The following is a 115,343-nucleotide window of genomic DNA, read 5'->3' as shown; positions in this document are numbered from 1 at the left end:
GCTCCATCCCGATCCGCGTCGCAGGCTTGGCAATATCGTCGCGAAGCAGGAAGTACCGGGACAGCACCCGCATCACATTGCCGTCCACGGCCGGCTCCGGCTTGTTGTAGGCGATGCTCAGCACCGCTCCCGCCGTATAAGGCCCGACGCCCTTTAAGGAGGAGATCTCCTCCTGCGTGTCCGGCACGCGCCCGCCGTAGACCTCCTTCACTTCCCGCACCGCCGCCTGCAGATTGCGCGCCCGCGAGTAGTAGCCGAGCCCTTCCCAGGCTTTCAGCACTTCCTCCTCCGGAGCGTCCGCGAGCGCCTCGACCGACGGAAACTTCTCCACGAACCGGTGGAAGTACGGAATAACGGTCTCCACCCGGGTTTGCTGCAGCATCACTTCCGATATCCATATATAGTACGGGTTGCGGCTTCTCCGCCAGGGCAAATCCCGCTTATGCACGTTGTACCAGTCCAGTAAATGCTTGGAAAAATATTGTTTTGCCTCCGTCGTATCCACTCGAATCTCCTCTTTCGTCGCTGTCGTATCCCGTTTCTGGTATGATTGATCTTGTTGTTGATCCGCAAGAAGCTTGCGGGTGAAAGGAGCGTAGGTTTTCGTATGCTGACACCGGGGGAAATAGCCGCCAGGCTGAACCGGCTTGTCTACTCCATCGTGCTGATCGGTCATCAAAAATGCGAACCCACCTGGGCGCATCCGATGCGCTCGATCAAGCACCATTCCTTTTGGCTGATCGTAAAAGGCAAAGGGACGTTTACCGTCAACGGTACCCATTACCCGGCCGAGCCCGGCAAGCTGTTCTTTTTCTCGCCCGGCATGCTGGTGGAGCGCCGCACCGATCCCGAACAGCCGATCGAATATTACTTTTTACGTTTTCATTATACGGAAACGTACGAAGAGAAGGAACAGTGGATTTCCCGCTGCTCTGCGGAAAGTCCGTTTCCGCTGCAGGGGATGTACTCGCTGCAAAATACGCCGCAGTTCATCTATTTGATGGAGCAGCTGTTCGTTCTGTGGCAGCGGCGGGGTCATATAACGGCGATGCGCCGCAAAATTTTGCTTCACGAATTTTGGCTGGCGCTGCTGCAAGATTTTCGCGCACAGAAAAATGCCGGCGACACGACCGCGGCCATCGAGCATACGCAAGATTACATGGTGCAGCACTACCAGGAGCCGCTAACGCTCGAATCGCTGGCCCAGCTCGCCGGACTGAGCGTCAGCCACTACTCGCGCCTGTTCAAGAAAGTAATCGGCTACAGCCCGATCGACTACCTGACGCATCTGCGGATGGACCGCGCCAAGGAGCTGCTCGTCTTGTCCGACTACCGGCTCAAATCGATCGCCCATAGCGTAGGCTACGGAGACGAATTTTATTTCAGCCGCATCTTCAAAAAAGTGGTCGGCCTCTCCCCCCGCGAGTACGCCAAGCGGCATCGGGTCGATACGGTTCGGTGAGCTGGCAAGCTTTGCTTGGCGTTGCAGGACGGGGGCAGCCGCCTATGTCGACATCGGTTGTAACAGCAAAAAGACGGGATCGTTTCCTCTCCCGTCTTTCTAAATAATCAGTTATGATTTTGCGGTCTGCACTCAACCCTGTCAGCGCTCTGACAACCGGACAATCCGCCGGTAACGGGAATGCCCCTTCAAGTCCTCCCATTCCGCTTCCGTATTGTAGGGATCGCGGTAATAGACGGCGGCCGCAGGCAGATAGCCGGCAACGGGGCCCATTCCCCCGCAGATCATACTGCCGCCGTCTCCGCCTTTCGGCATAAGGCCGCTGCCGCCCTCCGTCAGCTCGTACTGATAAGGATCTCCGGCGAAGATCAGCCCGAACGCATTGGGAAGCCCCAGATCGTAGGGACGCCCGTCTCCGCTCCGTATCGCGCTCCCGTCGGCCTCGGCCTCGTCCGCCTCCAGCTCGCTCAGCTCTTCGAAATACTTCAGCTTCATGCTGTAATCGAAACTGTCTCCCCAAGGAAACAACGTACGGCAGCCTCCCCCGTACATATACTCCCACTCGTCCTCCGTAGGCAGGCTGAAGCCTCCCCGAAAAGCATCCTCCCTCCACTGCTCGCAGGTGACATCTTCCTCATACAGATAGACCCGTATGTCCCCGTTCACCCGTTTCAAGCGATAACTCTCATATACCTCGTACGAGCCAAGGTCAGACTTTTTAAACCGCTCCATCTGTTCCGTCATCTCGGAATCGTCCAGCGCCGGAACGTCCTCCGCCGAAATTTCGCGCCATCCGGCGGAGTGTGTCTCGCATTCGGCCAGCATAGGTCCGATCACAACTTCCCGTACCGGCGTCATCTGCTCCTGGAGAAACGCGTCTACATCCTCCACGCCGTTTTCACCGAACGCATCCAGCAGGTCTTCTCGCGTCGCCTCGTCCATCCCCTGCTGCCAACCGTTCCATCCCAGCCTCACGACATCCCCCGGCACAAATACGAACCGGCGTCCCTCGTACTCGAACACACCCGTTTCCACACTTGTCCCATACCGTTCGAAAGTTTCCAAGCCTATGTAGGCGAAGCCCGGGGCGAGTTCACCGGACAGCCCCCGCATGATGCCGTCCTTCGCTTCTCCGGACAAGCCGTTCCATCTGTCCCGTTTTAGTTGATTCATCCCTGCACTTTATCCTTTCGGTCCCAAGGTAAAAGAGCTTTCTCGTCAAGCTTTCTCTGCATCTGCAAATGAATGCTTCTCTTGATGGCTACGGCTTATATCGCTCCAGGTACTCGGAACGGACCATGCCGTACAAAGCCAAATCCTCGTAGTGTCCCCACTTCAAAACATGCTGCCGGTATACCCCCTCCGGTTTCATCCCGATCTTGACCATCACTTTGGAGGAGGCCGGGTTGTTGGTCATCGCGGCCGCATGCGGGATTGCAAGCGTTGTGCGCGCCACTTCTTGACTGCCAGCTAGCTGTTGAACCGCCGCCGCATCGGATAATTCGAACATCCGGAGATCCAATCGCGCGGTCTCCAATTTTAACGTCATGGGTAGACCTCCATTCCATATATCTCCATTATAGTAGTTTCGGCGGCACGAATATATCCTTTTTAGTCGATCGCGCTTCGTACCGTCCTCCGAAATTGACTTCACCGTCTGCAAATAGTAAGCTAACGTTGTTAATTCGAGGTGATATTCGTGAAAGCAACCGTTACTTTTAACCGGATCGGCCTATATTCGTATACTCCTTATTTGTATATTTGGGGCGCCCAGTGGATGGGCAGCTCATTTTTGCAATACTTGTGGCCGCTCGACCCTCACGGAACGATCCGTAATGTGCTGCTGGGAGCGGCAGTCGTTCTAAGTGCGTTGTTCCTGTGGCGGGGTGCAGGAAAAGACTCGCCTGCGGTTTCCGCAGAAGCTTCAGTCGAAATTTCCGCCGAAACTACAGCTCCGGCTTCAGCCCCTGCCTCCGCGATCGGCTGGCTGTTACCCGCTGCGATAGCTGCCGTGCTGCTCGCAGCCGCGTTGCTGTTCATACGGCTGGAGCTCGTCTCCCCGCTCGTCGCCGAGCTGCTGCGTGCGGTCGTGTTAGTAGTGCTGTATATCGGAATCGGCGCTTCGCTGGGCCGGGAGCTCGTCTATTTGGGAGTGTGGCTGCTTGTGCTCACCGCTGTTTTAGGCGTGTGGTACTTGGGTTATGTACCGATCGTGCTTGGTTTCTCCGCAGGGGCGAGCCTGCTGGCCTGTGCGCTCATTTTCCGGTTCTGGAGCAAGGCACGCCAGGGGCAGCAAGCTTCGGATTAGCCAGGCAGAGCCACAGGTAATGCGCGGAAATGCAGAAATGGCCTATGCGCGATTTTATGACAAGGCCGATCAGCTGATTCGCCCATAAAGCGCGTTACTCCACACGGCTCCCCCTTGCTTCATCCCGCTCACCTGCAGTCGTATTGCCGATTGGGCCTTATGGCGCATCAGCCGACTTCCCCTACACCCGGGAAGCTTCTTACGGAAGCTTTACTTCCGTTATCTGGGGGCTGCAGCAGGAAATCAGCGCTTAGCGGAAGCATTTGTGCCGCTATTTCCCGTATTACCGCCTACATCCCCCTATAAAGCCAAAATAACGGAAACCATACTTCCTCTATCGATTAAAATCTACATACTTGGCGGGAATAGAGGAAGTTACTCTTCCGCTGATAGGTACGAAACGTAACTTCCGCACGAATCCGGTACGGGTAAGGTGACCTATTTTCGAACTTCGGCAGTTCACACGAACTCGGCATTTGCGGGGCGTTCGGAAACCCGGGAGGCGTGCATGCTAAGTTTCCCGGAGGTGCAGCGGTGCCGCGCTTTGGCGAGACCCTTCTCGTTCTCGGCACCACCGATCGCCCTCTTTGCGCAGACGCGCTCCCGAGTAACCGAAGCTACCGGTGAAAGAGCCAAATAATAAGAGCTTCTGGCACCCTCTATTTTCGCCATATGGGGACGACACAGACAAATAGAAGCGGTTTGCCCCTCTTATTTCAACCCGCTGGTGGGGTCTGCACCCTTTTGGCCGATTTTAAAAGTCCCAAACCGCTCTTATCTCCCCAGCCAAGCGGGTTTCGGACAAAATAAAGGGTACGAACCGCTCTTATCCAGTTTTCTCTCACCCTCTCGCCCATTAACGGGCACACCGCGCCAAGCGGCCACGATGAACGCCCCAGCGTAAACGTAAACATAAGCGTAAGAGGCGGCTTATCGTGGGTTTGGAGTGTCTCGGTTCGGCTTTAGCGTTTTTATTGAAATTAGAAAAAGCCGCCGGCATCGTCCGCAGACAATCACCCGGCAGCTCTGCTACCTTCCCTTTACAACTGGAAACCGACCGCTTGCAGCCATCCCGCATACTTCCGGTTCCGCAGCTCCTCTTCCATCCCCGGCTCGAACTGCCGGTCCTTCTCCCAGAGCGAATTCAGCTCGTCGCAGCCGCTCCAGAACCCGACCGCCAGCCCGGCCAGAAAGGCGGCGCCCAGCGCCGTCGTCTCCTGCACCTTGGGCCGCGTCACGCGGACGCCGAGCATATCGGCCTGAAACTGCATCAGGAAGCCGTTTTTCGCAGCTCCCCCATCAACCCGCAGCTCGTGCAGCCGAATGCCGGATTCCCGCTCCATCACCCGCAGCACGTCCATCGTCTGGTACGCGATCGACTCCAGAGCCGCCCGCACGAGATGCGCTTTGCCGCTGCCTCTCGTCAAGCCGGTAATCATCCCTCTCGCCTCGGCGTTCCAATAGGGGGTGCCGAGACCGGTAAACGCCGGCACGACATACACGCCTTGCGTATCTTCCACCGACGCCGCCAGAGGCTCCGTCTCGTTCGCATGCGCGATCAGCTGCAAGCCGTCGCGCAGCCACTGGATGACCGCTCCCGCTGTAAACACGCTTCCTTCCAGCGCATAGTTCACTTGACCGTCCAATTGCCACGCGATCGTCGTCAGCAGCCCTTCCTTCGAAGCGATCGGCTTGGCGCCGGTATTTTTCAGCAGGAAGCACCCGGTTCCGTATGTGTTTTTCGCCATCCCCGGCTCATGGCACGCTTGGCCGAACAACGCCGCCTGCTGGTCTCCGGCCGCGCCCGCCACCGGGATCGCCGCAGCGCCGCCCAGCAAATCGGTCTCCCCGTACAGGAAGCTGGACGGCTTCACCTCCGGCAGCATGCCGGCCGGTATGCCCAGCCGCTCTATAATCTCCTCATCCCACTTCAGCGAATGGATGTTAAACAGCATCGTCCTCGACGCATTGGACACGTCCGTCACATGGGCTTTGCCGCCGGTCAAATTCCAGATCAGCCAAGAGTCGATCGTCCCGAACAGCGCTTCGCCGGCCTCCGCCTTCGCCCGCACGCCCGGCACGTGGTCCAATATCCATTTGAGCTTCGTTCCGGAGAAATACGGGTCCGTGACGAGACCGGTTTTGTCGCGAATGCGTTCCTCCCAGCCTTCCCGCTTCAGCTCCTCGCACGTCTCCGTCGTTCGGCGGCACTGCCAGACGATCGCCCGGCACAGCGGTTCCCCGGTCGTCCGGTCCCAGACGACTGTCGTCTCCCGCTGATTCGTAATGCCGATCGCAGCGATCTCGGACGGCTCGATGCCGTCTGCGGCTTCGCGCATCACTTGCAGCTGGACGCTCCATATTTCTGCCGCATCGTGCTCCACCCAGCCCGCTTGCGGAAACCATTGCCGAAATTCCTTCTGCGCTATCCGCACGACCTGCCCGCTCCGGTCGAACACTATCGCCCGGCAGCTTGTCGTTCCCTGATCGAGCGCCATTACATACTGCGTCATGTCCGGTCCCTCCCCTTAAGCTGTATGCTACCTACGATACCATCCTCATCCCCCGAAAGAAATACCGCCCAGCAATTTCCCCCGTTTGGCGAAACTTTCCCGCCTCCATTTACGTAAACAGAGTAAGCGTATTCATACCAAACATTCCCTAGACGCGAAGTGCAGCCCATCGTTCGCTGCGGTTTACGAATTCAAACGAGGTGCCTTTATCTATGATCGTAGTCAAATGGATTCCTTATGTGTTCATCGCAATCGGTCTGATCAATATCATCTTCCCGGCAACCGGCCGGTTCTGGAATATCGGCTGGCAGACCAAAGCCGCCAAAGCGGCCAAACCCGGCGAAACCGCCGTCCTCATGAGCCGGATCGGCGGCTTGCTGGCGCTCGGCCTTGGCTTGTTCCTGCTTCTCTATCTGTAGAATCGCCCGCTTCGCCATCGGCGGGCGGCTACTCTTTCCCTTCCGGGAAGCTCGTAACCTGAGCGATGTAATCGAGCACCTCCCGCAGTTGGCGGTCGGCTTCCTCCCCGCTCCAGCCGAGCAGCCGGGCCATCGTCTCGACCACAGGAGTGCTCAGCGTCTCCGCCCGCGGACGGTCAAACGTGACGAGACCGGAGCGGCGGATCAGGAAGTCCGATGCGGTAACCGTCATCTCATGCGTAATCGCATAGTGAAGCTCCGCTTCCAGCAGCTCCCGGTTGATTCCGTTCCCGTCGCGCTTCGTGCGTCCTCCCGCTTCGGTGCGGGCTTTATATTCCTCGAATATAGGAGCGATGTTGGACCCGTAACGGGCGAGCAAATAGTCGGTATCGCGTTTTGCGATTCCCAGGTTCGTCCCTTTCTCGATCCATTTGTTACGGTACTCCTCATACAGCTCGGAGCCGTCCCGGTCGCCGCCGCTAATCGAGTCCTGATCGGTCGTGCAGCCGGCGCTGCGTCTTCCTTCCTGCTCGGCCAACTCCTTCTCGACGAGGTCGACTACTTTCTCGGCCATTTTGCGGAAGCCGGTCAGCTTGCCTCCGGCAATCGTAATCAGCCCCGACTCCGAACGGAAAATTTCATCCTTGCGGGATATTTCCGACGGTCCCTTGCCTTCCTCGCGGATCAGCGGTCGCAGTCCCGACCAGGACGATTCGATATCCTTGGCAGTCAGCTTCACGCCCGGGAAGGCGTTATTAACGGCATCAATCAAATAATCGCGGTCTTTGCGCGTCGTTCTCGGCTCCTCGATCTTGCCCTCGTAGAACGTGTCCGTCGTTCCGATGTACGTCTTGCCCTCCCGCGGGATGACAAAGATCATCCGGCCGTCAGGGACGTCCAGGTAAGCCGATTGGCGGACCGGCAGCTTCGCGTGATCGACGACGAGGTGAACCCCTTTGGTCAGCAGCAGCCGTTTCCCCTGAACTTCCTGATCCTTGGAACGTACACGGTCTACCCACGGTCCCGCCGCATTCACGATCTTCTTCGCGCGGACGGCGTACACGTTCCCGGTTAAGACGTCCTCCACATGAACCCCTACCGCTTTGCCGTTCTCGTATATAAAATCAACCGCCTTGGCGTAGTTGACCAGCTTCGCCCCGTGCCGGTATGCCGTCTTGGCGATCTCGACGGTAAGCCGGGAATCGTCGGTACGGTATTCGTAATAAAAGCCGGACCCTTTCAATCCTTCCGTCTTGAACAGCGGCTCCATCTCGATCGTTTTGCTGCGTCCGTACATGATGCGCCGTTCGCTGCGCTTGACCCCCGCCAGCCAGTCGTAGACGTACAGGCCGATTGCCGACATCCAATACCCGTACGTGCCGCCTTTGTAGATCGGCAGCATCATCGGCGCGGGAATGACGATGTGCGGAGCTTTTTTGTACAGCAGCGCGCGTTCGCGGCCGACCTCCATGACCAGTTTGACTTCACCCTGCTTCAAGTATCTCAGCCCGCCGTGAACCAGCTTCGTCGAGCGGCTGCTCGTACCCCACGAGAAATCGTGCATTTCGACCAGACCCGTGCTTAAGCCCCGCTTGCTGGCGTCCCAGGCGATGCCGGCTCCGGTAATGCCTCCCCCGATAATCAGCACGTCCAGTTGCCGCTCCGACATGTGCTGGAGCAGTTCGGCCCGATTGCTTGCTGAAAAGCTTGCTTTTGCGCTCATACAAGTTGCCTCCCCATGACGACAAAGGACGGGATCGGAATGTTCCGCTTCAGCCGCCTCCGGCAAAGAGAACGACAAAAAACCCTCCCGCATGATGAAGCAGCCCGTACCCTATAAAGAATACAAAGCGCTTACCAGCAAAAGGGTTCTCCTCGTCTCCGCCCGTTTGATGATTGCCGTCCATTCAATTGTTCTTCTTGCTAACAAGCGTAACACACCTGCGCAGGGCCTGTAAAGCCGTAAGCCGGCGAAATGCCGCCCATTTGTAGAGGTTGTTCAAAAAGACCACTTTTGATCACGAAGCAAATCAGGAAGCTTACTCGACATCGAATATGGAATTCAGCCGGAACTTCCGGTGCTCACGTAGGTCCCACTACGCTCCGCTCCTCATTTCCTTGCTTCATCCCATCTTCTCGGTGCTGAAAACCGGATTTTTTGAACTCGCACTTGTAGAGGTTGTTCAAAAAGTCCACTTCTGATCACGAAGCAGATCAGGAAGCCTGCTCGACATCGAAGGGCTCAGCGCCCCTCTGTCCTGCTGTGAAGCAAAGCTTCTCCGCCTTGGCGCTCCATCGCCTGCAAAGCTTCGGCGACCGTTTTGCGGCCTTCCAGCACCTGGGCCGCCTCTCCGTCCATCATCCCGGCGAATACGCTGCGGAAAGCGGCGGGCACTCCGTCCTTCGGCGCGGACACGCTCGCACCCGGCTTCAGCTCGTAGAAACAATCGATATCGGCTTTCACGCCGCTGCTCCTCAGACGTTCGAGAAGCTGCTGCTTTCTGGATAGAAGCGGAACTTCCCGGTTGTCACGGATCTGCTGATCGGCGATTTCCGGGCTATTGATATGCTTCACCAGCTCCCACGCGACCTTGGCAGACGGCGAACCGGCATAGACGGCATAAATCATCGGAATTTGAAAAGTAGCCGACTGGTCGGGGCTGCCGGGGTTGACCGGCTCGGTCACAACGTCCCAATCAAAAGACACTCCGCCCGATTCCCGCAGCTTCGACAAGAAGGTAAAAGGTTGTACGCTCATCGCCACCTTCCCCTCCAGAAACAGGTTGCGGGCCGGCAACGTTTCCCATGCCAGATACCCGTTCTTGTAACCGCCGATCACTGTCGTCCAGACGTCCCGCCAGCCCGCAGCCTGCAGCGTAAGCCCCCGGGATACCGGGTCGATCATTCTTAAATCGAGTGTCGCCGCAACCAGACTGATCAAGCTGCCGGGTGTAGAACGGGGATATACGCTCAGACCAAATATCCGCTCTCCATCCCCGCCCTCCGCCTGAAAGCGGGCGGCCGTCTGCAGAACGTCATACCAGCTCATCCGGCTGACGGGAAAAGCGAAGCCCTCCGACCGAAACAGGTCGCGGTTATAAAATAACCCCATCCGTTCTATCTCCGGGGCCAAACCGTATAAGAGGCCTCCTCCCAGCTGCCTTAGCCGGTCCGTCACCTTCGAATCGAACGCCTGCAGGTCGAACCGGTCCCGGACGATCCAGCTGTCCAGCGCCGCCAGCTGATTTTTGGCAGCCAGATACCCGAGCGATTCCTGGTTTAACAACAGGACGTCAGGGCGCTGCTGATTCAGCATCTTTTTGATGGAGCCCGACTCCGCCAGAGGGATGCCGGGGTCTCCGGGAACCGCGGTCAGCACTTCAAACGATACGTTTGGGTAACGGAGCATGAAAGACTTTCCGTATTTCTCCATAAATATCTGTTCATCCGGATATACAACCTTCAAACGGACAGGCTGCTCCAGATCGACACGGTCATCCGGGTCCCGGCTCGTTTCTCCAGTCAGCCGTGATATCCGTTCAGATACGGGCCGAACCACAATGAAAGCGATTACAAAAAGAGCGCATACGAGGGCTGCCACTCCCGCTTTAACCTTGCGGCCGTTCCCACGGCGGCGGTTAAGCTGCATGGGCTTTCAACTCCTTGCCGATTATCTCCTTTATGTATAACGCACCGGACAGGCAAAAAGTTACTATTCATCCATATTTTTTTGGCATTCATTACATGGGAGATGGATTCGTAAAAGAATCAACCGGAGAAGTAATGAAGGGACGATGGGGCACGGATAACTCCGCCTGCGCAGGGCTTCGTCCGCATAAATGAAAGCAGATCGAAAGCTCTGCGGCTGACAGGTTGGAGATTCGCTCGGTCAATTCCAGAGTTCACCTCTCTTCCAGCTCGGAATCGGAGCTATCCGAACTCCGTCTCTTGAAACGAGTTGGTGATCGTCAAGCTACGCATTATTAGCCCAGTTCGCGTACATCCAGTAGGCTGCCGGTGGGATAACGATCGTCGAACAACACCCGAAGCAGCTTGCCCGCCGTCTCGTCCGGGGAAGCCAGAGCGCCGGTTTCCTTCAGCTGTACGAACCGGCTGTGCTGTTGGAATAACGCCGGGTCGGTCCGCCTGATTTCCTCCTGCATCCCGGTATCGACCACTCCGGGGGCGACTGACAAGATTCGGACTCCTGCTGTGCCGGCGGCTTGCTGCTCCTCGCCGACGCAGCGGGTGAACATATCGAGCCCCGCCTTGGACGCGCAATAGGCGCTCCATCCGGCATACGGCTTCTTACCGGCGCCGGATGACAGGTTCAATATCCGCTTATCCGCTCCCCAGCCCGCCGTCAGGCGCAGAAAGGCCGAGGCGAGCACGACCGGAGCGATCAGGTTAACGGTCAGATTGCGTGCCAGTTCGGCGCCGGCAGCGACGTCCGCCGGGGCGATCGGCTCTACCATCCCTGCATTGTTAATCAGCACGGCGGTCTCCAGCCCGTCCCCCGCAATTCCGGCGCACGCTTCCTCCATTAAGGTATCAAGTGATGAGATATCGTTCATGTCACCGCGAATCCATCTCAGTACGGCGCCTTTGCTCTCCGCTTCGGCCCGCAGCGGTTCGCCATCGCTGCGGGCCATGCCGACCAGCGTGTGGCCGGGCTGCATCAATCGGCGCAGCAGCGCCTCTCCGAGTCCTTTAGAAGCGCCGGTTACAATAAAAAACTTCATGGAACATAACCTCCCTGCCTGTTCGGCCTCCACCGGGCCTTGATCGATCAGTCCGATCCTAACAAAACCGGGGACGCAGAGCAAGCCGCCACTCCCGGTAAAAGGCCGCCAGCGTCGGATGACGGCTCTCCCGGTCGGCCGATACGGCCCGGAGCGCGACCTCGAACAGCTCATCCGGCGCTTTCCACGCTTCCCGTGCCCGTACCCCGTCCGCCAGAAAAACAAAAGCCGCCGCTCCCATCGTATATACGTTCGTCCGATGATCGATCAGGCTTCCTTTGACAAACTCCTCGGGAGCCATAAACCGGCTGGACCCGAAGTTGCGATCCGTCCCGAGCCGGAACGCTCCCTTGGAGTAACAGTCCAAATCGCAAAAAAACGTGGTATGACGGTAAAAATCGTACAGGATGCTGCCGTCGTACAGATCGACCGCAACGTACCCTTTCGCTTCCACTTCCACATGCAGCTCATATAAGTCGGTCAACATCGCGACGATCCGTTCCGCGGGCAGCTGCCGGAACCGGTAATGCGGCGATTGCGGATGGTTCCGCCCCTCGGCGCCCGGGTAATCCGGGGTTCCCAGCACTTCCCCCTCGACCCAATCGTAGACCAGCGCGAAGCCGTCCCGGGTGTCGAAGGTGTTCCGCAGCGCCGGCAGGCAGCGATGCCGGATATCCGTATGTACGCGGACCGCATTATTCATCCAATGAATCGCATCGGGCCGGCTTGCATGCTTGACGAACCATTTCTCATCATCAACCGCAAGACCGTATGAAATACAGCCGGAGTCCTGCTTATCGAACCGCTTGAACACCTTCCCCGCCCGGGCGAGACATTCCTCGATCCCCACTTCGGTTCGTTTTATCTCCGCAATTCCGTTTCCCTTCATCCCGATAACCGCCTCCCCTATGTTCGTCGTTAAACGTCGAACCTCTAACCGCTCCGCACATTCAATGAATCCGACTTTGTACCGGCCCGTATATTGTAACGGCAGACGCTGCTCGGAGTAAGGGGGAGAACGGTTTCAGCCAACCTTTCCGACTTTTTGTCCCGAAAATGAAAACAGCTTGTAACCAAACTGCAATGTCCTTTTCATCTCGCTTTAATGAAAAACGCCTATACTAAATATCGACCCCCTTTTTCATATATATAACTTTCAGATCCGCGGCCCGTTGCTTGCGGGTCTCTTTTTTTGTCTCCACTTGTCGTCAGAGGCAATCCCGCAGCCAGAAAGACAAGTTCCGCACAGCAGCAGGCAGCCCCTCATGGGACTGCCTGCACGCCTGCCTGTTAACCTCCACCGTGTCAGCGATCAGAGCAGCAGCAGCGTAATCGCCAGCAGATCGAACAGAGCCAGCGTCATGATCTGGTTTTGCGCTCCGTATCCGTATCCGTAAGATCCGTACGGCGGATAGAAGTTCCTGGCTTGACCGTTCGCGTCGCCGGACAGTTGCAGGTGCACATGCTCGCTATCTACATGCACGATCGTCCCATGATGAGTATGGCCATCTCTGGTCTGCAACTGCACCGGCCGGTTCATATACAGCTTGCAGATGCAGTAGGCGTCTTCCTTCAGCATCGACACTCGTAATCCCTCCTCGTTGTTCAAGCCGCTGTAATTGGATTGGGTGCGGGCTAATGCGGATTTAAGATACTATATGTAGACGAACGCCCGGTGGCATGGGCTTTTGATCGGGGAGTTTTCGCCCATTTTGCCGGAAGGCGGAAGGCAATATTCGCAGAACGTTCATAGGAATCCCGCGTTCATAGCCAATAACCGGAGTGGATATGCTAAGATGGGCATAACCGGAAACCGGAATTAGAACATGGAGGGTTGCAGATGAAGCAGCCAAGCAAGGCGAGATTATGGGGAGCGGGGATCGTCTTGTCCGCCGCCGCCGTGATGTTGAGCGGATGCGGAGCTTCCGGTTCCGAGGCGGTGGGCACAGCGGAAGCGTTGTACAAGAAAAAGTGCTTGTCGTGTCATGGCGAAAAATTGGAAGGACGCATCGGCCCTCCTACCAACCTGACCCAAGTAGGCGCCAAACTAACCCGCGACCAGATCGCGGGCCAGATCGCCAAAGGCGGCCGGGGCATGCCGGGCTTCAGCGGCTCGCTGAACGAGACGGAGATCGGTACGCTTGCGGACTGGCTTGCCGAGAAAAAGTAATGTACGCCGCATTGAAGCGGGTTCTGGCTTATGGCGTCCGTAACAATCGCGGCTGTCTTTTTTAATAAGAAAACCGTCCGGTAAAAGCGTCCGGACGGTCCTTTTGACGTGCAAACGCGCACGTAGGTGCGCGGGGGAATGGGGGGCCTGGCTTCCCCGCTCGCCCTCAGTCGCGTTGTCTTGTCTAGACTTGGCGGTATCAACACGACTTCAAATGTGGCCGAGTGTATTTTGGGCGAGCTTCATGCCAAATTCACATGGAACACGCGGATTAGATCAACCCGGCTTTTTGCAGCAGCCGCTGCACGATTGCAGCCGTCTCCGCCCTTGTAATATTGGCCTGCGGTCTTAACTGCTCGCCGCTTCCCTCTACGATGCCGTAGCGGATATTGAGCACTGCGGACAGCGCGGCCCAATCGCTTAACAAGTCCTTATCGGAAAATGCGGCTAACAACTTCTCCTGTTGTCCGGAAGCAACCGATAGGTCCATTCCGATCAGCGTCATCGCCTTGGACAGAATGGTCATCGCCTCCTGCCTGGTGATCTTCCGATCCGGACCGAACGTACCGTTCTCGTAGCCTTGCACCAAACCGTAAGAGGCTCCGATGGAAACGGCCTCGTAACTCCAATCCGACGATTTCATATCGTCGAACGCCGGAGCTTGATCCGCCTTCCGAAGACCAAGCGCTCTGACGACGATCGCCGTGAATTCCGCCCGCGTAATCTCGTGGTCCGGCTTATACTGCCCGGCAGTCGTTCCGTTGACGACCAGTCGCGACGCCATATCGTCAATGCTGGCTTTGGCCCAGTGGCCGGCAATGTCGTCAAAGGTTTTTACGTTGTAGATGACCGCGTAGCTGCTGTTGGTCAAGCTGTTGATTACCGCATAATAGTTTCCTTCAAATTGCGTCACTTTCGTCGGCACATGCGCAAGCGTATCGCCCGCCTTCAAAACGACGCCCGTCGTAATCCGAGTCGGGTCCACGCCCTCCGGAATCGCAATCATCCGTTCCACGTAGGAGTCAAACTGATTCACCTCGACGGCATCATCGCCGGTAACTGCTCTTATCGTAAAATCGTGCGGCGGCACGACCACGGTCAGTTCATCGTCGGCGGCGGTATTTTGGACAACGCGCACCGTGTCGGAAGCCGAGACGGCTACTTCGATTCGGATTGCAATGTTCTCGAGCGCTTCGGCTTTGCCGAGCTGTTCCGAAACCGCGTCGATCCGGATCTGCGATGCCGGAATGATGTAGATGCCATAAGGCGTTTGGAGTCGTACAACCCCTTGTTTTTGCTCCAGGTTTTTCACCATCCGGCCGTTCAGCTCGCCGATGATCGTATCCGCATTCGCCGTAACCGGAATCGTAATGACCGCACCCGAGCCTTCGGCCGCAAGCTTCTCGTCCAGCTTCTTCGGGTCGAGCGCAACCATGGTGACTTTCCTGTCGTTCACCGTTGTTGTCGTCACTACCCCGGCGTTTTCCGCTTTTCCGTTTACGTACACGATTGCGGTTGTGTCCGGGTTAACGGACGGTGTGGATGGCTGGGATGGTGCTGATGGCTCTGAAGGTGTCGGCGGCGAGTTATCCCCGTCACTGTCGTCGCCGGAAGGCAGGCTTGGCGTAACGGCATTGGACAGTTCGGAAGCGGCGCTGCCGCCCAAACGGTTGATCGCTTTAACCGTGAACGTATAAGCCGTGCCGTTTGTCAGACCTGTTACGGTAATCGGGCTCGTCGTTCCGGTTGCCGTGATGTTGCCGGGCGATGCTGTCACTTCGTAACCGGTGAGCGCGAATCCGCCGTTATCGGCCGGAGCCTGAAACGTAACGGTTGCCTGCCCGTCTCCTGCCGTCGCAGAAACCTGATACGGAGCGGTTGGAACCGAACCCGGCACGGTGCTTCCTTCGTTCGATGCCGCGCTGTCTCCTCCCGCATTCATCGCTTTGACGACAAAGTAATACGTCGTTCCGTTTACAAGATCCACTACAGAATGCCCGTAAACCGAGCCGCCTACCGTAGCAATCTCCGATCCATATTGGCCGGACGTCGTGCTGACGTAGATTTTATACCCCATCGCGCCGCCGACCGGATTCCAGGAAAGAGCAGCTTGTCCATTGCCTGCAACAGGGGCGTTTAATACCGGCACTCCCGGCAACGGAACTTGCGGCGTTGCGCTTCTTTCGTTCGATGGCGGTCCGTCCACTCCATCGTACTTCGCTTTGACGACAAAGTAATACGTCGTTCCGTTTACAAGCCCCGTCACCGCATGCTCGTATACGGAGCTGGCCACCGTCGTCATTTCCGTTCCGTACTGGCCGGATGTCGTGCTGGCGTAAAGGGCATACCCCGTCGCTCCGTTTACCGAGCTCCAGGAAAGCGTGACTTGTCCGGCACCCGCAACCGGAGTATGCAGGATCGGCGATACGGCCTCCATAATCTGGTCGTCCGCGATCGGAATCTGGGTCCATTGGAGAATCCCGTTGCTGCTGTCGACTTCAACCACATACAGATGCTGGCCGCTGCGAACGGCGATGTTGCTGCTCAATGCGAGCGTCGCTGCGTAATTCAACGCTCCGGCATCCGCGCCTGTAAGCGGATGGGAATACACGCCGGCTTCTCCGATCGCATATTTGTATACGCCGGCGCCCGGCAGCTGCGTTGCTCTCGTTGTGCCGATATACTTGCCGGTGCCCCATGTCAAGCCGTCCAGCGAAGGAGCCAGCTGCGCGATCTGCTCCTCCGTGACAAGGACATCGCTCCATTTGACAATCTTGTTATGGGTATCGACCTCAACGACGAAAATATGCTGACCGCTGGTTACGGATATATTGCCGTTCGTCACTAGCGAATTCGTGTAGCCGAGCTGGGCAGCGTCGGCACCGCTGACCGGCTGCGTGAAGGAGCCTGCTGCGCCCAGAGCATACTTGTAAGTGCCTGTGCCAGGCAACTGCGTGGCCTTCGTCGTGTCCGGCACGCTGCCCGGTGCCCAGACGAGGCCGACGATCGGAGGCGCAGCTGCGGCAATCAAGCTGTCTGCAATCGGAATGCCGGCCCACTTGAGAATACGGTTGTTGCCGTCCACCTCGACCACGAACACCCGTTTACCGCTTTGCATGGCAAAATCAACGTTTTTCTGAAGCGTTTGGGTATACGCGACGGCGGCGTCATCGCCTACCATCGGCTGGGACAGTGCATCCGGATCGGCGATTGCGTATTTGTACGTGCCTATGCCGGGCAGCTCGGTGACGCGAATCGTTCCCGGCGTGCTGCCGGTGCCCCATTCCAAACCGCTTAGGGTCGGCGCCGGCTGAGGGATCGCAACGCTCACTTCCGCCGAATAAGAGCTTTCCCCGTCGGCATTGACGGCCTTGACTGCCAAGTAATACGTGTTCCCTGCCTCCAGGCCGGTGGCCGTGTAGCTTCCTTGCGTGCCGGGGAGGGTTGCAAGCGGTGCGGAGCCATACGTACCCGACTGGGTTCCCATGTACACTTTATACCCCGTGATCCCCGTTCCGACCGTCCAGCTAAGCGCTGCTGAATCGCTGCCGTTTCTTGTCACCTGTACGCCGACAGGTGCCGGCGGTCCTTCCTTATACGCGGACACTCTGATTTTACCGGAATGTGCCCACACCATATAGAGCAAGTCGTCCGTGGGGACCACCGCGCCCATTCTCCCGTCCGTATAGCTCGATTCCAACCCGCTGCTGGCCGGTGTCCAATTCGCTCCATCATAATAGGTGGCCGTTGCAAGAAGAAGGGGGATAAAGCCGGAGCCCGGATTCACCCAGTTGGCAAACAGCTTGTCGTGAAAGACGGTCAGGAACATGTATTGCGGAGTAATATTCGGTGGTGCCGGGAATGTCCCGTCCCCTACCCAACTCCAGCTCGTTTCGTTATATGCTTTTATTTTATAGGCCGTGTCGGTTTTCCACACCGCATACAATAGGCCTTTGTAGGTTTGCATCTTTGGCAAAACGGCCGGAGCTGTCGACTCACTGATGCCATCCACACCCGATACGCTGTGCCAAATACCGTTTGCCGCTCGTTTCATGACAGGAATATAGTAGGAATAAGGGCTGCTGCTTAACTGCTCGCTCCAAGTCAAATAAATCTCATTGTTATGAACGGCAAAAGCCGGGAACGTTACCGTACTGTTCGGTTTCAGCGAAATGATGGATTCGTTCGTCCACGTGCCGTTATATTTCTTAACTTGGATGCTGCCATTCTCGACCCACGCTGCGTACAAGAAACCGTTGTGTGCGATCATGGCAGGCATATACCCGTTCCGGCTGCCTGCGGTCCCGTTGAGCGGAGTAGAGTTGCTGGTTACCGGCACCCACGTATTACCCTGCAGCTTTTTGACGTAAATCGACCTTGGCGAGATCCCCTCTTCCCAGATCGCATAGAGTTCATTGTTGTACACGGCCAAGAACGGGGAGGATACGTGTTCGAGCGGATCGGGGCTCACATTCAAGGGTGTTCCCCCGTCGGCGCTCGCCCACTGCCCGTCCTCCGATTTCATGACTCGAATCGCATTGGTGGAGGACATCATCATCATATCCTGAACCGATTCCACAAAAATCGTATACAATTGATTGTTGAACATGACTGCATGCGGAAGAGCGGCGCTTTTATTCGGTAAGTCGGGACTCGTCCCGATTCCCCCTCCGTCAACGGAGGTCCATCCGGGGCCGCTTGCGGGGTCCGCATGCCCGATAGAAGGCTGGATGGTGCTCCATAGCAACAAGATCGCGAGCAATGAGAAGAACCATACTCGCCAGAAAGAGTTTGATTTTGCGTACATCATTTTGCTTCCATTCACCTCGTTGTTCAATGTGGATGATAGAACTTCATCCCCAATGTAACAAACGGGCACTCAACATTTTTACAACATTCAACTTTTATCGCCCTAATTCGACAAGGAAACGGTCGACTACGCCCAAGCTTTACGCGTCATCCAGCAGCATCCGCTCTTTCATCGCTTTCGTCTGCCGGGCTCCGGCCTGGTCTCCGCCTTCGTTCAGGCAGTCGATCAGCATGTCGTAGTACTCTTCCCGGTTCGGCTCGAGCCGGATCAGTTGGCGGAGAATCATGGACCGCACATCGGGCGAAGTGTGATCCAGAGCCTGGACCATGCTGGAGATCCATGTCAAGCGCAGCTCCATTCTGCGGGCGTCGGCCCATTGATAATGCTCGGTTTCGAAATAATCCCCGGTATACAGCGGCAGCGTTTCTTTCCATTCCTTCTCGGAAAAGCCGTCCTGCATAGAGTCCGATAGCCGGTCGACATCGCTTTGGATGATCGAGCTATGAATCCAATATCTTTCATCGCCGTACATAACCATATCCGGATACCCTTCCGACTTGAACATGCTCCGCAAATAATAAAGAGACGTATGGAATAGGCGTTGGCTTCGCTCTACCGGATACTCCGGCCAGAGCTCCTCCAGAATGACATATTTGTACACCGGCTGACCTTGATGATGCCAGAGGAGAGCGAAAAGCTCTTTCGTTTTTTTCGTCCGCCACGTCATCAGCCGGCCGTCGGCCGAGTACAGCTCCATGCTCCCCAGCACCTTGAGCGCTAGCGGCGCTTCCCCGCTGTCGCCGGTTTGCCCCTCGGATTTGGGAACTACGCCGCTTGGATTCGTTTTTCTTTCATGCAAATCCGCAAATCGGGACAACGCTTTGACCAGTTTTTCCTTGGCAACGGGTTTGAGCAGGTATCCGATCGCATTCGTTTCAAACGCGTCGATCGCATAGTGATGGTGCGCGGTCACATATATAATTTCAGCGTCGGGACAACGGGCGAACAACGCTTCCGCAGCTTCAAGACCACTGATTCCCGGCATCTCGATATCCAAAAAAATCAAATCGGGAAGCAGACGGGCGCATTGTTCCAGCGCTTCGGACACGAGTTGGAATTTGCCCGCAACCGTGACGCCGCCAATCTCCATCAGCTGAATGTCCAGGACGTCCAACGCAATTTCTTCATCGTCGATCAGTATCGCTATCCACATCAGAATCCTCCGTAATATAAATCGTAATTTGGGTTCCCGCACCCACTCGGCTGCTTATGTCCAGCTTCCGTCCATACTTCATTTGCAGCCGGCGGTTTACATTGCCGATCCCGATTCCGGCGGCATGCCCATTTTCGAGCATAACCAAAGTTTGTTCATCCATGCCGACGCCGTCATCCTCTACCGTAATTTCCAACCCCTGTTCGCTGCGTCGAACGATAAGATGTACGGTCCCGCCTTCGGGTTTCTGCCCGATTCCGTGACGAACCGCATTTTCGACGATGGGCTGCAGGATGAGCGGAGGCAGCAGGCTTTGCGCTTTTTCATCGATACTGTATTTGACCTTTAGCCGCTGGCCGAAACGAAGCTGTTCGATCGCAAGATAGGCGCGAACGAGCTCCAGTTCCCGTTCCAACGGTACCGTCTTGCTTTGGAATACGAAGGTGAACTTGGCGCGGAGGTAGACGGTCAAGTGCTGGATTGTTTCCCGAAGCTTGTTCACATCCTTATAACTAAGCCCGACCAGAGCATTCAGACTGTTATATAGAAAATGCGGAGTAATTTGCGCCTGCAGAAAGTCCATTTCCCTGCGAACCGCCCGTTCGGAAGAGCTTTTCATCGCAAGCAGCGACTGTACACGCGCCTTTAATTCCGCCAGTTCGAACGGTTTCTGCAAAATATCGTTGGCCCCGGCCGCGAAGGCGGCTACGATGTCCCCCGTCTGCCCCGAGGCGGTCAGCATCAGCACCGGAAGCTCGGCGAGCCCGTGCAGCATGCGGATTTCCCGGCATACGTCCAGCCCCGACACGCCCGGCATCATCAAGTCCAGGAGAACCATGTCCGGCTTCTTGCGACGCAAAGCGGCCAGCGCCTCCTCGCCTCCGCCAACAGCCGTATAGGCAAGTTTCATGGAGGCGATGGCATCCATCGCCACTTTCAGATTGGAAGGCTCGTCGTCGACGATCAAAATATGAAACGCCGTCTCCGGACCGGTTTGCGCCATAACGGACGGCGAAAGCGCGGACGGCTCCTCCCGATTATCGGCTGCCGCTGCAGCCTCATCCGCCATGTTCGGAGCAATCGGCAAGGTGAACGTAAACCGGGAACCCCGCCCCGCTTCGGACTGCACTTCCATTTGGCCCCCTTGCAAGTCGACCAGTTGTTTGGAGATGCTGAGTCCGAGCCCTATGCCGTCGCGAGAATCGGCATAGGCCTCATCGTATTAGAAGAAAGGCCGGAACAAACTGCCCAACGCGTTCGGGGGTATGCCCCTCCCCGTATCCGCAATCGAGACGGCCAGCATCGCTCCCCGTACTTCCGCCGAAATGGACACCTGACCGCGATCGGTGTATTTCAACCCGTTTTCCAATAAATTATGTAAAATTTGCCGCAGACGATTCTCATCGGCCAGCACAAAGGGAAGCGCGGCAGGCAGCTCGTTGACCAGCCGGACTTCGCTATTGACAGGTGCGATCGATAACGTCTCGATAACGAAACGAGTCGACATGTTCAAGTCTACGGGCTTCGGATGGATGGAGAGCTGACCGTGCCGAATCCGGTTCATATCCAGAATATCGTGCACCAATCCGGCCAGCCTTCGCCCGATCAGATGAAGCAGCCTTATATTTTCGCGATGTTCCGGGGATAGCGGCCTTTCCTTGTTGTCCAGCAGCGATTGCGACAAATTGATGATTCCATGCAGCGGGGTGCGAAGCTCGTGCGACGTTTTGGCCAAAAACTCGTCTTTTTGACGATCGTACGCGATCAGTTGCTCCGCTAACCGCTCGTTCTGCAGGGAGGCCTCCCGGGACCGTTCGGACATCAGAAACGACTGTGACAAAACAAGAAGCAACAGCGTTACGATCATATAAAACGGGTTGTCCAAGGCGAGCTGGTAACGCGTCTGGGCATACACCCAGCTAATAAGCAGAAAGAATACGCCGAGCAAAATATAATAAACATGCACTCCGCGATCCCGGTTGCGAAAAATCCAAATAAAAATGAAAGCAAAGGCAACGATTTGCAGCACGATCCCCGACCACAACAGATCGACCAAATAATCGTTCGGAATGACAACCAATACACAAAGGTATCCGAAGGAAACTCGGGATAGCACCTTAAATCCCGATCCCCGTTCGTCCAAATAGGAGTGCACATAGTGGACAAAAAACAAAATTGAGAAATAAGGAAGAATAAAGAGCATCTTCTGCAGCGGCGGGAACGAGATCGACGGCAGCATGGTCGCCATGACGATTTCGTTGTCGATGCTGAAAAACACCCCCATCGTCAAACAAAACAAACTAAAAAACAACAGATAAGGTTCCCTGCGCCACTGCCTGAACATTCCGGCGAAATAAATCCCGAATACGAGCAAGGTCGTAATAACGATCATATCCGCCATCCGCGCGTTATCTCGCCTGGCCAGCACGTCCGCCGTTAAACCGAATTCCGGCGATTGCACCAAGCCGCCCTCCATGTACCGATAGCTCGCTACTTGAATAAGAATCTCAATCGTATCCGTCTCCGCTTGGATCGTTCCCATAAAAGGAAGGTTGCTCGGAATAAACCGATCGCTCTGCAGATCCGGATTACCGGTACCTCCGAGGTCCTCTCCCCCCATATAGATGCGGCTCGACATGCGAATCTTTTTTCCTCGAAGGCTGTAATAATCCGGGTCGCTCACCTGGATCTGCAATCGGTACGTACCCGCGCCATATCCGTTGCCGGTGGCCACGATGTCCTTCCAGCCTCCGGGAACCTGAATGATTCGGCGCTCCGCTTGTACCGAAGTCCCGCCAAGACGGAATTGTTGCGGCGTTAAGAGCACATTCTCGTAAAACTCCCATTCGCCCCGCAGCGGAATGATTCCTTGCTGCTCAAAATCCCATTGCTGCGCATCCAGCACGCCGTCCCGGGCTTCCGGGTATTGGAACGTAGGATGCAGCCATTCATAGATGAATATAGTCGTAACTACGGCAAATACGCTGATCATGCCTATAATACCGCCAGCTGTTTTCTCATAAAGCCCGTTTACCGTCCCATCTGCTCACTTGACTATCAGGATTGTGGCATACACAGGTATAAGTATAGCATTCCTTTTAGTAGAAATAGGAATAACCGTCCGGAGAAGTCCGGACGGTCCTTTGACTTGACGTGGAAATAAACCTTTGCGTTGGTACGCAGGAGATAACGAGAGGGAACCATCGCTCCAGCCGGTCGTTAAGGAGGTTGCGGGGGAACAACTCGACTTCGAATGAAGCCCGTAAACCGGTTCTTGCGAATCATGCGTACCGATCGCGCCGAGTGTTGCTGAGACGACGGCATGGATACTGGATACCTAACATATTAAGAGTCTCTGGCAGCTTTTACTTCCGGCATCTTGGGAGGAAAGAGACAAATAGAGGCGATTTGTACCCCTTATTTCCACTACCTGAAGGGGTCTGCGCCTTTTTTGCGGATATTAACAGCTTCAAACCGCTCTTATTCCGCGCCCAGGCCGGTTTTCGGACCAAATAAAGGCTGCAAACCACTCTTACTTGATTCCTACGTGCCATTAAGCAAAAGCACCGCGCCCAACCGACAAGCCTGCAGTCTTGCCACCCGGTGCTGCGCAGTTGCCGGTGTACCATCCCGCACCTTACCGGATCGGCAAGCATGGTCTAACCGAAGCAGATCAACTTCCTCTTATTCCGTCGCAGACTCCGCCACCGCATAGGCGCCTGCCATCGTGGACGAATGGGTGATGCTCAGATGGATCTGCAGCGGCTGCCGGCGGCCAAGCCGCCCCCACGCCTCCGGCGTCAAGGAACATTCCGGCTTGCCGGACGCGTCCGGCAAAATCCGGATATCCTGAAATCCGACGGCGCGGCCGAGCCCGCAGCCGATCGCCTTGACGACGGCTTCCTTCGCGGCGAACCGCCCGGCAACGAATTCGGCCAGCCTCGCTCCGCGCCGTTCGGCCGCAAGCTCGCGCTCTTCAGGCGTCAGCACCCGGGCCACGAAGCGCTCCCCGTGAGTTTGCGCCAGTAGCTTTTTAATCCGGTCAATCTCCAGCAAATCGATTCCCACACCGACAATCATATGAGCAAACTCCCTTCTTCCTGCACGCCGTATCCGCAACTTGGAATGCTATAGAAGTTATTATAGGGGAAACCGGAAAGCGCGTCTAATCCGTCATCGGAACGGCTGACGAGTCGGAAGAGCCGGGGGTTACACCGCACTTGCTACGCGCACGCGCCAGCCTTCATTTACTCCGCCGCCCGCCTTGGGATATGATGAAGATAGCTAATGGGCTGTACCGGCCCCTCATTCCACAGCAGGCAAGCCAAGGAGGATCAACATGACACCGGCAGAGAAGCGCGAGCTGTTACATAAAGACCGGGAACGGGTATGGCATCCGTTCACCCAGATGAAGGACTACGCCGAGCGGGACCATCTGCTGATCGAGAAAGCGGAAGGACTCTACTTGTACGACGCTGACGGCAACCGGTATTACGACACCGTCTCGTCCTGGTGGGTAAACGTCCACGGACACGGGCATCCCCGGATCAAGCAGGCGATCGCCCGTCAGCTCGAGGACACCGACCATATCATGTTCAGCGGGTTCACCCATCGCCCCGCTATCGAGCTGGCGGACAAGCTGATCGAGATCGCACCGCCGGGACTCGGCAAAGTGTTTTATTCCGACAACGGTTCTACCGCCGTCGAGGTCGCCTTGAAAATGTCGTTCCAGTATTGGCAGCACGTCGGCCGTCCCGGAAAAACGAAATTCGCCTTTCTCGAGCACAGCTACCACGGCGACACGCTTGGCGCGGTTAGCGTAGGGGGCGTCGATTTGTACCACGCGACGTTCCGGCCGCTGTTGTTCGACGCGTACCGAGTGACAGCCCCGCGCATCAGCCGCTGGGAGAACGGCAGCCCGACACCAGAAGCGGCGGAGCATGGCGTGGCCGAAGCGCTCGAAGCGGTGAAACGGCTGTTCGAATCGTCCGCGGACGAGATTGCCGGCTTCATCATCGAGCCTATGGTTCAGGCGGCCGGCGGCATCCTCATCCATCCGGCGGCTTATGTAGCAGGAGTGCGTGAGCTGTGCACCCGCTACGAGGTGCACTTGATCGCCGACGAGGTCGCGGTCGGCTTCGGCCGGACCGGAACGATGTTCGCCTGCGAGCATGCGGGGATCACGCCGGACTTGCTGATCTTGTCCAAAGGGCTGACCGCCGGGATTATGCCGCTTGCCGCCACTTTGTGCACCGACCGGATCTATGAGGCGTTTTATGACGACTACGAGACGATGAAAACATTTTTCCACGGACACAGCTTCACCGGCAATCCGCTCGCCTGCGCCGTTGCGCTGGAAAGCCTCCGCTTGTTCGAAGAGGAGCGCGTCCTGGAACACGTCCGAACCATATCCGAAGCCCTGCGCGGGCAGTTGCCCCGCTTCGAGCCATTCCGGCATCTCGGCAACATCCGCCAGCTCGGCATGATCGCCGCGTTTGATCTGGTTCAGGACACGGAAACCGGTAAGGCGTTTCCTTCTTCCGAACGGAGAGGTTACCATGTTTACCTTGAGGCGCTGAAGGAAGGACTCATCCTGAGACCGCTCGGAGATACGATCTATTACTGGCTACCTCACTGCACGAGCGAGGAGCAGCTGCACGATATTGTCGACCGGACCTGTGCCGTATTGGAGCGATTAGGCTACCGGTAGACGGATCGCTACCGCATACCGGTAGCCTGCGGCGGAACTCCCGTAAAGCCCGTCCCTCCCCTAGACAAAACCTCCCTTCCACAAAACGTGGCCTGGGAGGTTTCGTTTTTCATCCTTTCAGCTTACTGCCAGACTGTCGCAACCAAATTCTCAATTTCCTGCTTTTCTTCCGGATAACGGGCCGTGAACCGGTCATACAGCGCCTGATCGGCCTTCCCCGTCTTTTTTAATGCGGCTAAATACCAGCGCGTACCGGGTTGGTAGATCGATTCGTGAAGCTTCTCGTCGGTAGTCCCCATTAAAAACGCCACGGCTTGCTCGACTTCCCCGCGAACGAAATGAAGCTGCCCGAATTGGAGCCCGAGCGTCGGCGTCACATAAAACGGATCGCCCGGATTTTGCCCCTCAGGCAAAGTCTCCAGCTTTTTCATCCCGGCCAATATGTCTTGATGCAGCTCCAGCGCCGCCGACCAGTGTCCGTTCATGATGTCCTGTTGCCCGGCTTGACGGGCTCGATCCCCTAACTGAATATGCAAGGAAGCCGCCCTTTCATACATCGCGATGACCCAGGGGTGGTCCCGCAATCCTGCCTGGATCAGCTCCAACGCATCCTCCAGCCGGTTTTTCTGCATATAATGCTTGTACTCGGCTTCGAATACGACCCGGTCGTAGGGCTCCGTCGCTTTGATCGACTTCAGCCAGCGGGAGGCGTCTTCATAATACGTCTCGTTGCCGGACTGATCGTACACCTGTCCCATAAAGTCCGTTCTCGCCAGCACATAGGAAGGATTGTCCGGCTGAAGCCCCAGCGCCTTGTCGAGCGGCACGAGCACCTCTTGAAGCGACTTGCCCTGCTGGGCCAGCTGCAATGCTTTATAAAATTCCCGGTTCGCCTTCCAATGAACGGCCGACAAGATCAGGAACACAACCGCCACCACACCGACAAATGCCGGGGGAACGAACCTGCCTTTCCGTTCCGCCTGTTTCATCCAACGCCACGTTACCGGCTGTCCGAATCCCGACGCCATGCCTCCCAGGCTTAGAAACACAAGCGCGGATATATACACATAACTCATCTCAAAGTCCATCATACTGTGGAATAAAATCGCCACCACGACCGCGTAAAACAACAAATTTCGTTCCCGATCGTCCGAACCCGCGGCAAAATAAGATTTGGCGAACCGGTAAAAAATCGAGCCGATCAACAGCAGCAGCAGCAAAAGCCCGAATATCCCGGTCTCCACCATATATTGCAGCACAAAGCTATGAACCTGATTAATCGTGTACGGGTTGTTCGCATATTGCGGATATAAGACCGACCAGGCATTGCCGCCAGCGCCGAATACGGGGTAATCCGCGAGCGACTTGAACGTGTCCCGGTACATCGTAAACCGCTCCAGCACGCTATGCTGCTGCAGGTTAATGCTGTCCACCCGTTTGCCCAGAGCTTCGGGAAGCAGCTTCGTAACCGAGGAGCCGCCGGCTAACAGCACGACACCAAGAACGATTCCGACTATAATTAGGCCGGGAACGTACAAGTTCGACCATTTGGCGGCGGATACCCGGCTCAATCCCCGGTCCAGATAAGGCATGACAAACTTATGTACAAGCACGATCACCGCACTGGCGGCTATCGACGCGATCAGCAGCAAGCTCCATCCGCTGAAGGACAGAGGGTCGAAGACCGACAACGTCTCCTTCACCTTAAAATCAGGACCCCGCCGCTCCAGCATCAGGTTAGTCACTTCCATAGCGACCGCCTTGAGCTTGTCGGTAATCAGGAAGGAAGCCGCGCTCCCGATCAGCAAATAGGCGAAAAATCGAACTTGCTTCGCAAACGACAGGAACGGCAGGAACGCCAGCATAATAAACGGGAGCATGACCAAGCCGCCGCGCGATAAAGTCAAAAAGAAAGACAGCAGCACCGGAACCAGCATAAAGGCGTGAACGGCCGTCACATACCACCGGCGCGACACCACGATCAGGTACAAGCCGCATAAAAGAGGAATGATCAGAAATCCGGCATACGCGTTCGCGTACTGGAACACCGCTGTAAGACGCAGCCCCTCTCCGGTCAACATTACTGCATCCTGGGAATACACATTGCCGAACATGTTCAGCACACAAAATCCGACTACGGCATAAGCGGACACTACGATTCCATATTGAATCACCGAATTGCCGGACCGTTCACGGGCGAAGAAGAGACCGATCAGGAAAAAGAAAGCATACATGATGTGCAGCAAAATATAGTTCTCGGCGTGATGCCGGGTTGCAGCGGAGAGTAACGGCAGTACAAAACTAAGCGGGACGCACCAGATCGCCACGGCATACCAGTCCCGAACTTCATCCAGCTTCCAGCGGGTAAACAAATACAAAACAATCGGAAGCGACACCATCGCAGTCCAAAGCATCGACGAATAAATCGGCCCCTCGTATTGGACGGTTGGACCGTAAAAAAGCCCGGTCTGATAGGGTGCGATAAACAAAAACATGAGCACGAAGCCGATCACGATCCAGTACAGGACGGAATGCTGGCCCTGCTGCTCCATCCTCTTCCTCTCCAAATGGTACTGATTGGTTTTCACACCCATAGGTTCCTCTTTTCTCCCGCCATTATTTCTATTACTAAGGCAGCACGACATCCAACGTTAAAAACAGACAGTAACTGTTCTTATTCGACATCTTTCCTTATTTTCCTTTATATTCCTATGGATTGACCCATACAAAGAAATCCCGCAGACGCAGGCCAAGGAAAGCGACCGTCAAACACCCCGAATCAGATAGCCGACGGTCCTTATATTCCGCCGGATCGTACCTTTTTCCAACCCGACCATACCTTTCTGCATTCACAGCGCCAAACCGCTGCATGTATGCTAGAAACAGACTTGGAAGGGGGAATACAACCATGATGAAATCAGGATCATTAGCCATTCACGGAGGCCAGCCCGTACGGACGAAACCTTTCCCGGAATGGCCGATTTTTGATGAGACGGAAGAAAAACTGCTGCTGGAGGTGTTCCGCTCCGGCAAATGGGGCGGCACCGGGCGGATCAAGCTGCCGGCCTTCGAGCAGCAATTCGCCAACCTGCATGGCGCGAAACATGCCGTTTCCGTCGCAAACGGAACCGTCGCGATTACGCTTGCGTTGCAGGCAGCAGGCATTCAGCCGGGCGATGAAGTGATTATGCCCTCCTATACGTTCATTGCAACAGCCACGGCTACGCTGCTCCTGGGGGCGATCCCGGTATTCGTAGATGTGGAGGAAGAGACGCTGCTGTTGAATCCGGAGCTGGTCGAGGAGGCTATCACCCCTAAAACCAAGGGGATCGTGGCGGTGCATATCGCCGGGGCGCCTGCGAACATGACCCGGCTGCGGGAGATCGCGGACAAGCATGGCCTCGTTCTGATGGAAGACGCGGCACAGGCGGTCGGAGCCAGCTGGGAAGGCCGGGGCGTCGGCACGCTTGGCGACGTCGCGACCTTCAGCCTGCAGTCCAGCAAGAACATCAACGCCGGAGAAGGCGGCGTCATTTTGACCAACAGCGACCGCATCGCCGATATGGCCTGGTCGCTGAGCAACTGCGGACGCATCAAGAACGGAGCCTGGTACCAGCATGAGCATGTCGGCTGGAACTTCCGGATGACGGAGTTCCAAGCGGCGATCGGCCTCGGCCAGCTGTCCCGACTTGGGCAGCAAAACGAGACGCGGGAACGTAATGCTGCCCGCCTCTCCGAGCTGCTGTCCGTTATCCCGGGAATCGTCACGGTGAAGCGCGATCCAAGAATAACGACTCATGCGTATCACTTATATATGTTCAAGCTGGACCCGGCATTAGCTGCCCGGATCGAGAAGTCCGATTTTATGGAGAAACTGACGGCCGAGGGCGTTCATGCGAATCCGGGCTACATCCCGCTGCACCTGAACGAAGCGATCCTCAACGATTCGGCCAAACGATCCGGAACACGCCAGACGTACAGTTGTCCGGTAACAGAACGGATGTGCACGCGCGAGGTCATCTGGCTGCATCAGAACTTGCTGCTCGGAACGGAAGCGGATGTAGACGATATCGCCCGGGCCATAGCGAAGGTGGCAGACTCCTATGCTTAAAGGGGCAGACGGCTTTGCTCTGAGGCTGGGGACGGCCAAGCTCGATATTACACCCCGGCAGCCTATGACGCTCGCGGGATTCTCCTCCCGCTCGGGATCGTTCGAGCATGTGGCTCAGCCTCTGTTCGCCCGGTTTTACTGGTTCGAGCAAGCGCGGCTCCTTTCTTACGATAGTAACGCGGCCGGTCCCGCCTCTTCCCGGCCGGTGCTCCTCGTAACCGCAGACTTGATCTGCTGGGGCACGGACCGGATGCCGGGACTTAGACGCAAGCTGAAGGAGCGCTTCGGCTTGGAGGAGCGCTCGATTATTATGCATGCTACGCATACTCATTCCGGTCCCCAAACTTCGGCGCAGCTGTCCAAGGTGATCGGCACGCCTTCGCCCGAATACTTGGATTGGCTGGAGGAGCAAGTACTGGAAGGCGCCGCCCGGGCGGCGGCGGATGCGGAGACCGTCCAGGTTCGCCGCGGCGCGGGAACGTGCGGGATTAACGTGAATCGGCGCAAGCTGGTGGAAGGACTCGTGCGAGGAGAGCCGAACGAGCTCGGTCCCGTAGACCGGGACGTGACCGTATTTGCATTCGCAAGAGAGGATGGCTCCCTCAAAGGGGTGCTGACCCACTATACCTGCCATCCAACAATCAGCAACCGCAACGAAGTATCCTCGGAGTTTTGCGGAGCGGCGATGGACCGGTTGGAAGCCGAGCTTGGCGGGGACGTGATTTGCGGGTACTTGCAAGGCTGCACGGGAGACGTGCGCCCCCATCTGGTTCAGGACGGCAAGTTCGTTTACGGCGGCGCGCCGGAAGTCAGACGGATGGGTGATCAGTTGTTCGACACGATCCAGGCCGTACTTAAAGGGGCCATGCGCCGTTTGCCCCTTTCCCTTGTCTGTACACGACAAGCTTCAGTTCCGTTGAAGCTGCAGCCCTTGCCCTCCGAGGACATGCTGCGCGGCTGGCTGCACCACGAAGATATTATGGGAGAATGGAGCGGAACTATGCTTCATAACCCGGACCGGTTTCGCAGTCCCGTGCTGCTGGAGCTGACGTACGTCCAGCTGGCCGAAGGGCTGAGTTTCCTGGCGATGAACGGGGAAGTCGTCATGGAGTACGGCTTGTTTGTCAAGGCCCATACCGCCGGGCAAGTGCTTCCCGTCGCTTACAGCAACGGGATGATCGGTTACGTCCCTACGGCGCGGCAGGTTCACGAAGGCGGCTACGAAGGGGCTACTTCATTCCGTTATTTCAATCTGCCGGGGCCGTTCGACCCTGGGATCGAGACTGACATCCAGCAAGCTATAGCCGCATTGATCCGAAATCCGTAACCCCCGTCATTGTAATAAGACCTCCAACCTGCACCATGACGGTGAGTCTGGAGGTCTTCTATTCAAACGGTTCCGAGCCCCATCGCATATTCTGCAGGCGTCGTGCCGGTAGCAGACTTGAATACCCGGCTGAAGTAAGCAGGGTCCGAATATCCTACCTTCTCCGCCACTTCATAGACGAGATGCTGGCGGGTGCGAAGCAGCTCTTTGGCCTTTTGGATGCGGTAAGCCGTTAAATACGTCATGAAGCTGACGCCCTTCTCCTTCTTGAACAGAAAGCTGAGATAGTTCCGGGTGACATGAAGCTGCTTGGCGAGATCGGCGAAAGAGATGTTCTCCTGATAATGCTTTTCTACATACTCGCTAATTTTATGAATGTACCCGTCCTGCCGATACGCGTTGTATTGGTGCTGCATCGCAAGCAGCAGCTCACGAAGCAATTCCCGGACTGCCGATAAAATCGTTTCGACGGCACGGGTGTGGTAAATGTCTTGTACGGTTACATGCAGATTGGCGGGCAGCGGGTGCTCCTCTGGCAGCAGCTCCAGCATCATCCGGCTGATCAGCGACACGCACAGATTTTGCACATAAAACAGGGGCGGCTCCGATTGCAGCACATCCGCCTCGATCAGAGACCACATCTGCATCGCTTCCTGCGATTCGTGGTTCCGGATATAATCGACGAGCAGTTTCACTCTTTCCAGCGAGTAGTCCGGCACGTAATTTTGCACACGCTTGAACTGCTCCGCCGTCCCGATTTTGTTGGAGCCTTCGTATTCGATCCATTTCAGACTTTCCAGCGAATCTTCATACGACAACGGGTAGTCCGATGCATGGCCGATCCAGCGGCCGATCCCCACGTTCAGGTCGATGGCAAGCTTGGATGTCACTTGCCGGATCAGCTCCTCCCCCAGCCGTCGGGCATCCGAGAGCGCTTGTGAGCTATCCGCATTGGGCAGCAGCAGGATTAACCGGTCCTCCACATAACGAAGCGTATAGGCACGTATATTCAATTGCCCGCTTAGTTCCTCCATGATATTAACGGTGGAGTACTTGAACAGCTGCCAATCCTTCTCTGTGGCGGCACGCCCGTGAATCGGCCTGTACAGCGCGATGCTTAAGGCGATAGCGCCGGTCAAGACCGCCCGGTCCAGTTCATAAAAGGCGAGAACGCCGGCATCGGGCTCCGTTCCGCTTCGCCCTCTCGTCACCAGGTCGAACAGGAATTGTTCGCGAAGAATCGGCACATTCCTCTTCATCTGCTCGACAAATTGGTCCATATAGGCGCTTCGTTCCGAGGCGGCGTCAAGCTCGGCTACCGTTTCCTCCAGCGCCTCTTGAATCTCGGTGAATACAGCCGGCTTGAGCATATATTTCGCCACTTGCAGATGCAAGGCGCCTCGCGCATATTCGAATTCATCGAACCCGCTCAGGATGAGAATTGGCACATCGGTGTCGATTTCCCGTATTTTCGAAGCGAGCTGAAGCCCGTTCATCCTGGGCATGTACACGTCGGTCAGCACGAGATCCGGCCGTTCCTTCTGGTATAGCTCCCAGGCTTCCCATCCGTCCGAAGCGGTAAATACTTTACCGACGCTCAGCCGCTCCCACTGGATCATCGCCTTTAACCCTTCCGTGACATGAAACTCATCGTCCACAATCAGTATTTTACGCATCAGGCCTCGTCCCTCCGGTCTTCACATACGGTGCGACATCCTCTTGCGAGGTCAGGACAGGAAGCGTCAGCTCGGCGCGAACCCCTATCTGCGAATCCGTCCGCTTCTCTTGGCACCTCTCGTCGTGCGCTCCCGGTTCCTCTTGCCCATAACCCCCGGAGTCACGGCTCTCGACCTTCACGCCATATTCGCGGCCGAAATACAGCTGGATGCGCTGCATGACGTTGCCGATGCCGTAACCGCTGTTCCCGTCCGCATCCGGCTTGCCTCCAGTCGCTTGCGGAGCCAGGGACGCCTCGTGCTGCATGCCTTTGCCATTGTCTTCAATACGAATACGGAGACTGCTGCGCCTGGAACCCTTTACCTCCCAAGCTTGAATCGTGATGGTCGGATGTACGGTATCATGGCCGCCAAACCCGTGAATGATCGAGTTTTCAATAAAAGGCTGCAAAATCAGTTTCGGAACGAGATAACGCTGCAGATCCGGCGGCACATCGATCCGATAAGCGAATTTATCTTTAAACCGGGCTTGCTGCAGATCCATATACAAAATGCAATGCTCCAGCTCTTCGCGCAGCGGAATGAAGGTTCTCCCTTTGCTGAGGCTAATCCGGAACAACTTGGCCAGCTTGGTCGACAGGACGCTGATTTCGCTTACGCCCCGGGTTGCGGCCATCCAGTTGATCATATCGAGCGTATTGTACAGAAAATGCGGATTAATCTGCGACTGCAGCGCGGCGAATTCGGCTTCCCGCTTGGCCCGATGTTCTTCCTTCAATTGCTCGAGCAGGTCATGGAGCTGAACGTTCGTCCGGTTAAACGCCACCGAGAGCAGCTTGAACTCCAAAATGTGGTTGTTCTCTCCCATACGCACGTTGAAATTCCCTGTCTCCATCTGCTTAAAGCCGCTTAACAGCTCCGGGAGAGGACGAATGATCCGGCGCGATAAATAGAAAGCGACGGGAACGGACAGCAGCATCCCGAAAAGTCCTACGAGCAGCACCATGTTGCGGATCGTATACACCGGCCGGTACAGCACGGTGGTCGGGATCATCTCCACGACTCTCCACTGTGCATGATTCGGCCGGGAATACATCATCAGATACGCTTTGCCGTTCTGATTTACTTTGCGGTAGCCCTGATTCTGATCCGTCTGCAGGTTGGTGTACCAAGCCTGCTTGGCAGCCTCATGCTCCAATAAAGCAGGAGCGGTGTTCGTTCCCGTACGGACCGAGATGAGTCGTCCTCCGCTATCCAGAATGAAACGGATGCTCTCTTGATTCATGTCATCCGTCTGGAATATTTTCGCCAGTGCTTTCTCAATCACATTCACTTCCAGATAACCGGCCACAGCTCCATTGTACGAGTATACTTTGGACAAAAACGTAATGACCGGCTGCTGGTTGTATAGAGCGGTCGTATCCGGGTGCGAACCGATCCAGATCGAGTCCGCCGCCTCCAAGCGGATCATGTCCGGGTATACCGGCATGCGGTCCAGCGGCAGAACCCGGTCTTTCTCACTGTATGGAATATCGTTGTACATGCTGCTGTACACCACAATGCTGCTGATGAACGCTTTGGAGTACAGGAAGCTGTTGATGGTCGTATTCACGTTTTGCCGGCCGCGAATCGCTTCGAATACACCGGCGGATTTGCCCGATAACAGTTGGAGTAATTCCGGGTGGGTGGAGATCGCCAATCCGGTTTCTTCGATTTCCCGAAACTGGGCCGTGAGCTGCTTCTGAGCTTCATTCAATAGTTCCAGCCGAACTTGGCTTGTGTGCTCGGTAATGATCTTGGACACCCCGTAATAGGCGATAGCCAGCGTTAGCAGCAGCAGAATACCGGTAAACGCCAGGAAGACGAGCAAGAGCAGTGGGCGCAGCCGCCAATCTTTCATCCATGAACCCATCCTTGTCCCCCACCTTTACGGAGCTCCCGAATTAGCCTTTCAGTCCGGTAGTCGCGATTCCTTGAACCAAATACTTCTGACACGTCAGGAAGAAAACGAAGCTTGGTACCAGAGACAAAACCGACATGGCCAGCATGGGACCCCACTCGCTCTTGCCGCTGCCGTCGAGAAAGAGCCGGAGTCCAAGCGGCACTGTGTACTTGCTGACTGTATTAATATAGATCAATTGACTGAAGAAATCATCCCAGGTCCAAATAAAGCTGAAGATCGCCGTCGTAATGATGGCAGGCACGCACAGCGGCATTACGATACGCCAGTAGATCTGGAACGTATTGCACCCGTCGACGATCGCGGCCTCGTCCAGCTCCTTCGGAATCCCCCGGATGAACTGCACCATCAGAAACACGAAGAACGGAGCCGCTCCGAGGAAATGCGGCACGGTTAACGGCAGGTACGTATTCACCCACTCCAGCTTGTGAAACAGCACATACTGCGGGATGAGCGTTACTTGACTCGGCAGCATCATCGTCATTAGCATAAGCGCAAACCATAACGATTTCAAAGTAAAGTTAAGACGCGCGAAGGCAAAGGCAACCAAGGAAGCGGACACGATATTGCCGACGACGACCAGAAACGAGATCGTAAACGAGTTGCGCAGGAAGATCCCAAAATCCAGCCGTGGTATAGCGTTCCATCCGAGCTTGTAGTTGTCCCAGAACCACGTTTTCGGCAATAGGGACACCGAGGAGAATATTTCGGCTGTCGGCTTAACCGAACCGAATACCATCCAGAAGACAGGGTACAGCATCAAGAGGCTCCCCACCGCGAGCAGGACATGCAATAAGATTCGACTGGCCGGAAATACAGCGGCTTGTCTCATTATTTATCTCCCCCCGATTCGTAGTGAACCCATTTTTTTGAGGTTTTGAACAAAATAGCGGTGAAAATGCCGATAATGACAAGTAAAATCCAGGCAAGCGCGGACGCGTAGCCCATCTGAAAATATTTGAATCCTTTCTCGTACAAATAGATTGCATAAAACAGCGTAGCGTCCATCGGACCGCCCTTCGTAACGATAAACCCTTGGGTGAACACCATAAATCCGCCGATTACCTGCATAACGAGATTAAAGAACATCACCGGCGACAGCATGGGCAACGTAATACGGAAAAATTGCTGCACCTTCCCTGCTCCGTCGATGGCCGAAGCTTCGTATAGATGTTCCGGGATTTGCTTCAAGCCCGCCAGGAAAATTACCATGGAGGAGCCGAACTGCCAGGTGGCCAGTGCGATTAACGTATAGATCGCGTAATCCGGGTTGCTGATCCAGATCGGCCCCTGCAGGCCGAACATGCTGAGCAGGACATTGACGACTCCCGTCTCTCCGAAAATTTGACGCCACATGATCGATACGGCCACGCTGCCGCCGATCAGCGAAGGCAAATAATAGAGACTGCGGTACAGGCCGATGCCGCGAATATTACGGTTCAGCATCATCGCTACAAGCAGGGCGGCCAACAGCTTGAGCGGGACGGAGAGGACAACGAAATGAAACGTGACCTTCAACGATTGCCAGAACCGCTCGTCGGCCGTAAAAATCTCTTTGAAATTTTGCAGGCCGATCCATTCGGACGGCTGCAGCAATTCAAAACGCGTGAAAGATAAGTACAGGGAACTAATCATGGGCCATAACGTGAACAGGAGCAGACCCACCAGCCATGGCAGCATGAACAGATAAGCGGTCGTGTTTTGTCGGAGCAGTTTACCTTGCATGGTACGAGCCTCCTTGATCTTGGTGATGAAAGGTACCGCGAATCGCTATCGCGGTACCTCCCGGGGAATGCATTATTTCATTTTGTCCAGGATGGCGTTCGCTTTGTCCATAAACTCTTTGGCGCCCTGCTCCGGCGTTTTTTTGCCGAACTGGATCTCTTGAGAAGTCGTACCGAGCAGTTGCCTGACCTCGCCTGCGCCTTTCGGATCAATGACGTTAATCGGCTTCGCTACCTTGGTAACCTTGTCTACGAAGTCGAACTGCTTCTTATCGAGATCGTTCAACTGCGGCTTCAAAGCCTCGCGGATTTTGCCGGATACCGGGACACCGCGGTTGGCACCGAGAATTTTGCCCGCTTCCGGATCGTTCAGCATGAAATCCATCAGCAGCGCAGCTTCCTTCGGATATTTGGTTTTGGCATAAATCGACCAGTACATGGAAGGCGAGACAAAGTCCGCATCCATGCCTCCGCTTGCCTTAGGAATGAACGTCATTTCAAGCGGACGGTTGGCCAGCGTCGAGATGGAGCCGATCTGGTTCGAAGAGAGCAGGGCGAACGGCGTTTTGCCCGTTACGATCGGATATTTCTCCAGCGGCGCTCCGAAGTAAGAAGCGGTCTGCTCCGGAGTCGAAGCCGCGCCTTCCTTCCTCAGCTTCTCCCAGTAGTTGAAAAACTCAGTCAGCGCTTCGGTCGTGAAGCCCAGCTTGCCGTCTTTGAAAAACTCCATCCCCTTCTGTCTGATGAAATATTGCAGCATTTCCGGGGAGCCGCTGTCGTTTGTGACGCCTATTACGTCTTTGCCAAGCTTCTCGGTGACTTGTTTCGCCGCGGCGGCCAGATCGTCCCAAGTCATGTGTTCGGGCAGCTTTACGCCAGCCTTAGCGAGCATAGCCGGATCGTAGACGTAAGATTGCGAGTTAATGCCGGCCGGGATCGCATATAGCTTGTTGTTCAGCTTGCCCGTACTAAGCGTGCTTTCATCGATATCACTCAGCTTGATGACTGTTCCGTCCAGCGGCAGCAGCGCTTGCCGGTTCACATAATCGTTGATGTAAGCCGTCGACATCTGAATAACGTCCGGTGCCGACCCTCCGCCCACTTGTACGGACAGCTTGTCCCAGTAGCCGTCGAATCCGGAATATTCCGGGGTTACTTTTATTGTAGGATTTTTGTCTTCGAACAGCTTAATCGCTTTCATCGTCAAGTCGTGACGGTCCTGCGATCCCCACCAGAGCACGCGAAGCTCCACTGTTCCGCCGGATGCATCCGGCGTCTTGCCGGAAGCGTTATTAGTATCGTTGGAGCAGCCGGTTAGTGCGACAGCCCCCATCAACAAGCTTAGTCCTGCGGTTGACAACAGACGGCCTGATCTTCTTTTCATGCGATGACTCCCCTTCTTGTCTCAAGTTGTTGGAAGCTAAGGTGCCGGTTCCAATTACTCTCATCATAGCGGACCGCCGTTCGATCCTGAATGTAATAATGTAAGGTCCTGTTGCAGAAATGTATGCACTTTCACAAGTGGATTGCCAATACGGGAGCACCCAAGGTATCATAACGGGGACAGCTGCAATAAATAAGATTAACGTTGTAGAGGAGAGAGGAACACAGATGTCCATCCGATTCGGAATTATAGGCTGCCGGCATGCTCATGTTACGATCTTTATCGAAGAAATGCTTGCGCTTGGCCACGTCTGCGCCGGCGTGTATGAGAAGGACGACCCTTCTTTGGCGGAGCAGCTCGCCCAGAAATACAACATCCCGCTGGTTCAGTCACGGGACGTTTTCCTGGACGATTCGGTGACGGTGATCGGATCTGCCGCGATCAACAGCGAGAAGATCGAGATTATCGAATGGTGCGAGCAGCACGGCAAACATATCATGGTGGATAAGCCGGCCGTTACGGACCGGGACAAGCTGGACCGACTGGAAGCGGTCATCCGGCGCGGGCGCATTCAGGTCGGGATGCTGCTCACCGAGCGCTACCGCCCGGCCGTGTATACGCTCAAACGCGCAATTGAGGCAGGAGAGCTTGGGCAGATCGCCAGTATTATGATGCGCAAGCCGCATCGGCTTAATCCGTCTTCGCGGGCGGCCTGGCACTTCTCCAAGGAACAAAACGGCGGCATCGTCATCGACCTGTTCGTGCACGACTTCGACCTGCTGCGCTGGCTGACCGGCCAGGAGGCCGTGTCTGTGAACACGGTCGTCGCCAAAAACGAGCTGCCGGAATATCCGGAGTTCCTCGATGCCGCTTCCGCTCAAGTCGTGATGAGCGGCGGGGCGATCGGGATGTTGTACTCGGATTGGCACACGCCCGACAAAAGCTGGACGTGGGGAGATTGCCGGATCTTCGTCAACGGGACAAGAGGGTTCGCCGAGCTGCGGCTGAGCGGAGATCCTTCCGTGTCGGGTGCGGACGAGCTGTACCTGCGCGTGACCGATTCGCAGCCGCTTGAGCAAGTGGAGCTCGTACAGCCGGATCAATCGTTGACGGCGGACTTCCTCTCCCGAATCCATGGGGAACGCGGTACGTTAACTCACGACGATGTACTCGCCACCAGCAGGCTGACGATCGAGGCGGATGCCGGGGCAGAAGTACTGGGAATGGGCAAGTGAGGCGGAATACTCTATAGCGAGAGATAGGTAGACGAAGCGCTTCAAGCGGGCTAAATAGACTGACTGCGCTTAGCCGGGATCCTTCTTGCATACGGGATCCCGGTTTTCTATTTATTCACCAGCCTAGCCCCCTGCATCCTCTATTTGCGTAGTCGATTCGGCAGGTTATCCACAGGATTATGCACATCTTATCCACTTAATCGAGAAGGCATCAAGAAAAAGAAATCGAAATACTCCATACACCTGGAGGCTCTTTAGGTTTTGGGGCGCTGTCCATAGTACCGGAAAGCTGCAGAACCGGAAGAATCGTTTCCTCTATTTCTGTTACATGGGGTCATCGACCAGCTTTACGGAAGTTTTAGTTCCGTTATTGTTCGATGCGAAGCCGAATTTGTCTATTTTCGCCGAAATAACGGAAATAATTGTTCCGGTAAATGACCCGTTACACCTATTTCCGGAAAATAGAGGAAGCCGGACTTCCTATAAGCGGACGGACAACGATACCAAGAGCGCGCGCGGGCATCCAGACCCTTAATTTCCAGCAAAACAAAAAGCACGGAAGGTCCGCAGACTCGTCCGTGCCTAGTGCTTTGTAATCTGTAATCTGTAATCTGTAATCTGTACTCTATACTCTATACTCTGTACTCCGCGCCCCATGTCCCGCGCTGTGTACCCTGTGGCCCTGCACTCTAAACTCCTATAGCGCAGTACCACAAGCCGGAAGCTTCGCTCGTTACGAATGACAATCCGTAAGCGGACCGTTAAATCCCCGGGATAGGCGACCGCTTGTGCTCGGTCTTCAGATATTGTCTCTCCAGCTTTTCCCGGGCGGCCGGGTCGATCTCCTTGCCTTCCAGGTAATTGCTGTTGTCCTCATACGTGATGCCGAGCTCCTGCTCGTCGGTCTGGCCTTCCCACAAGCCGGCCGTAGGCGCTTTGTCCAAGATCGGCTGCGGAACGCCGAGACGTACGGCCAGTTGACGGACCTGGCGCTTGTTCAGCGAGCTGAGCGGCGTAAGATCGACTGCGCCGTCGCCGTATTTGGTGAAAAATCCGGTAATCGCCTCCGAAGCATGGTCCGTGCCGACCACAAGCAGGTTCATATCAAACGCCAGGGCGTACTGGACGACCATCCGCGTGCGGGCTTTCACGTTGCCTTTGCCGGCCCGGCTGATGTGCCGGTGAATGCCGAGCGACTTGAAGCCGTACTCGACCTCCAGCGCGATCTCGTCGACAGCCTGCTCGATGTTCGTCTCCACCTTGTGTGTCAGTTTGAACGCTTCCGCCACCGAATAGCTGTCGGAGATGTCCGCCTGTTCTCCATAAGGCTGGAACACGCCGAGCGTAATATACTCCAGGCCCTTCTCCTTCGACAGCTCGTCCGTAGCCAGCTTGCACAACCCCGTTGCCACAGCGCTGTCGATGCCTCCGCTGATCGCGATCAGCAGGCCGGTCACCTCCGAATCCAGCACATATTGCTTCAAAAAGTCGACCCGCTTGCGAATTTCCGCATCGACATCGATATCCGGCTTGACCCCAAGCCGGGCGATAATATCCTGCTGCAGGCTCATCGTCCCCATCACCCTTCTATGTTCATCATGAAACAGGCGTTTTCTTGCCGCTCAACAAACCCAACGTCAGACTTCCTAACATCAGTATAGTTCACCACCGGCAGATTTCAAGCGAATCGAAAAAAAAGTGCGGGGTGAGCTTCCTCCCCCGCCTTCCTGTAAGCTTATCTTTGCCCTCTGCGCCCCTAGCGTTATGTAGCAAAGCGCACATCCGCCCCCGCCCGAACGACAGTGCCTTCGTCAGCCCCTTCGCAAATCCGTTTCATCGCACCCGCCCGGTCGAAGTTGAACACATGCAGCGGTATGCCGTAATCCCGCGCCAGGATAAAGGCCGACGAGTCCATCACCTTCAAATCCCGCCGGATCACTTCATCGTAAGGCAGCGAAGCGAACAATCTCGCCTCCCGGTTGCGCTTCGGATCGCTGTCGTATACGCCGTCAACGCCCTGCTTGGCGACCAGGATCGCCTGTGCGTTCACTTCAAGCGCCCGCTGCACCGACGGGTAATCGGTCGTCACATACGGCTGGCCGTTGCCGCCCGCGAAGATGACGACATACCCTTTCTCCAGATGATGAATGGCGCGCAACCGGATATACGGCTCGGCTACCGCATTAACGGCAAGCGAAGACATGACCCGGACCTCCTTGCCGGTCTTCGACTTCAGGACGCCGCGCAGCATCAGGCTGTTGATCACGGTCGCCAGCGTCCCGATATTGTCCGCCTCCGCCCGCTCAATGCCCCACGCCTCCGCCATATTGCCGCGGAAAATATTGCCTCCGCCGATCACCAGACACACTTCGATGCCGAGCTGCGTTACCGCCAGCACTTCATCCGCGATATGCTCCAGCCTCCCGTGATCGAACCCCGTCGCCTCTTCGCCCGATATCGCCCCACCGCTTAATTTGACCAACACTCTTCTGTACCTCATCCCTAGACACACCTCCGTGATTGGACAAAAAATAACGCCAAAGCCGGAAGGCTTGGCGCTGTTGACCGAAATTGAAAGTAAGGACTTGACCCACACAGCGGGCAAATGACGAACCGACGTTCCATCCGGACATATAGCCGCCTTCCGCTCCGATCCGCATCATCCCGTCGCCCCTTCCCGATTGTTCCTTCTTAGGATCATACCGGAACTTGCGGGTTGTTGCAACGGGGATTTTCCTGTTTGCGATGCGGACCCGGCTGCGATGCTTTAGTCTTGCAGGCCTACCACTGTCCCGTCGGTATCTGACAACGGATCGCCCTGCTTGATCCGCAGCTTGCCGCCGGCATCCACCCATAAGCAGTAGCCGCCCAACTGCAGCGGTTTGGTCGAATAATCGCTTGACGCGGCCGCCAGCCCTTGATCGGAGCTAAGCCGAACGCTCGAGCGCAGGCCCAGACCGCCTGTGGCCGCATCCGGCCCGAACGCCGCCGTCATCGCCGCGCCGTTGCCGAATTCCATCGATCCGCCCGCTTGAATCCGGAATCTCGGAAGCGGCTCGCTGTCACCTACGGTTGACTGCAGGAGCGTATCGGACGCCTGACCGAGCGTATATTGCAAAGTGCGGCCGACCAGCACCTGGTTCAGCAGCGGCCCCGTATCCCCGGAATCGTCGAGAAAGTAGGAAATATTGGGGGAGTTGTTCGTCGTGATTTTAGCCGGCGATCCCTTCGTCGTATGCCAGTGATTGCCCCGGATACTGATGCCCTTCGCCCAGGTGGCGAGTCGGATATAGGACGGCTTTCCGCTATTGACGCCGTAGAAGTAGTTGTTGTACAAATTAGCGCTTTCGACGTAGCTGCAAGAGATATCGTAGCCGTTCGGCGAATTGTCGCCGAATAAACATCCCATGACGGTTGCCGCAACCACCTTCTTCTGCTCAAAGCCGGTCAGCTGGACACCCGGCAAATTTGTCGTTTTGCCATTCCGGTTGAAGGCACAGAACAGGATGGACGGCTGCTCGGCGTTTTGGGCGAGGACCCCGGCCTTCGCGTTATCGTGTATCGAACAGCCAAAGACGGTACAGTTGGAAGCGACATGGTTCCAGTAAATGCCGTTGCCGCCATTCTCATGGATGACGCCCCCGACTACCGTCATTACATTGCTGAACTCGAAGGCGTATATGCCGTGCGAGCCGTTCTTCCCGATATCGCAATCGGTGATGGACAGCGAATCGCCGTACCGCCAGTGTACGCCTATCCCCCCATGGCTCTGGATGACGCATCGGTTCAGACCGTTCTTGGCTCTTCCGCGCTTCATCGTGTAGAGCAGGTAAATGCCCGCACCCGATTGCGGATTGCCGATCACGCCCAGATCCTCCATCCAGAAATTGGCCAGCATGTCGACGTTGTTCGCATCATACGGCGTTTCTGGGGCCGGCCGGTACTGAATCGCCGGATTTCCGTTAACGGCCGTGTTCAGCAAGCGGGACGCGCCAGCGTTTTCTCCTTTCAGCGTGACGTTTGGCTTCGCCTGTATGCCGGTAATGTTGTACTCGCCGCACGGGAAAAAGACGACCCCGCCCCCTTGGGCGCTGGCATAGTCGATCGCAGCCTGGATCTCCGCCGTATTGTCGGTTTTGTCCGGACTCGCTCCGAACTGCGGATCTGTTACTATGACAATCCTCTGCTGCTGTTGATACGGATTGCCGCCGCCGTGACCTCCATTGCCGCCATTGCCTCCGTTCCCGTTGCCTCGCCCCTCCTCCGAGCCTCCCTGCAGCAGATCGAGCGCGCCGGCTGTCCCGCCTCCTACGAGAGCGACTCCGGCCATCCCCATCGTAGACAGCAGCGCCCGCCGACTGAATCGCCCGCCCTTGGAGGCGTGCACCATCCCCAGGTCTGCTTTGGCCGTATCCGTTTCCTCCTGCCATTGTGTCGTGTCAGAGAAACTTCCGTTATTCATATCCCGTTGTCTGCTCTCGCTGCCTCCGATCTCTCCCTTGCCGAAGTTGTGTGACGTCATTGCTGGTTATCCCCTTTCCTGGATACAGTTTCGGTTTTATGGCGCATCGTCACTTTCCTTTTTGCGCTTCGATCGCTTTGTCCGTCGTCTCGGCTGCCTGACCCAGTCCGGTGTTGACGTCCTTTTTGCCCTGCACCATCTCGTACCAGCCAGCCATCAACCGCTGGTCGGCGATACTCTGATATTTCGTCTTCAGCGCCGGACGGGCCAGCTTCTCCGGGATCAGCGCTTTCAAATTCAGTCCTTTGCCTTGCAGGGATGGCGAATCTTGACCAAACGCCTGATGAACGGCCGGGTTTTTTAAAGCGCTCAGGAAGCCTTTCTTCGAACGCTCCATCTGGAATTCGTCCGAAGCAAGGTATGCGATCACTTCGAACGCCTGCTCCTTGTGCTTGCTCATCGACGTAATGTTGAAATAATAAGGGTATCCTTGCGGGCCCACTCCCGGAAGCTCCTTGAAGGTCGGCAGCGTGACGACATCGATCATCCCCATGTTGTCGCTCGCCCAAGGGTTGCCGCCGCTAAGCGTCGCGTGCATGGCCGATATTTTTTCGTCGAAAAACGCGCTGCTCTGGTAAGCAAGCAGCATCTGCTTCGCATCGACCTCATTGCCGGGAATCCGGTTGAAGCGCAAGAAATTATCCGTAAACACCGCCCACTTCGAATCCGAGGAGAACGTCGCTTTACCGCTGGCCGGATCGATATGCGGAAGCGAGAACTGGTTCAACAGCGCCATATGCTGGAAGGAAAACGTCATCCCCCGGTACAACTTGCCTCCGTCCTGACGGGTCATCCGCTTGGCGAGCTCGTAGGTTTCATCCCACGTCATCCCGTCCTTCGGATAGGGCACCCCGAACTTGTCGAATAGATCTTTGTTATAAAATAAAGCTGCGGAGGAATTGCCGATCGGCAAGCCGTAGATCCCCCCCTTCGCCGACTGGCGCATCATCTCGATACTGGTTGGCTCGAACCGGTTCAGGTCGAAATTCGATTTTTTGATCAGCTCCGACATGTCATATTGCAAGTTGTATTCCAACAAGTTTCCGTGCAGATGGCCGATCGAGGCCCACAGAATATCGATTGTATTTCCCGCCGCAATCAACTCCGGGATCGTATTTCCTTTCCCCAGAGGGGTGAATACCGGGGTTACATGCGGAAACTTTTTCTTAATCGCATTCCCGTAATCGTCCATAAACTTATCTACTGATACCCCCGTCGACGTATGGAAAAATTGCAGCGTTACCGGCTCGGCCGGCTTGGGGGGCGCACTATCGCCCCCGCTCGCGGCATCGCTGCCGCCCCCCTCTCCGTTGCCGCCGCATGCGGCCAGCATCAACATAGCCGCTATGCCAAGACATGCCGTCCATCTGCATCTGGCCATCGATTATCCCCGCTCTCTTTACAAAATTGGACTCACTTCACCCGCACCCGTCCCCAATCCGGCCATAGTCGAAGTCCGACACCGCACGCCGCGGCTTCTTACGTCATATACCAGCAGGAACTATCGACTGGACGACGGGCCGCCGCATTCACTGCTTTTTCTTCTCTGCTTCGATTTTCTTGTCCGCATCCTCCGCGGCTTCCCGGAGCGCTGTATTAACATCCTTCGGCCCGATGATCACCTGATCGAACTGCGCGTTAAGGCTTGCCAAGGCAAGGCTGTCGAACTTGGTAAGCGGCGCCGGCAGCGCATTTTTGACCGGGAACATTCCTTTGACGTTTTTCCCTTGGAAGTAAGGGATGTCGTCCCCGAACGTATTCCGGATCTTCGGGTCGGACAGCACCGTGTACTTGCCTTTTTTGGAGGCGTAATGCTGGAATTCATCCGACGTCAGATAGGAGATGACCTCGAACGCCTTCTCTTTTTTCTTGCTCGGATTTGTAATATAAAAATAGGTGGGGATCGGCTGCGAGCCGACGCCGGGCGATTCGCTGAAAGACGGCAGCCGCACGACGTCCCAGTTCATCGTATCCTTATAGGTCGACGTAGCGAAAGCAGCGGTATTGACGAACATCGCCGTCACCTTCTCCTTGTCGAACATCTCCCGCTGCTTGGCAAGCGCGGCGGTTTGTTTGTCCACCCCGTTGCCGGGCAGATGATAAAACCGCGCAAAGTTGTCGAACAGCTTTTTGAACCCGTCGTCGGATACAAACCTCGATTTGCCCGTAGCCGGATCGACCGACTGAAGAGAGAGTGGATTGACGGTGAACATGGCCCCCATCGCCATCCCGACCCCGCGATAGGAGACGCCGTCCTCCGTCCGGTTCAGCTTTCTCGCCAGCTCGTAGGTTTCGTCCCAGGTCATGCCGTTTCGCGGATACGACAGCCCGAATTTGTCGAAAATGTCTTTGTTGTAATACAGCACCAGCGTATCCATCGAAGTGGGCAGTCCGTAGATTCCACCGCCGGCGAGCAATCTTTGCCGTTCGATGACGGCCGGGTCGAAGCGGCTCAGATCGAATTTATTTTTCTGTATGAGCTCCGTCATATCGTACTGCAGGTTCGGATCGAGAATGCCGAAGAATACATGCCCGATCGAGGCGTAGACAATATCCGGCACTTGGCCGGCCGCCAGAAGATCACTAATCGTCGACCCTTTCCCCGCGTAGGGAAGGAATCGCAGCGTCACCTCGGGAAACTTCTCCTTAATCTTGTTGCCGTACTCCTGCATAAACTGCTCCTCCGGTACGTTAAGCACCGTCTGCCATACGGTCAGCTCTACCGGCTCCTTACTCGCCGCGCCTTGCTGCGGACCTGGAGCGTCCCCCTCCTTCTCCTTGCCCCCGCACGCCGCCAGCAGCAGCAGGGCCGTTCCGGCCGCTAGATACGGCACGAGCCGCTTATTGCGAAATCCGGTCTTCTTGCCATCCATAGAAATTCCCCCTTTGAATTTCGGTCAGCCCTTCTGAAAGCGTTGTCAAAAAAGACAAACGTTTGGCCCTTCCGGACGTCCTGCGTTCGATCCAACATTCGCGACCTCTTACAGACTTCACCATAACAAACGCTTTCAAAACAATCGATATTCTACATATTTCACTCATCCATATGGTTTCCAGAAGATGATCATCTGCTATAATAGTAATACATATGAAGGAATTCCATCAATGAATGATCCCCCAATTTTATGTATAATTCAATCGTAAATAATCAACCGGGAGGAATCGCCGTGTTCTCCATCAAAACAGTTATTTATGACGATCGCGTCGAGAAGTGGGCCATTACGGACAAGAAGGTCCCCCATCATATCCTGATCTACGTGACGAGCGGCCGGGTCGTATACCGGATGCTGGGGCAAGACGTGACGCTCGAGCAGGGCGACATCTTGTTCATCCCCGCAGGCACGAGCCGGTCGTGCCACAATGACAAGGAGCTGCACCAGAAATATTCGGCTCACTTCACCTCGTCCGGCAACGCCGATACCGAGCTGTTCCCTCTGCGTGACAAAGGGTTCTATACGGATAAAATCCATAACGATCATTACTTCCGGCAGCGCTTCTCGATGCTTCTGATGCAGTGGTTCAACCGGTCCTCGGGCAGCAGCCCGCTCATCTGCGAAGGCATCCTGTCGGAATTAATCGGGCTAATCATCCAGGATTCGCAGAAACAGCGAAGCTCGGCGATCAAGCATGAACTGATGAACCGGCTGCAAACGTATATCGTTCATAACCATTGCCAGCCGATCAAGCTGTCCGATCTGGCCGAATACGTCGACCGTTCTCCGAATCACATCACCAAGCTGTTCAAGGAGACGCTGGGCCAGACACCGGTAGATTATATCCATCAGGTGAAAATAGCGGTGGCCTGCGAACTGCTTCAAAGCAGCCGGATGACAATTGCGGAAATTTCCGACCATCTGGGTTACTGCGAGCAGTCGCATTTTCACCGTGTATTCAAGACGATTACCGGCTTCACGCCATCGGTGGTTCAAAAAGGACAGCCCGTCACGATTATTCCGCTCCCTAAGGCCGGGAGACCGGCCCAGGCTTGAATGACCCGGGCCCCGCGAACCTCCAGCTTCCGGTCCTGGCTGTCCTTGCTTGCTTACTTACCCGGGCTTAACCTGCACGCCGTGCGTTCCGCCGGTCCGCAACCGGCTCCGGCTTTGCACAGAGCTATATCTTGATGCCGATTTTGCCGCCGGCAATGACGACTTCATACTTGCGCAGCCTGCCCTTTCCTTCCACAAGCGGCCGTCCCGTACGGATGTCGAACTCCCAGCCATGCCAAGGACAACGCACGATTTCCCCTTGTCTGCCGTAGTCGTATTCGTACACCGGGGACAGCATCGTCGTGCCGCACACCGGTCCTTTGCACAGTTGCGCGCCTTGATGGGGACAATAATTCAACAGGGCGAAATATTCACCTTTCACCTTATAAATGCCGATCGATTTCCCGCCGATTTCTACGATTTGATGGCAACCTTCCTCGATCGCATCCGCTTCGGCCACATAATGTACGTCCATTCTGGACAACCCCCTACAAGTTGTACAACTTCTTGGCATTGGCATAGAAGATTTTCTCTCGCGCCTCCGGAGCAAGCCATCTCAAGATTTGATCCGGCGCGTCAAAATCCCAATGCGGGTAATCGCTCGAATACATTAGAACATGCTCGGCGTCGAACATCTCGAAAATCGCTTTCAAATGTTTCGGGTTATCCGGCTCCTCGATCGGTTGCGTCGTGAAGTAGCAATGGTCGCGGATATAGGCGCTTGGCATTTTTTTCAGCCAGGGGACCTGCGAACGCAGAGCGGTATAGTTTTTGTCGAGCCTCCACATCAGATGCGGCAGCCAAGCGATCCCGCCTTCAATGAAGACGAATTTGAGCCCCGGAAACTTCTCAAATACCCCCTCGCAAATAATGCTGGTCAACTGAGCCATAAAATTTTGCGACAAATTGGTGTGCCACTCAATGTACCAGGTCGGATAACCGGCCGCCGACGGCGGATTCGATTGGCCCGCCCCTTCCGCTCCGGGGTGAATGGCGATCGGTAACCCGTGACGGGCGGCCGCTTCGTAAATCGGATGGTAAAACCGCTGCCCGAGTGGCATCCGGGTCGCGCTGCTCATAACAACCTGGACGATCCCCGGATGAGGGCCCAGCCGGTCGATTTCCCTCGCCGCCAACTGCGGGTCGAGAAAGGAAACGAGCAGCGACCCTTTGTAGCGGCTGTTTTTGCCGACCCAAGCTTCGAGCATATAGTCGTTGTACGCACTGGACAGAGCAGCCGCAAAATCGGGATCGTGCCCCACCGATATGCTGAACAGATTGCTCGTTAAAATCCCGTACTCCACGTTGTACGGATCGAGCAGTTGCTTGGCGACGAAATCGGGATCCGAACCGACCGCCCCTCCTCCCGGAGGCACCGCATCTTTTCGGCCTACGCCGACCGGCGTATAGTAGCCGGAAAACATTAAGCCTAGCCCCGCCTGCTCCACCCGGGTTCTCCAAGGCTCGGCCAGATAAGGCAACAAATCACGGTAACTTCGGAGTGAATTGTGAACATCGCAATCAATAATTTTCAGTTTTTCAATCATGGTTATTCCCCCTCTGCTTAGACTGGCAGCAAGCTACTTCCTGCTATTATCTTAATAACTAAAAAGAATTTAGGCCATGAACACACTTCAATATTATTGGATCATTCAATCATTTTATCGAAATATTTTCATCCTGTTCCTCATTCGGCAAACCAAATATCGGTTGCTTCTTTTCGATGAACATCATTTATCGTTATGATAAAAAGTATAAAGTTTCATTTATCAATTAAATTTCATACAATAAACTCATACGAAGAAAGGGTGAAGCGACAATGAATGATAAACGCAACACGGACGATCGACACCTCTCCGCAGCCACACCTGCAGAGCCCAACCTGCAACGCGAACAATTTCCTTACGAAGCCCCACCGCTTGTGTTCTTCGACGGTGTGGACGTCCCGATGGACCGTCCCGACTCGATCTTCATTACCGACACGACGTTCCGTGACGGCCAGCAAGCCCGCCTCCCTTACACCGTCGATCAGATTACCGATTTATTCGATCTGCTTCACCGGTTATCGGGGCCCAGCGGCGTCATCCGTCAGAGCGAATTTTTTCTGTACAGCGAGAAAGACCGGCAAGCGGTCCGGGCATGCCAGGAGCGCGGATACGAATTTCCGGAGATAACGGCATGGATTCGCGCGGTGGAGAAAGATTTTCAGCTGGTTAAGGAGATGGGCATCCGCGAGACCGGCATCCTGACCTCATGTTCGGACTACCACATCCATCTCAAGCTGGGCTTGAGCCGGGAACAGGCGATGGAGCAATATTTGTCCGTCGTGCGCGCCGCCCTGGAGGAAGGCGTTCGCCCCCGCTGCCATCTGGAGGATGTGACAAGGGCTGACGTGTACGGCTTCGTCGTTCCGTTCGTACAGCAGCTCCAGCAGCTTTCCGCCGAAAGCGGCATCCCCGTCAAGGTGCGACTGTGCGATACGATGGGCTATGGCGTCAGCTATCCCGGTGCGGTGCTGCCGCGCAGTGTGCCGCGGCTGCTGCACGCTTTGCGGTCGGAGACCGGGATCCCGTCCGCTCAGCTCGAATGGCACGGGCATAACGACTTCTACAAAGTGCTCACCAATGCGGCCACGGCTTGGCTGTACGGCTGCTCCGGGGTAAACGGAACGCTGCTCGGGTTCGGCGAACGGACGGGAAACACTCCGATCGAAGGGTTATTGTTCGAATATATGGGCCTTACGGGGGACCGTTCGGTCGATACGCGGGTCGTTACGGAAATCGCGGATTATTTCGAACGGGAGCTCGGGTACGAAATCCCTCCGATGACGCCGTTCGTCGGCAAAAGCTTCAACGTAACCGCAGCCGGCATCCATGCCGACGGCATTATTAAAAACGAAGAGATCTACAACATCTTCGACACCGCGAAACTGCTGAACCGGCCGCTCGGCGTCCTCGTCACTGACAAAGCGGGCACGGCCGGCGTTGCGCATTGGGTGAACCGCTATCTCGGCCTTACCGGCAGCGAGCGCGTCGATAAACGTAACCCTGGCGTGAAGGCGCTGTACGAATGGGTTGTCCGGCAATACGAGAACGGGAGAACGACCAGTCTATCCGACGGGGAGCTCGCCGGTGCGGCGCAGCACCATCTGCCGGTGCGGTTTCCGGCCGGAGGGAAGTCCCCAGAGCCCGTCTAATCCCGCCGAGCACTTCGGCAATAACGGAACACAAGCGTTCCGCTATCCCCTTCGGGCATACCGGCCCCAAGCGATAGCGGAAACGCAGCTTCCCAGCACCATTAGCCCACATATCCACATTATATTAACAACATATCCACGAGAATTTATAACTTATCCACGGCATTTACACACATTATCCACAACTTGTCCACAATTTGCACAGAGAGGAGCGGTGTCTATTCAAAGCTGAACGAGAGCAGCCCTTCAGGCGCGCGGCTTCCAGAGAGAGGCGAAAACAACAAAAAAGCTGCCCTTGTGGGCAGCTCACTGCTTGCTTAGTTCCCAGCCGATTAGCGGCAAAAACGCTCAAACGCTTGAGTCAGATCTGCGGCGATCTCCGATGCGGAGCGGTTCTCGATCTGATGGCGCTCGATCATGTGTACCAGCTCTCCGTCCTTCATCAGGGCGATCGACGGAGACGACGGCGGGTACGGCGCGAAATATTCGCGGGCTTTAGCCGTAGCTTCCTTGTCCTGTCCGGCAAAAACGGTGAACAGGTGATCCGGCGTAATGTCGTGCTGCAGCGCTTGGGCGACACCTGGGCGGCATTGGCCGGCGGCGCAGCCGCATACCGAGTTGACGACGACGAGCGAGGTGCCCTTCGCGCTTTCGAACTGCTGGACGACCTCATCCGGCGTACGCAGTTCCTGAATGCCAATACGGGTCAAATCTTCCCGCATCGGTTGAACCACATCTTTCATATATGCTTCGAATGACATGGACATGATCTTCACTCCTCCAAGATTCGCAAGTTTCGAATCGAAAATGTTGACTAACTTTTATTATACATCTCCAGCCCGCGTAAGCAAAGCCCCCATTCGAAACCGAATGGACGAGATTTCTATAAAGAGCCGTCATCTCCGGTCGAAACGCCGCTTTGTCCTCATCGTCGCATGGCTACCTGGTTAAGCGCCGTCTGTCTCTTTTACATCAACGGGTGGTACGGTCTGCCCGTCGAAACCTCCAATCGGGCTAACCCGAACCCCCGCCCTTCCAACCGCTTAATCCCGCTTATTCCTTTACATGATCCGGATCGGGGTCCGTGCCTGCATCGTAAGCGGTGTTTTTATCCGGATGCATGAACCGGCCGCCTTGAGCCGACGGCAAGATCCCCTTCTCGAAATAATCGCGGTTCTCGTCGGTCTGAAATCCGATATCCTTGAACGGGTGCACCCACTGATCGCCCGCCATCACCATAGGATCGGTTTCTTCCGTCCACTGGCTGAGCGGAGAGTCCGGCGATTCGTAGATATGGTCGCCGATCGTCACGCCGAATTCGTTAATAAACGGTTTTCTCGGACCTCGGCCCTCCGTAAACTGGGGCAAAAAATTAATCTCGAACGGGTCCAGCGATGCATCGTCCCGGCCTGCCTGCGGCTGCTGCTTCGTATCCCGCTCCTGGCGCTCGTTGTAGTTTTTGTCCATATTCCGCTCCTGTCGGGACCCGGCTTAAACCGAGGGACGGTTCGGACCGTCCAGCTTTTTATCCACAACGCTGCCGGCCGATTTCCCGCGGTTTTCTTCGTTTTGCTCGGCTTGACGGCGCTGAGCGATGGAGTCCTGATCGTTTTTTGGTTGGTTTGACATGATTGGTCATCTCCCTTCCGCCTTATTATGCGACAGAGTAGACGAAACAATGCCAATTCCCGCCAAAGCAATCGCCCACCATTGATCGGACGACAGCAGCAGCACAGCAGGCTTCGGAACCGCACCGAAGGAGACGGCCAGCAGCCCCAGCCCCATATAGATCGAGCCGGCTCTGTACAGCTCCCCCGTACCCGCCTGCCCCCGGCGCATCCACAGCAGCAGCGCAACGAACGCCGCCGCCAGCATCGTATAAGCGGACACCGGATGATACCGGAATTCGGGGTCGTTCAAGCTCATTCCCCACGGCAGCGATGTCGGTTTCCCGTAATTCCAGTCGATCGCCGCGTATACGATAACGGCCAGCACGGCTCCAAAAGCGGCAAGATCGAGAAAAAGCCGGATCGGGATCGCTCTCCTGCGCAGACGCACCACTAGATACACACCTGCCACAAGCATCGCAACGAAAGCTTCCCGCGTTCCCCCGCTGAGCAGCAGCAAAGCGGACGGCCGCTCCCAGACGACAGCCGGAGCGAACAAGACGTGGCCGAACTTCCATACGATCAGCGCGATAAAAGCCGCATTTTGCAGCAGCTCCGCCGCTTCCTTGGCATGGCTGTCATTGCTGCCGCCAGCGGCTCTCGCCATCAGATGGACAGCCGCGATCGCCGTCAGCGCCGCCGCAATGACGGCCAGCAGTCCGGTCTGGATCGCGAACGGCCCCCATGAAATCATTTGAGGCACACCCTATCACTCCGTTCCTGTATGTATAAGTCAGGGAAATGAAACCAACCTAATCGTAAGCGCGGGACAAAATCACAACCCCGCAGGACCAACTTCGGGAGATGAATCCGATTCACAAAAACACGCTCGTATTATGCGTTTCGGCTGCGCTTGCGCTATGTTCCTGCGCTGTAACCGGCCTCGCAGGCAGATGGACAGCCGAAGCGGAACTGTCGCCCAGGAATCTGTCTGGACTCACATCTCCCGGCGCTTTTGCCGCAGCCGAAAACCGTGCCGCAAAGCTTCCACGGCAAACTCCGGACAAGCAAATATCCCCCGGACTACAAACGGAATCGCCTCTGCTCTCCTTTATTTTGCTGAGCGACCTGCACATTCAAGAGACCGATAAAGAATCGCAGCATTTGCTCATGAAAGCGCTTATAGAATATTATACCATAAAGCCGGACGCCGATTTACTTGTACTCAATGGAGATTTGACGAACGGCGGCGAGCGGGACTTCATCCGTCTGAAGGAGCTGTTGAGCCGCACGCCCCACCCTCCTGTTCACGCGACGATGGGCAACCACGACTATTACCGGATGTGGCTGCATGGCGGGACTCATTACGATTACACCAAGTTAAGCGGGGACTGGAGCTCCTATCAGGCAGCTTCCCAGTTCAAGCGGCATTTCGGCTATCGCCGGTTGTATCACGAAACGTCCGTGCGCGGCGTGCCCTTTCTTTTTCTAAGCGGAGAAGCGTACCGGGACGTCGACGAATCGGTCGGCGAGGACGCCAGTATGTCGGACGAGCAGTTGAACTGGCTGGACGGACGTCTTGCCGAATTAACGAGCCGCCCTCGGCATACGGGAGCATCGGGAGGGAACGGTCCGGATTCCGGCAGCTCTTGCATGCCGGCATTCGTCTTCCTGCACCAGCCCCTGCCGGATACGGTGGAAGGCAGCTCGCTCGAGCGCGGCGTGGTCCAGCATGAACGTCTGCGCGCCATCCTCGCGAAATACCCGGCCGTCGTCCTGTTCTCCGGGCATACGCACTGGGATCTGGAGCCGACCGGGCAGCTGTGGCGCGGTCCCTTCACGGCAGTTGGCAGCGGCGCCATCCGCGGGGTGTATTCGGCCGGGAATAAGCCGGTATCCCCGCTCAAAAGCGAAAGCTTGTTCGTCGAGGTATACCGTGACGGGCGAATCGCCGTGCGGGGGCGCAACCATACGGATGAGCGGTGGACGGGCGAAGCATCGGTCATCCCGTGCATCAAAAGGCGTTAATCCATAATTCCGGCAACTATCTACTTCCCTCTCTACTCGCCGCCGTTTTCCTTTTCCGCCAAAACACGCTACAATGAGCGTATTCACCCGGCTTCGTCCGGAAAAGGAGCGGAATTCACGTGATTTACGACTGTATCGTCATCGGCGGCGGCCCTTCAGGCCTGATGGCCTGTATAGCGGCGAGCGCGGGAGGAGCAAGCGTGCTGCTGATCGACAAAGGAGATAAGCTGGGCCGCAAGCTCGGCATATCCGGCGGCGGCCGGTGCAACGTCACCAATGCGAAAGAGCTGGACGAGCTGATCCGGCACATCCCCGGCAACGGCCGGTTTTTGCACAGCGCCTTGAACACGTTCAGCAATCGGGACATTATCGCCTTTTTCGAGGGGATGGGGATTAAGCTGAAGGAGGAGGACCGCGGACGGATGTTCCCGGTCACCGACAAAGCCAAAACGGTCGTAGACGCGCTCGTAGGCCGGGTAAGGGATCAAGGCGTTGCGGTTCGCATCAACAGTCCGGTCGACCGGGTGCTGTACGCAGACGGGCGGGTGGCCGGAGTCCGGCTCCGTTCGGGAGAAAAGCTCGCAAGCCGCTGCGTCGTCGTCGCATCCGGGGGAAAGTCGGTGCCGCATACCGGGTCCACAGGGGACGGCTACGCCTGGGCCGAGGACGCGGGGCATACGATTACGGAATTGTACCCGACCGAAGTGCCTCTTACGTCGAACGAATCGTTTATCCGCAGCCGCGAGCTGCAGGGGTTGAGCTTGCGCGATATCCATTTGTCCGTATGGAACCAGAAGGGCAAAAAAATCATCGAGCACGAGGGCGATATGATTTTCACCCATTTCGGCCTGTCCGGCCCTGCGGCGCTGCGCTGCAGCCAGTTCGTCGTCAAGGAGCTGAAGAAATCCGGAGAAAACACGGTAAGGGTGACGATCGATCTGTGTCCGGACCGTTCGGAGGACGAAGTGTTCGCCGACTCGATGCGTCTCGCCCGCGAAGATTCGAAAAAAGCGGTTAAAAACATCCTCAAACCGTTGTTCCCGGACCGGCTTATTCCGCTTCTGCTCGCCAAGGCGGAAATCCGGGAAGACGTTACGTACGATAATATCCCCAAGCAGCCCTGGAGCGAGCTCGCCAAGCTCGCCAAAGCGTTCCCGGTACGCGTGAACGGCACGATGTCGATTGAAGAAGCGTTCGTCACCGGCGGCGGCGTCAACCTGAAGGAGATCGACCCGAAAACGATGCAGTCGAAGCGGATGCCTGGACTGTTTTTCTGCGGCGAGGTGCTGGATATTCACGGCTACACCGGCGGCTACAACATTACGGCCGCCTTTACGTCGGGATACACGGCAGGTAAAAGCGCCGCCGAAGAGGCGGAGCAGCTGAAGCTTGAACAAGGAGCGGACTGAATTCACTTCGGATCGGTCAGCAGGAAGACGTGCTAACACTGCCTGTTCAACGTTCATAGGTTTGATCATCAAGCAACCCTTAGCGGAAGATCTTCTTCCGCTATTTCTTCTATTTACCCGTTTTTACAGGTTCAACGGAAGAAAAACTTCCGCTATTTCTTGGAAAATGGGGTAACTTCTCCTCTTGCGCATGGATAACGGAAGCGTTTCTTCCTCTATGAGCTCTTTTTACGCTCATTGGTCGAAACAGCGGAAATTATACTTCCGCGCTCGTCCCGGTAACACGCCGTTGTGTCGGATTTCCTCGAAACGGTGTGGTGCGGGCTAACGTGAACCTCCGCATTTTACTTCAGATCAACTCATCCCCACTCCATCCACATATTGTCCACAAGAAACCAACAACTCCACCCTAACTTATCCACAGTATCCACGGGTGATATCCACAACTTATTCACAAAAGTAAGTTTCCTGTGCCCTCACCAGCAAATAGCGCACTTTTTAGGCGAAGTCTTCTCCACGATGAATATCCTTTATTAATTTACAGCTTTTTTTATGCCAAGAAATCCGCAATTTTCATACAGCTTTAATCATTTCAATCATTAAAGTTATATCAGGTTAATGATCCGCTAACGGCCTCAACAGCCGTCATCCCGCTGCATCAAAAAAAGCGGCAAGCTCCTCCCGAAGCTCCACCGCTACTTGCTGCCTGCTATTTGCTATTTGCTATTTGCCACTTGCCAATCGTCAATTGCCGCCCCTTACAACTTAATGCCCGCGGGAAAATGATCATAGCCGTCGCCCGACGGGTCGAACGTTTCAGGTCCGTCCGCCGTATTGGCAAAGCCCGTTCCGCCCGCATCCCCCCGGGACGTGTCCGAGAAGTACGATTCCGGCCAGTCTTCGTTAACGGTATGCGCCGGGATCGGCACGGTATCGAGCGCGTACGCCTCCTCATAGGCCGCATGCCCGGATACGCTCCCGTCCGTATCCAGCAGCGTTCCTCCGGTAGCTTGCGTGATCTCCAGAGCCGAAGTCAAATCGTTGTGCTCCACGTACAGCTCCAGTCCCGGCCGGCCGTCTATCGCGGTCGCATGTACGTGATAACCGAGCTCGGTCAGCGTATCGACCGCCAGATTCGCGGAGCGGGAATCCGGAAATTCGAAGTAGATCGGTGCATGACTCATCGAAAGCCCCACTTTCAGGTTGGAATAGGTGTCAGCACTTAGCATCTCCACCAGCCGCTCCCCTATTCCCGCCGCAGCCGAATCCGGGTTCTGAACGACACCCCGTAGCCGCACCGCCAGCCACTCTGCCCTACCATCCGTTCAGCAGTTCTCCCATCACATAACCGATCAGCCAGCCCGCCGGAATAAGCAGCAGCCCCGCCCACCAGCCGTAAGCACTCCAGCCGAGCAGCAGACCGGCCGGTACGTAAGCCGGAACGAACAACAGCGGAGTCGCTCGGCTGATCGCTTTCAGCCGGTCGGCATCCTGCCATCGGAACAGCTTCAAAAACGAGGATGCCATCACTTCCTTGCCGTACATCTTGATCCAGTACGCGAGCAGGAACGAAACGCCGAGCCAGAACACCCACTTCACAATAACCGGCAGCGCCAGCAAGGCGAAGCTGCAAGCGAGCGTAAACTGAATGTACAGCTTAAGCTGCGTCCCGCTTCGGAAAAACGACTTGACGATCGTCTCCGCCAGCACGCGATCCGGCGTACGTTTTCGGAACAAATGACGGGAGCCCGCGAACAACCAAGGCTTTTTGCGTTTTAACAGCTTCGCAGGCTTCGGCACGACATACCCCATCAGCAGGGCGGCGAACTTCATCCGCTGGTCGTATTCGTAGGCCACATCCTGATAAAACGTTCCGGTCATCCTCATCCGCACCCGGACGAGCAGCGCGGTCCCTGCAGCCAGCACCGCAGCCCAGACGGCGCTCCAGCCCCAGCCCATCTCCAGCCGGGCTGCGTACAGGAACATTGCCCCGAGGGCGAGAAAACAGCCCGCTTGCGCAAACCAGCCCGGCAGACGCGGCAGACGCAGCGCAATCCACCTGCCCGCGAGCTGCATCAGCATGCCGCTAAGCGCCGCCACCGCACCGAGCAGCAGCAGACGGGCAGCCCCATACTGATGCACCCGGACGAGAAACGGAGCGGCGAGGCATGTCGCCGCGGCCGCAAGCAGCGCCACTGCGGTCAGCGAGCAGGCGATCCCCCAGCCTTTTAGCCGGTTCATCCATCTCTGATTGCGGATCAGAAACAACTGGTCCGCCTCCTCCAGAAACAGACGCAGCGATCCCGAGCAGGAAGCGAAATAAAGCACAAGCAGCAGGGCGAGCTCCGGCACGTAGTGCCCCCAAGCCGGCATCTCCCGCCACCACCATGTATAGTTGTACCCGGCGACAAGCAGTCCGGGAATGACGAAATACAGCGCAACCGTCCAATCGACAGCCATCTTCCATACTTTATACTGAAACTTCCATTCCGATTTCAGCCTTCGGGCGAATAACCGGTTTGCCTGAATCATCTCGCCCCTCCGCTCACGTCAACGTATGAAAGCATTCGAACAGCGTAGCTTCCGGCTTGCCGCACGACTGCCGGATCGCCTCCAGATCGCCCTTGGCGACGACCCTCCCCGCATCGAGCAATACGAACGAGCTGCAGATCCGCTCCGCCGTATCCAATACGTGTGTCGACATCAGAATGGCCGCCCCCCGCTGCCGCTCGTCATTCAGCGAATCGAGCAGCTCCTTCGTCGCTTTCGGATCGAGCCCGATAAACGGCTCGTCCACAATATATACGTCGGGCTTGGTCAGAAAGCCGAGAATGAGCATGACCTTCTGCTGCATCCCTTTCGAAAACGAGGTGGTCAGATGGTGCTTCGATCCGATGAGCTTAAACCGGGTAAGCAGCTCTTCGGCCCTCTCCCGGAACAATTCCTCGGTCAGCCCGTATGCGGCCGCGGCCAGCTCCAGATGCTCCCACAAGGTCAGCTCCTCGTACAAGATCGGATGCTCCGGGATGTACGCGTACGTCCCTTGCGGTCCGCCGAACCGGATCTCGCCGGCCGCCTTTTTTATAAGGCCGAGTATCGCTTTAATCGTCGTGCTTTTGCCCGCTCCGTTCGGACCGATCAGTCCGACGAGCTGCCCGGCCTCCAGCGTGAACGATACGCCCTGGATCACGCTCTCCTGCTCGTCGTACCCGGCCTGCTCGATATTCACATGCAGTAGCTCCATTCAGCCCGCAGCTCCTTTTCTCCCTAGCTCCATACGAAAAAACCGTCTTGGATGTATCTATCGTCAGCTCTCCTAACGATATCACAATCCAGACGGCTTTGGAAAAAGTCGCATCCCGTTGCCCTCCTGAGCTTACCCCCGGCCCGATTCACGGCGGATTCGCTCATACTCGTTCAGCTTTTTGTCGAGCAGTTGGCTGATTCTTACGACACAGTTGTGGGTCAGATTCCCGTGACGGTCGGCCATCCGGGACAGGGTGCGTTTAAGACTTTCGATTTCGTGCAGCAAGCTCATGCGCGCCATCTCCCTTCACCGCATCTTCCGTCGTCGTTTGGCGAATCAAATGATTCATCAGCTCCACCAGATCGGCATCATACAACACATCGCTCCAGCAGTACAGTTCCTCCATCGCCTCTCTCGGGCCGAGCCTCGCCGCCCCCTGTGCATCCGTCAATTCCGTGTAGCTTCCGGCAATCCGGAGAATGCGGGCGTTCAGCGTAATCGACTTCCAATTCAGCGCGGACGGATACCCGGTGCCATCCAAATTTTCGTGATGCTGCAGCACAGCCTCTCCGTCGACTTCCCCGCTCGCAATAAACGTCTGCAGAATATCCGCGCTATACTTCGGGTGCGTCTGCATCTGCCAGACCGCCCCCTGATATAGCCGGTTCCGGCTGTCGAGAATATCGCGGGAGATATGCAGCTTGCCGATATCTTGAAGCAGGGCGGTCCGGAATAAAACCGTCTGCTCCTCCCGGGTAAATCCGAGCGCCTTCGCGAGCTGCAGCGAGTAGTAGGCGGTAAGCAAACTTTTGCGATAGGTGGGGGCATGATGCCGTTTGAGCCGTTTAAGCAAAAAGGCCGTCTGCGGTTCCGCACGTTCCATCGCCTTGACGTCGCGCTCCATGTACTCAATTGTGGCTGCCGTTTGTTTCATTTCTATCCGCTCCTTCGAATCCGTCTATCTGGTCCGCTCTAGCTGTTACTTCTATTTTCCGTTTTTCGGGCGGAAAAAGGTATCCCCGGCTATTCTTATCTTTTCCTTCGGGCAGCAGATCAGCTCGTCCTACTCCTTTCCTACTCGCGGCAGATTCCGGTTCGGGCGTTCCTAGTTGTTCCCTCTTGAATTCCATTAATCTCCTTTTGGCGAAATGAAACGGAGGCGCGGGCGGGGGCAACAACGAAAAGAGAGAAGGTTTCCCTTCTCTTCTCCGCCTGCCATATGTATGTAATAAGTGCTTTCCAGAAAGCGGCGGAGCCTCCGTTACCGGTTCCAGCCCGCCTTGTACACCATCGCGATCGCTTGCGCGCGATCGGTGACGCCGAGCTTCTGGAAGATGTTGGTCATATGATTTTTGACCGTATGTTCGCTAATGACGAGCTGCTCCGCGATCTCGCGGTTGCTCTCTCCCTGCAGCACGTGCCCCAGTACTTCCCGCTCGCGCGACGACAGCGGCGGCAGATCCTTCAGCTTGCGGATGTCGGGAAGCTCCGGCACCCCGTTCGCACGGGAATCTTCCTCTTCGGCCGTCAGCGAGATTTCGCTCTCGACCACTTCCCGGGAATCGCAGAACGCCCGGAAAGCGGCGCGAAGCTTCGGAGAGACCGGCCATAGCTGATCCAGCGACTGCGTATCCCCGCCAAATTGCAAGTAGAAATAAATCATCGCGATAATCTGGCCGCCGGCGCTGAATTCGGAGTCCGCCTCCTGCCCTTGTCCTTGCCCGCTCCCCCCCGGCTTGCCGTCCTCCAGCAGACGAGTGATCGCGTGAAAATGCCCGATCAGCTCCATCTGTTCCGGACTGCGGAGAATATCGCTTAAAAAAGCGGGCGAATACGGATAGACAAGACACGCTTCGCCGATCTGCTTGATCGTCGTCTCATCCAGCTTGAGCGAACGGGCGAACGGCAGCGCCAGTTCCTGAGCCTGATGCGTCATGTCGAACGCATACGAGTCCCAGTAGCCGAGCGCCCGGTTCAGCAGTTGAACCGCATCGCCCCGGCATACCCTGCCCTTGTCCCACAGCCGGTAGAGCGAGGCGCTCCCCGCCTGCGCGACGATCGTCATATATTCCCGGTACAAGGCGTACTGGTCCGGACTTTTCAGTGCGATACACCATATGCCCAGCAGCTCGCTTTGATAATACAACGGGCATTCCATCACCGGCGGCATGCCGGAGCCCTCGTACAGCTCCGTCTGAGGCCAGCCTCTTCTGTCCGCCGGCGGCGACCAGCGGGCCGCAAGCTCCTTGACGTAACGCTCGGCCTGCTGCTGGCCCAATCCCCGGGATACGAGCTGCACCTTCTGCTCCGACTGTTTCAGCACGACGCAGGAAAACGATCCTTCCACAAGATTCAGGCTCATATCGACCAAAATATAAGACAGCCGCTTGACGTCCTGCGCATTGTTGATCGAGCCGCACGTCTCCACGAAAGTCGACAGCCGGGTAAAGTTCGTGTTCCGGTCTTCGCGGACCGCCCCCAGCGTGACGCGCATGCTCCAGCCCGCCGCATACGCCTTGACGAACGATTGCGCTCCGCGGCTCAAGGTCGGTTCGGTCACGCTTCCGCCGAACAGCACGCCCTCCAGCTCCCGGTCGCGAAAGACCGGCACGCAAAACAGCGACATCGGATACAAGCCGCACTGCGAGAAAGCGAACGTGCGCGGGTCCCTAGCGACCTGATCCCAGAATACCGCCTTTCGCGAAGTCGCCACCTGGCCGACAAACCCTTCTCCCAGCGAAAAGGACAACCTCCGCACGGCGTCGGCCGACGGCCCCGCGTACTGCACGACGGCAAACCGCTGACGCTCCGTCTTGGCGGCGAAGCCGATAAAGTCGGCCTCCTCGGCCGCTTCGGCCAGCACGTGCGCCCATTCCTCGGACGCCTCGTAATTAGAGGCCAGCCGGCGCAGCAGCTCCATCCGGCGGCACAGCGCCTCCTCGGCAAACGCCGGCTTCAGCAGCCCTTCAACGATGGACGCCAGCGTGCATGTCTTGGTAAGCGCTTTCTCCGTATCGGCGCTATTTTGTTTGGCGCTGGCCAACACCTGGGTCCACGGAAACTTAGGTTCCCCCTGGCGATTGTGCATGGCCGAATGATTCACGATTCTCTCGTCCACCAGACAACCGGTCCATACGTAATACGTCTCGCGCCTGTTCAGAAATACAGGCGCCCTGACGAGCCGGACGCCCGGCGATACATCGTGCACAATGCCGTTGCGAATCGCGGCATATTGCTCCAAGATCGCCTTCAGCCGATGTTCAAGCTGGCCCCTTACCGGACCGGACTCGAGACTCCCCACGATCGTACCGGACGGTCGCGTTATCCATTCGCCACGATCGTTGGTCAGTATGACGGACAGTCCGCTTTCGTTCGCGAACAGATCCAGCATGCTTTGTACCAGGTTTAATGGATGTTCCATTGCACGTCCATATCGCCATTGAAATTCGGTTCGATATAACGGTAAATGGAACGCGATCCATTCCCGACCTTCTCCAGAATCGATAGCATGACGAGCCTGCCGAGCACCGGACTTAAGTGCTCGACCTTACGCCCCAACCTCAGCGATATGCCTTCCGCCGTCTCCATACTGTACGGATTATTTTGAAAAAAACGGGTGCACTCCATCTGCAGCAGCCATGCTTCTTCTTCCGTCATCGTTTGCCCCTCCCGTCTCAAGCTCGCCGCGCTCAGGTTAGTCTCATGAAAGGAGCCTGCGCGGTCGTCTCCACGACATAAGGCTCGGATATGATTCCGTTCGGCGATTTCATCACTTGCATATATTGATACGAGCCGTCCACCCACGTACGGATGACGCCGTTGCACGTCCGCTCCAGATAGGCGGAGCATTCGGGTCCGATTTCGCTGAAGTTGCACATCACCATCATCGTCATCCCTTTTGCTTTAATCTCCGCCGTTTCTTCCGCGAAAAACTTCATGACGTACTCTTTGCCGCGCTCGGAGAGCACGGTGTTCAGATCGTAATAAATGAACCAGTTGCCCGGACTATCCTCGGCCCGCGGCCCGAGCGATTCCCGCACAAACTCCCGGTATTTCTGGCTGCCCGTCAAGCCCTTTACATCAATGACCGCCGCCTCGCAGCCGTCCGGGTATGAACGCTTGTAATGCTCGATAAAAAACAACCGCCCCTCCCCGGCCATCCGGCTCATGGACAGTCCTTGCAGCGCCAACATTTTATCGAAATCCTGCGGCGTGTGGAAGCTCGACAGCAACGCCACCACCTTGTCTCCGGCCCGCAAGCGGTTCGCCAGCACAGAGGCTACGAGATATTTGTAATTCGCTTTGCTGTTCGTGTCCAGCAGCATGACCGTGCCTTGGGAAAACCCGCCTTCCAGCAGCCCGTCCAGCACCTCTACGCCTGTCGGCACTTTCTCCCTTCCGTTGATCAGAGCCATATCCTCGACCATCGACCGGGCCGGTATAAGCCGGATTCCGTGATCCGTCAGCCGGTATATATGTTCCCCTTCGCGGATTCGTCTGCCCCGCATCTTCAAAATCTCCAGCGTCCGCACCCGGTACTTGTCCATCTGCTGCTTCAGCTGAAGCTGGATAAATCCGTCGGATATATACGCCTCGAAGCCGGACTCCTCATTCATCGTCCCTTGCTCCTTGATCAATACGGAGGTTAAATCGAACTTCCGGAGAATGTTGCGCAGCCGGTATAACGTCCGCCGGTGCTCCTCCTGGCTCGCGGTTCCGTACCGGAACAAGCTGATGCTGTCGATCACCATCCGTTTGCAGCCAACATCGACGATCAGCTTCTCGATCAGCCCTCCCGGTTCGGTCATCTGCTCCAGAAAAATATCGGGCGTCATACTGATCACCCGAAGCAGCCCTTCTGCCTCCAGCTTCCGCAAATCCCACCCGAATACGAGCATATCGCGGTACAATTGATCGGGGAACTCCTCAAACGTAATATAAATTCCCGCTTCTCCGTCCCGTACGGCGCCCTGATGGAGAAACTGCATGCCCAAAGTCGTCTTGCCGGTTCCGGGAGCGCCCTCGACAATGACGGTCGCCCCTTTCGGGAAACCTCCGTCCATCAGTACGTCCAATCCGCGGACGCCCGTAGGCACTGTACCCATCTCTCGATCACCTGCGCGTCTATGAATTAGTTTCGAATACTACTATATTAGCACACGACACTCCCGGGCGGCGATAGTTTGATCGTTTTTAAGAACGATAGGCCCATGGACTGGTTGAAAACCAATACAGCGTACTCTATAGTAGAACACAGAAGCCACAGTGTTACAGCCACTCAAGCGGGACCGAGGTGCAGCAATGGGAACACATCAAGTGATCAGACTACTACGGCATTTGCAGGATGCCTATGCCTCCCTTTGCGGGCTTACGATATTTATAACCGATTGCCGGGGACGGGTATTCTCCGGCGTCTGCGGGAAGGAACCGCTCGCCCGCCTGCTGCTTGACGACAAGCAGAGCCTTCTGTCCGCAGCGTGGACCGAGCGCGTCATAAGCGAGACCGGCCCGATCGACCGGACGATTCTGTATCAGAACGATCTGGGCATGAACCTGATTATCGCCCCGGTCTCGGGCGACACCGGTCCCGCCTATTACATATGGGCGGGAGTGCTCATTCAGAAGCAATACCGCGAGCCGATCCGCAGACTGCTGGAGCTGGGTCCCGACGCCGCAATCTGGACGAAAGCGATCGACGAGACCCCGGATACGACGGACGAGGACAAGCAGCTCCACATCGAACGCATGATGCAGATGGCTCAGATCGCAAGCTCACTTCACCAGTTAGATGCGAAGCAGTCGAACCACAACTACTACATCCGGGTATTAACCGACTGGTTCGACCGCCATAACGTCTCCTCCAAAAGCTCCATCCGCTCTGCCGTCGAGATGGCCGCGCGTCTGCTCCATTTCGATTTCGCCGCTTATGCGGAAGCGATATCGGAAGAGAAGCTGCGCGTTACTGCCGTTGAAGGCGGCGGTGTTTACGACAGTCTGCACGGCATGGTCATTTACTGGGGCGAGGGCTTTGTCGGCCAGACCGCCTTAACCGGACAAGCCGGCTGCTGGGACAAGGTCCGGTTCGACCCGAGAGCGGCCGCCTTTGCGGAGCGGGACATCTCGCTCCATCACCTGACCTGTTATCCGGTGCGCAGCGGAGGGACGCTGCATGGCGTCCTGTTCGGCGGAATCATGGACACGTCCCGGGCCGCAGCGCCTAACCGGGAGGCCGGCCAGTTGCTGGCTGCGTCACTCGCGTCCAGACTCGGCATGGTCTCCCTAAGCGATACGTACAATCAATCGATGACCCGCTATTCGACACTGCTCGAAGTCTGCCAGGCGTCCGTCGACATTACGGATATACAGACGCTGCTCTCTCTGCTTGCAGACGTCAGTCACAGTATCGTACAGGGCAAGTTTTGCTGCCTCGTGCTGAGACAGGACGGCTACGGGGGCATCCGCTGCCTGGCTTCGCGGGGATTATCCCCGCCGAAGGCAGAGCGGTACGCCGCCGGTGCAGCCGCCCGGCATTTCGCCTCCACGGCCGGTTCTTGCCCGACACGCTGCCCCGTATCCGCTGAGACCGATTGGGGCGACCCCGTTCACGAATATCCGCTCATATGGGACAATCGGGTACAGGGCGTGCTTGGAGTCGCATACCGGGACGAGACCGATTCGCTCACGTTCCGCACTTTCTTGACGGCACTGTCCATCATCGGGGAGATCCGCCTTCAACTGATCGAGCGTCAGCACAGCTTATCGACCTCGGAGCGGGCCGGCTTGCTCCGCCAGGCGATGGCGTACTGGAATCTGGACGCATACAACCGCTGCAAGGAAGTTCAGTCGAAGGCCGAACAACTGATGGCCCAGCTTCCGATCTCCCCCGCCGATGCCGAGCAGGTGAGACTTGCCGCTTCCTTATCCGGCTACGACGCCGACTTTCTCCATTCGGCGCTACCCCGGGAACCGGTCGTCCATCTGCTTGAAGAGGCCGGACGGATCGCCCTGGACAGCGAGCTGCTGCGGGACAACGCCTTTACCGGCTTGACGCTGCCCCAGCGTGTCCTGGCTCGGGCGCTGCAGCCTGCCTCGCACCGGCTGGAGACGGAACCCGCCCGGGACCTGCCTCTCCAAGCCGACACAACCGTTCAGACCCGGTCCTCTCCGGACCTGAGCCCCCCGGCCGGTGCCCAGCAGGCGCTGACGCCCCGGGAGCGCGAAGTGTTAAGCCTCGTGCTTCGCGGCATGAGCAACCTGGAGATCGCCGCCAAGCTGTATATAAGCGCGCATACGGTCAAAAACCATGTGACCAAAATTCTGGACAAGCTAGGAGTCAGCGACAGGACGCAAGCGCTTGCGAAAATATACGGAAACCGCCTGAACGCCGCTTCTGGCGGCGAAAACAACAGCAAAACCAAATAAGAGCAGTTCGAGGATATTCGTTATGTCTTCAACGAAAACTTTAACTATCAGAATCAAACCAACAGAATCGATCTGACCGACCAATCGGCCGCCCTAACAGGGCGGCTTTTGCTTTGTCTATAGGAATCGGTTCCTGTATTTTTGTGTCGAATCATGTCTATTTATGAGAATAGGTGGGGATATGTTTCCTATGCCGTTTCCCCCACAATTACAGGTAGATGAACTTGGCATTCCATTCCAAAATTCATCAATACCGGGAGGTTGTAATCTATGAATTGGACCGTGGGCAAAAAATTGTACGCAGGCTTTATTTTCATCCTGCTTATTATGGGATCGATCGGGTGGATGTCGTTTTCCAATATGGGTTCGATGAACGAAAGCTCCAAACAGATCACCAGCTTTTGGATGCCCGGCGTGGAGGCGATCAACCGGCTCGATTCCCGCATTCAAGACGTTCAAGCCGCCATGCTGAAGCATATTATCAGTCTGACCGCCGAAGAAATGACTGCGGCCGAGAAGGAGCGCGCCACCGCGATCGAAGCCATTCACAACGAGTATACCTACTACGAGAAATCGCTTATTTCCGAGGAAGACCACCGGCAGTTCAATTCGCTCAAGTCGGAAGTCGAAGTCTGGCTCGCCCATACCGAGAAGACGCTTAAGGCAAGCCAGGCAGGTAACGACAGCGAAGCGATCCGCTTGTTTAACGAAGGTCAGGTGTTAAAGGAACGGCTCAACAAGCCACTGGACGAGCTGGTTCACTTCAATTCCGAAGGAGCCAAGCAGGCAAGCGCCGAATCGGATCAAACCTATAACAGCGGGCTTCTCTTAACGTCCTTACTCCTTGCCGGCGGCCTCCTGGTCGGACTCGGAACGGCGTTTCTCCTGACCCGCGCCATTACGAGACCGCTCCAGGCCGCTACTCGCAACATTAAGGAAGTCGCTTTGGGCAATTTGACTATCGAACCTCTAAACGCCGGAGGAAAAGACGAGATCGCCCAACTGTCGCACTCGTCCGACGAGATGGTGAAAGCTCTGAAGCAACTGATCGGCTCTGTACTCGGCTCTTCCCAGAGCGTAGCGGCCGCCGCTCAGCAAATCTCGGCAAGCACTCAGGAAATCGCCAGCGGAGCTACGAGCCAGGCCGGTTCGGCCCAAACGGTCAACGAGCTGTTCCGCGAGCTGTCGATCGCCATCGACTCCGTGGCGAGAGGCGCCGAATCGGCCGCCTCGCTGTCCACCCAGACCAAGGAAGTCGCCGAGCAGGGCGGTCAGACGATCCGGGCGTCGGTTGAAGCGATCGGCCAGCTCGAGCAGTCCATGGAGAAGCTCCGGGGCGACTCCGATAAGATCGGCCAAATCATCGGCGTGATCGACGATATCGCCGACCAAACCAATCTGCTTGCGCTTAACGCCGCGATCGAAGCCGCCCGCGCCGGGGATCAGGGCAAAGGATTCGCGGTCGTCGCCGACGAAGTGCGCAAGCTGGCCGAGCGAAGCAGCGACGCCACGAAGGAAATCGCCGCCATCATCAAAGGCATGCAGAACAATACGAACGAAAGCGTACACGCCGTATCGAAAGCCGTCGGCCTGTCGCACCAGATCGGCTCGGCCTTCACGAACATCGTTGCCAAGGTTAACGATACGGCCTCGCAGGTGAATGAGATCGCCGCCGCAAGCGAAGAACAAGCCGCCCAAGCGGAGGAAGTGCTGCGCTCGACCGAATCGATCGCCGCTACCAGCGAGGAGGCAGCCTCCGCCGCAGAGGAGACGGCCTCGGCTTCGCAATCGCTCGCCCAGCTGTCGGAAGATCTGAACGAGACCGTATCCGCATTTAAAATCCAATAAAAGGTCGGTGACATCCCACTATGACGGACCCGCTCGCTTCCCGGCAGTTTATCGAGATTCGGATCGGTAACGAACGGCTTGCCCTGCACATCCAAGTCATCCATGAAATCATCCGCGTGCAGCCTGTCACCGCCATCCCGAACGGCAAGCCTTATTTGACCGGCGTAATCAATTTGAGGGGAAAAGTAGCTCCTATCGTAAGTCTGCGCAAACGATTCGGCCTGCCGGAAGTGCCGGATACGAAATCGACGCGTATCGTAGTCGTTAACTATTCCGATTCGGTCGTCGGCCTGACCGTGGACCAGGTGTACCAGGTCACCTCGTTCACCGAAATCCAGCCCCCTCCCGAGCGGTCCGGAGGTACGGACGGCGGGTTTATCGAAGGAATCGGCAAATCGGGCGAGGAACTGGTTGGCATTCTTAGACTCGACCGCGTCCTGCAGTAGCAACAAAGGCGGAAGCGGTAGCGACCGGCTTATAAGCGAGAGGGGGCTAGCAGCATGACAGATCTGAATATGTCCGCTTATCTCGGCATTTTTATGGACGAGATGGACGAACAATCGCAAATTTTAAACGAACAAATTTTGGAGCTGGAACGCGACGGCACGAATATGGAGACGATCGGGCGTATTTTCCGCGCGGCTCATACGTTGAAGGGATCTTCGGCGGCTATGGGGTTCGAACCGCTTAAGGAGCTGACGCACGCGATCGAGAACGTGTTCGACCTGATCCGCAACCGGCAGTTGTCGGTCAATTCCGCCCTGGTTACCGTGCTGTTCCGGGCGATCGACTACATGAAGGTGCTCAAAATCGCCATTATCGAAGACCGGCTGCACGAGACGAATATCGGACCGCTCGTCGCCTTGCTGGAACAGGCGCGGGAATCTACTCCTCCACAGCCGGAAGACGAGCCTTGCGAATCGCCCGCTCCGGCCGCCGAATGGGAGCAGGAGCAGTTGGACGCCCTGCTCTATTACCTGAATCGCGGGTATGACGCCTTCACCGTGCAGATCCGGCTGGAGCCCGAGACGGAGATGAAACAGGCCCGGATGCTGATTATGTGCAACAGCTGTTCCGAGCTCGGACAGATCGTTGCGGCTCAATTGCCCGAAGCCGGAGACGGCAACGACTCCGTCACTGAATTCGCCGTTCTGCTGGCTACCGAGCAAAGCGAAGCCGCCGTCTCGAACGCGATCCGCTGCATGTCGCATGTCCAATCGTTCTGGATCAGCCGGGCGGCCCAGCGGCAGATGTGCGAACCGCCGCAAGGGACGGACATTGCTGCCGACGCCCCCCCAAAAACGGAACCGATAGCGGCGGAACCGGCAGCCGCTCCGGCGGAAGGAGCGGCCCAGCCAAAAAGCGAGTCGAGGATTAAGGTCAACCAAACCGTTCGCGTCGATGTCGACCGGCTGGAGATGCTGCTTAACTTCGTCGGCGAGCTGATCATCGACAACACCCGGCTGATCGAAGTGAAGAACCGGCTCAGCCAGCAGTTCAAAGACCACGGGGATATCGCGGAGCTGGGCGATATCAGCAATCATTTGAACCGGGTCGTCGGCGAGCTTCAGGAAGGCATGATGAAGACGCGGATGCTGCCGATCGAGCAGCTGTTCAACCGGTTTCCGCGGATGATGCGGGATATCGCGATCCAGGCGGGCAAAGAAATCGACTTCGTCATGGAGGGCAAGGAAACCGAGCTGGACCGGACGCTGATCGAAGAGATCAGCGATCCGATCATTCATATTCTGCGCAATGCCGCCGATCACGGGATCGAAAGCCCCGAGGAGCGCGAACGGCTCGGCAAGCCGAGAAAAGGCAAGCTGCTGCTTAAGGCGGCCCATCAGGAAAATCAGATCGTCCTCTCGATCGCCGACGACGGGAAGGGCATCGATCCCCAGCGGATTAAGGAAACGGCGATACGTAAAGGGTTCGTCACCCGCGAGGAAACGGAGAGAATGACCGACAAGGAGCTCATCTTCCTCATCTTCCACTCCGGCATGTCGACGGCTGACAAAGTGACGGATCTGTCTGGCCGCGGCGTCGGCATGGATATCGTGCGTTCGCACATCGAGAAGCTGAACGGGCTGATCGACATCGACTCCACTCCCGGCGAAGGAACCGTTTTTACGATCAAGCTGCCGCTTACGCTTGCGATTATCCGTTCGCTGCTGGTGCAGCTCGGCGCAAGCACCTTTGCCATCCCGTTAGTCAACGTACTCGAGATCGTCCGGTTGCAAACCGGCGATATTCAGACGATTCAAGGTCGCGAGGTGTGCGTCATCCGGGGAACGATCTTCCCGCTCGTCCGGATGCACCGCAAGCTCGGACTGGCAGAGACGGAATGCGGCTCGTCCGGCGACCGGCGGCTGATCGTCGTCGTGCTCGGCATCGCGGACAAACGGGTATGTCTCGTTGTAGACAAAACTCTGGGCAATCAGGAGATCGTTATCAAGTCGCTCGGCAAATTCGTCGGTGAAGTGCCTTACCTGGCGGGGGCGACTATTCTCGGCAGCGGGAAGGTCGCGCTTATTCTCGACGTCGGCTCCATCGTGAAGGATGAGGGCTCCCTGCTACTCACCCGGAATCAGGAGGAACAACGGAAGGAATCGTCCCGGGAACGCGAGACGCAGCTGGTCACCTTCTGTGTCGATACGGAGCAGTATGCGCTCGATATCGCCAAGGTGAAGGAGATCATCACCGTGCCGCCCATCTCCAAATTGGTGGATGCCCCGGCCGGCATGCTCGGCATGATTAATCTGCGGGGAGCCGTACTCCCGGTCTACGACCTGAGACACAGCTTCGGCCTGGCCCGGCAGGAACCGAACGCCCGCTCGCGAATTATGGTGATCGAGTCCGGCCGGCGCGATGTCGGGGTGCTGATCGATCAGGTGATGGAAGTGCTGAAAGTGCGGCAGAGCGATATCGAGATCGCTTCGGAGCATACCGGGATGCAGCCAAGCAGACTGGTGCAGGGCGTGTACAAGCAGCAAGACAGCTTCATCGTTGTGCTGAACATCGACCGCGCCTTGCAGTCGGCGGAACCGGCTGCCGCCGCCTTTTAAGAAATAACCGAAAACTCCAAACAAAAGGCCCTCCGCTTGGTTGAAGCGGCTGGGCCTTTTACCGATTTGTTAGGGGAAGCTCAGCGATTCGCCGCCGGCGGAACGGTAGAGTCGCGAACGACAAGCTCCATTTCCAGCGTCACGGCGCTGGATGGCTCTTTCTCCGATTTGGGGGACAGCAGATGTTCGAGCGTTGTCCGAGCCAGCGATTCCAGATCGGGTCCAACCGTAGTCACAGGCACCTCGAGCGTCTCCCCCATCTCCGGAATGTTATCGTAAGATATAACAGAAACATCGTCCGGGATGCGGATGCCGTATGTTTTGGCGAAGCGGGCGAAGCGGCACAACGTACCGTGAGATTCGACGATCACGGCAGTAGGCTTCGAGCCCGTTGTATTCCGCAATGCCTCGAGCAGCAATTCGTCCGGGAACGGCTTGTATTTGCTCGCCATCACGATAAGCTCAGGCCGGTACTCCAGCTTGCAGTCCAGCATACCCAGCGTATAGCCGATCAGCTTCTCGTTTTTGACGCCGATAAATACGATCGACCGGTGCCCGAGCTCGCTCAAATACCGGACCGCTTTGTGGATCGCTTCCTGCCGGTCTATTGCGATCGAGTGAGCCTGCTCCAGCGGCGCCCCGCCCAAGGACAGGAGAGTCCCGTTGTATAACTCCCGTTCGTTGAGGAAATCAGGCGTCAGCAGCATGCTGTGAAGCCCCCAGATCACCACATGCCGGATCGACAGCCGGTTCATATGATGGAGCGCTTTGTCCGGCGTCGCAGTGGAGACTACGACGGAATACCCCAGCTTGCCCGCCTCTTTTTCCAAAGCGCCTACCGTATGGGGAAATGAAACTCCATTCGCCTGGGGCCAAATGAGACCGATGCACTTGGGAGCCGCGTCCGTCGTTCGCTTCGCGGACGGTAGCTTCACATAGTTCAGTTGCTCAGCGATTGCTTGAATTTTTTGGCGGGTCTGTTCGCTCACTCCGGCCTCATAGTTCAGTGCTTTGGAAACCGTGCTGATCGTAACGTTGGCCGCCTTCGCTATATCTCGGATTGTGGTCATTGGAATCACCTTTTATTCCTTTACTCCTATCTACTATACATCAGCGAAAGAAAAAAAACATCCGGGAGGGAAATAAAGAGAAAATTTTCTTTTATTTTCACGCGCGCCGTCTCAAGCATATGCACCATGTACGACCTAAACCACGCCGCTAACTGTCTTTAAGAAAGAAAACTATTCATACATTTCACGAAAACGAAAAAGAAACAAAATGGAATATTGAAAAACAAAAAGAAAACATGTATAGTTTTCCTCAAGAGGCCCTACGCTCAATCTCAGGAAAGGAGACTTCGTTTCTCAATAAAGAAACCGATTTCTAAAAAATAGGGAGGTTGTACCATTGCCTAAAAAAGTTATAACGACGCTTGCCTTAATCACCGCTCTGTCGGCCTTTACGGCCGCCTGTTCCGGCGAAAACGGGAAAAAGGATGCGGCAGCAGAAGCCGCAGCAAACCAATTTAACCCGAGCGCTCCAGCGGAGCTGGTCGTCTTTTCCCCCAGCGGCGCGACTGAAGAAAGCTTCAACACCCGCTACGGCGATTACTTGAAGAAAAAACTGCCGCACTATACGTTCAAATTCATTCAAAGCAAACAAGGCTCGACGCTGCCCGAGTTAATCGCCGCAGGCGAGAAAATCGACCTCCTTTACCACACGATCGGCAACTACGAATATTCGATATCCCAATACAACCTGCAATACGACATGACCGAGCTGATCAAGACCAACAAGATCGACTTGAACCGATTCGAGCCGACTGTAATCGAAGCGATCAAGCAAGTTTCCGACGGAAAAATGTATGCGCTTCCAGTCAATGTGTTTAATATGGTTTTGTATTATAACAAATCGATTTTCGATAAATTCGGAGTGCCTTATCCGAAAGACGGCATGACCTGGGAGGAAATGCTCGCTATCGCCAAAAAACTGACGAGGAGCGATAACGGCCAGCAATATTACGGCTTCGCTTCCTCTCCGCAGCACATCTTGCGGCTCAATCAATTTTCGCTGCCTACGATCGACGTTGCAACAGGCGCTCCGACCATCAACAAAAACGACAAGTGGAAGCAGTTCTTTCAAACGGTCTATATCGATCCTGCTGCGGATGAGGGCTACCGGTCCTTGAAAAAAATTCCCCCGCTGAACAATTTTACGAAGGAACAAAATGTAGCGATGTGGGCCTTCTTGTCGTCTCACATTTTCGGGGATATCAAAGGTGTGAACTGGGATCATGTCGATATGGTGTCCCTCCCCACATTCAAGGAACTGCCCGGGGTCGGTTCGCAGGCATACCCGTTATATTTCGGCGTTACGAGTCTGAGCAGAAATCCCGAAGCGGCTTTTCACGCACTAATGCAATTAACTTCGGTCGAGTTCCAGACCACCAGCGCCAAACAGGGCAATATGCCGGTTCTTGTCGACGAGTCCATCCGGCAGCAGATCGGCAAGGAGGCCGAGTATCCGGATAAAAATTACAAAGCGCTGTATTTCCATACATTCGCGCCGATTCCTCCCAGACTCCCCTATGATGCGAATCTCGTTCCCACCTATACGGCGCAGACCAACCCGCTGGCGATGGGGACCGCGGATATCAACACGACCTTCCGGAAAATCGAGGAGGCGGCCCAGAAAGTCATCGACGATATTAGAAAGACGAAATAGAAAAGCTTCTGCGTTCCGGCTCTAAAGAAAAGCTTCTGAACGAAGTCACGAAAACGATTCCAACAAAGGAGCGTGTTCCTTTTGTCCAATAAGAAGCTGTCTGACTCTCCCCAACCGTCCATGGCAGGCATAAGCAGGCGCAAGTTGATTACCTCACTCGGTCTGGCGGGAGCGGCTCTGGCTGCCGGGGGAATGTATGCGAACGCTCTGGGCGATCCGATCCCGGAATTGCCCGGCAGCAGGGGCAACGGTTCCGGCGTTGCCGGGCGCTTGCACAGAAGAAGCGGGGCCGGATTGTTGACGGAGCTGGCGAATGCGGATACGATCGACGACTTGCGCGATTTGAGCGGCATGAGCGACGGGGATACCGCCGTTATTACGTCGACCGGCCGCGCCGGCTTCTTTCGATGGAGTTCCGCCGATCTGTCTGCGAACGTCGCGGCTGATCCCCAATCCGGATTATATGTGGCGCCTGCCGGACAAACCGGAAATCTGGGAGCGTGGATTCGAATCATCGAGAACGGCACTTTGCTTCCGCAATATTTCGGGTTTCAAGAAGGAATGAACGCGTCCAACCTGGCTGCCCTGCAAGCGGCGATGAATGCGGCGGCGGCCATCGGGGCGGAACTGTTCGTGCCTGCAGGAACCTACTACGGCAATTTGGAGACGCGTTCGTCGTTCTACGATTACGTGGTGACGGACTTGCCGGATCACTTGAAACTGACCGGTACGCCGAATACGGTATTTACGAACTTTATTTTCAGGGCCCGGCTTCCCCGGAAAGAGAACATTCATCTGAGCACGTTCCGGTTCGGCCATGACTCGATTATGACGATCAGCTACTACCATTTCGACTTGAACGTGAAAAACTTGCGGGTGGAAAATGTCGTACATTTCGACTCTACCGGTTCCGTCAGCCCCTGGATGTTCGTGCGAGAAGGCCCGACCGCTGAACAGCAGCCGGAAAACAACTGGTTCGTCAACTGCGTATATCGGGACCGGACGAATATTCATATCTGGAACGGCAAACATATTTACTTTGTCAATTGTGACTTGCGGAATACGGTGCGCGAAGACGGCATCGTGATCAAGACCCGGAAAGGCCGAGGCCCGGCCCACGACGTCCATGTGATCGGCGGGACCTATGATACGACGACCGGTCCGATGTCCATAGGGACGGAACTGGGCGAAGACGTGTACAACTGTACGGCTGGAGGCTGCACGCTCATTCGACCGGGGTACGTGGCGCTGCTGAAGCCAAACGACTCGGTCACCTCGATCCCGGAGCTTCGGGGCGGGAACATTTACGACATCACCTACCACGACATTCAGCTGCGGGATGTGGACGGCGCGGAATGGATCGGCTTGACGCAAATTCGGGTCAGCGGCGGCTGCACCGTAGAACGGGTCGCGTTCTCAAATATCCGGGGCATCGTCCGGGCCCGCTCCGGCGCCGCCGATTGGCCGATGCTTTTGCTGGCCCAGGTGAACAAGAATTCCTCCGGTACGATACGGGATATTACGTTTGACGGGATCAGCCTGGCGGATCGTCATCCCGGAGCGCTTGCCCCCGGCGACACCGACATCCGCAACGAAATCGCCTCCGGTTATGCCGTGTCGACCTTGGTCACAGTGGACTCATATACACGTTCGATCCATGCGTTATCGAACATCATAGTCCGAAACAGCTATTTCTCGGGCGTGTCCAGACACGGAATCGATTGTACGCTGCCGATCAGCTGGTCCCATGTCACGATTGCCGACTCGTTATTTTCCACCCTTAGTCCGCGAGGACTGCTCCGGGTCGGTAAAGGCAGCGATGTGAAGGCTGAGAGCGTGCGTATAACGAATTGCCTGGAGCCCGCCCGGCTGGTTCAGCGGGATTCGGCGGGTACCGGTACGTTTGAGGCGGTGCGCTTGCCATTATCCAGTCCGATCCGGGTACCCGCTTTGTCCAATTCCGCCGTTCCTGTGAAAGTGTTCGAAAAGACCACCGTGATCCTGCGGATTACAGCGGCACTGGACGACGGGGTGCCTGGCAGCGCAACCGACTATGCGGAGTGGAAATACGCCATTCGCCGGCCGGACGGTACCGTTACAGAGCTGCATGCGCCCAATCAGTACCGGCACACATCGGCAGGCATAGTAACGGGTGAAAGAATCGTAACCTGGGATGCGACGAATGCTCCGGGCCCGTCCAACCAGCTCATGTATGCCGACGCCGGAGATGTGCTTCTGGTAAGCAAAGTCGATATAGGAGCGGGCGCATCGATTCCATCCGGCACCTATGTCGTTGCAGGAATCGAATTGGCTTGACGCCGGCAAAACAAATAACCTCCGTACCCACACCGATTAGGATGTGAGTATTGGAGGTTTTTCCATGGGTTTTGAGGTCCTCGCGCAGGTTCGTTACAGAATGCGCTTGGCCCCGACATATTTGGGCCCCCAGTAGGAGCTGGTTAATGAATCAATTTGGGTTCCGCGGGAAGTCGTAGCCGACACGAACTGGTCGTTGCCCAGATAAATGCCGACATGGGTCGTCACCCGGCCGATGTTTAAAAACACCAGGTCCCCCTTCTTCAGTTCCGTTACCGGCTGACCCGAGTTGTGGAACATATCGCGGGAAGTTCGGGGAAGATCGACGCCGAACTGGTCAAATACGTAATTCACAAAACCCGAGCAATCGAATCCGCTCGGTGTCGTGCCGCCCCAAACATACCGGATGCCCAGCATGTTTTGCGCTGTATCCGTAATCCGGTCGGCGACGGAAGGCGCAGGCGCAGCGGCTAGTGCCTGCACAACCGGAGGGGCATACCAGGCCGGAGCGTGGTACTGGCCGTCCTGACATAAAATTGCGATTCGGTTATCGTTATCCCACTGCATCATAATCCCGAGTGACTCCGATATGAATCGAACCGGAACAAATACCGTCCCGTCCCGGAACAATGCTCCGCTCGTCAGCGGTACGGCCTTGCCGTTTAGCTTGGCCTCGCTTACTCCTGTGGTCAGTTCGACGGTTTTCTGCTTATCGCCTTTCACCGTGACTTCCACTTGCCCGTTCTCCATCTCCCAGTCCATCTGGTAGCCCAGCGACTCGAGGACAGGCCGGATCGGCACGAACGTTTGCCCTTTGTCGTCTATGTAAGGTTGAGCTTCGGGAAACGGGATCAGCTGATCGTTAAGCTGGATCTTTACGCTCTGGTCTGCAGACGGGGTAGACGCGGATGCCGTTCCGCCATGTACAGCCGAGGCGGACATCCAAACAGCACACGACAAAACAACGGTTTTCATCAAAAGCTTCAAACGGTTTTTCCCTCCTGGCGCCTCCGAGGTTAGCTGCCGGGTTAGGGAAGAGGAAACTCCCTTGTCCGCCAAAAGCGCGAACATTCACCCCAAAGTAAATCGTCCCCCGTACCGGATATTCGGTATATCCGGATTCGGCATATTTTGACCCCTCCTCCCTGTTTGACAACAGGTAAAAAAGGGTAAGTGGTTCGGGGTTAGGGTAGCATACCGTTTTCGGCCGGGTCAACCCACAAAAACTTACAAAACGGATCGAACGCTTATATAGAGCGGTTTCTTTCCTTTAAGCGATTGTAGTGGTCGAGCAGTTCTTTTTTGTTTTTTTGGTAGGTGATGTAGAGGGCTAGTATTGCAAGTAAGATAAAGCTTACAAAGAAAAATCCTATCGATTTGTTTTGCAAGAAAAAAACAACCGCTAATTCGAATGTTACAACATTTAATAGCAGTACAATCAAAAGTAACACATATATTTTTCGGGGTTCCGAATTAAAATTAACCCGTTTCTCTATAAAGACAAAGCCTATTCTTTTAGTGGATAGCCAGAACGCGAGCCCACCGTTAACTGCCGCTGTAACGGACTGCACAAGAACGATATCGGCTAAAGAGGTTTTTAATTTTTCAACCGACGTTACACCCATATAATCAAATAACATGATCAGGAACGCTTGAATAATGGCAAGCCCAATGTACCCGAATATACTTAACGTAGCGGCTAACCATAGCTTTACACCAAATAATACTTTAACCAACAGGATGTAAACTACGATCATACCTATCATGGCATACTCTTGACTAATGCCCAAAAAATCCCGTTGATAAATAGAGATCGTTTCTACTATAAGGGCGATACAACCAATCTTGACCCAGTTTTGTAAAATCGGGAATCGAAATAACGTAAATGATAGTAAGCTTAAACTTAAAAACTCAATGGCGCCAAAAAGGAACTTAATTGCCAATTGCAACCCTGATTTACCCCCTTTTTTACTAAGCATGGGTTAGTAGTACCGCGCAAAAATGAAAAAACCCGAAACCTAAGTTTCGGGATCAATTAAACTTACGCTTGTTTTTTTAGTAGTTCAGCCGGAACTTCAGGCTTATGGAAGAACCATGTGCATAAAGGCTGAACGAAAACGTAGGCAAACACGGTCAAAAATCCAGACGCCAATTGAGCCGTGTAACGTTTCATAAGTGAGATCACCTCCTTATCTTGGTATAGGGTAAAATAAGCGTACATTGAGCTATAAAACATACCGCCAAAACATCCGAGTTCCAAAAAAAGTTGCTTGCCACAATGGCAGAAGCTATTAGTTTAAGCAACAGTTTTTTGGAATGCCCAACTCGCAGACGTTCCTCAATGTTTGACGGGGCAAACAACAAAGTTAAGATCAAACTAATAATTGTTAAAACTAGCGTATACTTTTCCAGAGGCAGATGTGGAATGATCGATAGTACCGCTGTCGAAACTACAACGCACACGTCTGATGAACGGAGATGAATCCCTCCACTAAAAAAGCGAAGTATAGCAAAGCTGAATAGTACGAGCATGGTATCCCAAAACTTTCCGGTTACTAATCCTACTGCCATCGTTAAAACAATGGTAGCTAGCGCATTTAGCAGAATCATCAAAGAAAATTTCATTACCTCGACGCTCGATGTCCGCTCAGGATTTGCTTTTTTAATAGTAATAGCCAGTCGATTGGCCGTACGTTCAATCAAATCCATCTCTTCACCTCGCGATTATTTCATTTTCGTCCGTTTGAATTTTTCGTCGATTTCTTTTTTGTTCTTTTTATAGGTAAGGAGTAGTCCAACTGCAGATGCGGCTATGAGAATAATAAGCAGATAGATGAGTTGAGCGTTCTCTTGAAAAGAAACAATAGTCATCTGCATAACCAATATGCCAAATAATAATATACACAACAAGAAAATATTAGGAATTCGATGCTTAGAGTTGAATGATATTCGTTTCTGAAAAAAAACAAATCCTAGCTTTCTAGAGGACATCCAGTACACGAGAGCAGAAATAACAATTGCCGTAATGACCTGCATCATGGATGCATAAAATATCGATTCTCGAAGTAAATCCGAAGATATTAGCTGGGTTCCGATTAAGACTATAACAAGAAGGGTTTGTATAACTCCACCCGCGATATATCCTAATAGACAAATAACAAGCGAGAATAAAATCTGGATATTGAACAGAAATGAAACAAGCAGTGTGAAAGTAATAATAATAACAAGAGCAGCGCTATTCCCCATCCTGAGGTATTCCCACTGAAACAAGGAGACCACTGTGACTGTAAAAGAAACAACCGTTATCTTAGTGAGATTGTATCTGATCGGGATTCGGAACAATGCAAACGATAACATAACCATAGAAAAAAACTCTATTGTCCCAAAAACCAGCTTTATTAACAGTTGTGTGTAGTCGATGTCGATCAACCCCAAATTCTGTCTATTCTAACGTATCTAATACGACAATAGTCGATAAAACTCCTCTTTATTTCCGGAAAATTATATCAATTTTATAAGCCAAATTGCCTGACTTCCTCAATCCGAAAAAATCAGACCTTTTGACTCAGTTTTTCGCAATTCAACCGACAAATCCTGCATATTTCCAAACCAATTCCAAACCAACCTATTGATGCTCCTCCCAACTAGGTACAAAGAACCTAAACCCTGCTCCCAATCACAAGACGAAGCCCGCAATTTCCCTACTCCGTCTAGCAAGGCGACAGCTGCCGCCGCCGGTAAGTCTGCGGAGACACCCCGTAGACGCGCCGGAACAGTCTGGCGAAGTAGGACGGCTCCTCGTAGCCCAGCTTCTCCGCGATCGTATAGATCGGCAGATCGGTCAGGGCGAGCAGGCTGCCCGCTTCTCGCATGCGCGCCGACAACAGATAGCCCATCGGCGTCTCTCCCGTATGCTCCTTAAACAACCGGCACAAATAATTGGGCGTTACGTGCACCGACTGCGCCGCTTCTCCGAGCGTGACGGATCGGTGGCGGTTCGACAGCAGGAAATGCTTGGCCCGTTCGACCGTATCTTCTGCGGTATGTACCGTTTTCTCCGCATGTACGGCGTTGGCTACGATCGTTTCCACCCTGGCGAGCAGATCGATCACCTGAATGGCGAAATGGGCCCGAAGCTGCGGCAGGTCGTACAAATCGAGAATTCGCCGGTAGCCTTCGTCCAGCATCGGCCGGTATCGGGCCGGTACGTCAAGCGGCGCGGAACGCAGCGATTCACTGATGTGAATCGACCGGTTCTCCTCAATCAGATCAAACAAATTCACTTCCGCCGGCTCGTCGTCAGTGCCTCGCAGCACGAACGTGCTCTCCAGATTCAGCAGCGGCCCACGCGTACCGAAGTGAAACTGGTGGGGCTCGTTCGGATTGACGATGTACAGCATGCCCGGCCCAACCTCGGAGGAGGTTTGCCCGACCGTAAACAGGCCGTTTCCCTCCAAAATATACATGATATGAAAAACGGGATGGGCATGCATCGCCCCTTTCACATCGTACCGGCCGCTCATCAGGTTCGTCGTCACATGATCGATTGCATAAGATCTCCCGCCCGCCATCAGCCGGACTTCCATCCGCCTCTCCCCTTTCCAGTGCTCGTCTGGGCCGCACTCGCGTAAGGTATAGTTTCGATGACCGGTTCTGTTTTCCTCCCAGACTGGCCCGCAATCGGGACGGTAGAGCCGACAGGATAATATCGTGCAGGTTCCGGGATAGATTGTTCCTACAACAGACCGGGCCGATTTTTTATACTGAGGGGGAAACGAACCACCCTATAGGAGGAATCGGAATGGCGTTAACGCTTGAGCAAATCATCGACTTTCAAACCAACGGTTATGTCATCGTAGAGGATGTGCTGACAGAGGACGATCTGGGGCCGGTTATCCGCGAAATCGAACGATTGATCGATGAACGGGCGCGTGCTTATCATGCGGATGGGCGGATTACGGAGCTGCATGAAGACGAACCGTTCGAGCGCCGGTTTGCCCTGCTGCATGCCCAATGTCCGGACATGAACCGCGGCTTCGACATTATGCAACTGCTGGGGCGCGAGATGTTCGCCTTTCTGACCAATCAGCGGCTGCTCGATATCGCCGAATGTTTGCTCGGACGGGAGCTGTCCTGCAATCCGATCCAGCATTTGCGGTCGAAGATGCCCTGGAAAGGCGAGGGCGAGCAGTCAGCCGGCATGGAGAACGTCCCTTGGCATCAGGATGCCGCCGTTACGTCCCCCGATTCGGAGGCGTCCGAAATGATTACGTTCTGGCTCCCTCTGGTCGACGCGACAAAGGAAACCGGCTGCATGGAGATCATACCCGGCGCTTTTAAAGGCGGCTATCTGAAGCATCAGGCCGAAGGCGGCACCACCATCGTCAAGGAGCTGCTGCCTTCCGATCCGCCGATTACCGCGGAGTGCCGCAAAGGCGGGATCGTCATCATGAACAAATATACGCCGCACCGGGGAACGTCCAACCGTTCGGATATCGTGCGCTGGTCGCTCGACCTCAGGTATCACAAAACCGGCGCCGCCTCCGGCCGCGACTTCCATCCTTCGTTCGTCGCCCGCAGCGCCAGTCGTCCGGAGAGCGTGCTGGGCGACTATGAAGTCTGGCGCACCCTATGGAAAGAGGCGCTTGCGAAGCCGGCGCAGAAAGCCCACCGGGTGTAACGACAGCAAGCCGCGCACCTTGCCTCAGGCGTCCTTAAGCTCCGGCAGCCGCTCCCCGCGGTGACCGGAGCTTTGCTGCTTTCGCAGCCCGCGAACGTTCACAGAAGCGTCGTTGACACGGTCCAGGCACAAGTTTAAGATAACGGTAACCGGCCATCAGAACCGCTCACTTGGAAAGGAGCCCGGACATGAAACGATCGAAAAACGCCGGTCAGGAGCGCTTGATTACGATTATCGTCGTCGCTTTGACCGTGATCATTAACGGCATCGTGCTCGCCTTGCTGTTTATGCCGCAAATGGGCGACGCCAGTAAAGATTACACCTATTTGCCCAAGTTTAACGCGATACTGAACGGGTTCACCTTCGTGTTTCTCGTGTTGGCGCTGATCATGATTATCCGTAAAAACATCGTCTGGCACCGAAACTTTATATTTGCCGCTTTTACATCGACCGCCTTCTTCCTGGTGTCGTATCTTACCTACCACTCTTTGTCCGAATCGACTTCGTACGGCGGCAGCGGAGTATTGGCGGGCCTTTATTATTTCATCCTGATCACGCACATCGTACTGGCCGCCGTCATTGTGCCCCTTGCTTTATTTACGCTGGCCCGCGGTCTTCAGATGAACGTGCCGAAGCACCGCAAGCTGGCCCGGTGGACGATGCCGATCTGGTTGTATGTCAGCTTGACGGGCGTGCTCGTCTACTTGATGATTTCGCCTTATTATTAAATATACGGGTAGTTGAATCCATCCCTTCGTCAGATCGTTAACCGATCCGACGGGGGATTTTTTTATGCGAACATCAATAATATTATGAAATATATGATATTATACTATTTACAATAGTGTGTGTCGTACAGTATGATAACAACAGGAGCTGATACCAATGAAGGAACTTACGGAGACGATTAACGGATTAACCCAAGAGCTTCGGCGAGGAACGATTATTATCGGCGTGCTCAGTTTATTGTCCGAACCGCAGTACGGCTATTCGCTGGTTACCGTGCTGGAGGAGAACGGGATTAACGTCGACCCGGGTACCCTGTACCCGCTCTTGCGCCGACTCGAGAAGCAGGAACTGCTTGAGAGCAGCTGGGACACGAATGAAGCCCGCCCCCGGAAATATTATGTGCTCAGTCCCGCCGGGAAAGAAGTGTACGAACAGCTGTGCCTGGAATGGAAAAGCCTGAGTGTCAGTATCGAAAGCTTGATTGGCGGAGGGGGAAACAACGATGGAATTGGTTAAAAGATACATCTACGCAGTAACGCACAAGCTGCCTGAAGCGCAGCGGGCGGATATCGAAAAGGAGCTTCACGGATTAATCGAGGATATGCTGGAGGAGCGCATCCAGGGCGGGGAGCCGACCGAGAAGGATGTGGAGGAAGTCCTCCTCGAGCTGGGCCATCCGCGCAAGCTGGCCGACCAGTACCGGGGATATAAGCAGTATCTGATTAGCCCGGCACTGTTCCCGACCTATGTGTCGATTCTCAAAGTCGTTCTGTTCGCAATCGGAATCGCCATGACCGCCGTATTCGGCATCGAGACGTTTATGGACCCGGCCAACGTGCTCGACCATTTTGTCGGCAATCTGTTTTCTTTCATTAATGCGTGCTTTCAGGGCTTCACCTGGGTCACGGTGGTCTTCGGCTTTATCGACTATGCCGGTGTCCGCAAGGAGAAGCTGGGAATCAAAGAAGACGCCTCCTGGAAACCGTCCGAGCTGCCTCCCTTGCCCGATTCCCGGACCCGGATCAGCCGTGCCGATCCGATTGCCAGCATTATCTTTACGATTCTGTTCACGGTATTGTTTACCTTCTCTATCGGACTGCTTGGCATCTGGAGATTTCCATCGGAAGGCTCGTCGATCGTGGTGCCGTTCTTTAATGAAGAAGTGTTCCGGACGTTTCTTCCGTTTATCTGGGCTTTGCTCGCCGGCAGCGTGCTGCTGGATTGCGCCAAGTTTATCTTCGGCAGATGGACCACCAAGCTGATCGCCGCCGATATCGTGATTCATCTGCTTCATTTTGTGCTTGCCTTGGCAATGTTCTCCGACGCGTCGATCTGGAATCCCGATTTCTTGGCTCAGTTGGCCGACAGCGGGTTGGCGCCGATCGGCAGCGAAGCTTACGAGTTGGCGAGCTCCATTTGGAATCGGGCTACGGAAAGCTTGCTTTCTCTGATCGGGATCGTCGTTGCCGTTCAAGTGATTGCTTCTGTTGTAAAAGGCTACAAGATTAAAGACGTTTGCTAGGAGGATGGATACAAAGCCGCTATTTCGAGCGCCGTGCGGCGTACGGCTGCGGCCAGATGGGCAGGCTCCAGTATAAGCACTTCGGTACGGAAACGGAGCAGGAACCCGATCATCCACTTTTCGTCAGGCAGGGCAGTCCGGACCAGGAGCGATCCGTCCGGCTGCTTTTCGATTTCTTTCTCGTCGAAATAGTCCGATGCATGTACTTTGGATTCTCCCGTAAACCGCAGAACAAGATCGACCGTACGCTCGGTCCGGGGCGCCGTCCACCGCTCGTTCAGCATCGACAGCGTCATCGCCCGGCGCTCGAACGATTCCGGCTGAACCTCCAGGGTCCGGATGCGGGACAGCTTGAAGATCCGGTAATCCTCGCGGCTCAAGCAATAGCCGTGCAAATACCAGGAGTAGCTTTTAAGAGCGAGCCCCATAGGCTCGACGAGGCGCTCGGTCTCTTCCCCTTTGCCGTCGGTGTAGGCGAAGCTTATCAGCTTTTTGTCTTGGACGGCTTTTTGCAGCGATTCGTACTTGGTCCGTTCCGCGCCGTTATTTCTCCAAGGGGTCAGATCGATCAGAATCTGGTCGCCGTCTGCGAACCGATCCTGCTCCGCTTGCGACACCAGCGCGCCGACCTTATCGAGCAGCCGGTCCATATTGGCGGGGGTCGGCGCCTGCGTCGACTGGAGACCCCGCAGGGCGGTGCATAACACGATCAGCTCATCGAGCGACAACATTTGACGATCCAGGCGAAAGCTCTCCATAATTTCATAGCCGCCTTCCGTTCCCGTATAGGACACGATCGGAATGCCCGCGAGGCTGAGCGACTCCAGGTCGCGGTATATCGTGCGCAGCGATACTTCCAGCCGCTCGGCAAGCTCCTGCGCCTGCACCCGTTTACGGTTCAGTAATAAGATGGTGATGGCCATCAGCCGTTCCAGTTTCATTCAGCGAACCTCCAGCTGCGGAGAATAGTACATTCATCATACCTGATTTTCCCCGACAGCTGTATGTCAGGATCGGGTCTTAATGCGAAGCGGCGTATTCGTCCGCCTGCGAGGACGGGTCGAGCTTCTCCCGGCTCATGATAAACGCCGCGGCCACCGCGAGCACGGCAGGGATCAACGTCCAGGCGAACGTCGAAGCGATCGAGGAAGACAGTCCTTCGGTGATCAGGCTGAGCGCCTTCTGGTCCATCGTCTGGCGAATTGCGGGATTTAACAGGACATACGGATCGCCGAAGTTGATACCTGCCGGCATATTCGCCGCGTCGCCGCCTCCGAATGCGCTCGTCAGTTTGCCCGTGAGCGAATGGCTTTGGATGATGCCGAAAATCGTAATGCCGAGCGTCATGCCGAGCGAACGGTTGAAGTTCAGCGTCGACGTGGCGGCTCCCCGCTGTGCGGCCGGGAACGTATGGATCGCGGCGCTGCTGAGCACCGAGAAGGACGCCCCGATGCCGAGTCCTACCAGAATCATATAAATCGTCATCAGGAATCGAGGCGATTCCGCCGACATCGCAGCCAGCAGCGCAATCCCGCCGACCAGAATCACGAGCGTCGGAATCAGGATCGTCCGATACGGCAGTTTGGACATCAGAAATCCGCCCACCGTCGCCGTCACCACCGAGCCGACCATCATCGGAAGCAGGACAAGCCCCGCGTTCGTCGCCGTGCCTCCCAGCACACCCTGAATATAGATCGGGATGAACATCGAGGCTGTCATAAACGAAGCTCCGCTAAGCATGGCGACCAGGTTGCTCGTCGTATAGAGACGGCTGCGGAACATCCGGAACGATATGATCGGTTCGGCCGCTCTTCGCTCCACCACAATAAGCAGCACGACGAGAATGGCAAATCCCGTGAACAAACCTCCGATTTGCAGCGAACCCCAAGCGTACACTTTGCCTCCCAGTTCGATCGCGAACATCAGACAGACAATCGCACCCACCAGCAAAAACGCGCCCAGAAAATCGATCTTTTGCTTGGAATGCTCCTTGGACTCCTTGTAGAAAAACGCGATGAAGACGAAAGCAATCAAACCGAGCGGCAAATTGATGTAAAAAATCCATCCCCAATGAAGGGAGTCGGTGATGTACCCTCCGAGCAGCGGAGCCGCAATGCTGGACAAGCCGAATAAAGCGCCGAACATGCCGGTCATCTTGCCGCGGTTCTCCGGCGCCACGACGTCGAACATAATCGTGAACGCAATCGACACCATCGCGCCGGCGCCGATTCCCTGAATCCCTCTATACAGGCTGAGCTGCACGATCGATTCCGCCATTCCGCATAAAGCGGAGCCGATCATAAAGACGATAATTCCGAAAATGAAAAACCGTTTGCGCCCGTACATATCGGACAGTTTCCCGAAGATCGGCATGCCCGCCATCTCCGCAATCATGTAAGCGGACGTCGCCCAGACGAATTTGTCCAGACCTCCGATCTCCCCGACGATCGTCCCCATCGCAGTCGCCACGATCGTATTGTCCATCGAAGCCATCAGGATGGCGAGCAGAAGCCCCGCGATGATTACACCCAGATTGTTTTTCGCTTTTGTTTTGGTCATTGGAAGGTTCCCGTTCCTTTCTTTGTTTCAGGTAATGTGAATCCGAATCTGTAATCATCATAACGTTTCGTTGTTGACAACTGTGTGTCAGGAACGAAAGACGGCTTCATAAAAGCGTTTGAAACTCTTCCTTTTTTTAGGTCGTTAATATTAATGTGGGCGAAATGATTGCATTCAAATAAGTAGTGGTATCGATTACTTATAAGAGGTGTGTGTATCCATGAAAAGTAAAAAGCGAATTGTCACTGGGATCGTTGTTTCCCTCTCGCTCGTTTTGGCAATTGTAGGGTACCAGATTGCAGATCGACGGATCGTTGCAGAAGTAAAATCTTCCGAAGCCAACGTGAAGTTGTACGATAATGCTAAATACATCCTATTTCTCAACTGGTCCGAGCAACGAAACGCTTACTGGATTCATGCATTATATCAGGGTAAGATCAATATAGACGGTAAAGATTTAAGAGAAAGAGACCTTTATCTGCATGATGATGGATTCAAAAAATTGAAAGATAGTGCTTTTAATAACCTGAAGTAGTTTATACTACAAACATTCGCCTCTAACCCCACACATAGAGTGGGGTTAGAGGCTACTACTGTATACACCGTTTCTGCCACCTATGCCGGGCAGTCCCCCCTTCAAGAAAAGACATATCACGTCATCCTGCATCCTCACAGACGTCCGCCTCGTTCCCTTCCGACAGTCCGCCTGGACGAACCCGGCTCGGCCGGGCACTTTCCTGCTTCTGCCGGGAAAATTGCTGATGGACTTGTTCGAGAACAGCCGGATCCAAACCTAACTGTTCCATAACTTTCACGATATCGATATTCATTTTCATACCAAGCCTGTCTCTCCTTCTGATCCGCATCAGGTCGCGCCCATTGGTTGTGTATCCCATTTTATCAAATCAAAAGGATCCCACCTATTATCCCTTCGGATACAAATTCGCTCTCCCGGCGGATCGTTGCGGTAGTTGTACAGCTGCCGTCCACGATGAAGAAGAATGGTTGCGCCCGGCCGGACGATGTAAAGAAACGAACCTCCGCTCCCCGCCGATTGGCGGGCCGGAGGTTCGTTTTCTTTACATGTCCCGGTTCAAGCTTTGGCCGCGTTTTATCGTCCCCGCTTCCCGGCCGCATACCGGGACATCGCGTACGTTCTGTAGCCGCCGGTTACGTTTTTGACCCGATATCCGTGCTGGGTCAATATTCGGGAAGCGACATGTCCCCTCACGCCGACGGCGCAATAGGCGTAAATCTCTTTGTCCGGATCCAATTCGTGCATCCGGCTGCGCAGCTCGTCGACCGGAATATGGACGGCCCCTTCGATATGCCCTTTGTCGTATTCGGCTTTCGTTCTTACGTCGAGAACGATCTGCTCGCCTTCTTTTCTCTGATCCACATCCTTATACGTAACTACCTCGGTCAACCCGCCCAGTATATTTTCCGCCAAGTATCCCGCCATATTCACCGGGTCTTTGGCCGACGAGTACGGCGGCGCGTAAGACAGCTCCAATTCGGCCAAGTCGTACACCGTTCCGTCCAAGCGTTGTACCGTGGAGATTACGTCCATCCGTTTATCCACGCCCTCCGAGCCGAACGCTTGCGCGCCCAGCAGCTTGCCCTGTCCATTAAACAGCAGCTTGATCGCGATCGGAGCGGCGCCGGGATAATAGGCGGCATGAGAATTCGGGTGCACGTACAGCACGTGGTACGGGATTCCCAGACGCATCAGCGTCCTCTCACTGTTACCGGTACTGGCGCCGGTCAGGCCGAATATTTGAATAATGGCGGTTCCTTGCGTTCCTTTGTAAGCTGATTCCAGACCGCATATATGATCCGCGGCGATTCTGCCCTGCTTGTTAGCAGGTCCCGCCAGCGGTACGGCCATCACGCTGCCGTTCACGTAATCGATGACCTCTACCGCGTCTCCTACCGCATAGACGCCTTCTTTATTCGTCTGCATAAACCCGTTTACTTGGATATGGCCGCGCGGTCCGAGCCCGATACCCGAATCTTTCAGGAATCCCGTATCCGGAGTGACGCCGATCGCCAGAATGACCATATCGGCGGGTAGAGCCGTTCCGCTGTCCAGCAACACCTCGATCCCTTGATCGCGCTCCCGGAATGTCCGCACACCGTCACCGAGGTACAGCACCACGCCATGGTCCTCCAGCTCCTTCTCGGCGAAAGCGACCATCTCCGAATCGAAGGGAGCAAGTATATGAGGAGCGGCCTCCACCAAGGCGACCTCCAATCCCCTCTGCCGCAAGTTCTCAGCCATCTCCACTCCGATAAAGCCGCCTCCGACTACAATCGCGCTTTTCACGTTCTGCTGATCGACATGAGCTTTGATCCGGTCCGTATCCGGAATGTTCCTGAGCGTATAAATAAACCCGTTCTCGATTCCCGGTATTGGAGGTTTTATCGGCTTGGCGCCGGGAGACAGGACCAAGAAATCGTACGATTCCTCGTAGATTCCCTTATCCGCGCTGCGGACCTCTACCCGCTTCCGCTCCGGATCGACCCGGATCACTTCGCTGTGGGTCCGGACGTCAAGGTTGAATCGGGCCTTCATCCCTTCGGGCGTCTGCACCATCAGCTTGGACCGCTCCTGAATCGTCTCCCCGATATAATAAGGCAGACCGCAGTTGGCGAATGAAATGTATCCGTCCCGCTCGAACAATATAATATCCGCATGCTCATCCAGTCTCCTTAGTCTGGCTGCCGCTGACGCACCTCCCGCTACTCCTCCGACGATAAGGATCTTTTTCTTCATTAGGCACTCCCCCAATTATTCCATTTACTCATACGTGTATGGGTATACATTCAGTTTACCCAATTTTCCGCCTTCTGTCCTGTGATTTTGATTACAATTATAGAAACTTTCATGAAGTTAGTGTCTCAGCGCCACCGCGATGCTCCTTGTCCTACCCTGGATTCGGTAATCCCGCCTCATTAAATTAGTCTATATGACTACGATCTTGGCCCTTTTGCCACTTCCTGGCGATTTGCGGCAATCGTTATGATAGGAAGCGAACCCACCTATCACGCTGCAGGCGGGATGTCTGAACCCGCCGTATCCAGCTGGCAAAAGGAGACCGAAATGAATACGATCTGGCACGTTCGCACCGGAATCCGGGATCGGCTTGAATCGATGTACCGGGTTTGCCAAACATGGATTTCGAAATATCCGTTGATCCGGACGGCTTACGCGGTTTGGATGTGGTTTTCGCTGCTCGCCTTCCTCGCCAGCTTGTTTTTCATGAAAGAGTCGCGTACGATGGTTGTTCAGTATTTATGGTCGTTTTATGTGTTGCTGCAATTTTGGTTCTTATGCCGGAGCAAAACGCTGCCGTGGAAGCACACGGTATGGTTCGTGCTCGCCGGTGTGTTCGTAGTCGTGCCGCTGAATACGCTGACCCTTACGACGATCCACGCCATTTTCGGCGGCAAAACGTCGGCTACCTGGTCCGTAGCTGTGGTTACGCCGATTTTCGAGGAATTGTGGAAGCTCCTCCCTTTGGGCTTGTTTGTATTGTTCTCCCGCCGCGCTACATCGTTGAGCTTAACCGACTATGCGCTGATCGGCGGCGCAACCGGCACCGGATTTCAACTGATGGAGGAGCTCACCCGCCGCTGGCTGAATTCCGGCGCCTTGTCGGACAAATACGGCTACAGCTTTACGCTGCTCGGCGGCGAAACGATCCATTGGGACTTCTTCACCCTGTTTCCCGGGTACTTCGAGGAAAGTCTGGCGCCCTCGTTAATGACCGTCGGTCATCCCGTACATACCGCCCTGATCGCGCTTGGCATCGGGATCGCCTGCCGGCTGCGGACCCGGCTGACGAGGTGGGTGTGGCTGCTCCCGGCGCTCCTGCTGCTGTGGGCGATTCTGAATCACGCGGCCTATAACGGCCAGTATAAGCTGCCGGACTGGGTGTTCGTCCTGCACGAATGGATCGGCGACGGGCATACGACTCAGCCCGTATTCCTTATGATGCTGGCCGCAGCACTGGTCGCCGACTATGCGCTGTTGAACAAGGTGCGCAACCGTCTGCCGTCGCTGCCCGGAGAGCGGTTCCTCAACCCGTTCACCGAGCTATGGAACATCGGCTCCTCCCTCTTGCGGGACCGGGGGAAGTTCGTGTACGGACTGGAGTTTTACCGGGGGCGGAGGGAGCTCGGCTTCAACCTGCTGTACGGGAATGAAGAAGCTGCCGGCATACAGGAACACGTGCGGGAGCGGACGAAAGTGTTCTACCAGACGCTGACCGCGGTCGCGATGATCCTCCTCGCCGCCGGACTGTTCGCAGGTTTGGGGACTTATGCCGCCGGTGGCGACACGGCCTGCTTCGCCTGCATGTTCGATTCGCTGCAAAATTGGTGGGATCGGCTCGAATGGTATGAGCAGGCCGGAATCGTCCTTGGCGCGCTCGCGTTGTCCCTGCTGTTCGTCGGGTTCTGGCCGGCGCTCGGCATCGCGATGACGGTGGCGGGAATTGCCGGTAGCGGGCATCAGATCGCCGGCTATATCCGCGACCCGCGGAAGATGCTGACTCCGGAAAATGCGCTCGCTATCGCGACAGGCATCGTGCTCAGCCGAATTCCTTTCGGCAGAGCGCTCGGCTGGCTGGGTCAGAAGGGACGCGCCTATGTGCGCAAGCTCTTAGATCGCATCGGCTCGCGCAAGCCGAAAGCGGACGTTCCGGAGAAGCCTCCGTCAACCGGCAAACATCCGAACGAACCCCGCAAGCCGGATGAGGAGGCTCCGAAAAAGGATAAAACGGAGGAGGAAACCGGCGACGGAGCGCCCCCGACAGGGAAAACCTATAACGAAGTCGAAATAGTCGACCATCGGGGAAGTCCGCTTGGCGAATTTGACGAAATCGATGTAGAAAAAGGGATTTTCTACGAAGACAAAACAGCCAAAGGGCTGGATCGCCTCAATCCGCGGACGGGTCAACCCACGCAGACGCCGCAGCAATTTGCCGACAAGCAAATTCTCGGAAAAACGCGGACGCGTATACAAAACCTGGCCCAAGCCGCCGCGACCCGGCCGACGACCAACGGAACTCCCGAAGTACCCGGTCTGGACCAGATCAAGTCGATCCGCAGCTTCGTATTCCGGCTGGACGGCAATACCCCAGAGCTGCAAAGCGCTGTCGAAAACAGCTTGAACCAGCTGAGACGCGAATTTCCGGATTATACCTTTAACGTTATATTTGGAGGGAAACCATAATGTCCATTAGTGCGTTTGTACCCGATCCCGCCAACGGCTTCGAACGGCAATTCCATATTCCCGTTGCGGCGGAAGCTTTCTTTGCGGAATGCTGGGAGCCAGCCGCAGAACAACTGGGCCTCCAGTGGGTCCCCCTCTTCTCCACCGGCATCGACATCACGAAGGAAGACTTGCCTGCGGTGCTGGATGAACTGGCCCGACTGAAGGAATGGGCTTCGAATCAGTCCGGAGGAGAGCGGATCGCCAAGCTGGCGAGCCGGATCGAATTGCTGCAGGCCGAACTGCCCAAAGCGCTGGAGCGGGACGGGGCTGTCGTCTATATCGGGTAACCTGCGGCCGGTATAGGATCAGGTGTATACAAGAAGCGGCAGTCCGGAACCTTCATGAGAAGTTCCGAACTGCCGCTTTTTTCTGCATCTTATTTCGTGTAATTATCGAAGTAGCCTTGAATGTACACAATCGGCGTTCCTTTGTCTCCGCTGCCCGAGGTGAGGTCGGATAACGAACCGATCAGATCGGTTAACTGCCGCGGGGTCGTGCCTTGCGATTCCATAGCGCCGACCAGATCCGCTTCCTTGTTCGTAATGAACTCGGAGATCGCCTGCTTCAATTCCTCGCCGCGCAGACCGGCAAAGTTGTTGTCCGCCAAATATTTCAGCTTCACCTCGTTCGGTGTCCCGTTCAGACCGGCCGTATAGGCAGGGGATACTACAGGATCGGCCAATTCCCATATTTTACCTACCGGATCTTTAAAAGCCCCGTCCCCGTAGATCATCACTTCGACCTGCTTGCCCGTCTTCTCGTGAAGTGTCTGCTGAATCCGGTCCACCACCGGCTGGCAATCGCGCGGGAACAATTTCACACTTTCCTCCGTCGATTTGTTGGAGCCCAGCAAGCCGTACGATTCGTTATAGCCGCTTCTGTCAACCGGGGAAGACAAGATCTCATCGAGGCTGTACACCTTCTGTCCGCCGTTTGCCTTCAGAATGCGCTTCGTCCGGAATCGCGAATGAATATCGCAAGTCAGAACGTCCTTCGTGTACTCCAGAATCGTCTTCGGATGGTTGGAGAAAATGACTTCGCATTCCGCGCCCGCATCCTCGATCAGCGATTTGTAGTACGTGATGTAATCGACGCCTGTGAAGCGGTGTTTGTTATAACCGAAAGCTTCACGGAACTGCGCTTCGGTCAATACATCCGTCCAAGGGTTAATCCCTTTCTCATCCAGCAGATCCATATCCACCAGCTGGTTGCCCACCTCGTCGGACGGATAGCTGAGCATGAGCACGATTTTTTTGACGCGTTTCGCGAGGCCGCGCAGCACAATCGAGAACCGGTTGCGGCTCAAAATCGGGAAAATCACGCCAATCGTGGCGTCATCGCCAAATTTGGCACACACATCGGCTGCAATATGATCAATCGTCGCGTAGTTGCCTTGCGCGCGCGCAACTATCGATTCGGTAACGGTTACAATATCTTTGTCCCTGATGGCGAAGCCTTCTATGGACGCGGCCTTCAATACGCTGTCTACTACGATATCTTCAATGCAGTCCCCTTTATTAATAATGGGACAACGAAGCCCTCTAACAACCGTTCCAACCACTCTTTCCACTCTGATCGCTCCCAACAACAAATTGAATAAAGTGTCACTCCTGTACCATACCCTATATGTCCACTATAAGTAAAATGAACATATTCGATATCAGCTATAAACTCGATTTATAGCCCACTTCAAATAGACCCCTGAAAGATCATCCAGAGACCTTTAATGCCACTGTATTAATCTAGCCACAAATCGTCCGAGAATGCAAGAAAACCAGTCGAATCCGGATTGGATTTGACTGGTTGGCCGGCTCGTATCGGAATCGGATGCGGCTCGCTTCCCTTTATTCTTCTTCGAACAATTTCTCGCCGCGATGGAGCCGCCATGCAATTTTTTGCCATAAAGCGCTGGTAGGATTACCCGGCGGGGCGGTAGCCGCCTTACTTCATTTATTCCGCTTGCATTCACAGCCAGGTAGCGGACAGGAGCAGCGGGACCTTACGGCGTCGTAAAGCTGAATACGGCATTCGAAGCCGTGGAGCCGTTCGCATTATTCGCAATCACTTTCCAATAGTACGTCGTGTTGGGCTGCAGCTGGTTGACTTCATGTGTTGTAGCGGTTACGGTCGTATTTACGATCGGCAGCGTAAATGCGACATTGTCGGCAACGATGACGGTATAGGAGTCCGCACCGAAAGGTGCGAACATCTTCCCGGCGATCTGCTGCGTCCAGTTCAGCGTTACGGCTGTTGAAGCAAGCGCAGCCTGATCGGCAGGCGCCGTTAAAGCAAACGTCCCCGGGGCCGCCCCGATAATATCTATATGGGCGACATCCACGTTATTGCCGCTGACAGCGCTATTGTTATGGATCGTTACGGTATGGGTGCCAGCTGTAATCGTACCTAGATTTCCGTTGTAGTTGTTCCACGAACTGACCGGGCTTACAGATGAGTTTGGAACGACCTGACCGTCCACCTTGATCTGAAATTTAGGCGCTGCCCCTTCGCCGTAAGCGCGAATGGAATAGTCGTATTCACCCGTCTCCGGGAAGTTAACGGTCCAACTAGCCGCCCCGGACATCCAAATTTTGCCCCAGCCATCGGGAGTATTCGTTACGCTGCCCGGATAGGCGGTTGCATCTTTCCTCTCGTTCATACCAGCCCGACCTCTGCAGCGATTTCATGAATTTTCTTGTTTGTCGTCTTGAGCAGCAGCTTCGCTTTGTTGATTCACGTTTCATTAATATATTCCAACAGCCCCATGGCCCGTCATCTGCTTGTACATTCTTGACAAATACGGGGGACTTAAATAAACGAATTCGGCCACCTTCACGCCGAGCTCGCCAAAATAACGGATCATATCTTCCAAGCTTGCGGTGCTGATATCCGGGCTTGTCAGCTTTTCTGTCTGGACAGCGGAACCGATCGCATCGACGGCGAGCAGTTCCCTTCTGTTCAGATAAGCAAGGAAAAAAGCACATAAGCGGGAAAATAGCTCCAAGCCGAGCCACTTGCCTTCCGCTTTCGCGATTAATTGCTCATCGAAAGCAAATATGGCTACGATTGAGACTTTGGGCGAGTTCATTTCTTAGAATTCGATCAGTTGATTTATGGTGCCTCGTACCGATTCCCGTTCGAACCTTCCGTCCAGCTGACCGATCCGTAATGGCATCCCGTGAACAGGCCGCATCATCAGATTGGGGCTGATTCTTGCATTACGGACAACCGATAAACGGTACCGTTGAAGAAGTACAGCAAGTACGATCTTGAGCTCCTGCATCGCAAAATGCCAGCCGATACACATGTGCAGTCCCGCGCTGAACGGCAAATATTCAAATGCCGATGGTTTGATAGTTTCCCACCGCTGCGGCTTGAACCGGCCCGGCTCTTTGTACAGTTCCGGTAACCGATGTGTGATCAACTGGCTAAAAAAGACGTTAGTGTGCTCCGGCAGAGCATATCCGCCCAGCTCACAAGGAGCCGCGGTAATTCGGGTACCGATACTGGCCGGAGGCAGCAGACGCAAGCTCTCTTTGACCACACTGTCAAGCAGCGATAGCTTGCTTAACTGCTCCAAAACAGGCGGGCTGCCGCCAAGCACGGCATTCAACTCATCCATAACGCTCGAATGGATATCCGGGTGCTGGATGAGCAGAAAAAGCGCCCAAGTCAAGGCGTTAGCAGTTGTTTCATGGCCGGCGACGTACAGTGAGAACGTATGCCCGATTAGCTCTTCGTCCGTTAATGTTGTGCCATCTTCATCATGCGCTCGAACAAGAGCAGCAAGTACGTCAGTTGCGCCCTGTTCCCGCCGTTTCTCATGAATCATGGAACGAATCCGCGCATGGAGCTGCTCCGCAATCCGCGAAGCGCGATGATAAGGAGTGAAAGGAATATTGACGGGTGCGAGAGTGACAAGCAAGAGAGACCGCGTCATTCGGGAGATCAGCGTTCCCATCTGATCCATACCTTCCTCATCCTGCACGCCAAATAGCGTCTTCACAGCGATACGCTGTGTCAGCTTTTTCATTTCGGTGTTCAAGTCGATCTCTGACCTCCCCCTCCATTCGTCAGCTAACCGCTCCGTTATCATCGCCATATCGTGACCGTACTGTACAATTTGATCACGTTGGAAGGCAGGCTGCATAAGACGACGATGCTGTCTATGCTTTTCGCCGGACATGAGCACCAGGTTATGGTAGAATAATTCCCCCATTACTGTGTCTTTAGGGATCTTAACAAATGCCGAACTGACGTCGAAAAAATCCGGATTCGTCAATATTTGATGGTTCATCTCAGGACCAAAAGCAAAAACAGTTGATGGCTTGTCGCCTTGACCTAAGGCGGAGAGACTACCATACGTTTCATACAGCCATCGCTGAAATACAAACGGACTACGGAAGAAGTGGAACATGTTCAATCTCCAGCCTAAAACTGAACGCGGACCAGGTATGCGGTTCATACTCACACATCCTTTATGTTTTGTAATATATTAATTCATATCATTCATAATACAACCATAATGGACTTTGAGCAACACTATTTTGTAATCGATGAATTGTATCATTACAAAACATTGTGTATAGTACTACTTGGGGTGAGCATATGAACGGCTATCAATTGCGCACAGTAAAGAAGAAAGAGCAAATTATGAGGGCAACATTTGACTTGATCTGCAAATTCGGAATAGAAAAAACGAGTATTGCGGAAATATCCAAGCTGGCCAAAGTATCTCCCGTCTCCATCTATAATTATTTCGGCAACAAGGAAGAACTTGTGCGGATGACACTGATCGATCTCATGAACAAAACCATGAGCAAGTATGAGGAATTGTTAGAGAGAATGATCCCTTTTCAAGAAAAAATGGAATTTTTTTTGCGCGAACGGGGTGAAATGGCGGAATGCTTGAGCATGGATCTTGTTCAAGTCAGCAGCGAGCCGGTGGTTCGTGAGCAAATCGAGGCGTTCTACAAGGAGCGTACGATTCCTTTTTTCATTAAATTGATCGAATTAGGTAAACAAGAAGGTTGTATCGACCCGAATCTTTCAATGGAAGCGGTATTACTTTATATTCAAATGTTTAAAGAAGTGCTGGCTGGACCAGGATTTATGGAACAGTCGAGCCCTACGATTCTTCAAGATATCGATCGCCTTTTCTACTACGGATTGATCGGAAAACCGCGGGTTACCGGAAGCGAAGATGACGTAGAGAGTGTCCGAAATGAATACCCCTTAAACAAACACTGAAAATTAAAAAAGCCTGTAAGATCAAGGCTTTTGATCATACTGGCTCTATTTTTAGTCTCATTCGTAAATATAAAAAGTCTCATTTGTAGCTATAATCGGTCTCAGTTGTAACCATTACTCACACTCACAATGTAAAGGCCTATCCTCAAACCTTAAAAGCCTTCATCGCTTTCCGGAGCTCTTTAAACGAAGGACGCTTGCCATACATCAGCACGCCAACCCGGTAAATTTTCGCAGCGAGCCAGCCGAGCAGGAACATCGTAGCTGCCGTCACACCGATCGAGAGCCAGATTTCCCACCAGGCCGGGTCGCTCATCCCGATCCGCAAAAACATAATCAGCGGCGAGAAAAACGGAACGAACGACATGGCGACGACGAACGGCGCATTCGGGCTTTGCAGGCCGAACATCGCAATCATAAAGGCTGCGATAATCAGGAACATGACCGGCATGATCGCCTGCCCCACCTCTTCGGTACGGCTGACCAGCGAGCCGACGGCGGCGAAGATCGTAGCGTAGATAAAGTAGCCGAGCAAGTAAAAGATGATAAAATATCCGAGCAGCGACAGCTGGATATCCCCCAGGCTGATGTTCAACTCGCTGATCATTTCTTTATTGTGCGGCATCAGCATGTTGGCCGCCCCGACGACGACGAACACGGCGATCTGAACGAGACCGAGCAGGCAGATGCCGATGATTTTGCCGAACATTTGCTTTAGCGGCGATACGCTGGAGATGAGCACCTCCATGACGCGCGAGCTTTTCTCCGCCGTGATCTCCGTCGCCACCATGTTGCCGTAGCCGATCACCGTCATATACAGCAGGAACAGCAGAGCGTATACGAGCACGTACGCGACAGCCATTTGCGACTCGGTCTTGCCGGTCGTCCCTTCCTGCACTTGAACCGTTTCGACGACAACAGGCGCATTCAGCTTCGTACGCTGCTCGGACGTCAGTCCGAAATCTTTCACGACGATTTCTGCTTTGATCACTTGCAGCACTCGCTTCAGCTTCGATTCCATCGAAAAGTCCATCGAGCTTTTGGAGTTGTAGATCACTTTCGGGAATCCTGCAGCCGGGTCCTCCATGAGCTCCAGGTACCCTTTCACATCACCCGCATCCAGCTTTTCTTTGCCCAGCTTGGCGTTCGCTTCCTTCGATCCGGCATCGCCGAGCATCACGATCTGCAATTCCGGCTCCGGCTGGCTCTCGTAGAAGCTTTTGAGCGAACGCGTCACTTCGGTTTCTTGACCCACGATCCCGACCTTAGCCGCCGAACCGTCTGAAGAAGAGAAATACGAGATGATAGCCGGTAAATTCATAATCACCGTCAGCACGATCGCAAAGATCAAGGTACTCACCGTGAACGCCTTGGCCCGAACCCGATTCATAAACGTAAATTTGATGACCGTCGACAGCTTATTCATGCTGACCACCTACCGTCTTTATAAAAATTTCGTTAAGCGTCGGCTCCACCAGCTGGAACCGGTATACTTCGGATTGAGACGAAGCGACTCTCAGCACTTCCTGCGCCACTTCCGGCCTTCCGATGCGAAGCTCGGTCCACGACTCGCGCACTTCCACCGAGAGCACGCCCGGGATCCGGTCCAGCCCTGTGATCTGCAGCTCCGTATCGAGCAGCACCTTTTCACGCGGGAATGAACGCTTGATCGACTTCAGGCTGCCTTTCAGCACCGTATTCGACTTATGCAGAATGCATATATTTTCGCAAAGCTCCTCGACATGATCCATCCGGTGGCTGGAGAACAAGATCGTTTTGCCTGCCTTGCGCAAATCCGTAACGGTTGATTTCAATAGCTCTACGTTTACCGGGTCCAATCCGCTGAACGCTTCGTCCAGGATCAGAATATCCGGATCATGAATGACGGCCGCAATAAACTGGATCTTTTGCTGGTTCCCCTTGGACAGCTCTTCCACCCGCTTATTGTAATACTCCGGCACTTCGAACCGCTCCAGCCATTCGCGCAAGCTGTTCTCGGCCTTCTGACGAGGGACCCCGCGGAGTTCCGCCAAGTACAGCACCTGCTCGCTCACTTTCACTTTCGGGTAAAGCCCGCGCTCCTCCGGCAAATAGCCAAGCAGCTGGCGAAGCTCGTCGGAATACCCTTGGCCCCTCCACAAAATACGGCCGTCATCCGGGTAGATCAGTCCCAGCACCATGCGCATCGTCGTCGTTTTGCCGGCTCCGTTCGCGCCGAGCAGTCCGAATATTTCACCCTGCCTGACCTCGAAATCGATCTGATTAACTGCTACCTTATCTCCGTAATTCTTGGTCACCTGCTCTACTTTGAGAGGGTTCATACACGTATAGCCCCTTTCCCGTTTGGTTGCTTCCTTTGGGCTGCAATGACGTGATGCAGCACTTCGTCCAGCTCGACCTGCTGACGCTTCACGATGGCGATTCCGGCATCCAAAAGCGCCTGCTCGGCTTGCTGCGCCTGGTTCGTCGTAATTCGCATCAAAGGTCCCTCTTCCCATTCGACCATACCGGGCAGCAGCTCCGGTTCGGGCAACGGCTGACCGACCCAGAACGTTTTCCAGCTATCGACGAGCGAATCTTTGTCGGTATATTCGAGCAGCTGTCCTTTATGAATGATCGCCACATAATCGGCAAGCCGCCGCACTTCTTCGATCGTATGCGTGGCCATTATGACCGAGCGGTTTCCGGCGGCCATGTATTGGCCGATCTCCTCCAGCATAATCCGCCAGGCATAAGGATCGAGTCCCGAGGACGGCTCGTCGAGCAGCAGCAGGTCCGGCTCCTGAGCGAGTGCCAGACTGAACAGCAGTCGGCGCTTCATCCCTTTGGACAACACTTTCACATTCGTCTTCGGATCGATTTCGAACCGTTCGGCAAGCGACAACCACTTGGCTTGATTCCAGGTCGGAAACCACCGCGAATGAAAAGCTACAAGCTCGCGCACTCTCCAACCGGCCTCTTCGGAGTAAGACGATTCCGGCACATAGCCGATGCGCCGCTTCACGTCTACTTCGAAGTCCTCGTATCGCTTACCGAACACTTCGATCGTTCCACGGTCCGGCAATACTGTATTCATCATCATCTGAAACAAGGTCGTCTTCCCCGATCCATTCGAGCCTACCAGCGCTACAATAAGGCCGGGCTCTACGTTCAGCTCGATCGGACCCAACTGGAACGATTCGTATCGTTTCTCCGCACCGTTCACCGATATGACGTACGAGTTCATTCCTGCTTCCCTCCATTTTCCGGTTGCGCTTGTTCCGGTGGCATCCACTTGGCCAGACACTGTTCAAAAATCTGAATCGTCTCTTCCCGCGAGCAGTGAACTCTCTTTGCCGTCTCGATTGCTGCGCGAAACCCTTCGATCACGGCATCCGCCCTATATTGTTCCCTCTCGGTCACACCCACGGAGGCTACGAACGTTCCCGTTCCTTGCCGGGTGCGAAGCAGCCCTTCTCCCTCGAGGTCCTGATACACTCTTCGAATCGTTATAATGCTGCAACCGAGCTCCTGTGCAAATTCTCGTATGGACGGGAGCAATGTGCCTTCCGGCAGATGGCCGCTTAGTATTAAAGATCGGAGCTGAACTTCAATCTGATGGTACATCGGTTCCGCCGATTCCGCCGAAACCTGAATTGGGATGCGCACAACGTTACCTCCTTCCGCTTGCTGCCGCTGTCAGCGTCATCTCGCGTACTCCCGTCTGCGGATTTTATCATTCGTCATCCTGCCCCAGAACCAGCCCCAAAGCGCCGTAATCACCAGACAAAAGACGGCTGCGAGCAGACCCGCTTTTTGGGCGAAGATTACCGAATGCTCCACAAGACCGAAGTTCCAATACCAGCAGAGCCCGCTAACTACCATGTACCCGGCAACCGAGATCATACAAAACCAAAAGTATGACTTTCCGGAGCCGCTCAGCTCCTTATAAGCAAACACCATCGATGAGCAAGCTCCAACGCACATCCATAATACGGCGAACGAGATATATTCCGTCACTGTAAGTATGTCATCCAACAGACTGATGAAATAAAGCGGTATGAATAAGATCGCAGACATAATCAACAAGTTGATTCCAATCTGTACGTACCGGGCCCATACCAGCTCCTTGGTGCTGATGGGCAGGGACCGCAAGTACAGCAGCTTCTTGGTGAACACATCGCTCTGCCAGTAACTGCGATACTCCCCGCTCATTACGAATCCGATACAGCTCAGGCTGCACAGAAACATAAGATCCGCCAGAAAACCTACCCCGCCCCGATTCCCCGTCGTCTCGAACAAGTCGGTAACGATGAAGGAGCCGAAAAAACAAAAGTAAATGTACATAAACGCGGAAATGATATATCCCCACTTCGCCCTTTTCATATCCGCCTTAACGATAAACCATATGTTGCTCCACATCCGGCATCACCTTTCGATGTAGTGTGCATACTGTGTATATTTATATTAACAGTATACCCACTTATTTTTTAGATTTCAAGTTTATTTTTCAATTTCCGGTCTGTTTCCATCGAAAAAAAGCCCATCCCGGCGAAAATCCGCCAAGACAGGCTTAGTTAACTTGTCCATCCGCTGCATCCGCAATCCCGAATCAGAGACCCGCTCCGAAGATCGCGTCGAGAAGCGGTTTCGTATCGCCGCCCGGATAGATCCAATACAGCAGCAAATATACCGTCGCCCCTGTAATCGCCGTGATAAACCATACGATCGACGTGATCGGTCCAATTTTCCGGTGCTTCGCCAGCTGATTGGTGAATCCCCATCTTAAAGTAATGATCCCGAGCACACCGCCCACGGTGGCCAGCGTAATATGGAACAGCAGGAAAACGAGATAAAAGATTTTAACGTTATGCGGTCCGCCAAACTCCGTGTTGCCGGAAATAAATGTACGTGACACATATACGATAAAAAACAGCGTTGCAAATGCGGCCGCCCACATCATTAATTTGCGATGACCGGCGATATTGCGCTTCGCGATTTGAATCCAGCCGAGTGCGACGAAGATGGCGCTTATTACGATAAACGAAGTGCTTATAGTCGGTAAAATCGTCCCCATGTTCTACATCCTCTCCACTACAAAACCGGTTCCGGCTCCAGATCGTCCTTCTTCCGTTCCCGGACGTACCAGTTGAAAAAGATATACGCAAGTGCGGCACCATATGTGATCTCTTGCATAATTTTCATGATAACTCCGCCGAGCTGCTGATCTTCCCGCGAATCGAAGATTGCGAAAAATTCAGGTCCCGAGAAGTTGGCGAGCAGTTCCTGCGAATTAGCCGGCACGCAGTAGCCCATCGCCGTAGCCCACATTTGCGGGTCGTTGTACGTGGCATATACGGCCGTGTTGGCAAAAATGATGAGCGCACAAGCCGGAGTGATCAGCACGCCGTTAGCGAATATAAACGCCATCTTCTTCAGTTCACTCAGCCGTCCATATTCCGGCAGCGGCGATACGATCGGCCACCACATCATAAAGGAAGTGAGCAGCAGAACGAAAAAGTAGATCGTGTGCACCGTATAATGGGTCATCACATAATCGTGAATAGCCGGCAGATGATAAAAGGAAAACAACATGTTAAAGGTTACTACAGCTATTAAAGGCTTTGTCAGCGTATTGATAATGGCACCAACCGGCTTTATATTCATCACGGGCCGGATCATCCAGGCCGGTATCCCGATTAATATAAGCGGTGGCGCAACCAGATAAGCAAGCGACATGGCCGTCATATGCGCACTGAATATTAAATGCCCGAGCAGTTCCAGCGGACCGCCGTCAGCCAAGTAATAGATGGTGATCCCAAGAAGAAACATAGTCTTTTTGCTTCTCGATACCGGCTCGCTATCCGCAAACAACGAACGCTTCGGTCCGATTAGGATCAGGTAACCTACTCCGATCGCTATCATTAAAGCCAGTTTCCAAGGGCTCCATAATTCGGCAAAAGAAAAGTACTGCAAGCCTAACACAGCTTTCCCTCCTATCTTCGTTTTCCATGCGGATGATTTATACTTGGAGTTAGTTGCTCGCCGTCATGAAAAACGCACTTCATTCCGTGCCATTATATCACGGCTGGCTTCTATCTCCAACAACCATACAAGAAGAGCCGCACCTTACATAATCCCCCACAAATTGGGGCTTTGGCTTCGATGCTGATCCAGGTATTTGGTGGGAACCGCGAATCCGTAATCACTCTACACATTCAAAAAAAAGGGGGGCTTTTTTTTGTCAAAAAAGTCCCCCCGGCTTATTACCACCATATCATATACACGGCTGCTGCCACTCCGGTTAGAGCGACGATCAATCCTGAAGCGATTCCTACGATTGCAAATCCGTGTCCGCGGTCCTTCATGTGCATCCAGAAAGCAAGCTGGAAAATCACCTGAACAATCGCCAAAACTACTATAAACAAAATCGTAAACGTTTTTCCCATCTCGGCCATTACGATTGCGAACGCGAGCGCAGTCAGGACCAGAGACAAAATAAATGACAAGTAATGGTTTTTCGGGCCCTCATGAACGTGAGGCCGCTTGCTCGTATGTTCCGTAGCGGAATGATGATTGGCTGCCATGTTCTAGCCCACCTTTCCCATCAAGTATACGACGGTGAAAATGAAAACCCATACTACGTCGATAAAGTGCCAGTACAGTCCGAATACGTAGAGCTTCGGAGCCGTAACCACCGTCAGTCCTTTTTTGGTCATTTGCAGCAAAAGGGCGATGAGCCACAAAAGCCCGAACGCTACGTGAGCGCCGTGGAAACCGACCAGTGTGTAAAAGGCTGAACTAAATGCGCTAGTCGAGAACGTATGTCCTTCATGCACATATTCAAAGAACTCGTAAATCTCAAGGCCCAGGAATGCAAAGCCCAGAATACCTGTGATGATAAACCACAAATAAATTTTCCCTATATCTTTGCGGTGCAGCGCTTGGATTGCCAGTACGCTTGTCATACTGCTGGTCAAGAGAAGCAGGGTGGCGGCTCCCACCATGCCAAGCTTGAACAATTCATCGGCGGCCGGGCCGTCTCCGATCTGATTCCGCAATCCGATAAACACCGCGAACAAACTACCGAAGAGAACCGTTTCTCCGCCAAGGAACAACCAAAAGCCGAGTATCTTATTGCGTCCTTCCAGAGTCGCTGATTCCGGTTGGTCAGGCAAGTTCTTGCCGGTCAATTCAGCGTGATTCATACCTTCGCCCCCTTATCCTGCAGCTCTTCGACTTCGATGTGGTAGCCGTGATCGTCATAGAGCGAACGAAGGAGCATGCATACGAGAGTGACAAGAATGCCGCCTGCGGCTACATAATAGTTGTGATACATGAACCCGAAACCTGCAATGAACAATCCGAGCGACATAACAAACGGCAAAATCGTCGGATTCGGCATATGAATCGCACTGATTGGTTCTGCAGGAGTCATTTCCTTGCGGCCTTCCATTTTCTCTTTGAACAGCGGGTCCAATCCGCGGACAAGCGGAAGCTGCTTAAAGTTGTACTCCGGTGCCGGAGAAGGAATTGCCCACTCCAGCGTACGGCCGTCCCAAGGATCGGCAGGAGCGTTTTTCGGTTTCATCGATGTAATGAGGATGTTCAGAAGCACAAAGATTGTACCAACCCCCATCAAGATGGCGCCGATCGTACTGATAAAGTTAAACGTATCGAACTCTTGTCCGGGCAAGTAGGTGTATACCCGGCGCTGCATCCCCATCAGACCGAGGAAATGCTGCACGAAGAACGTCAAGTGGAAACCGATGAAGAACGTCCAGAACGACAACTTGCCGAGCCCTTCGTTCAACATGCGCCCGAACATCTTCGGCCACCAATAGTACAAACCTGCAAACAAACCTAACACAAGACCGCCGACAATTACGTAATGGAAGTGCGCTACAACAAAGTAAGTATCATGATACTGGAAGTCAGCCGGCGGCGATGCAAGCATGACCCCGGTCATACCGCCCATAACGAACGTCGGAATGAAACCCAAGGCGAACAAGCTTGCCGTCGTGAAACGAATATGTCCGCCCCACAAGGTGAACAGCCAGTTAAAGATTTTAATACCGGTAGGTACTGCAATCAACATCGTAGCGATGGAGAACAAAGCATTGGCGACCGGACCGAGGCCAACCGTAAACATATGGTGAACCCAAACCATGAAGCCCAGGAAGCCGATAATAACAGTTGCGAACACCATAGCGCTGTAACCGAACAGACGCTTGTTGGAAAACGTACTGATAACTTCGGAGATAATACCGAAGGCCGGCAAAATCAGAATGTAAACTTCGGGGTGCCCGAAGATCCAGAACAGATGCTGCCAAATGACGACGTTACCGCCGGCGCTTATATCGAAGAAGTTGGCTTCGAACAGCCGGTCGAACATAAGCAGAACAAGTCCTACCGTAATGGCCGGGAACGCGAGCAAGATCAGACCCGACGTAATAAAAGATGCCCAAGTAAAGAGCGGCATACGCATGAAAGACATACCAGGCGCACGCATGTTAATAATGGTGACGAGGAAGTTAATGCCCCCGATCAGCGTACCGATACCGGCTATCTGCAGACCGAGAACGTAGAAGTCGATACCTTTACCGCTATATTGCGGTGAAGAGGACAATGGCGTATAAGCCGTCCACCCTGCATCAGGCGCTCCTTCCAGAAACCAGCTCACGTTCAGCAGCAGGCCGCCCAGGAAGAACAGCCAGAAGCCGAGTGCGTTCACGAACGGATAAGCAACGTCGCGCGCTCCGATCTGGAGCGGGATGATCGCGTTCATGAAGGCGAAGATAAGCGGCATCGCCGCAAGGAATATCATGGTTGTACCGTGCATAGTCAGCAGCTGGTTGAACATCGATGCATCGATAGCATCGTTCATCGGTTTGATCAGTTGAATCCGGATGAGGATGGCTTCCAGGCCGCCAAGCAGGAAGAATAGCGCCCCACCGATTAGATACAGAATCCCGATTTTTTTATGGTCAACGGTTGTGAGCCAATCCATCAGCCCGCTGTACTGCTTTTTAGCCGCATGTGAATGTGCCAACGTATTACCCTCCTAGAACTTTTTCCTCCGATGTGAATTTGGCCTGGCATTCGCCAAATTCACACTCGAAAAAGTTTTACTTCGAAAGCTGCGCAATTACGCGTTTATTTCTGTGTCTGACCGGCCAAGTATTCAACCAACGCATTGATTTGCTGATCGTTCAGATCAAGGCTCTGCTCCATTTTGCTGCCCGGAACATTTTTCGGATTCGGCATCAGGTTGCCCGGTTTAACCGCTTGTGGATCGTCGAGCCAAGTTTTCAAGTTATTCTTCAAATCTTCAGGCGAGCGGTTGATCAAAATTCCGGCAACGGTCGAGCGGTTTGCGTAATCGACCAGGTTAGGGGCCACTTTACCGCCTTCGACTTGCTTAGTCTGGGTATTGTAGATGGCATGGCACGCAAGACATTGATCTTTAAATATTTTCTCGCCTTCCTGAGCCAGAACCGATGTCGGCGCAGCCGTTGGCGATTTCATTCTGCTGATCCAGCGGTCGAATTCCTCCGGCGTAACGGCTTTCACTTTAAATTCCATCAAGGCGTGAGAATCGCCGCACAGCTCGGCGCACTTGCCGTAATAGGTTCCCGGTTCATCCGCTTTCAAGTAATGCATGTTCGTCATGCCCGGGTTCGTATCTTTCTTACCGCCAAGAGCCGGTACCCAGAAAGAGTGAATGACGTCGGCCGATTCCAGATGGAAGGCGATCGTACGCCCGGTTGGAATAATCAGGTCTTGAGAAGTGTTGATCTTCTCGTTCATATATTCGAATTCCCACCAGAATTGGTGTCCGGTTACTTTAACCTGCAGCGCATTAGGATCATTCGAGTAGTCTTTGTCCAATTCGAACGTATACTTAACGGTCGGAATCGCAATGATGATGAGCAAAATGAACGGAATAACCGTCCAGATGATCTCCAGCTTATGATTGCCCTCGACCTGTTTCGGAACGCCGGTTTGTCCTGGACGTTTTCTGAAGCGTACGAGCACGAACACATAAATGATCGCCACGGTGACGAATACACCGATCATCACGATCAAAGAGAGGTAAATGACCGATAATTGCTTCTCCGCAACCGGACCTTTAGGATCCAGCGCCGTCAGATTTTCCAAACCACATCCCGTAAGCACGAACGTCAATAACGCGAAAAGCGGAATCAAACGCCATGCAGACTTCCACCGTCTCATTTTACTCATCAACCCCAATTCTCTGTGTTTAATAGACCGATCAACGCGCTGAGATCAATCTATTAGCGCTATCATGGATGGCCACAATTTGTCAACAAACTTAATCACCCTATTAACTATAAATTCGCGGCATCTTTTTGTCAATCGCAATGGGAAAGTTCACAAATTGTTCTAAATCAACGGTATTCAGCCTTTTTTCCTCCCTCGATTTCTTAGAAAAGGGCTCATAAAGGTTATTTCCATAATACGGCCCCTTTATGCAAAAACGAATGCTTTTTTAGGCAAACCACGCTGCGGCGTTCATGCATAATCCGTCCGAAATAACAAACCCTATAAAGGGACTTTATACGATGAGGAGGTACTTCATGAACCGCCTGACTGTAGTCCGATCGTTGGCCGTCCTCGCCGCCGCTGTCGTCTGGATATCTGCCTGCTCGTATCAGAAGCACTTTGAAGCCGGTCCTTCCGATTACGGCAGCCGGACGGAATCCCACGAGCGTTCCGGGTTTCGGACCTATAACACGCAGCTGAAAGCCGCCGACCACCACAATAACAGTCTTCAGTTCACTCAATCCACCACAGATGCCGTAGACGATATGAAGGGAATACGCAGCTCCTTCGTCTTCGTGACCGACAAAAATGCCTATGTGGCAATCGTGCTGGATAAGACGGCGACCGGGACCAAGGGGAAAGGAACCATTTTGTTCAGCGACCGGACGATCGCTTCGCCCGGAGTGGACGACCATTCCGATGTCTCTTACGTGCTCCCGAAGGGTGACGTCGTAATGGACAAGTACAGCTTCGATACGATTCCGAATCCGCAGGATCTCTCCAGCGAGCTTGTGAAGGAATTGTCCGCCCTTGTAAGGCAGCATCATCCGAATATAACGAACGTCTTCATCTCGGCCAATCAGCAGTTCATTAACCGTATGAGTACCTATGCGCTTGAAGTATGGAAGGGCGGGTCGCTTCAGCCTTACGTTGCGGATTTCAACTCTTTGGTTAAAGATCATTTCGGCGACCACGGCATTATTGAGACGAATCCGTAAGAAAAACGTCTTTTCACCGAGTTTCTTCATCTAAATAAGAATCAATTTCAATGAGAATAGTGGATGCTCCACAACCGCCAAGGCTATAACGCTTTTGGCGTTTTTTTCGTTTGCCGTCGTACATGATTTGCCGGATTTCTTATAATCGTGAACAGAAAGGTCTTGAATCCTACTTTGAGTTCTGCAAGATGAAAGGGCATGGAACAGGTATCCGTACCTCGAACCGAAACCGTTCAGGATGGGTAATGAACAATTAGTCGCCCGAAACTATACGATAACGAATCCGGGATTAGGGAATTTTTCCTACTTACAGCGATTTATCGGCTATCGCTCGGATAGATATGTCCGGACACTTGAGTCTTTCGACAAATATACTCCATACAATTACAATCTATACCTTTTTTGTTTTCTTCCTATGCAGGAATTTGTCGGTATTAATCGAATTATAGTCCTATACAACCAAGCCGTATAGGATGGACTACTTAAGGACGGTGCAACGGATGGAGAAATCAACTGGAATTGGCCTTATACTTGCGCTTATCGCAGTAGGGCTGGGCATGGTGATGAAGGGAGCCAGTCTGGTCTCGCTGGCTAACCCGGCCGCTTTGCTCATTATCATTTTAGGTACGATTGCGGCCGTGTTCATCGCCTTCCCGATGAACGACCTCAAAAAGGTACCGAAGCTGTTCGCCATTTTGTTCAAGCAGCAAAAGCTCGTATCCAAGAAGGAACTGATCCAATTGTTTATTGAATGGGTCACGATTACCCGCCGCGAAGGTTTGCTCGCGCTGGAAAGCAAGGTCGACGAGATCGACGATATGTTTCTGCGCAACGGAATGCGTATGATTATTGACGGCAGCGACCAGGAGTTTATCCACGATGTGCTGATGGAAGAAATATCGGCTATGGAAGAACGGCATCGTTCCGGCGCGCTGATCTTTACTCAGGCGGGTACATATGCTCCAACACTGGGGGTACTCGGTGCTGTCGTCGGTCTGATCGCCGCGCTCAGCAACCTGAACCAGGTCGAACAGCTGGGCCATCTGATCTCGGCCGCCTTCGTGGCGACGCTGCTCGGTATTTTTACTGGCTACGTGCTGTGGCATCCGTTCGCCAACAAACTGAAGCAAATATCCAAGAAAGAAGTCGAGTTGAAGATGATGATGGTAGAAGGCTTGCTGTCGATTCAGTCCGGTATATCCGCTATCGCGATCGAACAGAAGCTGTCTGTCTATTTGCCGCCGTCCGAGCGTTACTCCGACCAAAAAGGAGAGGTAGGCAGTGAACAAGAAGCGCAAGCAGCATCATGAAGACCATATCGACGAGACTTGGCTAATTCCTTATGCGGATCTGCTGACGCTTCTTCTGGCGTTATTCATTATTTTGTTCGCTTCCAGTCAGATGGATTCCAAAAAATACGATTCGATCATGAAAAGCCTGAATTCCGCTTTTACTGGGGGCTCCAGTTTCTTTGATCAGCCTGAGGTCATTCCGCTGATCGACCCTCCCGCTTCGGATATCAAGAAAAAGGATCAGGACGGCAAGTCGGCTCAAGAGATTAAAGCCGAGCAACAGCAGCAGCTGATTCAAAAAGAAACGGCCGAGTTGAAGGAATTGAAACAAAAGATCGATCAATATATTCAGGACAATAACCTGGATACCCAACTGGAAACGAAGCTGACCCACGACATGCTGATGATTACGATTCGGGACAACGCCTTGTTCGCTTCCGGAAGCGCTAATCTGAAAACCGATGCCCAGAAGCTGGCTGTCACGATCTCGGACATGCTGACGCAGTACCCGCAATATCAGATCGAAGTGGCCGGACATACGGATAACGTACCGATCCGAAATGCAGAATTCGATACGAACTGGGATTTGAGCGCCAAGCGTGCGATCAATTTCATGAAAATTTTGCTTCAAAACGACAAGATCAGTGCCGAACGTTTCCGTACGATTGGATATGGAGAGTTCCAGCCGATCGATACGAACGATACAGCCGAAGGAAAAGCCAAAAACCGCCGGGTTGAAGTATCGATTCTCCGCACAATCAAGGAACCGGATACGCTTAGCGTCACCGGCAACCCTTAAGGCATACCTACAAGACCAGAAGAGCTTCCGCTAATGGAGCTCTTCTTTTTTGCATCCTTTGCGAATAGGATAATACATGAAACGTCTTCCGTTCCGGCTTCATAACGAGCGAAACAAACTCTTCTGGAGGAGGAGATCGATGTGCAAAAAACCATTTTCGTATTCACAGGGCCGGACGGTTCCGGACGCAAGACGATCGCCGATATGACGGGAGCGACGCTAGAACTGACCAAAGTGTTATCCTATACGACCCGGGCGAGGCGAGCCGGAGAGCAGGACGGTCAAGATTACCACTTCATTGCTGCGGATTCCTTCCTGGAATCGGAACGACGCGGCGAGTTCGTAGAGAGTGTGCACATCGACGGCCAACTGTACGGAATCAAGCACGCCGACATTTTGCGGTTATGGGAGGAGCACGGATTTGTGTACGTCATCTTGAATCCGGATGGGGCGCGTATATTGAAGCAAGCGTTCGGTCGCTCAGTCGTGAGACTGTTCGTGTATGCAGACCGGCCTTCCGTATTGAAGAGGCAGCGTGACCGCGGAGACAGCGACGAGCTGGTCTCGGCCCGCATGGCCTACTACGACGAAGCGATGTCCGCACTGCCGGAGTGCGAGTATGCGTATGAGAATGTCGACCTGGCCCACACTGTCTTCGCTATATCGAATACGATAGAGCCGTACATGAACCGGCAGCTTCTACAATTGGATTGATCCTATCCCCCGCCAAACCGACGGGGTTTTTTCTTGTTGCATTTTGTGACACAATAGAGGGGAGGAGGGATATACGGATGAGAATCATATCCATCGAACCAACGCCTAGTCCGAACTCGATGAAAATTAACTTAGATGAAGCCTTGCCAAAAGGCGCGATGCGAACGTATACGAAAGCGAACACCGCCATGCCCGTTCCGTTCCGGAGCATTCTGGAAATACCCGGGGTGACCTCCATCTTCCATACCGCCGACTTTATCGCTGTGGATCGGCATCCAAAAGGCGACTGGCAGGCGATTCTCGCAGCTATACGGTCCATACTGGGATCGGACGAGGTTCAGACCTCGGTCGTGCCGGAGAGCATAGATGCCGATTCATTCGGTGAAGCTTCCGTCCTTGTCCAATCGTTTCGTTCCATTCCTATGCAAATACGCGTCCGGTCCGGGGGCGAAGAAGTCCGGAGGGCAATGCCCGAACGGTTCATAGAAGCAGCTATGAACGCCGGCAACGCTTCACCCAATCTGATCAAGGAGCGAAAGCTGGAAGAGATCGGGATTCGCTATGGAGAACTCCAGGAGATAGCCGACCAGATCGTTCAGGAGCTGGATGCGACGTATGACCAGACAAGGCTGAATGAACTGGTGAAAGCGGCCCAATCCGCCGGAGTGGACGGGACAAGCGAGCCTGCGATCCAGCCGGAACTGGGTTTAGCTGAAATCGAACGTCATCTGGATGACCCTGACTGGAAAAAGCGGTACGCCGCCCTTCAGCAAATTAAACCGTCCATGGAGAGCCTGCCGCTGCTGGCCAAGGCGCTGAACGACCCGCAAGCGTCAATCCGGAGACTGGCCTCCGTCTATATCGGCGATATTCGCGAGCCGGAAGTGCTGCCTTATTTGTATCAGGCGCTGCGCGATAATTCTGTGTCCGTCCGAAGAACGGCAGGAGATACGATCTCCGATATCGGAGATCCGGCGGCCATTGATGCGATGACCGAGTCGCTCCGCGATTCGAACAAGCTCGTCCGCTGGAGAGCCGCACGTTTCTTGTACGAGACCGGGGACGAACGTTCGTTGCCGGCACTGCTGGAGGCGGCCGATGATCCCGAATTTGAAGTGCGTATGCAGGTCAAACTGGCTATAGAACGGATTGAAGGCGGAGTAGCAGCCGAAGGTTCCGTATGGCAGCAAATGACCCGAAGGAACGATAACTGATCTGCTAAACACTTTTCTTTTCCGTTGCCCCTCGACGTGTTGACGAAACTGCCGACCCTAGACATCACCTGCTTGCCGCTTTCGGTGAAAATTCTTGCTTGATGTGCGAACAGAACGTGTTCAGTCTCGCCGAATGCGGAACGGATGTCCTATAACAAAATAAGAGGCTTTTGCGCCCTCTATTTTCGGCATATGGGGACGGTTGAAGCGAATAAGAGCGGTTTGGACCCTTTATTCCAGCCAACTGATGGGGAATGTACCCTTTTCGAGGGGATTAGCAGTTCCAAACCACCCTTTTTTCCCCACCCAATCTGGTTTTGGACAAAATAACGGGTACAAACCGCTCCTATTTGCTTCCTTCCCCCGCTTATAGAAGGGCAGCAGAAGATCCAAACCGGCCATCCACCCACACTATGAACGGTTTACGAAACTTGCTGACTCGACAAACATGATGGCCCTGGCCCCTTCTCTGTTTTTCACGGTGAAGAACATGTGCTGATATGTAAAAAAGACGCCTCCAATACCACTAAAGATCGTGGTTAGAAAGCGTCTTTCTCGTGTTATTTGCCTCTGGGCGCTCCGCGGCGACCAGCGCCTGCGAATCCTGGACCGGGACGGTTTTTGCCGGCCCCCCCCCCGAAGGTTGACCGGGAACTTCCCGGTCCTTTGCCGAACCCTTTCGATAAGCCTCTGCCTGCTCCTCCGTCCGCCGATCGCTTCGCCCCTTGGCGGCCCGTATCGGACTTCCGGTATTTCGAAGCGGCCGAATCGGAGCTTTTACGGGAGCCTGCTGGCTTCCCAGCTGTCTTCTTGACCACCTCGCTGGAAAGCAGTCCACCCGTCTGATCACGGCGCGGCAGCTTCATGCCGATCTTGCTTTCCAGCTTCGCCAGTCTCAGACGATCGCGTGCCGTCACGAGTGTAATCGCGATACCGCTCTCCCCTGCTCGTCCGGTACGACCTATACGGTGAATGTACCACTCGAAATCTTGCGGCACATCGTAGTTGAATACATGGGTAACTCCCTCGATATCAAGCCCGCGAGCAGCGATATCTGTCGCAACGAGCACTTGGAGCTTCGCTTCGCGGAACCGCTTCAGGACGAATTCCCGCTTGGCCTGGGACAGATCCCCATGCAACACGTCGGATTCAATGTCCGCTTTTTGCAGCGCTTCGTTCACGACATTCGCCCGGCCTTTGGAACTGCAGAAAACCATCGCCAAGAAAGGACGGTAATGTCCGATCAACTGAATAAGCGTATTGTTTTTTTCCGTTTCCGGCGTTTCGACAGCAGCTTGTTCAATTTCATCTACCGTTACTTGCTTGCCGGCTATTTTCAACTGATCCGGCTTGCGCATGTAGCGCTCCGCCAATTGACGGATCGGTTGAGGCATCGTAGCGGAGAAGAGCATCGTTTGCCGTTTCTCCGAAGCCAGGGCGAGGAGTGTCTCGACTTCCTCCAGAAATCCTCGGCGAAGCATCTCATCCGCTTCATCGACAACAACCAGACGTACGCCGTTGAGGGATAACGTCTCTCTCTTCACATGGTCAAGCAAACGGCCCGGCGTACCGACAACGATCGTCGGCACTTGCTCCAGTTTACGGTTTTGACGGTCTATATCCGTTCCTCCGTAGATCGCCTGCACTCCAGCGCCGACAACCGAAGCCAGTCTTTCCGTTTCTCTGGCAATCTGTACGGCGAGTTCACGGGTAGGCGTAACGATCAGAGCCTGAGTAAACGGCCGATTCGGTTCCACCTTTTCCAAGATCGGGAGCACAAACGCTAATGTTTTGCCCGTCCCCGTCTGGGCTTGTGCCGCTACGTCACGACCTGCGAGCAGCAGCGGGATCGCTTTGGCCTGCACCGGTGTCGGATCAGTAATTCCATAAGCAGCCATCGCTTTCTGGAGCTCCGGGCGAACGCCTAATTTTATAAAATCTTCAGCCATGGTACACCTCTTTCTAAGGACTTGCCGTCCGGCGATTAGCCCGATTATTATGATTCCCACTATACCATACCGCAATTGATGTTCACAAACCGCCGATAAAGGCAGAAAAAAGACTGCCGGCTTCCGCCGACAGTCTTCACTGTGAGTTTACGTAAGCGGGTGATGGGAATCGAACCCACGCTACCAGCTTGGAAGGCTGGAGTTCTACCATTGAACTACACCCGCAAATGAAAAAGTCGGGACGACACGATTTGAACATGCGACCCCCTGGTCCCAAACCAGGTGCTCTACCAAGCTGAGCTACATCCCGATAATATAATGCCGGTGAAGGGACTCGAACCCCCACGGTTTCCCTCACGATTTTGAATCGCGCGCGTCTGCCAATTCCGCCACACCGGCTTAAGGTATAAGCGGACGACGAGATTCGAACTCGCGACCCTCGCCTTGGCAAGGCGATGCTCTACCACTGAGCCACGTCCGCATACGATTCAATCCATGCGTTCAGGATTCTAATTATACACAATCGACGTTCAGGTGGCAATATAAAATTGCATATCCATACGAAGGATTGCATAAGCAGCATCCCAAACTAGGGACAAAATATGGACTGCAACCCTGAGGTTAGAGTCCATACTTGCAAGTAAATCATCAATGCGGTCGAGAGGACTCGAACCTCCACGACTGTTACATCACTAGAACCTGAATCTAGCGCGTCTGCCAATTCCGCCACGACCGCACAATATGAAGTTGATAAAATGCGGTTGAGAGGACTCGAACCTCCACGGGCGTACGCCCACTACCCCCTCAAGATAGCGTGTCTGCCATTCCACCACAACCGCGTATGAAAGAAGGAACAATCATTGTTGTTCCCTGAAAACTGAATGCGAACCGAAGAAGAGAGAGATTGAAACGTTACCTCAAGGGCTCTTGAGGCCTCCACGAAAGTTCGTGAAGTA

The 115,343-nt window shown here is 54.6% G+C and carries 94 protein-coding genes, 6 tRNA genes, 1 pseudogene and 1 riboswitch (1 of these 102 running past the window's edge); of the genes and pseudogenes, 31 read left to right on the top strand and 70 right to left on the bottom strand.

Annotated features, from left to right (window positions below; genetic code table 11):
- Positions 1–505, bottom strand: the beginning of a protein-coding gene (gene mutY / locus IDH45_RS19620; protein WP_317891240.1) for an A/G-specific adenine glycosylase. The gene continues 647 nt to the left of window position 1, outside the view; the window shows 505 of its 1,152 coding nt (coding positions 1–505); it begins with the start codon at positions 503–505; the stop codon falls past the left edge of the window.
- A gap of 102 nt (positions 506–607) precedes the next feature.
- Between mutY and IDH45_RS19615 the strand changes: the two genes are divergently transcribed.
- Positions 608–1,462 carry an AraC family transcriptional regulator gene (locus IDH45_RS19615; RefSeq protein ID WP_190929820.1) on the top strand — a complete coding sequence of 285 codons (855 nt, stop codon included), beginning with the start codon at positions 608–610 and terminating at the stop codon, positions 1,460–1,462.
- Positions 1,463–1,603: 141 nt separating this feature from the next.
- On the opposite strand, the gene IDH45_RS19610 is transcribed toward IDH45_RS19615, so the two are convergent.
- The gene (locus IDH45_RS19610) at positions 1,604–2,635 is read right to left on the bottom strand and encodes a formylglycine-generating enzyme family protein (protein ID WP_190929819.1); all 1,032 of its coding nucleotides are present in this window, start codon (positions 2,633–2,635) and stop codon (positions 1,604–1,606) included.
- Positions 2,636–2,723: 88 nt separating this feature from the next.
- Entirely contained in the window at positions 2,724–3,011 is a 288-nt protein-coding gene (locus tag IDH45_RS19605) for a GNAT family N-acetyltransferase (protein ID WP_190929818.1), read from the bottom strand.
- Between the two features lie 150 nt (positions 3,012–3,161).
- On the opposite strand from IDH45_RS19605, the gene IDH45_RS19600 reads away from it, so the two are divergent.
- Complete coding sequence (locus tag IDH45_RS19600) at positions 3,162–3,770, top strand: hypothetical protein (RefSeq protein WP_190929817.1); 609 nt, start codon at positions 3,162–3,164, stop codon at positions 3,768–3,770.
- Between the two features lie 1,040 nt (positions 3,771–4,810).
- Here IDH45_RS19600 and glpK read toward each other — a convergent pair.
- Positions 4,811–6,283, bottom strand: coding sequence for a glycerol kinase GlpK (glpK, locus tag IDH45_RS19595; protein ID WP_190929816.1), 1,473 nt, complete (start codon positions 6,281–6,283; stop codon positions 4,811–4,813).
- Between the two features lie 212 nt (positions 6,284–6,495).
- Between glpK and IDH45_RS19590 the strand changes: the two genes are divergently transcribed.
- Positions 6,496–6,702 carry a hypothetical protein gene (locus IDH45_RS19590; RefSeq protein ID WP_190929815.1) on the top strand — a complete coding sequence of 69 codons (207 nt, stop codon included), beginning with the start codon at positions 6,496–6,498 and terminating at the stop codon, positions 6,700–6,702.
- Between the two features lie 28 nt (positions 6,703–6,730).
- Here IDH45_RS19590 and IDH45_RS19585 read toward each other — a convergent pair whose 3' ends face one another.
- The 5 genes from IDH45_RS19585 to IDH45_RS19565 form a co-directional block, all read right to left on the bottom strand.
- Positions 6,731–8,425 (bottom strand): glycerol-3-phosphate dehydrogenase/oxidase, encoded by a 1,695-nt coding sequence (locus tag IDH45_RS19585; protein ID WP_190929814.1) that lies wholly within the window; start codon positions 8,423–8,425, stop codon positions 6,731–6,733.
- A 519-nt stretch (positions 8,426–8,944) separates the two neighbouring features.
- On the bottom strand, positions 8,945–10,351 hold the full coding sequence (locus IDH45_RS19580; RefSeq protein ID WP_190929813.1) for an ABC transporter substrate-binding protein: 1,407 nt from the start codon (positions 10,349–10,351) through the stop codon (positions 8,945–8,947).
- 334 nt (positions 10,352–10,685) lie between these two features.
- Entirely contained in the window at positions 10,686–11,444 is a 759-nt protein-coding gene (locus tag IDH45_RS19575; protein WP_190929812.1) for a (S)-benzoin forming benzil reductase, read from the bottom strand.
- 58 nt (positions 11,445–11,502) lie between these two features.
- The gene (locus IDH45_RS19570) at positions 11,503–12,333 is read right to left on the bottom strand and encodes a serine/threonine-protein kinase (RefSeq protein ID WP_190929811.1); all 831 of its coding nucleotides are present in this window, start codon (positions 12,331–12,333) and stop codon (positions 11,503–11,505) included.
- Between the two features lie 423 nt (positions 12,334–12,756).
- Positions 12,757–13,023 (bottom strand): hypothetical protein, encoded by a 267-nt coding sequence (locus IDH45_RS19565; protein ID WP_190929865.1) that lies wholly within the window; start codon positions 13,021–13,023, stop codon positions 12,757–12,759.
- A 261-nt stretch (positions 13,024–13,284) separates the two neighbouring features.
- On the opposite strand from IDH45_RS19565, the gene IDH45_RS19560 reads away from it, so the two are divergent.
- On the top strand, positions 13,285–13,614 hold the full coding sequence (locus IDH45_RS19560) for a c-type cytochrome (protein WP_190929810.1): 330 nt from the start codon (positions 13,285–13,287) through the stop codon (positions 13,612–13,614).
- 271 nt (positions 13,615–13,885) lie between these two features.
- On the opposite strand, the gene IDH45_RS19555 is transcribed toward IDH45_RS19560, so the two are convergent.
- From IDH45_RS19555 to acpS, 4 genes and pseudogenes are all read right to left on the bottom strand, one after another.
- Entirely contained in the window at positions 13,886–18,421 is a 4,536-nt protein-coding gene (locus IDH45_RS19555; RefSeq protein ID WP_190929809.1) for a fibronectin type III domain-containing protein, read from the bottom strand.
- A 142-nt stretch (positions 18,422–18,563) separates the two neighbouring features.
- A complete protein-coding gene (locus tag IDH45_RS19550) occupies positions 18,564–19,637 on the bottom strand; it encodes a response regulator (RefSeq protein ID WP_190929808.1) in 1,074 nt (357 codons plus the stop codon).
- A pseudogene (locus IDH45_RS19540) lies at positions 19,609–22,029 on the bottom strand (hybrid sensor histidine kinase/response regulator). Before IDH45_RS19540 ends, IDH45_RS19550 begins: the two are co-directional and overlap by 29 nt.
- Positions 22,030–23,321: 1,292 nt before the next feature.
- Complete coding sequence (gene acpS / locus IDH45_RS19535; RefSeq protein ID WP_190929805.1) at positions 23,322–23,717, bottom strand: holo-ACP synthase; 396 nt, start codon at positions 23,715–23,717, stop codon at positions 23,322–23,324.
- A gap of 259 nt (positions 23,718–23,976) precedes the next feature.
- Between acpS and bioA the strand changes: the two genes are divergently transcribed.
- The gene (bioA, locus tag IDH45_RS19530) at positions 23,977–25,347 is read left to right on the top strand and encodes an adenosylmethionine--8-amino-7-oxononanoate transaminase (RefSeq protein ID WP_190929804.1); all 1,371 of its coding nucleotides are present in this window, start codon (positions 23,977–23,979) and stop codon (positions 25,345–25,347) included.
- Positions 25,348–25,469: 122 nt separating this feature from the next.
- On the opposite strand, the gene IDH45_RS19525 is transcribed toward bioA, so the two are convergent.
- Complete coding sequence (locus IDH45_RS19525) at positions 25,470–27,935, bottom strand: O-antigen ligase family protein (RefSeq protein ID WP_190929803.1); 2,466 nt, start codon at positions 27,933–27,935, stop codon at positions 25,470–25,472.
- A gap of 320 nt (positions 27,936–28,255) precedes the next feature.
- Between IDH45_RS19525 and IDH45_RS19520 the strand changes: the two genes are divergently transcribed.
- Positions 28,256–29,458 (top strand): DegT/DnrJ/EryC1/StrS family aminotransferase, encoded by a 1,203-nt coding sequence (locus IDH45_RS19520; protein ID WP_223836803.1) that lies wholly within the window; start codon positions 28,256–28,258, stop codon positions 29,456–29,458.
- Complete coding sequence (locus IDH45_RS19515) at positions 29,451–30,785, top strand: neutral/alkaline non-lysosomal ceramidase N-terminal domain-containing protein (protein WP_190929802.1); 1,335 nt, start codon at positions 29,451–29,453, stop codon at positions 30,783–30,785. The genes IDH45_RS19520 and IDH45_RS19515 overlap by 8 nt, the downstream gene beginning before the upstream one ends.
- A 62-nt stretch (positions 30,786–30,847) precedes the next feature.
- Here the strand turns inward: IDH45_RS19515 and IDH45_RS19510 are convergent, their stop codons facing one another.
- From IDH45_RS19510 to IDH45_RS19490, 5 genes are all read right to left on the bottom strand, one after another.
- On the bottom strand, positions 30,848–32,461 hold the full coding sequence (locus tag IDH45_RS19510; RefSeq protein ID WP_190929801.1) for a response regulator: 1,614 nt from the start codon (positions 32,459–32,461) through the stop codon (positions 30,848–30,850).
- Entirely contained in the window at positions 32,454–34,373 is a 1,920-nt protein-coding gene (locus IDH45_RS19505) for a cache domain-containing sensor histidine kinase (RefSeq protein ID WP_190929800.1), read from the bottom strand. The genes IDH45_RS19510 and IDH45_RS19505 overlap by 8 nt, the downstream gene beginning before the upstream one ends.
- A gap of 31 nt (positions 34,374–34,404) precedes the next feature.
- Positions 34,405–35,181, bottom strand: a complete 777-nt coding sequence (locus IDH45_RS19500) for a carbohydrate ABC transporter permease (RefSeq protein WP_190929799.1) — start codon at positions 35,179–35,181, stop codon at positions 34,405–34,407.
- Positions 35,182–35,252: 71 nt separating this feature from the next.
- On the bottom strand, positions 35,253–36,146 hold the full coding sequence (locus tag IDH45_RS19495) for a carbohydrate ABC transporter permease (RefSeq protein ID WP_190929798.1): 894 nt from the start codon (positions 36,144–36,146) through the stop codon (positions 35,253–35,255).
- Positions 36,147–36,218: 72 nt separating this feature from the next.
- The gene (locus IDH45_RS19490) at positions 36,219–37,529 is read right to left on the bottom strand and encodes an ABC transporter substrate-binding protein (RefSeq protein ID WP_190929797.1); all 1,311 of its coding nucleotides are present in this window, start codon (positions 37,527–37,529) and stop codon (positions 36,219–36,221) included.
- Positions 37,530–37,756: 227 nt separating this feature from the next.
- On the opposite strand from IDH45_RS19490, the gene IDH45_RS19485 reads away from it, so the two are divergent.
- Positions 37,757–38,764, top strand: coding sequence for a Gfo/Idh/MocA family protein (locus IDH45_RS19485; RefSeq protein ID WP_190929796.1), 1,008 nt, complete (start codon positions 37,757–37,759; stop codon positions 38,762–38,764).
- A 761-nt stretch (positions 38,765–39,525) separates the two neighbouring features.
- On the opposite strand, the gene nadE is transcribed toward IDH45_RS19485, so the two are convergent.
- The 5 genes from nadE to IDH45_RS19460 form a co-directional block, all read right to left on the bottom strand.
- Entirely contained in the window at positions 39,526–40,335 is an 810-nt protein-coding gene (gene nadE, locus IDH45_RS19480) for an ammonia-dependent NAD(+) synthetase (protein ID WP_190929795.1), read from the bottom strand.
- 191 nt (positions 40,336–40,526) lie between these two features.
- Positions 40,527–41,264, bottom strand: a complete 738-nt coding sequence (gene pyrH, locus IDH45_RS19475; RefSeq protein ID WP_190929794.1) for a UMP kinase — start codon at positions 41,262–41,264, stop codon at positions 40,527–40,529.
- A gap of 267 nt (positions 41,265–41,531) precedes the next feature.
- The gene (locus tag IDH45_RS19470) at positions 41,532–43,286 is read right to left on the bottom strand and encodes a right-handed parallel beta-helix repeat-containing protein (protein ID WP_190929793.1); all 1,755 of its coding nucleotides are present in this window, start codon (positions 43,284–43,286) and stop codon (positions 41,532–41,534) included.
- A 49-nt stretch (positions 43,287–43,335) separates the two neighbouring features.
- Positions 43,336–44,667 (bottom strand): ABC transporter substrate-binding protein, encoded by a 1,332-nt coding sequence (locus IDH45_RS19465; protein ID WP_190929792.1) that lies wholly within the window; start codon positions 44,665–44,667, stop codon positions 43,336–43,338.
- A gap of 148 nt (positions 44,668–44,815) precedes the next feature.
- Positions 44,816–46,159, bottom strand: coding sequence for an ABC transporter substrate-binding protein (locus IDH45_RS19460; protein WP_190929791.1), 1,344 nt, complete (start codon positions 46,157–46,159; stop codon positions 44,816–44,818).
- A 294-nt stretch (positions 46,160–46,453) separates the two neighbouring features.
- Here IDH45_RS19460 and IDH45_RS19455 point away from each other — a divergent pair, with 294 nt between their 5' ends.
- Positions 46,454–47,275: a helix-turn-helix domain-containing protein gene (locus IDH45_RS19455; protein WP_190929790.1), complete on the top strand. Its 822-nt coding sequence runs from the start codon at positions 46,454–46,456 to the stop codon at positions 47,273–47,275.
- 124 nt (positions 47,276–47,399) lie between these two features.
- On the opposite strand, the gene IDH45_RS19450 is transcribed toward IDH45_RS19455, so the two are convergent.
- Together IDH45_RS19450 and IDH45_RS19445 are read right to left on the bottom strand one after the other, a co-directional pair.
- Positions 47,400–47,750, bottom strand: a complete 351-nt coding sequence (locus IDH45_RS19450; RefSeq protein WP_190929789.1) for a Rieske (2Fe-2S) protein — start codon at positions 47,748–47,750, stop codon at positions 47,400–47,402.
- Between the two features lie 13 nt (positions 47,751–47,763).
- Positions 47,764–48,822, bottom strand: coding sequence for an amidohydrolase family protein (locus IDH45_RS19445; protein WP_190929788.1), 1,059 nt, complete (start codon positions 48,820–48,822; stop codon positions 47,764–47,766).
- A 272-nt stretch (positions 48,823–49,094) separates the two neighbouring features.
- Here IDH45_RS19445 and IDH45_RS19440 point away from each other — a divergent pair, with 272 nt between their 5' ends.
- Positions 49,095–50,471: a beta/alpha barrel domain-containing protein gene (locus IDH45_RS19440; RefSeq protein WP_190929787.1), complete on the top strand. Its 1,377-nt coding sequence runs from the start codon at positions 49,095–49,097 to the stop codon at positions 50,469–50,471.
- Between the two features lie 332 nt (positions 50,472–50,803).
- Here the strand turns inward: IDH45_RS19440 and IDH45_RS19435 are convergent, their stop codons facing one another.
- The 4 genes from IDH45_RS19435 to IDH45_RS19420 form a co-directional block, all read right to left on the bottom strand.
- Positions 50,804–51,238: a BrxA/BrxB family bacilliredoxin gene (locus tag IDH45_RS19435; RefSeq protein ID WP_190929786.1), complete on the bottom strand. Its 435-nt coding sequence runs from the start codon at positions 51,236–51,238 to the stop codon at positions 50,804–50,806.
- 286 nt (positions 51,239–51,524) lie between these two features.
- Complete coding sequence (locus IDH45_RS19430) at positions 51,525–51,938, bottom strand: DUF3905 domain-containing protein (RefSeq protein WP_190929785.1); 414 nt, start codon at positions 51,936–51,938, stop codon at positions 51,525–51,527.
- 24 nt (positions 51,939–51,962) lie between these two features.
- Positions 51,963–52,100, bottom strand: coding sequence for a hypothetical protein (locus IDH45_RS19425; protein ID WP_190929784.1), 138 nt, complete (start codon positions 52,098–52,100; stop codon positions 51,963–51,965).
- Positions 52,101–52,106: 6 nt separating this feature from the next.
- The gene (locus tag IDH45_RS19420) at positions 52,107–52,832 is read right to left on the bottom strand and encodes a hypothetical protein (protein ID WP_190929783.1); all 726 of its coding nucleotides are present in this window, start codon (positions 52,830–52,832) and stop codon (positions 52,107–52,109) included.
- Between the two features lie 110 nt (positions 52,833–52,942).
- Here IDH45_RS19420 and IDH45_RS19415 point away from each other — a divergent pair, with 110 nt between their 5' ends.
- Entirely contained in the window at positions 52,943–54,106 is a 1,164-nt protein-coding gene (locus tag IDH45_RS19415; RefSeq protein WP_190929782.1) for a metallophosphoesterase family protein, read from the top strand.
- A gap of 119 nt (positions 54,107–54,225) precedes the next feature.
- Positions 54,226–55,515: a BaiN/RdsA family NAD(P)/FAD-dependent oxidoreductase gene (locus IDH45_RS19410; protein WP_190929781.1), complete on the top strand. Its 1,290-nt coding sequence runs from the start codon at positions 54,226–54,228 to the stop codon at positions 55,513–55,515.
- 758 nt (positions 55,516–56,273) lie between these two features.
- On the opposite strand, the gene IDH45_RS19405 is transcribed toward IDH45_RS19410, so the two are convergent.
- The 8 genes from IDH45_RS19405 to IDH45_RS19370 form a co-directional block, all read right to left on the bottom strand.
- Positions 56,274–56,813, bottom strand: coding sequence for a hypothetical protein (locus IDH45_RS19405; RefSeq protein WP_190929780.1), 540 nt, complete (start codon positions 56,811–56,813; stop codon positions 56,274–56,276).
- A gap of 16 nt (positions 56,814–56,829) precedes the next feature.
- Positions 56,830–58,047, bottom strand: a complete 1,218-nt coding sequence (locus IDH45_RS19400) for an ABC transporter permease (protein WP_190929779.1) — start codon at positions 58,045–58,047, stop codon at positions 56,830–56,832.
- Between the two features lie 13 nt (positions 58,048–58,060).
- Positions 58,061–58,759, bottom strand: a complete 699-nt coding sequence (locus IDH45_RS19395) for an ABC transporter ATP-binding protein (protein WP_190929778.1) — start codon at positions 58,757–58,759, stop codon at positions 58,061–58,063.
- Between the two features lie 132 nt (positions 58,760–58,891).
- Complete coding sequence (locus tag IDH45_RS19390) at positions 58,892–59,053, bottom strand: aspartyl-phosphate phosphatase Spo0E family protein (RefSeq protein WP_190929777.1); 162 nt, start codon at positions 59,051–59,053, stop codon at positions 58,892–58,894.
- Entirely contained in the window at positions 59,022–59,696 is a 675-nt protein-coding gene (locus IDH45_RS19385) for an HD-GYP domain-containing protein (protein ID WP_190929776.1), read from the bottom strand. Before IDH45_RS19385 ends, IDH45_RS19390 begins: the two co-directional genes overlap by 32 nt.
- 327 nt (positions 59,697–60,023) lie before the next feature.
- On the bottom strand, positions 60,024–62,183 hold the full coding sequence (locus IDH45_RS19380; protein WP_190929775.1) for a LuxR C-terminal-related transcriptional regulator: 2,160 nt from the start codon (positions 62,181–62,183) through the stop codon (positions 60,024–60,026).
- Positions 62,168–62,419, bottom strand: a complete 252-nt coding sequence (locus IDH45_RS19375) for a hypothetical protein (RefSeq protein WP_190929774.1) — start codon at positions 62,417–62,419, stop codon at positions 62,168–62,170. The genes IDH45_RS19380 and IDH45_RS19375 overlap by 16 nt, the downstream gene beginning before the upstream one ends.
- Positions 62,420–62,451: 32 nt before the next feature.
- Entirely contained in the window at positions 62,452–63,867 is a 1,416-nt protein-coding gene (locus IDH45_RS19370) for an ATPase domain-containing protein (RefSeq protein WP_190929773.1), read from the bottom strand.
- Positions 63,868–64,078: 211 nt separating this feature from the next.
- On the opposite strand from IDH45_RS19370, the gene IDH45_RS35015 reads away from it, so the two are divergent.
- The 4 genes from IDH45_RS35015 (at position 64,079) to IDH45_RS19350 (ending at position 71,097) form a co-directional block, all read left to right on the top strand.
- On the top strand, positions 64,079–66,184 hold the full coding sequence (locus tag IDH45_RS35015; RefSeq protein ID WP_317891239.1) for a LuxR C-terminal-related transcriptional regulator: 2,106 nt from the start codon (positions 64,079–64,081) through the stop codon (positions 66,182–66,184).
- A 270-nt stretch (positions 66,185–66,454) separates the two neighbouring features.
- Positions 66,455–68,032 carry a methyl-accepting chemotaxis protein gene (locus tag IDH45_RS19360; protein WP_190929772.1) on the top strand — a complete coding sequence of 526 codons (1,578 nt, stop codon included), beginning with the start codon at positions 66,455–66,457 and terminating at the stop codon, positions 68,030–68,032.
- Between the two features lie 20 nt (positions 68,033–68,052).
- The gene (locus IDH45_RS19355) at positions 68,053–68,478 is read left to right on the top strand and encodes a chemotaxis protein CheW (protein WP_190929771.1); all 426 of its coding nucleotides are present in this window, start codon (positions 68,053–68,055) and stop codon (positions 68,476–68,478) included.
- Between the two features lie 54 nt (positions 68,479–68,532).
- Positions 68,533–71,097, top strand: a complete 2,565-nt coding sequence (locus tag IDH45_RS19350) for a chemotaxis protein CheW (protein ID WP_190929770.1) — start codon at positions 68,533–68,535, stop codon at positions 71,095–71,097.
- A gap of 80 nt (positions 71,098–71,177) precedes the next feature.
- Here IDH45_RS19350 and IDH45_RS19345 read toward each other — a convergent pair whose 3' ends face one another.
- Positions 71,178–72,167, bottom strand: a complete 990-nt coding sequence (locus IDH45_RS19345; protein ID WP_190929769.1) for a LacI family DNA-binding transcriptional regulator — start codon at positions 72,165–72,167, stop codon at positions 71,178–71,180.
- A gap of 337 nt (positions 72,168–72,504) precedes the next feature.
- On the opposite strand from IDH45_RS19345, the gene IDH45_RS19340 reads away from it, so the two are divergent.
- The gene (locus IDH45_RS19340; protein ID WP_190929768.1) at positions 72,505–73,821 is read left to right on the top strand and encodes an ABC transporter substrate-binding protein; all 1,317 of its coding nucleotides are present in this window, start codon (positions 72,505–72,507) and stop codon (positions 73,819–73,821) included.
- An 81-nt stretch (positions 73,822–73,902) separates the two neighbouring features.
- Complete coding sequence (locus tag IDH45_RS19335; protein ID WP_190929767.1) at positions 73,903–76,137, top strand: hypothetical protein; 2,235 nt, start codon at positions 73,903–73,905, stop codon at positions 76,135–76,137.
- A 93-nt stretch (positions 76,138–76,230) separates the two neighbouring features.
- On the opposite strand, the gene IDH45_RS19330 is transcribed toward IDH45_RS19335, so the two are convergent.
- The 5 genes from IDH45_RS19330 to IDH45_RS19310 form a co-directional block, all read right to left on the bottom strand.
- Positions 76,231–77,124 (bottom strand): C40 family peptidase, encoded by an 894-nt coding sequence (locus IDH45_RS19330; protein WP_223836801.1) that lies wholly within the window; start codon positions 77,122–77,124, stop codon positions 76,231–76,233.
- Positions 77,125–77,128: 4 nt separating this feature from the next.
- Positions 77,129–77,274, bottom strand: a riboswitch (cyclic di-AMP (ydaO/yuaA leader).
- Between the two features lie 110 nt (positions 77,275–77,384).
- Positions 77,385–78,086, bottom strand: coding sequence for a hypothetical protein (locus IDH45_RS19325; protein ID WP_190929766.1), 702 nt, complete (start codon positions 78,084–78,086; stop codon positions 77,385–77,387).
- A 92-nt stretch (positions 78,087–78,178) separates the two neighbouring features.
- Positions 78,179–78,310, bottom strand: coding sequence for a cyclic lactone autoinducer peptide (locus IDH45_RS19320; protein ID WP_190929765.1), 132 nt, complete (start codon positions 78,308–78,310; stop codon positions 78,179–78,181).
- Between the two features lie 8 nt (positions 78,311–78,318).
- Positions 78,319–78,846 (bottom strand): accessory gene regulator ArgB-like protein, encoded by a 528-nt coding sequence (locus tag IDH45_RS19315; protein ID WP_190929764.1) that lies wholly within the window; start codon positions 78,844–78,846, stop codon positions 78,319–78,321.
- Between the two features lie 1,001 nt (positions 78,847–79,847).
- Positions 79,848–80,723 carry an AraC family transcriptional regulator gene (locus IDH45_RS19310; protein ID WP_190929763.1) on the bottom strand — a complete coding sequence of 292 codons (876 nt, stop codon included), beginning with the start codon at positions 80,721–80,723 and terminating at the stop codon, positions 79,848–79,850.
- 215 nt (positions 80,724–80,938) lie between these two features.
- On the opposite strand from IDH45_RS19310, the gene IDH45_RS19305 reads away from it, so the two are divergent.
- The 4 genes from IDH45_RS19305 to IDH45_RS19290 all read left to right on the top strand — a co-directional run bounded on the left by IDH45_RS19305 (position 80,939) and on the right by IDH45_RS19290 (position 84,068).
- Positions 80,939–81,817: a phytanoyl-CoA dioxygenase family protein gene (locus tag IDH45_RS19305; protein ID WP_190929762.1), complete on the top strand. Its 879-nt coding sequence runs from the start codon at positions 80,939–80,941 to the stop codon at positions 81,815–81,817.
- 188 nt (positions 81,818–82,005) lie between these two features.
- A complete protein-coding gene (locus tag IDH45_RS19300) occupies positions 82,006–82,545 on the top strand; it encodes a DUF420 domain-containing protein (protein ID WP_190929761.1) in 540 nt (179 codons plus the stop codon).
- 157 nt (positions 82,546–82,702) lie between these two features.
- The gene (locus IDH45_RS19295) at positions 82,703–83,062 is read left to right on the top strand and encodes a PadR family transcriptional regulator (protein ID WP_190929760.1); all 360 of its coding nucleotides are present in this window, start codon (positions 82,703–82,705) and stop codon (positions 83,060–83,062) included.
- Positions 83,049–84,068, top strand: coding sequence for an HAAS signaling domain-containing protein (locus tag IDH45_RS19290; RefSeq protein WP_190929759.1), 1,020 nt, complete (start codon positions 83,049–83,051; stop codon positions 84,066–84,068). Before IDH45_RS19295 ends, IDH45_RS19290 begins: the two co-directional genes overlap by 14 nt.
- Here the strand turns inward: IDH45_RS19290 and IDH45_RS19285 are convergent.
- Both IDH45_RS19285 and IDH45_RS19280 read right to left on the bottom strand, forming a co-directional pair.
- A complete protein-coding gene (locus IDH45_RS19285; RefSeq protein WP_190929758.1) occupies positions 84,065–85,009 on the bottom strand; it encodes a helix-turn-helix transcriptional regulator in 945 nt (314 codons plus the stop codon). The two genes, IDH45_RS19290 and IDH45_RS19285, sit on opposite strands and share 4 nt — an antisense overlap.
- A gap of 79 nt (positions 85,010–85,088) precedes the next feature.
- Positions 85,089–86,627, bottom strand: a complete 1,539-nt coding sequence (locus tag IDH45_RS19280) for an MFS transporter (protein WP_190929757.1) — start codon at positions 86,625–86,627, stop codon at positions 85,089–85,091.
- A 220-nt stretch (positions 86,628–86,847) separates the two neighbouring features.
- Here IDH45_RS19280 and IDH45_RS19275 point away from each other — a divergent pair, with 220 nt between their 5' ends.
- Positions 86,848–87,162: a hypothetical protein gene (locus IDH45_RS19275; protein ID WP_190929756.1), complete on the top strand. Its 315-nt coding sequence runs from the start codon at positions 86,848–86,850 to the stop codon at positions 87,160–87,162.
- Between the two features lie 121 nt (positions 87,163–87,283).
- Here IDH45_RS19275 and IDH45_RS19270 read toward each other — a convergent pair whose 3' ends face one another.
- Together IDH45_RS19270 and IDH45_RS19265 are read right to left on the bottom strand one after the other, a co-directional pair.
- Positions 87,284–87,463, bottom strand: a complete 180-nt coding sequence (locus tag IDH45_RS19270) for a hypothetical protein (RefSeq protein ID WP_190929755.1) — start codon at positions 87,461–87,463, stop codon at positions 87,284–87,286.
- A 275-nt stretch (positions 87,464–87,738) separates the two neighbouring features.
- Complete coding sequence (locus IDH45_RS19265; RefSeq protein ID WP_190929754.1) at positions 87,739–89,403, bottom strand: FAD-dependent oxidoreductase; 1,665 nt, start codon at positions 89,401–89,403, stop codon at positions 87,739–87,741.
- Positions 89,404–89,730: 327 nt separating this feature from the next.
- Between IDH45_RS19265 and IDH45_RS19260 the strand changes: the two genes are divergently transcribed.
- Both IDH45_RS19260 and IDH45_RS19255 read left to right on the top strand, forming a co-directional pair.
- The gene (locus IDH45_RS19260; protein ID WP_223836800.1) at positions 89,731–91,866 is read left to right on the top strand and encodes a PrsW family glutamic-type intramembrane protease; all 2,136 of its coding nucleotides are present in this window, start codon (positions 89,731–89,733) and stop codon (positions 91,864–91,866) included.
- On the top strand, positions 91,866–92,195 hold the full coding sequence (locus tag IDH45_RS19255; RefSeq protein ID WP_190929753.1) for a hypothetical protein: 330 nt from the start codon (positions 91,866–91,868) through the stop codon (positions 92,193–92,195). The genes IDH45_RS19260 and IDH45_RS19255 overlap by 1 nt, the downstream gene beginning before the upstream one ends.
- 89 nt (positions 92,196–92,284) lie before the next feature.
- Here IDH45_RS19255 and IDH45_RS19250 read toward each other — a convergent pair whose 3' ends face one another.
- From IDH45_RS19250 to IDH45_RS19235, 4 genes are all read right to left on the bottom strand, one after another.
- Positions 92,285–93,478, bottom strand: a complete 1,194-nt coding sequence (locus tag IDH45_RS19250; RefSeq protein WP_190929752.1) for a coenzyme F420-0:L-glutamate ligase — start codon at positions 93,476–93,478, stop codon at positions 92,285–92,287.
- Between the two features lie 429 nt (positions 93,479–93,907).
- On the bottom strand, positions 93,908–94,564 hold the full coding sequence (locus IDH45_RS19245; protein ID WP_190929751.1) for a fibronectin type III domain-containing protein: 657 nt from the start codon (positions 94,562–94,564) through the stop codon (positions 93,908–93,910).
- An 84-nt stretch (positions 94,565–94,648) separates the two neighbouring features.
- Complete coding sequence (locus IDH45_RS19240; RefSeq protein WP_190929750.1) at positions 94,649–94,993, bottom strand: hypothetical protein; 345 nt, start codon at positions 94,991–94,993, stop codon at positions 94,649–94,651.
- Between the two features lie 3 nt (positions 94,994–94,996).
- Complete coding sequence (locus IDH45_RS19235) at positions 94,997–96,370, bottom strand: cytochrome P450 (RefSeq protein ID WP_190929749.1); 1,374 nt, start codon at positions 96,368–96,370, stop codon at positions 94,997–94,999.
- Between the two features lie 143 nt (positions 96,371–96,513).
- On the opposite strand from IDH45_RS19235, the gene IDH45_RS19230 reads away from it, so the two are divergent.
- On the top strand, positions 96,514–97,155 hold the full coding sequence (locus tag IDH45_RS19230; protein WP_190929748.1) for a TetR/AcrR family transcriptional regulator: 642 nt from the start codon (positions 96,514–96,516) through the stop codon (positions 97,153–97,155).
- Positions 97,156–97,300: 145 nt separating this feature from the next.
- Here IDH45_RS19230 and IDH45_RS19225 read toward each other — a convergent pair whose 3' ends face one another.
- From IDH45_RS19225 to coxB, 11 genes are all read right to left on the bottom strand, one after another.
- Positions 97,301–98,581: an ABC transporter permease gene (locus tag IDH45_RS19225; RefSeq protein WP_190929747.1), complete on the bottom strand. Its 1,281-nt coding sequence runs from the start codon at positions 98,579–98,581 to the stop codon at positions 97,301–97,303.
- Positions 98,574–99,476, bottom strand: coding sequence for an ABC transporter ATP-binding protein (locus tag IDH45_RS19220; protein ID WP_190929746.1), 903 nt, complete (start codon positions 99,474–99,476; stop codon positions 98,574–98,576). The genes IDH45_RS19225 and IDH45_RS19220 overlap by 8 nt, the downstream gene beginning before the upstream one ends.
- Complete coding sequence (locus IDH45_RS19215) at positions 99,473–100,381, bottom strand: ABC transporter ATP-binding protein (protein WP_190929745.1); 909 nt, start codon at positions 100,379–100,381, stop codon at positions 99,473–99,475. Before IDH45_RS19215 ends, IDH45_RS19220 begins: the two co-directional genes overlap by 4 nt.
- Positions 100,378–100,803, bottom strand: coding sequence for a GntR family transcriptional regulator (locus IDH45_RS19210; RefSeq protein WP_190929744.1), 426 nt, complete (start codon positions 100,801–100,803; stop codon positions 100,378–100,380). The genes IDH45_RS19215 and IDH45_RS19210 overlap by 4 nt, the downstream gene beginning before the upstream one ends.
- A gap of 36 nt (positions 100,804–100,839) precedes the next feature.
- Positions 100,840–101,556, bottom strand: a complete 717-nt coding sequence (locus IDH45_RS19205; RefSeq protein WP_190929743.1) for a hypothetical protein — start codon at positions 101,554–101,556, stop codon at positions 100,840–100,842.
- Positions 101,557–101,746: 190 nt separating this feature from the next.
- Entirely contained in the window at positions 101,747–102,211 is a 465-nt protein-coding gene (locus IDH45_RS19200; protein ID WP_190929742.1) for a DUF420 domain-containing protein, read from the bottom strand.
- A 17-nt stretch (positions 102,212–102,228) separates the two neighbouring features.
- Complete coding sequence (gene ctaG / locus IDH45_RS19195; protein ID WP_190929741.1) at positions 102,229–103,119, bottom strand: cytochrome c oxidase assembly factor CtaG; 891 nt, start codon at positions 103,117–103,119, stop codon at positions 102,229–102,231.
- Between the two features lie 281 nt (positions 103,120–103,400).
- Positions 103,401–103,721 carry a cytochrome C oxidase subunit IV family protein gene (locus tag IDH45_RS19190; protein ID WP_190929740.1) on the bottom strand — a complete coding sequence of 107 codons (321 nt, stop codon included), beginning with the start codon at positions 103,719–103,721 and terminating at the stop codon, positions 103,401–103,403.
- 3 nt (positions 103,722–103,724) lie between these two features.
- Positions 103,725–104,342 (bottom strand): cytochrome c oxidase subunit 3, encoded by a 618-nt coding sequence (locus IDH45_RS19185; protein ID WP_190929739.1) that lies wholly within the window; start codon positions 104,340–104,342, stop codon positions 103,725–103,727.
- Positions 104,339–106,186, bottom strand: a complete 1,848-nt coding sequence (gene ctaD, locus IDH45_RS19180) for a cytochrome c oxidase subunit I (protein ID WP_190929738.1) — start codon at positions 106,184–106,186, stop codon at positions 104,339–104,341. Before ctaD ends, IDH45_RS19185 begins: the two co-directional genes overlap by 4 nt.
- Before the next feature lie 104 nt (positions 106,187–106,290).
- Complete coding sequence (gene coxB / locus IDH45_RS19175) at positions 106,291–107,370, bottom strand: cytochrome c oxidase subunit II (RefSeq protein ID WP_190929860.1); 1,080 nt, start codon at positions 107,368–107,370, stop codon at positions 106,291–106,293.
- Positions 107,371–107,735: 365 nt separating this feature from the next.
- Between coxB and IDH45_RS19170 the strand changes: the two genes are divergently transcribed.
- From IDH45_RS19170 to IDH45_RS19150, 5 genes are all read left to right on the top strand, one after another.
- The gene (locus tag IDH45_RS19170) at positions 107,736–108,419 is read left to right on the top strand and encodes a hypothetical protein (RefSeq protein WP_190929737.1); all 684 of its coding nucleotides are present in this window, start codon (positions 107,736–107,738) and stop codon (positions 108,417–108,419) included.
- A gap of 500 nt (positions 108,420–108,919) precedes the next feature.
- Positions 108,920–109,729: a flagellar motor stator protein MotA gene (gene motA, locus IDH45_RS19165; RefSeq protein ID WP_190929736.1), complete on the top strand. Its 810-nt coding sequence runs from the start codon at positions 108,920–108,922 to the stop codon at positions 109,727–109,729.
- Positions 109,701–110,510 (top strand): flagellar motor protein MotB, encoded by an 810-nt coding sequence (motB, locus tag IDH45_RS19160; protein WP_190929735.1) that lies wholly within the window; start codon positions 109,701–109,703, stop codon positions 110,508–110,510. Before motA ends, motB begins: the two co-directional genes overlap by 29 nt.
- A gap of 141 nt (positions 110,511–110,651) precedes the next feature.
- The gene (locus IDH45_RS19155) at positions 110,652–111,224 is read left to right on the top strand and encodes a guanylate kinase (RefSeq protein WP_317891238.1); all 573 of its coding nucleotides are present in this window, start codon (positions 110,652–110,654) and stop codon (positions 111,222–111,224) included.
- A gap of 77 nt (positions 111,225–111,301) precedes the next feature.
- Positions 111,302–112,438: a conserved virulence factor C family protein gene (locus IDH45_RS19150; RefSeq protein ID WP_190929734.1), complete on the top strand. Its 1,137-nt coding sequence runs from the start codon at positions 111,302–111,304 to the stop codon at positions 112,436–112,438.
- 560 nt (positions 112,439–112,998) lie between these two features.
- On the opposite strand, the gene IDH45_RS19145 is transcribed toward IDH45_RS19150, so the two are convergent.
- The 7 genes from IDH45_RS19145 to IDH45_RS19115 form a co-directional block, all read right to left on the bottom strand.
- Positions 112,999–114,387 carry a DEAD/DEAH box helicase gene (locus IDH45_RS19145; protein ID WP_190929733.1) on the bottom strand — a complete coding sequence of 463 codons (1,389 nt, stop codon included), beginning with the start codon at positions 114,385–114,387 and terminating at the stop codon, positions 112,999–113,001.
- A gap of 154 nt (positions 114,388–114,541) precedes the next feature.
- Positions 114,542–114,612, bottom strand: a tRNA-Gly gene (locus IDH45_RS19140).
- Positions 114,613–114,623: 11 nt separating this feature from the next.
- Positions 114,624–114,697 (bottom strand) — tRNA-Pro (locus tag IDH45_RS19135).
- 9 nt (positions 114,698–114,706) lie between these two features.
- Positions 114,707–114,786, bottom strand: a tRNA-Leu gene (locus IDH45_RS19130).
- 10 nt (positions 114,787–114,796) lie between these two features.
- A tRNA-Gly gene (locus IDH45_RS19125) sits at positions 114,797–114,868 on the bottom strand.
- A gap of 171 nt (positions 114,869–115,039) precedes the next feature.
- Positions 115,040–115,123, bottom strand: a tRNA-Leu gene (locus IDH45_RS19120).
- Positions 115,124–115,143: 20 nt separating this feature from the next.
- Positions 115,144–115,226 (bottom strand) — tRNA-Leu (locus IDH45_RS19115).
- Positions 115,227–115,343: the final 117 nt, after the last annotated feature.

Origin of the sequence: Paenibacillus oceani, from assembly GCF_014705615.1 — a bacterium.
In the GTDB taxonomy this organism is placed as follows: domain Bacteria; phylum Bacillota; class Bacilli; order Paenibacillales; family NBRC-103111; genus Paenibacillus_AB; species Paenibacillus_AB oceani.
The sequence above is the reverse complement of the archived record's forward strand: the minus strand, read 5'-3'. Positions and strand labels throughout refer to the sequence as shown.

What these genes read in the sequence shown, in the direction of transcription:
- IDH45_RS19490 (WP_190929797.1), bottom strand. Translation starts at nt 37,529, where the DNA reads ATGAAAAGAAGATCAGGCCGTCTGTTGTCAACCGCAGGACTAAGCTTG.
- IDH45_RS19205 (WP_190929743.1), bottom strand. Translation starts at nt 101,556, where the DNA reads ATGTGGAGCAACATATGGTTTATCGTTAAGGCGGATATGAAAAGGGCG.
- IDH45_RS19310 (WP_190929763.1), bottom strand. Translation starts at nt 80,723, where the DNA reads ATGGAAGTCCGGCTGATGGCGGGCGGGAGATCTTATGCAATCGATCAT.
- IDH45_RS19485 (WP_190929796.1), top strand. Translation starts at nt 37,757, where the DNA reads ATGTCCATCCGATTCGGAATTATAGGCTGCCGGCATGCTCATGTTACG.
- IDH45_RS19270 (WP_190929755.1), bottom strand. Translation starts at nt 87,463, where the DNA reads ATGAAAATGAATATCGATATCGTGAAAGTTATGGAACAGTTAGGTTTG.
- IDH45_RS19200 (WP_190929742.1), bottom strand. Translation starts at nt 102,211, where the DNA reads ATGGGGACGATTTTACCGACTATAAGCACTTCGTTTATCGTAATAAGC.
- IDH45_RS19425 (WP_190929784.1), bottom strand. Translation starts at nt 52,100, where the DNA reads ATGTCAAACCAACCAAAAAACGATCAGGACTCCATCGCTCAGCGCCGT.
- IDH45_RS19500 (WP_190929799.1), bottom strand. Translation starts at nt 35,181, where the DNA reads ATGCTGTACCCTGTCTTCTGGATGGTATTCGGTTCGGTTAAGCCGACA.
- IDH45_RS19370 (WP_190929773.1), bottom strand. Translation starts at nt 63,867, where the DNA reads ATGGGTACAGTGCCTACGGGCGTCCGCGGATTGGACGTACTGATGGAC.
- IDH45_RS19515 (WP_190929802.1), top strand. Translation starts at nt 29,451, where the DNA reads ATGCTTAAAGGGGCAGACGGCTTTGCTCTGAGGCTGGGGACGGCCAAG.
- IDH45_RS19415 (WP_190929782.1), top strand. Translation starts at nt 52,943, where the DNA reads ATGAATCCGATTCACAAAAACACGCTCGTATTATGCGTTTCGGCTGCG.
- IDH45_RS19315 (WP_190929764.1), bottom strand. Translation starts at nt 78,846, where the DNA reads ATGGATTTGATTGAACGTACGGCCAATCGACTGGCTATTACTATTAAA.
- IDH45_RS19390 (WP_190929777.1), bottom strand. Translation starts at nt 59,053, where the DNA reads ATGAGCTTGCTGCACGAAATCGAAAGTCTTAAACGCACCCTGTCCCGG.
- IDH45_RS19380 (WP_190929775.1), bottom strand. Translation starts at nt 62,183, where the DNA reads ATGGAACATCCATTAAACCTGGTACAAAGCATGCTGGATCTGTTCGCG.
- IDH45_RS19575 (WP_190929812.1), bottom strand. Translation starts at nt 11,444, where the DNA reads ATGAAGTTTTTTATTGTAACCGGCGCTTCTAAAGGACTCGGAGAGGCG.
- IDH45_RS19460 (WP_190929791.1), bottom strand. Translation starts at nt 46,159, where the DNA reads ATGGATGGCAAGAAGACCGGATTTCGCAATAAGCGGCTCGTGCCGTAT.
- IDH45_RS19320 (WP_190929765.1), bottom strand. Translation starts at nt 78,310, where the DNA reads ATGAAACGTTACACGGCTCAATTGGCGTCTGGATTTTTGACCGTGTTT.
- IDH45_RS19430 (WP_190929785.1), bottom strand. Translation starts at nt 51,938, where the DNA reads ATGGACAAAAACTACAACGAGCGCCAGGAGCGGGATACGAAGCAGCAG.
- glpK (WP_190929816.1), bottom strand. Translation starts at nt 6,283, where the DNA reads ATGACGCAGTATGTAATGGCGCTCGATCAGGGAACGACAAGCTGCCGG.
- nadE (WP_190929795.1), bottom strand. Translation starts at nt 40,335, where the DNA reads ATGAGCCTGCAGCAGGATATTATCGCCCGGCTTGGGGTCAAGCCGGAT.
- IDH45_RS19260 (WP_223836800.1), top strand. Translation starts at nt 89,731, where the DNA reads ATGAATACGATCTGGCACGTTCGCACCGGAATCCGGGATCGGCTTGAA.
- IDH45_RS19215 (WP_190929745.1), bottom strand. Translation starts at nt 100,381, where the DNA reads ATGAACTCGTACGTCATATCGGTGAACGGTGCGGAGAAACGATACGAA.
- motA (WP_190929736.1), top strand. Translation starts at nt 108,920, where the DNA reads ATGGAGAAATCAACTGGAATTGGCCTTATACTTGCGCTTATCGCAGTA.
- IDH45_RS19615 (WP_190929820.1), top strand. Translation starts at nt 608, where the DNA reads ATGCTGACACCGGGGGAAATAGCCGCCAGGCTGAACCGGCTTGTCTAC.
- IDH45_RS19150 (WP_190929734.1), top strand. Translation starts at nt 111,302, where the DNA reads ATGAGAATCATATCCATCGAACCAACGCCTAGTCCGAACTCGATGAAA.
- IDH45_RS19345 (WP_190929769.1), bottom strand. Translation starts at nt 72,167, where the DNA reads ATGACCACAATCCGAGATATAGCGAAGGCGGCCAACGTTACGATCAGC.
- IDH45_RS19355 (WP_190929771.1), top strand. Translation starts at nt 68,053, where the DNA reads ATGACGGACCCGCTCGCTTCCCGGCAGTTTATCGAGATTCGGATCGGT.
- IDH45_RS19395 (WP_190929778.1), bottom strand. Translation starts at nt 58,759, where the DNA reads ATGGAGCTACTGCATGTGAATATCGAGCAGGCCGGGTACGACGAGCAG.
- IDH45_RS19520 (WP_223836803.1), top strand. Translation starts at nt 28,256, where the DNA reads ATGATGAAATCAGGATCATTAGCCATTCACGGAGGCCAGCCCGTACGG.
- IDH45_RS19570 (WP_190929811.1), bottom strand. Translation starts at nt 12,333, where the DNA reads ATGAAGGGAAACGGAATTGCGGAGATAAAACGAACCGAAGTGGGGATC.
- IDH45_RS19440 (WP_190929787.1), top strand. Translation starts at nt 49,095, where the DNA reads ATGAATGATAAACGCAACACGGACGATCGACACCTCTCCGCAGCCACA.
- IDH45_RS19505 (WP_190929800.1), bottom strand. Translation starts at nt 34,373, where the DNA reads ATGGGTTCATGGATGAAAGATTGGCGGCTGCGCCCACTGCTCTTGCTC.
- IDH45_RS19285 (WP_190929758.1), bottom strand. Translation starts at nt 85,009, where the DNA reads ATGAAACTGGAACGGCTGATGGCCATCACCATCTTATTACTGAACCGT.
- IDH45_RS19420 (WP_190929783.1), bottom strand. Translation starts at nt 52,832, where the DNA reads ATGATTTCATGGGGGCCGTTCGCGATCCAGACCGGACTGCTGGCCGTC.
- IDH45_RS19255 (WP_190929753.1), top strand. Translation starts at nt 91,866, where the DNA reads ATGTCCATTAGTGCGTTTGTACCCGATCCCGCCAACGGCTTCGAACGG.
- IDH45_RS19350 (WP_190929770.1), top strand. Translation starts at nt 68,533, where the DNA reads ATGACAGATCTGAATATGTCCGCTTATCTCGGCATTTTTATGGACGAG.
- IDH45_RS19550 (WP_190929808.1), bottom strand. Translation starts at nt 19,637, where the DNA reads ATGTGGATAGCGATACTGATCGACGATGAAGAAATTGCGTTGGACGTC.
- IDH45_RS19290 (WP_190929759.1), top strand. Translation starts at nt 83,049, where the DNA reads ATGGAATTGGTTAAAAGATACATCTACGCAGTAACGCACAAGCTGCCT.
- coxB (WP_190929860.1), bottom strand. Translation starts at nt 107,370, where the DNA reads ATGAGACGGTGGAAGTCTGCATGGCGTTTGATTCCGCTTTTCGCGTTA.
- IDH45_RS19495 (WP_190929798.1), bottom strand. Translation starts at nt 36,146, where the DNA reads ATGCAAGGTAAACTGCTCCGACAAAACACGACCGCTTATCTGTTCATG.
- IDH45_RS19565 (WP_190929865.1), bottom strand. Translation starts at nt 13,023, where the DNA reads ATGCTGAAGGAAGACGCCTACTGCATCTGCAAGCTGTATATGAACCGG.
- IDH45_RS19445 (WP_190929788.1), bottom strand. Translation starts at nt 48,822, where the DNA reads ATGATTGAAAAACTGAAAATTATTGATTGCGATGTTCACAATTCACTC.
- IDH45_RS19510 (WP_190929801.1), bottom strand. Translation starts at nt 32,461, where the DNA reads ATGCGTAAAATACTGATTGTGGACGATGAGTTTCATGTCACGGAAGGG.
- IDH45_RS19190 (WP_190929740.1), bottom strand. Translation starts at nt 103,721, where the DNA reads ATGGCAGCCAATCATCATTCCGCTACGGAACATACGAGCAAGCGGCCT.
- IDH45_RS19295 (WP_190929760.1), top strand. Translation starts at nt 82,703, where the DNA reads ATGAAGGAACTTACGGAGACGATTAACGGATTAACCCAAGAGCTTCGG.
- IDH45_RS19235 (WP_190929749.1), bottom strand. Translation starts at nt 96,370, where the DNA reads ATGAACCGCATACCTGGTCCGCGTTCAGTTTTAGGCTGGAGATTGAAC.
- IDH45_RS19470 (WP_190929793.1), bottom strand. Translation starts at nt 43,286, where the DNA reads ATGACGTCACACAACTTCGGCAAGGGAGAGATCGGAGGCAGCGAGAGC.
- IDH45_RS19400 (WP_190929779.1), bottom strand. Translation starts at nt 58,047, where the DNA reads ATGATTCAGGCAAACCGGTTATTCGCCCGAAGGCTGAAATCGGAATGG.
- IDH45_RS19145 (WP_190929733.1), bottom strand. Translation starts at nt 114,387, where the DNA reads ATGGCTGAAGATTTTATAAAATTAGGCGTTCGCCCGGAGCTCCAGAAA.
- IDH45_RS19305 (WP_190929762.1), top strand. Translation starts at nt 80,939, where the DNA reads ATGGCGTTAACGCTTGAGCAAATCATCGACTTTCAAACCAACGGTTAT.
- IDH45_RS19300 (WP_190929761.1), top strand. Translation starts at nt 82,006, where the DNA reads ATGAAACGATCGAAAAACGCCGGTCAGGAGCGCTTGATTACGATTATC.
- IDH45_RS19610 (WP_190929819.1), bottom strand. Translation starts at nt 2,635, where the DNA reads ATGAATCAACTAAAACGGGACAGATGGAACGGCTTGTCCGGAGAAGCG.
- IDH45_RS19450 (WP_190929789.1), bottom strand. Translation starts at nt 47,750, where the DNA reads ATGGACGTACATTATGTGGCCGAAGCGGATGCGATCGAGGAAGGTTGC.
- IDH45_RS19225 (WP_190929747.1), bottom strand. Translation starts at nt 98,581, where the DNA reads ATGAATAAGCTGTCGACGGTCATCAAATTTACGTTTATGAATCGGGTT.
- IDH45_RS19170 (WP_190929737.1), top strand. Translation starts at nt 107,736, where the DNA reads ATGAACCGCCTGACTGTAGTCCGATCGTTGGCCGTCCTCGCCGCCGCT.
- IDH45_RS19385 (WP_190929776.1), bottom strand. Translation starts at nt 59,696, where the DNA reads ATGAAACAAACGGCAGCCACAATTGAGTACATGGAGCGCGACGTCAAG.
- IDH45_RS19275 (WP_190929756.1), top strand. Translation starts at nt 86,848, where the DNA reads ATGAAAAGTAAAAAGCGAATTGTCACTGGGATCGTTGTTTCCCTCTCG.
- IDH45_RS19185 (WP_190929739.1), bottom strand. Translation starts at nt 104,342, where the DNA reads ATGAATCACGCTGAATTGACCGGCAAGAACTTGCCTGACCAACCGGAA.
- pyrH (WP_190929794.1), bottom strand. Translation starts at nt 41,264, where the DNA reads ATGAGGTACAGAAGAGTGTTGGTCAAATTAAGCGGTGGGGCGATATCG.
- IDH45_RS19585 (WP_190929814.1), bottom strand. Translation starts at nt 8,425, where the DNA reads ATGAGCGCAAAAGCAAGCTTTTCAGCAAGCAATCGGGCCGAACTGCTC.
- IDH45_RS19245 (WP_190929751.1), bottom strand. Translation starts at nt 94,564, where the DNA reads ATGAACGAGAGGAAAGATGCAACCGCCTATCCGGGCAGCGTAACGAAT.
- IDH45_RS19560 (WP_190929810.1), top strand. Translation starts at nt 13,285, where the DNA reads ATGAAGCAGCCAAGCAAGGCGAGATTATGGGGAGCGGGGATCGTCTTG.
- IDH45_RS19555 (WP_190929809.1), bottom strand. Translation starts at nt 18,421, where the DNA reads ATGTACGCAAAATCAAACTCTTTCTGGCGAGTATGGTTCTTCTCATTG.
- IDH45_RS19580 (WP_190929813.1), bottom strand. Translation starts at nt 10,351, where the DNA reads ATGCAGCTTAACCGCCGCCGTGGGAACGGCCGCAAGGTTAAAGCGGGA.
- IDH45_RS19605 (WP_190929818.1), bottom strand. Translation starts at nt 3,011, where the DNA reads ATGACGTTAAAATTGGAGACCGCGCGATTGGATCTCCGGATGTTCGAA.
- IDH45_RS19465 (WP_190929792.1), bottom strand. Translation starts at nt 44,667, where the DNA reads ATGGCCAGATGCAGATGGACGGCATGTCTTGGCATAGCGGCTATGTTG.
- IDH45_RS19590 (WP_190929815.1), top strand. Translation starts at nt 6,496, where the DNA reads ATGATCGTAGTCAAATGGATTCCTTATGTGTTCATCGCAATCGGTCTG.
- IDH45_RS19265 (WP_190929754.1), bottom strand. Translation starts at nt 89,403, where the DNA reads ATGAAGAAAAAGATCCTTATCGTCGGAGGAGTAGCGGGAGGTGCGTCA.
- IDH45_RS19240 (WP_190929750.1), bottom strand. Translation starts at nt 94,993, where the DNA reads ATGAACTCGCCCAAAGTCTCAATCGTAGCCATATTTGCTTTCGATGAG.
- IDH45_RS19360 (WP_190929772.1), top strand. Translation starts at nt 66,455, where the DNA reads ATGAATTGGACCGTGGGCAAAAAATTGTACGCAGGCTTTATTTTCATC.
- acpS (WP_190929805.1), bottom strand. Translation starts at nt 23,717, where the DNA reads ATGATTGTCGGTGTGGGAATCGATTTGCTGGAGATTGACCGGATTAAA.
- IDH45_RS19280 (WP_190929757.1), bottom strand. Translation starts at nt 86,627, where the DNA reads ATGACCAAAACAAAAGCGAAAAACAATCTGGGTGTAATCATCGCGGGG.
- IDH45_RS19375 (WP_190929774.1), bottom strand. Translation starts at nt 62,419, where the DNA reads ATGACGGAAGAAGAAGCATGGCTGCTGCAGATGGAGTGCACCCGTTTT.
- bioA (WP_190929804.1), top strand. Translation starts at nt 23,977, where the DNA reads ATGACACCGGCAGAGAAGCGCGAGCTGTTACATAAAGACCGGGAACGG.
- IDH45_RS19220 (WP_190929746.1), bottom strand. Translation starts at nt 99,476, where the DNA reads ATGAACCCTCTCAAAGTAGAGCAGGTGACCAAGAATTACGGAGATAAG.
- IDH45_RS19230 (WP_190929748.1), top strand. Translation starts at nt 96,514, where the DNA reads ATGAACGGCTATCAATTGCGCACAGTAAAGAAGAAAGAGCAAATTATG.
- IDH45_RS19435 (WP_190929786.1), bottom strand. Translation starts at nt 51,238, where the DNA reads ATGTCCATGTCATTCGAAGCATATATGAAAGATGTGGTTCAACCGATG.